Source organism: Shewanella fodinae, assembly GCF_014651955.1.
In the GTDB taxonomy this organism is placed as follows: Bacteria; Pseudomonadota; Gammaproteobacteria; order Enterobacterales; family Shewanellaceae; genus Shewanella; species Shewanella fodinae.
This window is the reverse complement of record NZ_BMXW01000016.1, coordinates 1-85,853: the sequence shown is the minus strand read 5'-3', so window position 1 is coordinate 85,853 and position 85,853 is coordinate 1. Positions and strand designations below refer to the sequence as shown.

Here is an 85,853-nt window from a genome sequence, read left to right as displayed (position 1 = left end):
GTGGCTTGCGCCAATCTTTTTTCGCCCAGACAATTCAGCTTCGCTGCCTTGCCTGCAACACCGCCAGCATGTCGCTGTTGCCGTGTCAGTGGGTGCGCATTATAGGGAGCTTAATCTTTTGTGCAAGCACCAATTCACCAGAAAATTACGATTTTTATCTGTTTGCCCACTATTTCGCCCGAATAGTGTTTTTTTGTCCGTATAATGGTGAAAACAGCAGCAAACTTGAGAATGAATGGTGTGGCAATGACAAACTTAAGACCTTATCAGGGGATTACCCCAACGCTTGGACAACGCGTTTATATTGATGAAGCTAGTGTATTAGTCGGTGATATTACCCTTGGCGATGATGCCAGCATCTGGCCGTTGGTCGCGGCGAGAGGGGACGTCAATCGCATTGTCATTGGGCAGCGCAGTAATATTCAGGATGGCTCAGTACTACATGTTACCCGTCGCTCAGCGAATAATCCCGAGGGGTTTCCACTACTCATAGGTGATGATGTCACGGTTGGTCATAAAGCCATGCTGCACGGCTGTACTATAGGTAATAGCGTGTTAGTCGGCATGGGTACGATTATTCTGGATAATGTGGTAGTGGAAGACAATGTGATTATTGGGGCTGGCTCTGTGGTTCCGCCGGGGAAACGCTTGCAGGCGGGATACTTGTATATGGGCAATCCCGCGCGGCAAGCCAGACCTTTGACGGAACAGGAACTCAAATTTTTGCCGGCATCCGCAGATAACTATGTGCGCCTGAAACAGGAATATCTGCAACAGTATGAGTCAGCAACGCAGCTCTAGCCGATGAAGATATCGCCCTGAGAATCAAAGGCTTCTTCGGTTATCAGCGCTTCTGCCATTTCTTCCAGGTCAAAGCGCTGATGTTCAAACACCTCAATAGTGTCATCTGCACCAACTAATTGCGGCACAGAAAATTGCTGTAGATAACGACGTGAGACCTGACATCTAATGAGGTTTCCCTGTTGTTGGGCAGTAAACTCCACCACATCTAGTTCCGCTATCCAGCACACCAGCTCATTGAAAATCACCGATTGGTTCATACTGTATGCTCATCCGCCAACTGTTGTCGTAGCTGTTGCAGCACTGGTTCAACTTGTGGCATCACGCCTCGCCATAAGTAAAAACTATATGCGGCCTGCCCGACCAACATGCCCAAACCATCAATTGCCTGCGTAGCGCCGTTAGCTTGGCACCAGAGGTTAAAAACTGTTGGCGCGGCACCATACATCATGTCATAGCAAAATGCTTGGCTAACGACTACTGCCGGAATGGCCGGTAAACTCCCAGACAAACTGGCAGAGGTGGAGTTGATCACGACATCATAAGCGCCAACCAATTGCTCAGCCTGCACCGCGTGCACTTTTTCTGGGTGCAACGCCGCCAAAACCTCAGCCTTGCTGATGGTACGATTGCAGATATCAATTTGAGCGACACCCGCCGTTAGCAGTGGTAACAGACAACCACGGGCAGCGCCGCCGGCACCGAGCAGTAACACTCTTTTATGCTGCAAAACAATAAAACGCTGGAGATCTGTTACTAGGCCGAAACCATCGGTGTTATCCCCGCGAATTCGTCCATCAGCTAACCTAATCAACGTGTTAACAGCTCCGGCCATTTCAGCTGCGGGACTGAGTTCATCACACATACGGTATGCCTGTTCTTTAAATGGCACGGTGACGTTAGCGCCGCAACCACCAGCAGCAAAAAACCGTTGAGCGGTGCCAACAAAGTCGTCTAACGGTACCAAGGCCGCCTCATAACGCATATTGGTATTACTCTGTTCAGCAAATGCCTTATGAATCAATGGCGATTTACTATGCTTGATAGGATTACCGAAAACGACGTATTGATCTGTCATGGTACGGGATTAACAACGGATGATTGCGGCAGTGTACCCTCGAATGAGTTTCATCAGCAATCACTCTTCTCAGTGAAGTCCGCGACTGTGTATACTGGCCACAGAGTGACAGCAAGAGATCGTTATGAACTGGATAAAAAAAATACTTGGCCGCGAAATCGAAGACAGAGACCCTGCACAATCGAACGCTTATGATTTGATTGGTGGTGACCAGACCATTCGCGCCATTGCCAAGCATTTTTATCAAGCAATGCAGCAGCGCGAAGATACTCAACAGCTACTGGCAATTCATCCCCATCCGCTATCGCAATCAGAACAAAAACTATATGAATTTCTCAGTGGTTGGCTCGGTGGACCACAATTGTTTCAACGGAAATATGGCAACCCAATGCTGAGAGCAAGACACATGCATTTCGCTATTGATGATAATATGCGCGATCAGTGGTTGCGGTGTATGGCGGTGGCGCTGGAACAGTCAGTGAAAAAGCCCGAACATCGGCAAGTCATTTACCAAGCAATAGCGCAACTCGCCGATCATATGCGCAACCAATAACCCGTTATTGGTTGTCTTTGCCATACAACTACACTGCTAACCAGTCTCTGGGCTTAAGGTAATTCTGGTAAAGATCGGCTTCTGGAGTGCCAGCCACTGGTTGGTAGTTATACTGCCAACGAACCAAAGGCGGCATCGACATCAAAATCGATTCAGTCCGTCCCCCAGTCTGTAACCCAAATAACGTGCCACGGTCATAAACTAGGTTAAATTCCACATAACGACCGCGACGATATAACTGAAATTGACGCTCTCGCTCACCGTATGGCGTATCTTTGCGTTTTTCCACTATTGGTTGATATTGCTCGATAAAGCCATTGCCTACCGCCTGCATAAAAGCCAAACATTGCTCAAAGCCACCTTCATTAAGGTCATCAAAAAACAGTCCTCCCACGCCGCGAGTTTCCTGGCGATGAGGCAGATAGAAATACTCGTCACACCATTTTTTGTATTTAGGATAAACCTCTTCCCCAAAAGGCTGACACAAAGCTTGTGCTTGCCGATGCCATTGCTGGACGTCCTCTAGATATGGGTAATAAGGTGTTAAATCGAAACCACCGCCAAACCACCAGACAGGATCGGCATCTGGTTTACGGGCAATAAAGAAACGCACGTTAGCATGGGTGGTCGGTACATAAGGATTATGGGGATGGATAACCAAGGATACCCCCATCGCTTCAAAACTACGGCCCGCCAGTTCTGGACGATGCGCCGTTGCAGACCCTGGCATCGCATCCCCGGTCACATGGGAAAAGTTAACGCCTGCCTGCTCAAACACCGCGCCATCCACCAGCACTTTGCTTTTACCCCCCCCCCCTAAAGGTCGTTCCCACGCATCTTCCATAAATGTGGCAGAGCCATCTAGTTGTTCTAACGCCTTGCAAATATGTTGCTGCAACTGCTGTAGATACTGTTTCACCATTTGTGAATCAGGTGCGGTCATATTAGCTCCTTAATGGATTATCCCTGTCGCAACACCTTGCCGCTGCGAATATCAATTATGGTTGAGGGTTGGTGTTGTTCGCCTAACGCTCCCGTGATTAGCGCGTCCAGCTTGCCATCAAAAGTCCGAAGGATTTCCTCAGCGGTAAGTGCCGGATTTTCACCGGCAAGATTGGCACTGGTAGAGATGAGTGGCTTGTTTAATAAATCACATAACTCGCGTACGACAGGATGAGCCGACACACGCACCGCGCAGGTATCAAACTGACCCCGCACCCAAGTTGATAATGACGTCCGGACGGGCATGATAAAAGTAAACGGGCCAGGCCATTTGGCAAAAGCGCTGGTTAACTGCGCTTCGGTCAGTTGTGTTTCATCAATATAAGGCCGTAGTTGCTGGAAATCACTGGCCACCATAATCAAGCCCTTTTGCCACGGCCGCTGTTTAATCTCCAGAATACGTTGTACTGCAGCTTCATCATCAGGATCACAACCTAAGCCATATACCGCTTCTGTTGGATAGGCGATTACACCACCGCGCAATAAAATCTCTTTACTGGCGGATGCCGGTATTTGCAACATCATTATACCTTTACACACAAGATGCTAATGGCGGCTAATGCCGTCGAGGGACTGAGAATTATAGCGACATCAATAAATGCTACCAACCATTGTTTGATGTAGATCACAAAAGCTTTTTGAAGCTACAGCTCTTTTGCGGACACTCCAACCGGACTCCAGCAGCACCACGACGTTCAACTAAAATACCAAAGCCACAGTCAGGACAGGTTTCTGCCCGAGGCGGGTAATTCACCAGATATTTGCATTTGGGGTAATTGCTACAAGCATAAAAAGTCTTACCAAAGCGGTTGGTTCTGGGCTCAAGGTTTCCGTTATGACATTGCGGACAAACAACCGTTTGTTGTGTTGGCTGCTGATCGTGTTTTTCGATATGTTTACATTCTGGATAGCGCGTACACCCAATAAAGATGCCGAAACGTCCGGATTTCACCGCTAATTCCGCGCCACATTCAGGACAGGCCGAACCGGGGATCGACTGCGACGCAATAGCTTCATGCTGCACCAATGGGCGGTTATAGTCACAGGTGGGGTAATTACTGCACCCTAGAAAACTCCCGTGTTTACTATGGCGAATATGCAACTCGGCACCACACTTGGGGCAAACTTCATATTCACGTTCTAGCGCGTGTTCCCGAGTATTGAAGAGTTGTTGATCAATCTTAGCCATGTTATGCGCTCACTGATTCACTGAAGGTTAATCATAGCATGTCATCACCGCGAATTTAGGGTATTAAAAAAGAGGCGTTACGCCTCTTTCTTCAATGACTCACTCAAGAATGTAATCGGCCATCTGGTTGCTCAAATATTAAGTCTTCCATCTGCGCATATGCAGATTCGTTTCCTGGGGCATTAAATAACACCATCAGGATGACCCATTTGAGATCATCAAGAACTAATGATGATTCATCTAACTCCATTACCCGATCAATGACCATTTCGCGGGTATTGAAGTTAAGTACGCCAATCTCCTCTAAAAACAACAGGAAACCACGACACTCTACATCAAGTTTGTCGATTTCTTCTTTGGTATAAATCCGGAAAGAATAGCTGTCATTGGTCCTGACATAAGGGGTATCACTTTCCTGCAGAGCAGCTAAACGCTCAAGCCAGCTGAGTGCTTTGAGGATTTCTGACTGATGAAAACCTGCACGAGTCAATTCCTTGGTCAACTCATCTTCGTCAACCATCAGTTCAACTTCACTATGAACATAGTTTTCAAACAGATACATGAGGATATCAAACATGGCTAGTTCCTCTTGAGTCTAACGTAACCACCGGGTACTGCGGCAACCCAACCTTGTAATTCAAGTTCAAGCAATTGTTCCAACACCAGATCCAACGTTATACCGCTCTGTTCAACCACAACATCAAGTGGTGTGGTCTCATACCCTACACTAGCTAACAGCGTTTTAAATGGCAACTGCGAGTTGTGTTCAGTTTGTAACGGAACATAACTCGGTAGTGCTTGCAGATGACTCTGCAACAACGGCGACAGCTCTTCTACTATATCGGCCAGTGATTCCACAAGTTTTGCCCCATTTTTAATTAAATCGTGGCATCCCTGATGATCACCACCGAGCACAGCACCGGGCACGGCAAACACTTCCCGCCCTTGTTCCATAGCTGTTCTGGCGCTAATAAGAGAACCACTGCGGCGTCTGGCCTCGACCACCAGCGTTCCCAAAGCAAGGCCGCTGATTATACGGTTTCGCTTTGGAAAATTCCCAGCAAATGCTGTGACCGAAGGCCAAAATTCACTGATTACTGCACCATGTTGCTGAATATCTTCATAAAGTTGCCGATGACCTTTGGGGTAAATCTGTTCTACACCAGTCCCCAGCACCGCCACTGTCTGACCGCTACGGCTTAACGCACCTTTATGCGCAGCACCATCAATACCAGCGGCCATGCCACTGACGACCATAAGTCCAACACTGTCTAATTCCGCCGCCAACTGAAATGCCAATGACAAACCACCATGACTGGCAGCACGACTTCCAACCATCGCAACAGCAGGTCGCAATAAGACGTCGGGACAACCCTTGAGAAAAAGCACCGGAGGAGGATCGGGAATTTGCTGTAATAGAGGAGGATAAAACTGAGTATCACGACAAATAAGGTAATGGTGTGAAGCCTGTTGCTGCCACGCCAACGCTGCGTCAACTTTGCGCTAGGCGACAGCAATTTGTGGATCTGCCAGCGCTATCGGTAAAGACTTGGGTTCATGTTCCAGCCTTTGCCGCAACTCTGACACATCCATGTGTTCAAGCAGTTGTCCTATCCGTAGCGGGCCAAGCCCGGATACCGCACTGACAAACAACCAGTCGACCAGAGACGCTTCTGTCATTCTCCTTTCAGAATAGTCACAGGTTGCGTGAGCAGATCCCCCACCCGCACTGGACGCTTGTCAACCAAGATCAACCCCATGCTGGTCTTATCGAAAACTTTAAACACCATGAGCTGACCTCGGTAGAGATTTGGCAGTTTTACCGCACTCTCACTATCCATCGCGGCTAACAGTTTGTCATAGGCTGACTGCTCATCCGGTAGCACTGGGATATTGTCGTTACCAATGACAACTTCAGCACCGGGTTTGAACACTGTAAAAACCTGGCCGGCTTCCACACCGTCCTTGCTACCACGGTTAATATACACAATATCAAACTTACCCATTTCACGAATATCTTTTTCGGAAGCGAGAACCTTAGCTCCCGCAACCGTTCCAGCATGAGGCATCAGATAAGCAGACATGAACGCATCATCCTCAAGCGAGAATGCCCGAAAACCCGCGACGGTTTCTCGAAAGTTGTTCAGCAATAAAACCTTAGAAATATCACCTGCTTCAATCACTCGTCCAGTTGCAGTGAGAATGGCTTCCTGCCCCAGCGATTCACCGCTACTGTCATCCTCAAATTGCCGCCCTGGCTGATAAATACCTAATTTTGTTCCTTCAGGAAGATTGCCGCGGATATAAATAATATTGTCTGCCACATGATGTTTGGAAGGACTTTCGCCGCCCAACACCATAGGTTGTTGTTGCAGCCAATCAGGGTCAACAATACGATTTTGCACCAAATACTGCTCAATTAACGCCAAATCTATCAGTGGGATAGCATCGCTTTTGGACTTAATCCGGCCTTCAGGGCTGTTGTGTATAAAAGGTTTATTGACTAATCGCGGTTCACCATCAATGAATACCAGCGTCAGTCGGTCACCGGGGAATATTAGATGCGGATTGGCAATTTGCGGGTTGGCTCCCCAAAGCTTAGGCCAACGCCAGGGATCGTTCAGAAACATTGCTGAAATATCCCACAATGTGTCACCTTTTTTTACCACGTAGGTGTCGGGGCGCCCAGGTTTTAGAGTTAAGACATCGGCGTACACCCAGAAACCAATCAGAGACAATAACGCAAATAAAGTAAACCTTTTCATGGGCCCATCCGTGTTTTGTAGCTCAAATACCATTAATAATGAGCTTTTTCTGTTATTGACAGCCGCTAAGGATTAAAATTAACGCATTAGCACAAAATAGTATAACCAACTCGCGTGGTTTTAACACAATTGTTACGAGTTACCTATGGCTTTGTTAAATGTACTAAGATTTCCTGATGAACGACTGCGAACGGTCGCCGAACCCGTGACTGAATTCAACGTGGCACTTCAGCAACAGATCGACGATATGTTCGAAACCATGTATACCGAAAAAGGTATTGGTCTGGCTGCGACACAAGTAGACTTTCACAAACAACTTATCGTGATGGATCTACAGGACGATGTTGAGCGTCCACAAGTATTTATCAATCCGAAGATCATCAGTTCCAGTGGCGATTTCTGCAATGAGGAAGGCTGCCTGTCAGTACCAGGGATTTATGCTCAGGTAGACAGAGCGGAATTTGTGACCGTGACGGCACTCGACCGTGACGGCAATGAATTTACTGCGGAAGCTGATGGCTTGTTTGCTATCTGTATCCAGCACGAAATGGATCATCTGAAGGGTAAGTTATTTGTCGATTATCTGTCGCCCTTGAAGCGCCAGCGTATCAGGCAGAAACTCGAAAAAGCCGCCCGTCAGGAAGCCAAACAGGCTTAACCTTAACCAAACAGGAAAGATTTTGACGTCCTTGAAAGTAATATTTGCCGGGACACCGGATTTTGCTGCCCGCCACTTGCAGACATTGCTGAACTCAGAGCATGAGGTTATTGCGGTATACACGCAACCAGATCGTCCTGCTGGACGCGGTCAGAAATTGATGCCAAGCCCAGTAAAAGCGCTAGCAGTTGAACACAATCTGCCCGTGTATCAACCCAAGTCACTGCGTAATGACGAGGCACAACAGCAACTGGCAGCGCTAGAGGCCGATATCATGGTGGTGGTCGCTTACGGGCTTATTCTGCCTCAAGCGGTATTAGATGCCCCCAGACTGGGATGCATTAACGTCCATGGATCTATATTGCCACGCTGGCGAGGTGCCGCACCAATTCAGCGGGCGATTTGGGCAGGCGATCAGGAAACTGGTGTCACCATTATGCAAATGGATGCAGGACTCGACACTGGCGCTATGCTACTTAAGACCCGATTGCCCATTACCGCAGAGGATACCTCTGCCAGTCTCTACGAGAAACTGGCCAAACAAGGGCCAGAGGCGTTGCTGCAAGCACTGCAGGGGCTGGCAACAAACACATTGAGCGCAGAACCCCAAGATGACGGGTTGGCCTGTTATGCTGATAAGCTCAGCAAAGAAGAGGCGGTTATCAATTGGCAAAAACCTGCGCAGACCTTATGGCAGGAGATCCGCGCATTTAATCCATGGCCGGTAAGCTATTTTGTGTTGCAGCAGCAAAACATCAAAGTTTGGCAAGCTAGCGTGGAGTCATCAGCCAACATCGCACAACCGGGCACCATAGTCAGGGCAGATAAACATGGAATTGCCGTTGCTACTGGTGCGGGTTTGCTACTACTGCAAACACTGCAATTACCCGGGAAAAAGGCAACTTCCGTCGCCGATATTCTTAACGCACGTGCCGATTGGTTCGCTCCGGGGACGGTACTGGAGACCATATGCGACTGAACCTCAGAGCGCTCGCAGCAACGGCTGTTTATGCGGTTCTTGAACAAGGTCAATCGCTATCTTCAGCATTACCTGAGCAACAACGGTTGCTGCCAAATCCGAAAGATAAAGCGCTACTCGCAGAGCTTTGCTACGGTGTTATGCGCGTTCTGCCGCAACTTGATCAATGCATCTCAGCCTGCCTGAATAAGCCTTTTAAAGGTAAGCAGCGGATTATTCATCAGTTACTACTACTAGGTTGTTATCAGCTGTATTTCACCCGCATTCCCGCTCATGCAGCCATTTCAGAAACCGCCGAGGCCTGCCGACAGCTTGGGCATGAAAGTTTGGTAAAAGTGGTAAATGGCGTGCTACGTAATATTCAGCGGCAGCAGCAACCATTATCAGAGGCCAACGACACGCTGAAATATAATTTTCCAGCGTGGATTATCAAAAAGCTACAAGTGGCCTACCCAGCACAATGGCCGCAGATTGTTGAAAACAGTCAGCAACGTCCGCCAATGTGGCTTCGTAACAATCGGCAACAACAAAGCCGCGAACAGTACCTACAACGCTTGCAACAACAAGCCATCGAGGCCACCGCCGGCAACAGTGACGATGCCATTATGCTGTCGAGCCCTGTTGACGTAGCGCAACTGCCTGACTTTGGCGTCGGCGCGGTATCAGTACAAGATGGTGCGGCGCAATGGGCCGCACAGCTACTTGATGCCCAGGCCGGAGAATTGGTACTCGATGCCTGTGCCGCTCCTGGAGGTAAGAGCTGCCATATCCTTGAACGCACGCCCGGCATTCGTCTGGTAGCGGTGGATAATGACAGCAAACGTTTGGAGCGAGTCAACCAGAATTTGCAGAGGCTAGGATTGGACGCCCAACTATTTGTCGGGGATGCTGCAGCTATTGACAGCTGGTGGCAAGGGCCACAATTTGATCGCATCTTGCTGGATGCACCCTGCTCTGCCACCGGCGTTATTCGCCGCCATCCCGATATTAAATGGCTGCGCAAGGCAGCAGATATTGCAGAGCTGAGCCATTTACAGGCCCAGATTCTAGACCATTGCTGGCAGTGGCTTAAACCTGGTGGAATATTACTATACGCCACCTGCTCCATCATGCCGGAAGAAAATCATCAACAGATTGCGGCCTTCCTCGCACGAACAGCCGATGCCGAACTGCAAGCTATCACAGCTTCGCAAGAAAATTGTTCACCAGACTGGCAAATACTTCCCGGACAAGACAATATGGACGGGTTTTACTATGCAAAGCTGCAAAAAAACAATACAGCTTAAGGCGCAATCCCGGGAAACATAAGCATGAAGATCATTATCCTCGGCGCAGGTCAGGTTGGCGGCACACTGGCTGAAAATCTGGTAGGTGAGAATAACGACATCACGATAGTTGACAGTGACCGCAACCGTCTTCGGGCACTGCAGGATAAATACGACCTACGAGTAGTTGCTGGTCATGCCGCAAATCCTGGGGTGCTGCAAGAAGCTGGTGCCGAAGATGCAGACATGCTGGTGGCGGTGACCAACAGTGATGAATGTAATATGACCGCCTGTCAGATTGCTTACACGCTTTTCGGCACCCCCACTAAGATTGCCCGTATTCGTTCAGAACAATATCTGGCTATCCGCGATAAGCTTTTTATCGATAGCGAAACCAAAAATAACGAAAGTAAACTGCGTGGTGGTTTTGTTATTGATGAACTGATCGCCCCAGAGCAGTTAGTAATTACTTACATTCATCGGTTAGTGGAATATCCGGGGGCTTTGCAGGTGCTCGACTTTGCTGACGGCAGGGTCAGTTTGGTAGCCGTCAGAGCCTATTACGGTGGCCCGTTAGTGGGCAACGCACTAGCAGCATTGCGCGAACATATGCCCAATATTGATACCCGGGTTGCGGCTATATTCCGCCAGGGGCGACCGATCATGCCGCGAGGAACCACCATCATCGAAGCCGACGATGAAGTCTTTTTCGTCGCCGACAGCCGCCATATTCGTGCGGTCATGAGTGAAATGCAAAAGCTGGACAGCTCCTATCGTAATATCATGATTGCCGGCGGTGGCAACATAGGATTAGGACTGGCAAAAAAACTGGAAAAAAACCATTCCGTCAAACTCATTGAACAAAAGCAAGAACGGGCTGAGCTGTTGTCAGAAAAACTGCAGAACACAACAGTATTCTGCGGTGATGCATCGGATCAGGAACTGCTGCTAGAAGAACATATTGACCAGACCGATGTGTTTATTGCAGTTACCAATGATGACGAAGCCAATATTATGTCAGCGTTGCTAGCAAAGCGTATGGGCGCCAAAAAAGTCATGGTGCTGATCCAGCGTGAAGCCTATGTGGATATTGTGCAGGAGGCGAATATCGATATTGCAATTTCTCCGCAGCAAGCCACCATATCGTCGCTATTAACTCACATCCGCCAAGGTGATATCTGTAACGTCTATTCCCTGCGTCGTGGTGCCGCCGAAGCCATTGAAGCCATTGCTCACGGCGATGCCAGCACCAGTAAAGTGGTCGGGAAGCAAGTTGGCGAGATCAAACTACCGCCAGGCACAACCATTGGGGCGATTGTGCGCGATGAAGAGGTGCTAATGGCACATGATCGCACAGTTATTGCCCAAGGCGACCATGTGATTCTATTCCTGGTAAATAAGAAATTTGTCAGCGACGTTGAAAAGTTATTCCAGCCAAGCGCATTCTTCTTCTAGGTTACAACGATGCTGAACTTTAAGCCGCTGCTGTTTATTCTGGGATTATTCTTGTCAATGCTGACAGGTTTCATGTTTATCCCGCTGGCATTTGCACTGGTATATGGCGAAGAAACGGTGATGGCGTTTCTGATTTCAGCGATTTTTACCGGCATTTTTGCCACTATCTGTGTTCACCGAGGACAAAGCGGCAAGCTGCACCTTAACATCCGCGACATGTTTTTGCTGACCAGTCTCACCTGGGTCATCGTTAGCCTGTTTGCCGCGATGCCATTCACCTTGTATCACGGAATTGGATACACCGATGCGTTTTTCGAAACTATGTCAGGTGTCACCACTACAGGTTCTACCGTGTTATCTGGTCTGGATAATATGGATCACAGCATTCTTATCTGGCGCTCGCTGTTACAGTGGCTCGGAGGGATAGGCTTTATTGTGATGGCGGTTGCTATTTTACCCTTCCTCAACGTAGGGGGGATGCGGCTGTTCCGCACTGAATCATCCGATTGGTCTGACAAAACTATTCCCAGAACGCAAAGTCTCGCCAAATATCTGTTTATGGTTTATGTCGGCCTGACAGTCGCCTGTGGTATGGCTTATCACTGGGCGGGTATGAACTGGTTTCAAGCCATTAATCATGCGATGACCACCCTGTCTACTGGTGGATATTCCACCTCAGATAACTCGATGGCCGCTTTCCCAGAACGTTGTCACTGGGTCGGTATTGCGTTTATGGCAGCCGGTGGTTTACCACTGCTCACCTTTGCGCAAACTATTCAGGCCCGGACGTTGCGCGTGTGGAATGACGCCCAAATAAAGGGTTATCTGCTATTTCTGCTATTTGTGTCGTTTGGGTTGGCATTGTGGTTGAGTAGCAGTAAAAATCTGGCCTTTATTGATGCCTTAAGACTGTCGGCCTTCAATGTGGTGTCGGTGGTGACCACTACCGGCTACGGCTTAACTGACTACAGCCAGTGGGGTGCTTTGGCGGTGATCAGTTTTCTCTTCCTGATGCTGGTTGGTGGCTGCTCAGGCTCCACCGCCGGCGGTATTAAGATTTTCCGTTTCCAAATTGCTGTCGCCATTATGCGTGAGCAATTGAAACAGCAGTTCCATCCGAATGGGATCTTCCGTGAACGCTACAACAACCGCCCAATCAATGAAGAGATCGTGCGTTCGCTGGTAACGTTTATGATGTTGTTTATGCTGGTGATTGTCTTACTGACACTGATTCTGGTGTTATGTGGACTTGATCCTATGACCAGTCTTTCTGGTGCAATAACCGCCGTCACCAACGTGGGGCCGGGACTAGGCCCGGTCATTGGCCCTGCCGGTAACTTTGCATCGTTACCGGTAGTTGCCAAGTGGGCTTTATCGATAGGTATGCTGCTGGGCCGATTGGAAATTCTGACCGTTGCAGTGCTGTTCCATCCTAGCTTTTGGCGGTATTAATCCGTCGGAATCAAGGTCAGAAGATGGTCGGCATAAGTTTCAAGATCCTGGTAATCGGTGTAATCAATCACCGCTTTAGTATCGGTTGGGCCATGAGTGATCTTCATGATCAGGCGGATCATCTGCTTATCCAGCCAGCGCCAAGATGGGTAATCAACTTTACCCGCAATAATCTTCACGTCCTGAGGCTTCCAAGCAGATAACTCCAGAAACTTTTGCAGATAGCGGTTATTTTTTGGAATACGCTTTTCCGGATTACGGGCAACAACATTGACCGAAAAAAAGCTAATCGCTTTGGCCTGTAACTGTGGTAAATGTTTACTACAAAATTCAAAAACACTCTTGTCATAAGTGCCATATAACACACAGGCACCCAGTACCACGGCGTCCCAACTCTGCCAGTCAACCCCCTCTTTCTCAGCCTCAAGCAAATCCATTATTTCACATCTGTACCCTTGCTGCTGCATTCGGTGTGCAATACAGCGGGAGATCCTGGCGGTGTGGCCGCCACGGGAATAATAGAGAATCAGAATGGATTTCATAGCAATACCTGCTCAACCTAATAAAAATCAACAATAAAAGATGATAATGACGGATATGAAAGTAAAATAAAGTGATAATTACCAAATAGGACAAGCAGTGGCTGTGTTTTGATGGTAAAAGTGGGATCCAGCTAAAAGACTGGTGAGTTGTCCGACACGTAACATTCAATTAGAATCATCTAATCAAGAAGTAGAGGTAATAGTAAACATGCCACCCGTAGATATTAACATTGACGCTATGTTGTCGAACGCAGAGATTGCCGCAAAATGGTTAAAGGCGGTTGCGAATCCGTATCGGCTAATGATCCTTTGCTTACTGCTGGATAAAGAACTCAGCGTAACCGAGATCAATGAAGCGGTACCACTGAGCCAATCAGCATTATCTCAGCATCTAGCAGTATTGCGCGCAGAAGATCTGGTCGACACCCGAAAGAGTTCCCAAATCGTCTATTACAGCCTTAAAAATCAGCAAGTTACTGAAGTTATTTCTATTCTTCACCGCAAATTCTGCTCCGCTGAGTGTTAACATATCAGCGGGCCGCAAATTCCCTCGCAAACTGCCGCACCTGCTCCCAGTCTGTAAATTCATAGGCCTGGGAGGTGTCGGTGGGACCTTTGGTTAACCACATGATAAAGCGGATTGCTGTGCGGTCTAACCAGCCATAATCGGCGTAAACGATTCTGCCAGCAAACACCCCCAATTGCTGCGGTTGCCAAAGCGACAATTGCTGAAATTTCAGCATGTAGGGGTTGGTCTGCGGTGTATTTTTCTCTGGCTTACGCGCCACCACATTCACACTAAAAAAGGCGTTTTTCCTACCATCCAGCAACGTCTTATAGCGATTAACAAACTGATAGAGCGCTGGACGATGTTTGCCATAACGGATACTGGCACCAATCAGCACTTTGTCACAATGCTGCAGCTGTTCTTCCGTGGTCTCGGAAAGCTCACTGAAAGTCACATGCTCTCCAGCTTGCTCTAGCTCCGTCGCCATCGCTTGGCAAATTCGCCTAGTCTGTCCATCCACCGTTGAATAAATAATCAGGGTATTACACATCAGTCTTTCCAAAAAGTTGGGGTAAAAAGTACCAGTAAAGTAAATATTTCTAGGCGACCGAACAACATGCCCACCACCAGCACATACTTGGCACCATCTGACACATTGGCATAGTTGGACGCCACCGTACCTAATCCAGGGCCAAGGTTATTCAGACAAGCCGCAGTAGCACTAAACGACGAGATAGCATCCATGCCAAGCGCCATCAAAATTAGCATGCTGATGAGAAACACCAGAGTATATGCTGAAAAGAACCCCCATACCGCATCCACCACTCGGTCCGATAATGAACGGTTGCCAATACGGATAGCAAACATTGCCTTAGGATGGATCAGCCGCTTAAGCTCCCGCGCACCTTGTAAAAACAGCAACACCACCCGAATCACCTTGATACCACCCGCGGTCGAACCGCCGCTGCCACCAATGAAGCTAGAAAAAATCAGTAAAATGGGTAAAAACAAAGGCCAAGAGTGAAAACTCTCGGTGCTGAATCCGGCGGTTGTGGAGATAGAAACCGCCTGGAATAACGCATAATCTAGAGTTTCTTCTGGCGAATCATAAATGCCACTATGGAGTAATGTAAAAAAGCAGATGGCACCCAATACCAGTTGGATCAAGATCAGCGCTTTGAATTCAGCATCATGAAAATACACCCTAAAGTTAATTCCGCGTCGGGAAAAAGCTGCAAAATGCAGACTGAAGTTCACTGCAGCAATGAGTAAAAACACCATGCAAATCAAATTTATCAGCGGACTTTGATAATAGCCGATACTAGCGTCGTGAGTGGAGAAGCCACCAATGGCGATAGTCGAAAAAGCGTGGCATACAGCATCAAACAGATCCATACCGGCATACCAAAATGCTAACGCGCAGGCCACAGTTAGCAGCAAATAGATATACCATAGTGTTTTAGCGGTCTCGGCTATCCTGGGCGTCATTTTTGTGTCTTTTACCGGCCCCGGGATCTCTGCCCGGTATAGCTGCATACCACCAATACCCAAAACCGGCAGGATAGCAACTGCCAGCACAATGATCCCCATGCCACCGAGCCATTGCAGCAGATGTCGATAAAATAAGATGGCCTTGGGTAAATGATCGAGCCCCACGATGACTGTAGCTCCGGTCGTGGTCAGTGCTGAAAATGACTCAAAAACACTATCAGCAAGCGACAATTCCGGCTGTTTCACTAACAAAAACGGTAATGTCCCGATCACACCTAGCACAGTCCAAAACAAAACAACGATAAGAAAACCTTCCCGGGTTCGCAAATCGGCCTTATGTTGCCGATTGGGATACCACAGCATAAATCCCAATAACAGGCTAAGAACAAATGCCTGGATAAAAGCTGCGCCCCCGCCATCTTCGTAAAATAATGCCACCAGCGCCGGAGGCACCATAGTGAGAGAAAACAAGCCCACCAGTAATCCGGTTATACGGGTAATAGTGCGATAGTGCATTTAGCCCTTTTGCCATGTTGCTTAGTAGGTCCGCGACGTATTGTTACACAGTTTTTAAGCGGCTTCACTGGAAAAGCTAAGTCGCAATTGCCCTTGACTAATCCGTTGCAGTGTCTCTGCCAGCGCGATTCGAGCAGAGACAGGTATTGCCAGATGTAATAACACTTGTTCCGAGAACTGCCGTTCCACAATAGTCACATTAAACTGCCCCAGATAATGCTCTACATCCGGCAACTGCGCATATTCACAACATATACTGGCAGCAAGCGTTTTGACTTTAGTACTCAATGTCAGCTGTTTTAGTGCATGCTTAACACCCGAACTGTAAGCACGCACCAATCCGCCCACACCCAACTCTACGCCACCAAAATAACGAATGACGATAGATCCAACTTCACCAATACCTGAGCCTTTCAGCACATTAAGCATCGGTCGACCCGCACTACCTGAAGGCTCGCCATCATCGCTGCAGGTTAGCGCCGTATCATCGCTTGGATCTGACATTATGGCAGCTTGACAGTAATGTGTTGCTGCAGGATAAGCTTCCCTGATGGATGCCAGCTTGTCTTTAAATGCAGCGACAGATGGACAATGGAATAGCACTGTCACGAAGCGGCTGTGTTTAATCTCTTCTTCAAAAACAACCTCACCACTCGGTATTGGGTAACTGTCAGACACCAGTAGCCTCATTTAAAAGTCAACGTCACAGCACCATTCTGCCTGCTGTCGAAGTATTACTTCAACTCCCAGCTGCGGTTAACGCTGATATTCGACTTAAGGATAATTCGCCTGGAATTGGCTTTTTTCTATTCGGAATAAGTCAGCCGCATCAAATAGTTGTGACTTAATTCACAATTTTTCTCTTTCTCAAATGTCACCAAAATTAAACGATCGTTTAAATTGGGTGTTGTATTTTGTCCTTTTTCACCGCAAACTGAGTAGCAAATAACTTCTCGCCAGCCTCGCAGCCCTCACATAAGGAATGCAAGCATGATCTATAAAAGCGATACTATTCAAGTTGAACTGCTCGATAGCAAAATTGCAACTCTTCGTTTTAATTCAGATGGTTCTGTTAATAAATTTGATCGTAAAACCTTAGCCTCTGTGAGTGAAGCGCTGGATGTTATCAGCGCGACAGCAGAAATTCGCGGCCTGCTACTGACCTCCACGAAAGACAACTTTATTGTTGGTGCCGATATCACGGAATTTCTGGAACTGTTTGCGCAAGAAGATAAAGTACTACTGTCGTGGCTGCAGTTGGCAAACAGCATTTTCAATAAGCTGGAAGATTTGCCCTACCCAACCGCCGCAGCGGTGAACGGTTATGCTCTCGGTGGTGGTTGTGAGGTCATTTTGGCGACTGATTTCCGTATTGGAGATAACTCCGCAAAGGTGGGGCTGCCAGAAACTAAGCTGGGGATTATTCCGGGGTTTGGTGGCACGGTGCGATTACCTCGGCTTATTGGTGCCGATAACGCCCTTGAATGGATCACCACAGGGAAAGAGCATCGCCCTGATGACGCCCTGAAAGTTGGCTTCTTAGACGCAGTCACTACACCAGAAAATTTACAAAATGTAGCACTGCAAATGTTAGAAGATGCCATCTCAGGCAAGCTTGACTGGCAAGCCAGACGCTCACAGAAGCAACAGGCTTTACAGTTGAACAAGATGGAAGCACTCATGTCCTTTACTACCGCCAAAGGAATGGTCTTTGCGGTAGCGGGTAAGCACTATCCGGCGCCGATGGCAGCTGTGGGCGTCGTAGAACAAGCCGCCTCAATGGACCGCGAACAAGCGCTGCAAGTAGAGCATCAAGCATTTATAAAGCTTGCTAAAACGGATGTGGCGCAAGCGCTCATCGGTATATTCCTCAATGATCAATTGGTGAAGAGCAAAGCTAAGAAGGCAATTAAGACTGCCCATGAGGTTCAACATGCCGCAGTACTCGGTGCGGGGATCATGGGTGGTGGTATCGCCTACCAGAGCGCCAGCAAAGGCACTCCTATTGTCATGAAAGACATTAATGATAATGCGCTGACATTGGGGCTATCAGAAGCAGCCAAACTACTAACAGCGCAGGTAGAACGCGGTCGTTCATCGCCACAGAAAATGGCGCAGGTATTAAATGCTATCACTCCAGCTTTAGATTATTCAGCAGTAAAGCAAGCCGATATCGTGGTTGAAGCAGTGGTTGAAAATCCAAAAGTAAAAAGCGCGGTTTTAGCTGAAGTGGAGCAGGTGCTGGCTGATGATGCAGTTATTGCCTCCAACACTTCTACGATATCCATTGACTTACTTGCTCAGAACCTTAAACAACCACAACGCTTCTGCGGTATGCACTTTTTCAATCCCGTTCATAAGATGCCGTTGGTAGAAGTTATCCGCGGTAAAGACACCTCAGATAGCACTATCGCCACTGTTGTTGCTTATGCCAGCAAGATGGGCAAAACCCCGATTGTTGTGAATGACTGCCCTGGCTTCTTTGTCAATCGCGTACTGTTCCCCTACTTTGCCGGCTTCAATGCTTTAATTGCAGATGGTGCTGACTTTGCGGTTGTCGACAAAGTGATGGAAAAACAGTTTGGCTGGCCAATGGGCCCAGCTTATTTGCTAGATGTCGTTGGTATGGACACGGGACATCATGCACAAGAAGTGATGGCACAAGGATTTCCTGAAAGGATGGCGACCAGTGGCCAAGACGCGTTACAACTGATGTTTGCCCAAAATCGCCTAGGGCAAAAGAATGGCAAAGGTTTTTATCGATATAATCCAGATAAAAAGGGCAAACCCAAAAAAGAGACAGATGCTATCACTTATGAATTGTTAGCGGCGGCTTTCGGATCATTAAAAGAGTTTAGCGCCGACGAAATTATTGCCAGAACTATGATCCCAATGATTAACGAAACCGTGCGTTGTCTTGAAGAAGGCATTGTGGCCTCACCGGCAGAAGCAGATATGGGGTTGGTATATGGTCTCGGCTTCCCGCCTTTCCGTGGTGGCGTATTCCGCTATGTAGAAACCATGGGGCTCGCCAACTATGTTGCTTGGGCAGATAAATACGCTCATCTTGGGCCACTGTATCAGGTGACGGATGCTATGCGACAACTCGCTGCCGAAAATGGCCACTACTATCAGCACTAATTTAAGGAATTTGCCATGAAAAATGCAGTTATCGTTGATTGTATTCGTACACCGATGGGGCGTTCCAAAGGCGGTGTGTTTCGAAATGTTAGAGCGGAAACTTTATCCGCGGAGCTAATGAAATCTTTGCTTCGAAGAAACCCACAATTGCAACCAACAGATATTGAAGATGTTATCTGGGGATGTGTCCAGCAAACGCTGGAACAGGGGTTTAATATTGGCCGCAATGCTGCACTGCTTGCCGGACTGCCAAAAGAAGTCGGTGCCGTGACGGTTAATCGTCTTTGTGGTTCTTCTATGGAGGCTATTCATCAGGCTGCCAAATCTATCATGGTCGGCATGGGCGATACCTTTATTGTGGGTGGAGTCGAGCACATGGGGCACGTTCCTATGACTCACGGTGTTGATTTTCATCCGGGGCTTTCTGTGAATGTCGCCAAAGCTTCAGGCATGATGGGATTGACAGCAGAGTTACTCGGCAAGCTGCACGGCATCAGTCGTGAAATGCAAGATGCCTTTGCTGTGCGGTCCCATCAACGTGCTTATGCAGCTACCATTGAGGGACGATTTGCTAAGGAAATCCAAGCCATCAAAGGCCACGATGTGAATGGTGCGTTGGTATCGGTCGATAACGATGAAGTTATTCGTCCCGAGACCACCATGGAATCTCTAGCCGCATTGAAACCGGTTTTTGACCCTGCAAATGGTACAGTCACAGCGGGAACATCATCAGCATTGTCTGATGGTGCAGCGGCAATGCTGATAATGGAAGAACAAAAGGCCAGAGATTTAGGTTTACCCATCCGCGCCAGAATCCGTTCAATGGCAATTGCAGGTTGTGATCCAGCAATAATGGGCTATGGCCCAGTTCCTGCGACCAAAAAGGCACTACAACGAGCCGATATGAGTATGGCTGACATTGAGTTGGTCGAGCTCAACGAAGCCTTCGCTGCGCAATCAATTCCCTGCGTTAAGGATCTTGGTCTGTTAGAGCAAATGGATGACAAGGTTAACCTTAATGGTGGTGCCATAGCGCTAGGTCACCCATTAGGTTGCTCTGGTGCTAGGATTTCCACCACGCTCATTAACTTAATGGAAGCCAAAGATGTATCTGTTGGCCTAGCCACTATGTGCATCGGTCTGGGCCAAGGAATCGCGACTATTTTTGAACGTGTTTAGTTCTTGCTTTAGCAACGCCAATATACAGGGCCAGCCTAAGTCGCTGGCCCTTTTGTTTCACGTGGAACATTTTTAAAAGTTTGCACGGTCCTTGGTTCTATACCCCAGCTTGCAGTAACATACTTACTAAATTTCTGGTCTATGAGTTTAGAGGTAACAATGAACCAAGAATTTGGTTGCGCTCAACACCAGCTCGACGCGTTGGGATTAAGGTGCCCAGAGCCAGTTATGATGCTACGAAAAAAAGTCCGGCATATGGCGGAAGGAGAAACACTTCTGATTATCGCTGACGATCCTGCAACAACACGCGATATTCCCAGTTTTTGTCAGTTTATGGATCATACGTTAGTGGCAAGCGATATCACCACAGCACCTTACCGCTACTTAATCAAAAAGGGACTTTGAAGGGAATACCATGGAACTAGTGGCAATAGCTTTTAAAGAAGGACGTAAGACACCAATGTTGGAAGTAGCCAAGGCTGTTATTTCTACACAAACAGGTGTTGAGCAAGACATATTTGGAAAGCCGGGGCCCCGCCAAGTCACAGTGTTATCAAAACTACAATGGTTAGATGCATGCTGTGAGCTGAACACTTCCATTCCATGGCTAGCTAGAAGAGCCAATTTGTTGGTAGAAGGTGTTCGCTTTAATGCCGATTCGGTAGGCCAGTATCTAAAGATTGGTAATATTATTCTGGAGATCACTGGCGAAACCAATCCTTGCAAGAACATGGAGCTGGAATACCCTGGACTTGAAACGGCATTGGCCGCTGACTGGCGCGGAGGCGTTACCTGCAGGGTATTGCGTGGTGGCACTGCTAGTAAAGGTGATGATGTTATTCTCTCAGATCAACCTGAATAACCGCCCAATCCCCATCCCCTTCGATGATGAATAAACAGAAGGGTGTTCCACGTGGAACACCTATCATCTACACAATACAAAATTAGTCTTAGCTTTGATTTGTTTCTGCATAACAGAAACAATCAACTAAATGATCATTTACCATTCCCACTGCCTGCATAAATGCGTAACAAATGGTGGGGCCGCAAAAATTAAAACCGAGTTTTTTAAGCGCCTTAGACATCGCTTCAGACTCGGCCGTTTGTGCAGGGACATCAGACAAACTCACGTGCTGATTGACCAAGGGTTTCCCATTGACAAAACTCCATAAAAACTCTGAGAAATCATTACCTTGTTCCGTAAATTTTAGATAGGCACGGGCATTTTGAATAATAGAGTTAACCTTTGCCCGATTACGGACGATTCCCGGATTCTGCAGCAGTTCCTCAACTTTACTATCATCATATGTAGCAATAAGTTGAGGATCAAAATTAGCAAACAGCGATTCGTAATTGGCCTGTTTACGCAGAATAGTAATCCAGGACAACCCCGCTTGCTGCCCATCCAAACACAATTTGGCAAACAGTTGCTGACCATCAAAAACCGGCCGCCCCCACACTTCATCGTGATACTGCTGATACAAAGGATCTGTCGAAACCCAGCCACAACGTTGTTTTTCCATTTCAGGAATTCCTTTAAAAACCAAAGCTCGATAAAAAATAACCTACATAAGCTAGGGTCTACAAGGTATAATCGGAACCATTTTCTATAGACGGCTGACAGCAGTAGATATGACGACCAAATATGATGTGAAAACATTCCAGGGCTTCATTCTGACCCTGCAGGATTATTGGGCACAGCAAGGCTGTGCAATCGTGCAACCCCTGGATATGGAGGTCGGTGCTGGAACATTCCACCCACAAACATTCCTCCGCTCTTTAGGGCCAGAGCCCATGAGCAGTGCTTATGTGCAACCTTCACGCCGACCGACTGACGGCCGCTACGGCGAAAACCCTAACCGCTTACAGCACTACTACCAGTTTCAAGTGGTGCTAAAGCCTTCGCCGGACAACATCCAAGAACTGTACCTGGGTTCATTAAAGGCATTGGGTATTGACCCCACTATCCATGATATCCGCTTTGTTGAAGACAATTGGGAATCGCCAACACTAGGGGCCTGGGGGCTTGGTTGGGAAGTGTGGTTAAACGGTATGGAAGTCACACAATTTACGTATTTTCAGCAAGTTGGCGGCTTAGAATGCAGTCCAGTCACCGGTGAAATTACCTACGGCCTAGAACGTTTAGCTATGTATATCCAAGGCGTGAACAGTGTCTATGACCTAGTCTGGACAGATGGTCCGCGTGGTAAGATCACCTATGGTGACGTCTTTCATCAGAACGAAGTCGAGCAGTCCACCTACAACTTCGAATATGCCGATGTAGATTTCCTTTTGGGGATGTTTGACCAGTGTGAGAAGAGTTGCCAACAACTACTGGCATTAGAAAAACCCTTACCACTGCCCGCCTATGAACAAGTGATGAAAGCATCCCATGCATTCAATTTACTGGATGCTCGCCATGCTATTTCTGTGACCGAAAGGCAACGCTACATATTGCGCGTTCGTACTATGGCCAAGGCGGTTGCTGAAGCTTATTACCAGGCCCGGGAGGCGCTGGGTTTCCCAATGTGTAAGTGAGGTCAGACACTAATGAATTTTGAAAACTTACTCATCGAAATCGGTACCGAAGAACTCCCACCCAAAGCCTTACGCAGCTTGGCGGAATCGTTCCTGACCAATTTCACAGAAGAATTGAATAAAGCAGAACTCCCCTTTGCTAACGCATGTTGGTATGCCGCGCCCAGAAGACTGGCACTCTATATCGAGAAGCTAGCGCTGGCACAGGAAGACAAGGTCGTTGAAAAACGCGGCCCATCAGTGACAGCCGCCTTTGATGCGGACGGAAAGCCAACTAAAGCGGCTCAAGGTTGGGCCCGTGGTAATGGTATTACCGTAGACCAAGCAGAACGCTTAAATACCGACAAAGGTGAATGGCTGGTTTATCACGCCAAGGTGGAAGGCGTCAGCACAGAAACGCTGATACCGGCTATGACCCAACAGGCATTAGATAAACTTCCCATTCCAAAACCCATGCGTTGGGGCAGTAATAAAACTCAGTTTATTCGGCCAGTTCATACCGTTACTATGTTGCTGGGTGACAAAGTCGTTCCAGGTACAGTGCTGGGTATCGATTCAGCCAGAACCATCCGCGGCCATCGCTTTATGGGCGAAGCCAGTTTTGAACTGGATCATGCGGACAACTATCTGAGCGCCTTATACGAACGCGGTAAAGTGATTGCTGACTATGATAAACGCAAAGCCATTATCAAAACTGACGCCGAAGCCGCTGCAGTAACGCTAGGTGGTAAAGCCGATATCAGTGACAGCTTACTAGAAGAAGTCACGTCATTGGTGGAATGGCCCGTGGTACTGACCGCAGCATTTGAAGAAAAATTCTTAGCTGTTCCCGCCGAAGCACTGGTCTACACAATGAAAGGTGACCAGAAGTACTTCCCGGTTTTCGATGTGACAGGCAAACTGATGCCTCACTTCATCTTTGTCGCCAACATCGAATCGAAAGATCCATCACAAATTATTGCCGGTAATGAAAAAGTCGTGCGCCCGCGTCTGGCTGATGCAGAGTTCTTCTTTAATACCGATAAGAAACACACCTTAGCCTCTCGTATCGACAGCTTAGATAGCGTGATATTCCAGAAACAACTTGGCACATTGAAAGACCGCGTACAACGCATATCCCAAGTCGCAGGGTTTATCGCAGCAGGCATAGATGCCAATGAAACAGACGCCAAACGTGCCGGTCTGCTATCAAAAACGGATTTGATGACCAACATGGTGATGGAGTTTACCGATACGCAAGGCACCATGGGAATGCACTATGCTCGCTTAGATGGTGAATCAGAAGCCGTAGCGCTGGCATTGGATGAGCAATACAAACCTCGTTTTTCCGGCGATTCGGTACCAACAGCACCAGTAAGTTGTGCGGTAGCACTGGCCGAAAAGCTAGATACCCTGACCGGCATTTTCGGCATTGGTCAAGCGCCTAAAGGAGCCGCTGATCCGTTTGCACTGCGCCGTGCCGCTATCGGGGTGCTGCGCATTATTGTGGAAAACAAACTGTCATTGGATCTGGTTGATCTAATTGGCTATGCAGTCAATGCACATGGTAGCAACCTCTCCAACGATAATACTGCCACAGAAGTATTGGAATTTTTGATGGGACGTTTCCGCGCCTGGTACCAAGATAAAGGTATAAGTACCGATGTGATCTTGGCTGTGCTGGCGCGCTACCCCACCAGACCAACCGACTTTGATAACCGCATTCTGGCAGTAGCACACTTCCGTGAACTGGAACAAGCTACAGCGCTGGCGGCTGCCAATAAACGCGTGTCTAACATACTGTCAAAAGTTACGGGGGAATTACCCCAGACAGTGAACAATAACTTATTGCTTGAACCTGCAGAAAAAGCACTATCAACAACATTAGCAGCGTTGCTCCCTCAATTAGAGCCACTGTTTGCAGCTGGTGACTATCAACATGCGCTGACACTACTGGCGCAACTGCGTGATAGTGTTGACCTGTTTTTTGAGCAAGTGATGGTGATGGCTGATGATGCACAATTGCGCGATAACCGTTTAGCGCTGCTGAATCAATTGCGTGACCAATTCCTGCGTATTGCTGATATCTCGTTGCTACAGTAAGCGTAAAACAGCTATTAAATAGAAAGCTCGCCAATTGGTGAGCTTTCTATTTTATTGATTTTTAATGTTATTATTGTAACGGCCCCTGCAATCTCTGGCCAGATTATCGTCTCGCTAACATCCGGCCTTCCCCACTCTAACCATTCAGACAATCTGCGGCATGCTTGCCGTACTCAGCAACAACGTTATAGATCAATTGCGTACACCACCTGTGCATTATCCACGTATGAAGAGACAAGACTAAGGGGTTAGCTGTTGGAAAAATTTTGGGATAGCAATCATAAGATCCCATAGACAGCCAAACAGAGCGCAAGCCTTGTGATGTCCGTATGTTATGTCACCACCACTGAACTTTAGAGGCTTAACGCCAGATTTTATAGACATAAAAAAGGGAGACCAATGTGTCTGTCTCCCCCTTTCATGTCACAAAAGCAATTTACGCCTTATACATCCAGATTCGATACGTTTAAGGCATTTGACTCAATGAACTCGCGACGAGGTTCAACCGCATCGCCCATCAGTGTGTTAAACAGCTGATCTGCACCTATGGCATCTTCAATAGTCACCTGCAACATTCGCCGAGTTTCCGGGTCCATTGTGGTTTCCCATAGCTGCTCTGGATTCATCTCCCCCAATCCTTTGTAACGCTGGATATAAATACCGCGTTTGGATTCGGCCACCAGCCATTCCAGCGCTTCGGCGAAGGTACTCACATCTTTCTTACGTTCGCCACGCTGCACATAACCTGAGTCTTCAATCAGCCCATCAAGCTGTTCACCGAGATCAGCGATATGTCGGTAATCCGCACCATGGAAAAAGTCATAACTGAACAGATAGTGATTATCAATACCATGCTTACGCACGGTCAGCTGCGGCAGATAGACTTTGCGTTCAGGCTCTAGAATAGGTTCCAACTTATAAAGCACACCATGTGTCTCGCGATTTTGCAGATCTTCCAGCAACGCCTTACACCATCCGACCATCAGAGCTTCATCTGCCAGCATGTCGGCCGTCACTCGCGGATGATAAATCATCCGATCAGTAACGTTGGTTGGAAAACGTTTTTCTAGGCGTTCGACAATATGCTCAACCTCACGATACTGCAACACCAGCCGTTCCAATGCAGCGCCCGCCATAGCTGGGGCGTCTTTAGATGGATAGATACAACCACCATCCAACGCTTGAGAGGTCAAATACTCGGTTAATGCAGATTCATCTTTAAGGTATTGTTCTTGCTTACCTTTTTTAACTTTAAACAGCGGCGGCTGAGCGATATACACATAACCACGCTCCAGTAACTCCGGCATCTGCCGGAAGAAGAACGTTAGCAATAACGTACGGATGTGCGAACCATCCACATCAGCATCGGTCATGATAATAATGTTGTGGTAACGGGTTTTGTCCGGATTGTATTCATCACGACCAATTCCACAGCCCAGCGCGGTGATCAATGAAGCCACTTCCTGAGACGACAACATCTTGTCAAATCGGGCTTTTTCTACGTTAAGGATCTTACCTTTCAACGGTAGAATTGCCTGATTTTTACGGTTACGGCCTTGTTTGGCACTGCCACCAGCCGAGTCCCCTTCCACAATGTAGATTTCAGACAGACCGGGGTCTTTTTCCTGACAATCAGCCAATTTACCTGGCAAGCCGCCAAGATCCAACGCACCTTTGCGGCGTGTCATCTCACGGGCCTTACGCGCGGCTTCACGGGCACGGGCAGCATCAATAATTTTACTGACTACCAGACGCGCTTCGTTAGGGTTTTCCAGCAGATAATCATTTAGCTTCTCAGCCATGGTTTGCTCTACTGCGGTCTTAACTTCGCTGGATACCAGCTTATCTTTGGTCTGGGAGCTGAATTTAGGATCGGGCACCTTCACGGAGACAACCGCAGTCAACCCTTCACGCGCATCATCGCCCGTGGCATTGGTTTTATTCTTTTTGTTGTAACCTTCCGCTTCCATGTAGTTGTTAAGGTTACGGGTCAACGCGGCGCGGAAACCCGCCAAATGCGTACCGCCATCACGCTGCGGAATATTGTTGGTAAAACACAGGATATTTTCCTGGAAACCGTCATTCCACTGCATTGCCACTTCCACAGTAATGCCGTCGTCCCGTTCCTGCGAAAAATGGAAAATATCTTTGTTAACCGGAGTCTTGTTGCGGTTCAGGTATTCAACAAAGGCGCGAATCCCCCCTTCGTAATGGAAGAAGTCGTCTTTATGATCGCGTTCGTCTAATAGGCGGATGCCAACACCTGAGTTAAGGAATGACAATTCCCGCACCCGTTTAGCCAGAATTTCATAATGAAACTCAACATCAGTAAAGGTTTGTTTGCTCGGCCAGAAACGGATTTCTGTTCCTGTATGCTCTGAGGTACCGATCTCTTTTATAGGATCAACCGGATTACCATGGCTGTAATACTGTTCGTATGTTTTACCGTCTCGACGAATTGTGAGTTTTAATTTCTCCGACAGAGCGTTAACCACGGACACACCCACACCGTGCAAACCACCAGACACTTTGTAAGAGTTATCGTCAAACTTACCGCCGGCGTGTAACACCGTCATGATCACCTGTGCTGCCGATACCCCTTCTTCTGGATGGATAGCCACCGGAATACCGCGACCATCGTCTTTGACTGATACCGAGCCATCCATGTGAATGGTAATCACGATGTCTTTACAGTAACCCGCCAGAGCCTCGTCAATGGAATTATCAACCACCTCGAATACCATATGATGCAACCCCGTGCCATCATCGGTATCGCCAATATACATTCCGGGTCTTTTCCGAACCGCATCAAGGCCCTTTAGGACCTTGATACTCGAAGAATCATAACTGTTCTCTGACATACTAATCTCTCATCGGTTATTCAATGACCGTCACACTCCCCTGTTCTACCCGGAAAATCCGTTCCGGTGGAGTGTTTAATGAATCAGCTATTGCAGCTGGATCAATGGCAGTAACAAATACTTGCGCACCGGTCTCACTCAATTGCTGTAGCAATAACTGCCTGTGTTTGGCATCCAGTTCTGACGGCAGATCGTCCACCAGATAGATACTGTCTTTATCCTGCTGTTGTTTTAGCAACTTTCCCTGTGCAATCCGCAGCGCACACACCAGCAGCTTAAGCTGTCCCCGGGATAACGCATCCTGAGCGGGCAAATTACCGACCCGTAAACGCAAATCTGCTTTATGGGGTCCGCTCACCGTAAATCCCATCACTACATCGCGGCTGTATTGCGCTTCTAACAGCGCCGCCAGAGGCGTTTTACTGTCCCAACCACGAGTAAAGGAAACCCTGATGTCTGCCTGTGGTAAAAACTCTCCGATTATACCCTTTAACAGTCCATTTAACGAGTCCACATAATGGTTTCGTATAGCAGTAACCGCCTCTGAATAACGCACAAATTCGCGATCCCAATAGGCTATCTGCTGATAGTTGGCGCCATCTCGTAACAGCTGGTTGCGCTGCTTCAACACTCGCCTGACGTTCATCCATTGTGGATAAAACATTGGGTCTGAATGGAACGCTCCCCAGTCGATAAACTGGCGTCTCGCTTTCGGACCTTCAAATAGTAGGGAAAAACTCTCAGGCGTGATCAGTTGTATTGGCAATGTCTCTGCGAGTATCGATAACCGCTTGATTTTTTCGCCATCAATTTTGACATCGGTATCACCATTACGGAAACGGCGCACGCCGACTTTATGCTGAGTGTCGTGCACCTGTAACCTAGCAAACAGTGTTAATTGTTCTTGCTCATTACAGATGACACGTTGGGCCAAATGACTGCGGAACGAACGCCCCATACCCAGGAAATAAATCGCTTCCAGTATGCTGGTTTTGCCACTGCCATTTTGTCCATAAATAAGATTCAGCCCACTGCCAGGTTGCAGTTGGGCTGAAGCAATATTACGAAAATGTTGAATATTAAACTGGCTGAGACTCATGCAACGCCCGGCTTACAGCCGCATAGGCATTACTACATACATAGAGTCTTCTTCCTGATGATTTTCAATCAGTGCACTAGAGTTACCATCACTGAGGGTAATTCGCACATCATCAGATTTAAGGCTGTTGAGCACATCCAGCAGATAGGAGACGTTAAAACCAATTTCCAGGGCGTCACCACCATATTCCACATCGATGATTTCTTCAGCCTCTTCCTGTTCAGGATTGTTAGCAGTAATTTTTAACAATGAATTTTCCAGCTGTACCCGCACCCCTCGGAACTTCTCATTTGACAAAATAGAAGCTCGTAATAACGCCTGACGTAAGGCATTACGGCTAGCGAGCACGATTTTGTCGCCGCCCTTAGGTAACACTCGGCGATAATCAGGAAAACGGCCATCCACCAACTTACTGGTGAGTACCGCCGCCGCGGTAGTGGCACGAATAGCATTATCACCAATGGCAATGCTGATTTCCTGATCATCAGCATCTAATAAACGCGCCAATTCCACGACGCCCTTACGGGGAACAATCACTTGGTTTTCGGGCAAAGAAGCATCAATCGCGCGATGGCTCAGCGCCAAGCGGTGACCATCTGTAGCAACCGTTCGCAACACATTACCTTCGGTTTCAAACAACAAACCGTTGAGGTAATAACGCACATCCTGGTTAGCCATAGAAAACTGGGTCGCATCGATCAGAGATTTCAGCGTGCCCTGTTTGATAGAGAATTCAATATTGGGCTGAAAACTTTCGACGTTGGGATATTCTTCTGCAGGCAAAGTTGCCAGAGTGAAGCGGCTGCGGCCACAACGTAGCAACCATTTGTTTTCCTGCTGCTCTATTTTGACTTCACTCTGTTCTGGTAGGGATTTAACAATATCCAACAACTTTTTGGCTGGTACTGTAGTACGCCCTTCCTGCACATCGCCACTGATGGCGGCACTGCCGACCAACTCAACTTCCAAGTCAGTGCCAGTAAACTTTAGTGAGTGATTACTTACTTCCACAAGGAGATTTGCCAGAATTGGCAGGTTATGCCTTCTTTCAACCGCACCACTGACCAGTTGCAACGGCTTCAATAGGTCATCCCTATCAATTGAAAATTTCATTATTCTGTTCCCTGATTAAGAAGATAAGGTTCGGATCAAGTTGGCGTAATCTTCTTTGATGTCGTGGCTCTCTTCTCTGAGCTGGGCAATTTTGCGACAGGCATGTAACACTGTCGTATGATCTCGTCCGCCAAAAGCATCACCGATTTCGGGCAGACTCTGGTTAGTCAGCTCTTTAGAAAGTGCCATAGCCATCTGTCGAGGACGGGCAACACTACGGGAGCGTCGCTTGGACAACATATCCGCCATCTTGATCTTGTAGTATTCAGCGACTGTTTTCTGAATATTGTCTATAGTGACTAATTTTTCCTGCAGAGCCAATAGGTCACGCAGTGCTTCGCGCACAAAATCGATAGTAATTGGTCGACCGGTGAAGTTTGCATTAGCGATCACCCGGTTTAAAGCACCTTCAAGCTCACGCACATTCGAACGTAAGCGTTTAGCAATAAAAAAAGCCACTTCATCCGGCAAGTTAATACCGTTTTCTAACGCCTTGCGCATCAGAATTGCCACCCGTGTTTCCAATTCCGGCGGTTCAATAGCGACAGTAAGACCCCAGCCAAAGCGAGACTTCAGTCGATCTTCAACCCCATCAATCTCTTTGGGATAACGGTCTGAGGTTAGAATGATCTGATGATTGCCTTCCAGCAACGCATTAAAGGTATGGAAAAACTCTTCCTGGGAACGATCTTTGTTGGCAAAAAACTGAATATCATCAATAAACAGGGCATCAACGCTGCGATAATAGCGTTTAAAATCTTCAATAGCGTTATTCTGCAATGCCTTAACCATGTCCTGAACAAACCGCTCAGAATGCATATACACCACTTTGGCATGAGGATTATTTTTAAGAATGCCATTGCCAACAGCGTGTAGCAGATGGGTTTTACCTAGACCGGTACCACCGTATAGGAACAATGGATTGTAAGCACCGCCTGGGTTTTCAGAAACCTGTTGCGCTGCCGCTTTACCTAACTGGTTAGACTTACCTTCAACAAAGTTATCAAACTGGTAAGTTGGATTAATATTGCTGCGGTATGGGTGATTGCTAACGGGCTCTTCATCATCATTATTGAATACTGCCGCTACGCTGGATTTAGTCACTGGGCGAGTATGGTTTTTGTTATTAATGGCCGAGCTAACAACCTCAGTCCGAGGGGCCGGACGGCTGCCTATATCAAAACGGAGTTTAGGGGCTTCACTTCCGAGGTGTTCGCTAAAAAACTGGTTAATAATATTGAGATACTTATCCCTTACCCAGTCCAGCACAAACCGGTTGGGCGCGTACAATACTAAGGTTTCACCATCCATTTCAGCCTGCAATGGTCTGATCCACATACTGAACTGCTGAGCTGAAAGCTCGTCTTGCAATCTGCCGACACATTGCTGCCATAGTGAAACAGTCACAAACTTATCCCCAATCCATCTCCTCAAGGGAGGCTATTCTATAGAGAGATCTGAATAATCGCTATGGTCGAAGCATAATTATCCCCAAAGCGATCGAGATCTTACTACCCGTTAGATCCTGTCAGATCCTACAGGATCTCTAGGGGGATAATCCATGATATTTACCACTTTATTAAGGGATCTGAGTTGATCTATAATGCCGCCCCAGCGATCTATTAATAGCCGCTTTAGCTACTATATATTGTGGTAAGTACACAGAGTTATCCACATATTGTATGTTAACCACATCAACAGATCGCTAAATAGAGGCAGTAATTACATATACCGGACATTCTGCTTATTGACGTCCAAGGTAAATGTGATTACAATTCGGCCTCTTTTTTATACCCTCTCCGAATTTTCCCGGTAGAGGAAAATTAACTAACAAAGACGGATTGCCATCATGAGTAAACGTACTTTTCAACCAAGCAACCTGAAGCGCAAGCGTACTCACGGCTTCCGCGCTCGTATGGCTACAGCTAACGGCCGCAAGGTACTGGCTCGTCGCCGTGCTAAAGGTCGCGCTCGTCTTTCTGCTTAATTAAGCAAGTAGACAATTAGGTGACTAGCTACACCTTTTCGCGGGAGTTACGCTTGTTAACTCCCGCACAATTCAATTCTGTTTTTACCAACCCGCAAAAAGCTTCTTCTGCTGAAATAACTCTGTTGGCGACCCCTAATGGTCTGGAACATCCCAGATTAGGCTTGACTGTTGCCAAACGTCATGTAAAAAGAGCTAACCAGCGCAACAGAGTCAAACGCGTTGTGCGCGAAAGTTTCAGACTAAATCAGTATAATCTGCCACCGGTGGACATTGTGGTATTGGTTCGCGGCGGTGTTCTGGAGCTGGAGAATGAACAGCTCAGGAAATTGGTGGAAAAGTTATGGCGCAAACTCAGTCGCCGTTTCAATGGTTGATTATTAAATTCATCAGAGGCTACCAGCTTTTTATCAGCCCGATGCTGGGACAGCGCTGCCGATTCAACCCTTCCTGCTCCCATTACGCGATAGAAGCTGTGCAAGTGCACGGAACTGTCAAAGGGAGTTGGTTTGCTATAAAACGCATATTAAAATGTCACCCTTTGCATCCGGGCGGCAACGACCCCGTACCTCCTAAAAAGAACAGGTGTAATAAATAGGCTATGGAATCTCAACGCAATATTCTGCTTATCGCGCTGTTAGCTGTCAGTTTTATGATTTGGCAGCAATGGCAGACAGATAAAGCGCCAAAACCAGCCGTTACTGAAACAACAGTAACATCCTCAAATCAGGACACCCTTCAAAATGACGTGCCCAATGCCGACAGTAAGGCTGGTGTACCGGAAGAACATCCAGTTGTTGCCTCCAAAGAGTTAGTGCGGGTTAAAACAGATCAGTTAGACGTACTGATCAACCCTGTTGGCGGAGACATAGTACATGCGGCGCTAGTTGCTCATAAACTGGAGCAAGGTAAAGACGATCCTTTTGTACTTTTAGAACAAAAACCAGGATTTACCTACGTTGCGCAAAGCGGCCTGATTGGTAGTGGTGGTATTGACAGCAGCACTGGCCGCCCAACCTATACAGTGGCCAGTACTGAATTTCAGATGAAAGATGGTAATGACACGCTGCAAGTGCCCATGACCTATACCGCACCAAACGGCGTAAAATACACCAAGATATTCACTTTCCGTAAGGGCAAATTTGATATCCGGGTAGATTATCAGATTGATAACACGACATCTGCGCCATTGCAGGTGCAGATGTATGGTCAAATTAAGCAGACTATCAAACCATCTGATAGCCATATGATGATGCCAACATATCGAGGTGCGGCGTATTCCACCGCTGATACCCGTTATGAAAAGTACAAATTTGACGAAATCACAGAAAAAGATCTGCACAAAGAGACCCAAGGCGGTTGGGTAGCCATGTTGCAACACTACTTTGTATCAGCTTGGGTTCCACCAGCGGATCAAAGTAATCTTATTTATTCCAGCGTCAGCAACGGCACTATGGCTAATATAGGTTTCCGTGGTCAAGCGGATACCGTAGCACCAGGTAAAACTGCAACCGTAGGGGCCGATTTCTATGTTGGTCCAAAAGATCAGGCCGCACTTTCAGAACTGTCCGATACCTTAAATCTAGTGGTTGATTACGGTGTATTGTGGTGGTTAGCTGTGCCTATCTACAAGCTGATGATGTTCTTCCATTCGTTTGTGGGTAATTGGGGGTTGGCAATTATTCTGATCACCTTTACCGTGCGCGGTATTCTGTTCCCGCTTACCCGCGCCCAATACACCTCTATGGCGAAGATGCGTAATCTACAGCCAAAAATCCAAGAGTTGAAAGACCGTTTTGGTGATGATCGCCAAAAGATGGGTCAGGCCATGATGGAGATGTATAAGAAAGAGAAGGTTAACCCAATGGGAGGCTGTCTGCCGATCATGCTGCAGATGCCAATCTTCTTAGCCTTATACTGGGTTCTACTTGAAAGTGTAGAATTGCGCCACGCCCCATTCATGCTGTGGATCCACGACTTGTCAGTACAAGATCCATACTATGTGCTGCCTATTCTGAACGGCGTATCTATGTTCATCATGCAGAAGCTACAGCCGATGTCGCCCACTATGGATCCTATGCAGGCAAAGATGATGCAGTATATGCCAGTGGTATTTACAGTATTCTTCCTGTGGTTCCCATCTGGCCTAGTACTGTACTGGTTGATGGGTAACATTGTGGCTATTATCCAACAGAAGATTATCTACGCCGGGCTAGAGAAGAAAGGCTTGAAATAACCCAAAAACTCTTCCCCCAAAGGCGGCTGATGGCCGCCTTTTGATTATCCAGTATTTGAATAACAACAAAGGAAAAAATGTGGCAGCAGATACCATTGTGGCGCAGGCAACCGCGCCAGGCAAAGGCGGTGTGGGCATAGTCAGAGTATCCGGTGACAAAGCCGCAGATGTTGCCATGAAAGTACTTGGTCATCTGCCTAAAGCCCGCTATGCGGATTACTGTTCATTTAAAAACAGCCAAGGACATACATTGGATCAGGGTATCGCCTTGTTTTTTAAAGGCCCCAACTCCTTCACTGGCGAAGATGTACTGGAGTTACAGGGACACGGTGGTCAAATTGTCATGGATATGCTGATAAAGACCATATTGGAACTGGAAGGTGTGCGCATGGCTCGCCCGGGGGAATTCAGTGAACAAGCCTTTCTAAATGACAAATTAGATCTTGCCCAGGCCGAAGCCATCGCCGACTTGATTGAAGCCACCAGCGAACAAGCCGCAAAAAGTGCGATGGCATCTTTACAGGGCGAGTTTTCCAAAGAAGTACATCAACTGGTGGAGCAAGTCACTAATCTGCGCCTTTATGTCGAAGCCGCGATTGATTTTCCAGATGAAGAAGTCGATTTTCTTTCCGATGGCAAAATTGCTAACGCTTTATATCGCATTATCGACAAACTCAGCGAAGTGCAGCAAAGCGCTCAACAAGGCGCACTGATCCGTGAAGGTATGAAAGTGGTGATCGCCGGCCGCCCCAATGCCGGGAAATCCAGCCTGCTGAATGCGCTTGCAGGGAAAGAATCCGCAATTGTAACCGAGATAGCCGGTACCACCCGCGATGTGCTGCGTGAGCATATTCATATTGATGGCATGCCACTGCACATCATTGATACCGCAGGGCTACGCAATACCGACGATGCCGTCGAGAAAATTGGTATTGAACGCGCTTGGGCCGAAATAGCCAATGCCGATCGGGTCTTATTTATGGTGGATGGCACCGATACAGACGCTGTCGATCCCAAGGATATATGGCCAGATTTTGTCGACCGATTACCCGCCAAACTCGGCATTACCGTAGTCCGCAATAAAGCCGACTTAACGGGAGAAGCTTTAGCTCCAACAGAAGAACAAGGTTACAGCGTTTATCGAATCTCCGCCAAAACTGGCCTAGGAATGTCTGAATTAAAACAACACTTAAAACAACTAATGGGTTATCAGAGCAATCTGGAAGGTAGCTTCATTGCCCGCCGCCGTCACCTCGATGCGTTGCAAACTGCCAGTGAACATCTCGCGCTTGGTAAAGAGCAGTTGGAAGTATTCCAAGCCGGCGAACTGCTAGCGGAAGAATTACGCTTAACCCAAGAAGCATTAAGCGAGATCACCGGCCAGTTTACCTCTGATGACCTGCTGGGTCGCATCTTTAGCTCATTCTGTATTGGGAAGTAAAATAGTAAAACGTATCAAACCAAATCAAAACAACATTATGATTTTAAAATAATTTTGTTTTACTTGGTGGGAAGTGATTTGAAGGGTTTTGTCGATTCTTGCTCCGTATGTGCTCCGAAGATAAATTCTGGAGCACATGCGGAGCACAAGATGAGAAAAACCTATGAAAATCAATATACAAAAACGAGAACCAGATAAGAATGGCCTGCGCCCCATCAGGCTTGTGTACTATTACGGCTCAAAGACCGCGGAAGACGGTTCAAGGGCTCAAAAGCGCTCTTACGAACCGCTGAATCTATTCCTCTACAACAAGCCAAAAAACGCAGTTGAGCGCGAGCACAATAAAACCACATTGCAAAAAGCTGAGGCCATTCGAGCCAAGCGTCTACTGGAAATGGAATCAGCCAAACATGGATTGGATGACCGCACCAAACTCAATGCCAGTTTCTTTGACTACTTCGATCAAGTAACAGCAAGTAAAGCATCCGGTAGTAAATCCAATTACTCAATTTGGATTTCAGCGGGCATCCATCTCCACCGATACCACGGCCACGCAGAACTCACTTTTGAACAGGTAGATAAATACTTTTTGGAAGGGTTCCGCCATTACCTACAGCATGAGGCAATGACAAAATCAGATACCGGCCTCTCTAGGAATACCGCCTGTAGCTACTTCAATAAAATTCGGGCAGCACTCAACCAAGCACAACGAGACCGAATCATCAGAGATAACCCTGTTGAACAAGTCAAATCCATCAAAGCAGAGAGGACTCAGCGCACTTATCTCACTCTGGATGAGGTAAAGGCCCTTACTAAGGCAGAATGCCGTTACGATGTGCTACGAAGAGCATTTCTGTTTTCCTGCACTACTGGTCTACGCTGGTCAGACATACATAAACTGGTATGGAGTGAAATTGAACTGTTTGCTCAAGGGCACTACCGAATCATCTTTTCCCAGATAAAGCTCAAAAACTCGGGCAATGGCCTGCAATATCTCGACTTACCGGATTCAGCAGTGCGTTTGCTCAACTTGGAAAACAGGGGAAAACCGACAGAACGGGTTTTTAAAGGATTACGTTACGACAGCTATAGCAACGTCGCGCTAGTGCAGTGGGCTATACGTGCCGGGATCACCAAACACGTAACCTTTCATGCTGGCCGCCACACCTTTGCAGTAAACCAACTGGCCCGAGGCCTGGACATCTATTCCCTTTCCAGATTACTTGGCCACAGCGAACTCAGAACGACAGAAATTTACGCAGACATTCTGGAAACCCGCCGCACAGAGGCCATGCGGACCTTTCCAGATATCTTCGATGAGTCATCAGACTAAGAGCATTATTACAACCAAACGACGACATCTTTACAAAGAAAAGGGCACCTAGACAGTGCCCTCCATCAACCACATAAGATCGTTAGTTTTTACAGCCGTTCTTATCGCATGTGATTTTCTCGTGGGAATTAACCCAGTGATCAGCATTTTTCTTTGTGTCAGTGCCGCAGCCAGTGGTGCCGCCTTTAGCACCGCTGTGTACAACACCTGTTGGTGTATGTTTAACAGACATTTTTACCTTCCCTAGCTATTGATGTGTTGTTGGTGTCAAATGACACAATAAGGAATAGTAGTCCAAAGCTCATATGTCAAAACAATACGATTACTTTAAGCATAGGCCTGTTATTTGGGTGACTAAATGCACATCGATATATATAAAAGTAACTTATTATACTGAAGTGCAACAGAACACTTCACCAATGAAGTCTTTTAATCTCATAATTTTATAACATTCGCATGGAGGCGTATCAATGCCAGACATCCCCCCTGAGACCGAAGTATCCAAAGGTATTAAGCTTCGATTTGTCGAACTTAGTAATTTCCGTCGGCTAGGAAAAGTGCAGCTGAACATTGATGAAAAAACCACAATTTTGGTTGGCGCCAATAATAGTGGAAAAACATCTATTCTTGCGGCGCTACGACATTTCCTTGCTGATGGGTCTCCCTTTAGTGCTTTCGACATCAGTATTTCCAAATGGTCAAAGCTGCGAGCCCTTGGCAAAGTTTGGGAAGAACTGACTGAAGACCCTTTAACTGTTACCGAACCAGAAGAAAAGTGGAAAGAGCAACTCCAGATACTGCTAGAAACCATGCCAGTATTGGACCTCTGGTTTGATGCAGATGTCGGAATGTATCACTATGTTGCTCCATTTCTATCCAAATTTAGCTGGAAAGGTGGCGCTGTTGGTATTCGCCTTCGACTGGAGCCGGTCACCAATATTGAAGAGCTCAAGCAATTAGCATGGACTTACTGCTCTGCACGTTCACCAGTTAAAGATATGGGACAAGATTCATTAGCGTGGCCCATAGACCTACTTGATTTTTTTCTGCGTGAGCCATTGAAGCTTGGGCGCGTTCGTGCATACAAATTAGATACCGATAACAACCCGATTACAGGACTGGTATCCTATGAAACTCAGACACTTGATGTCCAAACAAGTCCGATTGACCGAAAGCATCTATCGAGATTGATTCGTGTTGATTTCATCGCAGCTCAGCGTGGATTCGGAAGTGAAGAAACTGAGTCGCGGCCATCATCCGCTCTTCAACGAGTTGGCATGTTTTCAAACCAGCTAATCAAGTTTGCTCAACAACACTTAAACGTTGCTAGCTCCGGACATAGCCAGCGTGTAGACCTTATTAAGGCAGTGGCACTTGCTCAGAAAGAGTTAGACAGTAAGATTCAAGAAGCCATAGCCGATTCAGTTCAGGAAGTGCAAGAGCTTGGCTATCCAGGGTTGCATGACCCTCAAGAGATTCGTTTTCGTACACGTATCCAAACTGCTGACCTTCTCGATCACAGTACTGCGGTCCAGTACAGTATGCAGAAGGATTCAATAGAAGAACTCCTACCAGAATATTCTATTGGACTTGGTTACCAGAATCTCCAATCTCTCAGCTACCAACTAGTTTCATTTAGATCTGCACGACTTAAGCCTGAAAAAGGCTCCCCTGTCCCCGTACACATAGTAATGATTGAGGAGCCTGAAGCCCACCTACATGTTCAGGTGCAGCGTATATTTCCAAGCAAAGCACATAAACTAATTAGTCCGACTGAGAAAGAAGCTTCAAGCCTAAATAGCCAATTGATCATAAGCACTCATTCAAGTCATCTAGCTCATTCGGAGAATTTTGACCGGCTCAGATATGTTCGCCGTGTGGCTAAGAGCGATACGATTCCAATGCCGACGACAGAAGTTGTCAATCTAGCCGAAGTCTTTGGTGATGATAAAAAAACACGCCAATTCGCTGAGCGTTACTTCCGTGTTCAACATACGGACCTTTTGTTTGCTAACGCAGCTATTTTTGTGGAAGGAGTCGCGGAGCGAATGTTGGTGCCACTTTTCATAGAGCGTTATTTCAATGAACTGAACAGTCGTTACATTTCCTTTGTCGATATAGGTGGAAGCCATGCCCATAGACTCAAACCTCTCATCGAAAAGCTCCGGATCCCTACAGTAATAATTACAGATATCGATCCTTGCGAAGAAAAGGAAGGCAAGCCTAAGAAAAATGGTGACCCGACCAAGAAACTAGTCGCTGTTGCAAACACCGGGCAACCCGAACTTCAGTGTGGTAACCCTACCTTACGTGGCTGGCATCCGAAACTGCAAAAACTTGATGATTTCAAAACCCCGACTGAAGGTCAGTTGGTATGGAATGAAATCGAAGATTGCCATGTATATTTCGCTTGGCAGTTACCTATAGCCAAAGCTAACAATTGTTGGCCCAGCACATTTGAGGATTCACTGGTTCTTACGAATGTCTCTTGGTTCAAAGGGTTGATGGATGAGAAATTCGATGAAAATGGAGTAGAGATTGAAGTTCCCAAAGGGGCTCTTGGCTCTGTTGCAAAAAAGGCGGTAGAAACCGAAGATTTTCAACAGCTACTTAGTGAACTGCACTCTCTGATGCACAGCTCTTTTAATAAAGGCGACTTCTCTGCCAGCATCTTTGAATTAGTATCTTCAGGCGAGGATATTGAATGTCCGGGGTACATTGCCAATGCATTAACTTGGTTGCATAAGCAACTTGAACCAAGCGGAGTGATGGAATGAGCAAACAAAGTATCATCACTGACAACGACAGAGATGCGGGAGTAGTCGAAGAAATTTGCGGCTACCTTACTGAAGTTCCTCCTCGCAGCTACTTTCTTTTCGCTGGAGCTGGTTCTGGGAAGACGAGAACTCTCGTAGAGGTCTTGCGGCGGATTACTGGTGTCGTAAAACACGAAAAAGGGGAGCTCCTTGCAAGAAACTTGCGTTTGTATGGGCGTTCAATTCGAGTGATCACATACACGAAAAACGCGGTTGGGGTCATTAACGGGCGCCTAGGGGAGAATGACCTCGTAAAGGTATCTACGATACACGCATTTTGCTGGGAGCTCATTAGTGGATTCAACGATGATATCAAGGCGGCTCTTATTGCAATCAAAGAAGCTCAGCTTGAAAAGGAAACTGAGGAAGCACTTGCAAAACCAAAGGGCATCACTCCTGCTAAACAACGGGATTTGGATGAGATAAGAGAAGATATCGAGGGATTTAGAAACACAGACCTATTTATCTACCACCCGGATCGTATGACATATGGTCCAGGAGCGCTTGCCCACAATCATGTGCTTGACGTAACAGCATGGCTTTTAAAAAACCGACCAACCTTAACGAGGATCCTAAAAGATCAACATCCAATTGTGCTGATTGATGAATCTCAGGACACAATGAAAGGTATGCTGGATGCCTTATTGACTATTGCAGAACCGAGAGGAAGTGGTCTAACTATAGGACTTCTAGGAGATCACCGACAGCGAATATATATGGATGGGCATGCCGATCTTCCGAGTTTAGTTCCTGATAGCTGGGCGATGCCAGAGCTGAAAATGAATCATCGTAGCCAACGCAGAATTGTTGACCTAATTAATACAATTTGGGAAGCGAAGCTAGAAGGACGAACCCAACCTGCTAATGGAATAAGGCAGCATTCAAGAACCGAGAAAGCTGGCGGTTTTGTACGAATTTATATAGGTGATACAAAGATATCTCCAGAAGATAAAGCTATCGGTGAACGTTGGTGTGCAGATCAGATGTGTAGCGCAAGTGGCGTTGAGGCTTGGTCAAAAGGAGAATTTCAACTGCTCGCACTTGAGCATAAGCTTGTTGCTACGCGTGGATCTTTTCTTGATATATTTAATGCAATGGTTCTACTAGATCCAAATGCGGCAGCACCCAGTGGCAGTGGAGAGAATAAAGGTCCGGCTATTGTGCAAGCCTTATTGAACGAAATTATCGATTTAGAGGGGTGTATCAATCCCAATGGGACAATTGATGAGTTTAAAGTCACTGAGGTTTTTAGGCGCTATGACTGTCTTGATGGGATACCGGAAGATACAGTAGAGCGAGCAAAGCGTGTTGAAGAAATACTTAGAGCAATTGAAACTTTCGCCGCAGCTTGTGCAAGTCCTCTTGCGACCGTGGGAGAGGTGCTCGAACCAATCTTGAGTGCCAAATTGTTTAACGTTGATACTCGCTTAGCTGTTGGGTATGCAGACAAATCACCTCCACCTTCTGTGCCAGCGAGAGGTGAAGAAGAATCCAAACAAGATAGGTTGCGTCGCGGATTGTGTGCACTATTTTCAGCCCCTTGGAATCAATTAAAAAAATACTGCAACTATCTATCTGGCAATTCAGTTTTAGCTACTCACCAAGTAGTAAAAGGTTCAGAATTTCCACATGTGATGGTTGTCATGGATGATAAGTTGGCTGGTGGCAACCTTTTTTGTTACGACAAGATTTTTGGTGGTGTTAATCTAAGCAAAAGCGACAGCGAAAACATAAATAAAGGCAAAGAAACAACCATTGATCGAACACTACGTTTACTTTACGTAACATGCAGTAGAGCTGAAGAGTCTCTCGCTCTTGTGCTTTGGTCATCAGATCCAACAGCAGCCCTAGAAAGAGTAAAGAATAGTGGTTGGTTTATTGGCAAAGAAGTTGAGGCGATACCATCCCCGTAAAAACATCATATCGTTACATGTCACGATAGCATAGTCGTGACATGTAACGCCCAATTCTACGAATTTTTACTTTCATAAAGTTAAAGCAATATTTAGTATCTCCGGCCATACAATTTTCGGTTAGCAACTAGATGATCAGCAGCGGCTTTATCAATCTCATCAGAAGACGCCACACGATTACTCTGCAGCCAAGCCAAGATATCTGCTCGCCTGAAGAACACCCGATTGCCATTAGGTTTGAAAAATGGGATCTTGCGTTCGTGAGTCAACCGGTACAAAGTGCTTTTCTTTAACCCTGTCAGCTCAGCACATTCCTCAACTGTCAGGATTTCCTTTGTTGTGTCAGGACGTTGCTCGTTTTTGATATGATCGGTAATCAGTTTTTTAAGCAATGACATATCCATCAGCATGCGCTGAAGCATCTCTTTTTCAGTCATGTTGATACTCCTTTACCTCAAAATCGAACAGGGAAATGTGGGAAAGTGGGAACACTGAGCTAGTCGTCATGTTCAACCCTCTCTAAATCTTCAAGATGGCGCCTAACTTGGTCAGGTTTGAGCGCAAAAAAACGTTGAAACTCACCATTAATCCGCGTCTTATAGGTTCCCCTAGAGCGCTCATTCGTTACCAAGCAATTGCGTTGTAACAGCACCTCCACTTCCCTCATGTAATGGGTCGGCAGTCCGAGCCGCTTCAGGAAGTGCGATTTATAAATCAACCACAACTCACATCCCTCGTGCGAGCGTCGAAAACCAGCGACCCCATGACCTCTCGCTTGCTCAATATCACTGAGACTGCGCTCCCAGACTTTCATTGCTCGTTCCAGCGCTTTGAGAAGCCGGAATTCCTCGGAATTTCTGGAGTGGCCTCGATTGTCCAGCCAAGCCTTCAAGGTTCGGTGGACGGCTGCCAAGGACTCTTCCTCGCTCCAAGGGAGAATAAAATTCCAACTACCGAGACAAAGTGCCGCCCCGATGAGGGCAAACCGCCTGATGACTCGTTGCACCTGCGATGCCATCTGGTCGCTTATCCAAATACCGCTTAGGCGACCAATTTCGTGACTCAGGTAGCTATTCAGCTCGTCATGACGCTCGGTCAGTAACGAAATCCACTCGCGAATTACGGTGCCATGGTAGTGCTGACAAGACGATTTAAGCTCGTCCACAAATTGCTGAGAATGCTTGTGACCATGCAATTCGTCGAACGCACCGTAGGTCCCAAACACAGGGAGCTCCACCAGGCGTATCTGCTGGCCAGCGCGTAACGGTTTACCGATCTGCTGAAGTAGCTCTGCAATCCAGACTTCTCCACTACTTAACACCAGCGTTCGCCAATGAGAAGTCATGGCCAGCTCGCCGGAAACGTTGGCGCGTAGCTTCCCAGAGCCGTTCATGATCTGATAAATGGCTGTATCGATGTCTTCCGGGCGTGCCATTCCGATTTCGTCCAACGGCAACAACATGTCGTTATGCTCTGAAGATACTGCCGCTAGTCCGTTACTGGTCGAAATCCAACTGCGGACATAGCGGTTGCTCCCATAGACGCTGGCCGCCAATTGCAACAAGGTCGTTTTCCCAGTCGACGATGCCCCAACCAGATGAATGGCGCCATTTTCCATACCAGAAGATGCGATTAGTGGGGCAGCCAGCGCCGTTCCAATACTGAATATTGCTAACGGGTTGCCTCGGCATAGCTGACCGACATAAGTCTGCCAATCGCTGAGACTTCCGGATTCCTCTAACGTTGTAGAACCAGATAGCTGACCTACGAAATGGTGCGGTTCGTCAGCTGAACCGATAGTCCAGTTACTGGTTGCAAACACTGAACCATGCCAGCCTGTTCGATTAACCACTGTCGCCGGAGCAGCAAGAGCCATCTGCTCTATTAGATAATGTTGAAGCCTACTCCAACTTGACTGGCCAGGAGTTAAGGGATACCCAGTATCGACCAGCATATCCCTGATCTGACGTGCATTATCACTATTCAGGTCTCTGGCATACACAACTTCACGTAACCTAACCCCATCAAAATTTTGCCACTCTAGCAGCGCTCCATGCCCATGTCGTTTGTCAGTTAAACGAGTGCGAGCCAACACCTGAATCCAACCACCTATTCGCAGCCACCGATCAGAGGACAAGCAATAGAGCCCATCATCCTGCAACTTATATTGCATCACTAACCCCCATCACAAATCACTCAACCAAGCTGTGATGTCGCTGTACCGAAAGCGAACAGTACGACCATTGGGATTGGGTTTTATTGGAGGAGGAAAACGTCCATCGCGCACGTAACGGCGAAGTGTGGCTTGTGACGTTTGCAAAACGTCACACACTTCAGCATAAGTCAGTAACCGTTCTTCTTGTTTAGGTTGGTTATTACCCGTCATGATGACTCCTGTTTATTATCTAACTTGCAGGAGCAATCATCTCGAAAAAGACAAACTAAGCAGACCGCTGGAACTGCCCTTTTTTGGAACTTCAATAATAAACTTCAAGATGCTGATATTTAATGACATTTATTCAACATGTAGATTAAAAACAGCCACTGAAGAGCAAAAATCTAAGCCACTGATGAGTTGGCCGACATTACCGTATCAATTTGTGCGCCAGTGAATACTCAGAGAAAACTTTCACATGTGAAAGTTTAGAGACCTAGTGATTTACACCTCTTAACGCCATGTCCCCCATTAAAAATGAATCATTTAGCTCAGGTCTTTTGAAGACGATGTCGCTTGTATGGAATAAACCAGTCTAGGTCCCCCATCAGATAATTATCTGGATAGGAATTGGCTAGGTCTTTTGGCTAAGGCGTCACAACAAAAGACCCGTGTGCCCCAAAAGGGCACGAAGGCAGGCGATGAATTAGATCATGAGACAATAGACTGACTCTGTAGTCAACGTACAGAGGACCTAATCATGAGTGACAATTCAACCCCGTTTACAACCTTGGATAAGCAAATAACAGCGTGGAACACTTTTTTAAAAAGCGAAAACAAACAGATAGATCATGACGAAGCCACAATTTATGCACTTTCAACGTCAGAAATGTATCTACGTTACATACATAAATCTACCGAGCTGGAACAGCTACGTTATTACTATATTGCCCAGCGAATAGCCGACCTGTATTGGCAGCACAACCGAGCTCATAGAAGGAAATACTCACCAGGGTATCCAGGTCATTTTGGCTGCCGAGTAAGATTGCGAGAGATGAAGTTGGAAATGTTCTGGGTTTATAACCAGTTTAAGCCTAAAAAGAATTCTGACGGATTTCAGGTGATCAGCCATTACCTTCCCCGTGAAGGCAATTATCGCTACCCAAAGACAACTTTTACCCGAGCACAAGATTGGGAAAAACCTGTGATTGACGTAGTAGAGGAAGCTTTTGCCATCATCCGTAGAGCCAATGCCAATCTGATGAGAATGCGCCAGCTATGTAGGTGGAATGACACTAACCTCTTCCAAATGGCAGGCGATATCGGTGATTTTAAGATGGATAATCCTTTATAGTTATGATTTTAGAACCTGTTTCAGATCTTACGAACGAAGGTTATGCAAGGCAAAAACAGGTGAGAAAGCGCAGTTTACATAGAGTAAATGAACATTTTGAACCTGTTTTTAACACCGTAGAGCCAAAATGCAGCTTGAGGACAGAGGAAATATCGGTTACGACGGAATGGCCGAAGTACTTCGACACTTTCAGGCAGAAGCAGCTAAATCACCTGTGCTGACGCCACTTTTTCAACATACCAGAATAATTTTCCACAAATTAATGTCGATATTGACCGTAATCGCGCCAAACAACTTGGGGTGAACATCAGTGATATCACCGAGACATTACAATCCTATCTTGGCTCATATTGTATAAATGATTTCAATATAATAGGTCGTGTACATCAGGTAAGAATGCAGGCCGACGCAGAGTTCAGGGCGACCCCGGAGGATATACTGAAACTACAGACCCGAAATGCCGATGGCAATATGGTACCGCTGTCTGCCATAGCCTGTATTGAGCCGACACACGGTCCTGAGCTGGTTACCCGTTATAACGGTTTTACAGCGGTCGCTCTTAGTGGCGCTCCTGCTCCAGGCTATTCTTCAAGTCAGGCGATGGAAGAGATTGAACGTATAGCGATGAAAACACTTCCACCCAGCGTAGAGTATGAGTGGACAGACCTGACCTACCAGCAAATTCTTGCAGGCAACAGTGCCGTCTGGATTTTTCCACTCTGTGTATTATTGGTATTCTTGGTACTGGCTGCCCAGTATGAAAGCCTTACGCTCCCTTTGGCTGTCATTATGATTGTCCCAATGAGTATCCTTTCTGCACTTACCGGGGTGTGGCTGACTCATGGTGACAATAATATCTTTACGCAAATTGGATTTATCGTCCTGGTCGGGCTCGCATCTAAAAATGCCATTATTATCGTTGAATTTGCCCGTGAACTTGAGCTTTCAGGTAAGTCTGCCTTTAACGCGGTGAAAGAGGCATGCCGTCTCAGGCTGCGTCCAATTCTGATGACCTCACTGGCTTTCATCATGGGTGTAATCCCCCTGATGGTATCGCACGGAGCAGGCGCTGAGATGCATCAGGCAATTGGGATATCAGTATTCTTTGGCATGCTCGGCGTCACCCTTTTTGGCTTGTTTATGACCCCCGTGTTCTACCTGTTAGCCCGACAAATATCAGGAAAACCACTGCACTCGGCCACTTTACCGGACGCGCCTGAGGAACGGCCGATAACAGAACAGGCTTCAGACTAAAATTTATGGTGACCTTTCAACAGCCGGACATTATATGATGCCCGGCTGTTGAATTTATTTATGTTTAAGGACTTCCGGCACAAGCTTATCAAGGGTAAGTTCAGCAAAGCGGTTCGTAATCAGACGTCTCGCCTCTTCAAGTGTATCACTTATTTCATTGTTAACTGCATCCTCTATCTGGCATTTGTCATGTTCAGTCGCCCAGCCTATTGAAAAAAGTTCAGTGCTGCCAATAGCGTAGAAAACCTGAAGGAGAGTGATTTCTCCGAGAGATTTCTGGAGTGTCCAGCCACCTCCATGCCCTTTTTCAGAATGAATGATACCCGCCTGTTTGAGCCCCTGGAAAAGGCGTCTGACCACAACCGGATTCGTATTGATCATCGAGGCTATATCTTCGGAGGTAACGGGATCGCGGATTTTATCCATATGTATCAGCACGTGTAATGCACGGGACAGCCGGTGGTCTTTTCTCATTTTTTATCCTGTTTGCTGCGAAGTTTCTTATGAAACTTTCGATGTTGCATAAGTGGCGCGATTTCATGTATCTTATACTATTACATGAAATCCATACAGAGAGTATTTTTTATGTCATTCGATAATGTGTTAGAACAGTTATGGGTCTGCCTCGTCATTGCACTGATGTCCAGTTGCATTTCAATCACCGTCACGCAGCAGGAAATGTTTCGCCCGTTGCGTGAATGGATGGTCAAAAAAAATGCCATGATAGGCTACCTGTTCAGTTGTTTTTATTGTTTTAGTCACTGGGTGGTTTTTGCCGGTGTTGCAATTTACAGGCCCGTTCTTGTTCATTCAGGATTCTGGTTAATTGACCTTGCGGTTACGGCATTCTTTACCATCGGTTTAACGGCTATGTTCAGCGGGATCATTCTGAAAGTGATGAGAAACGCTATCGCCAAAGCAATTGAAGAAAAAGAAATGAAAGACAAGCTGGGTTTGTAAATCGAACGGAGCCTGAAAACCTGGTGATGAAAACAGGACGGTTAGCCCGGCAATCTGCGTATATAAATGGCACTACTGCTTTACGCTTTCGCACCAGGTTTTGCGATGTTTTTACGTTCGTCTTCCACGCAGCTCACAGAGGTACAGGTACATACTGGTTCTTGCTGCCGATGTTGATGTGCCAGCAGGTGTTGCTGACATTTTTATTACGAACGAAAATCCCACAGGTTATTCAGATAATCTTAAGATCAGCATGAACTGTTAGCGTCCTTGCGTCTCAGTCCGGTTTGCAGTGAACGTTTGCGCATGAATATCGACAGTTGCAGATTAGTGTGTCGACGTCGCTGCTTCGAGTTGCGCAGGTTCCATCAGTGCGAATGCTGTGCGCATTTTACGCGTCTCCTCTCCGGGGCTACGACCAAACAGTCTTTTGAACTCCCGATTGAACTGCGACGCACTTTCGTAGCCGACCCGCGCTGCTGCCCCTGCTGCAGTAACGTTGTCCCGTATCATCATCAGTCGCGCCTGATGAAGACGCACTGACTTGATGTACTGGATGGGAGAAGTCGCCGCAACGGCTTTGAAATGCGCATGAAAAGCCGGTACGCTCAGGCCAGCTTCATGCGCAAGTGAAGCCACATCCAGTGGCCGGGCGTAATCGAGGTGGATACGCCGTAACGTACGCGCAATACGTCCAAAGTTGCCATGACAGGCCAGCGCAGCACGAATGGCTCCGCCCTGTTCACCTAGCAAAACACGAAAAATCAGCTCTCGCACAATCCCCGGCCCCAGAACCCGCGCTTCAAGTGGTGAAAATAATACCTTCAGAAGACGAACTGTCGTATCTGCCAGCGTGTCGTCAAGTGGTGTGGAGACAATGCCAACGGGTGAACCTGATGCAGTGGCATGGTGATCGACAGCCACAACCAGGTCTGCCACCGCTGTCATATCCAGACGAATGGACACAGCAAGCAAAGGCTCTGCCGGACTGGCATCTGTCTCGCTTGAAAATGGCAGAGGTACTGACAGCACCAGGTAGTGCAACGGGTCGTAGTGGTAAACCCTGTCGGCCAGGTAACCTCTTTTGTGCCCCTGACAGACAATAACAATGCCTGGTTCGTACAACACGGGGGTACGCCCCAGCGCGCCGTCAGCACGCATCAGACGCACGCCATCCAGCAACGTACGGGTGTGACCTTCATGAGGGGCGAGCTGGCAAATCATAGCCGCCATTTCGGACTGTTGAGATATGGAGGGCAATCTTTCTGGCATACAGCAGACCTGCTAATTGAATTTAATGATTATATTTTCACTCCCTGCATGCTTAAAAATCAATAAAGAAAATAGGATTAGGCAATGATACAAGAGTGTCAGGCCTGTCGTCGTAAGAGCCCTCTCTTTATGATACCTGCCTGTTTGATATTCCAATGACATTCCCTGTCCCGCCCGGGGACAGGCAAGGAGGAGTGATGAAAACAGTGGTATCAGAAACGTCTAAGGTGGTCATTCTTACCGGTGCCAGTAGTGGTATAGGTGAGGCCACAGCGCGTCATCTTTCCCGGAAGGGTCATCATTTGTTTATCGGTGCCAGACGTATTGAAAAACTGACCGCACTGGCGACAGAGTTGCGGGCAACGGGGGGTAATGTTGATGCCATGGCAATTGACGTCACGCGACCAGAAGATTTGCAACGCATCGCAGCCAGGGCGCTGGAGAAGCACGGACGCATTGACGCGCTCATAAATAACGCTGGCGTTATGCCACTCTCACCGCTGGCAGCGTTGAAGGTCGAAGAGTGGAACCGCATGCTGGATGTCAATGTACGGGGCGTTCTGCACGGGATAGCCGCCGTCCTGCCGATCATGCAGGAGCAGGGTTATGGTCACATTATTAACATTGCCTCCACAGGCGCATATACGGTCTCGCCCACAGCCGCTGTCTATTGCGCCAGCAAGTTTGCCGTGCGCGCTATTTCTGACGGGCTTCGGCAGGAGACCGATGCGATCCGGGTGACGCTGGTCAGCCCGGGAGTGGTCGAGTCAGAACTTGCCGATCATATTACGGACGAAACAGCCCGGGCTGCCATGCGCGAATTCCGGCGCATCGCCTTACCTCAGGAGCCCGTGGCGCAGGCAATCGCCTATGCCATCGAACAACCCGCTGGCGTAGATATCAGCGAACTCATCGTCCGTCCTGTGGCCAGTCCTCATTAACCGTAAACATGTTTTCATTTATTAAGGAGTGTTCATGTCAGAGTCAGACTCTTTTTCCAGGGCTATGCCCTTTGCAGGCCGTGTTGCGATCGTCACCGGTGCCGCCAGCGGTATCGGCCTGGCGACCGTCGAACTGTTGCACCGCCAGGGCGCACGTATCGTCGCAGTTGGCCGGGGGGATAATGTCAATGCGCTAGCACGTGAAGGCATTGTCCCCGTTGTCGCCGACGTGACTCAGGAAGCCAGTGCGGAACTGGCTGTGCGGACTGCAACAGAACAGTTCGGTCGCCTCGACGTATTAATCAACAACGCTGGCATCATCATCAACCAGCCGGTGGCAGAAATGACGCTCAGGGAATGGAACCAGGTCATGGCTGTTAATGCCACGGGCGCATTCCTTTTCTCAAGGGAAGCCATGCGCCCAATGATAGCGGCAAAATCGGGTGCAATCGTTAATATTGGTTCTTACGCCTGTTATCAGTCTTTTCCCGGTATCGCCGCCTATGCAGCTTCCAAGGGGGCGCTGGCACAGTTAACCCGTACACTCGCGCTGGAAGCTATCACTCACGGTATTCGTGTTAATGCAGTCGGCTCCGGAGATGCGGTGACAAACATCACGAATACAATCCAGCCCGACGGGCAGGCATATCTGGTAGAGCATGGTCGTAAAGCGCCTGTTGGTCGTGCAGCCCACCCCGATGAAATCGCAGAAGTCGCCGCCTTTCTGGCGTCAGACAGGGCCAGTTACATTGTCGGCGCAGTAGTTATGGCCGACGGTGGCATGAGTGTCGCCATTCAGTAATGCAATTCATTTTTCAACAACAGGAGTCTTCATCAATGCAACAACAAACCTCCCCTGCAAAAGTCTGGTTTATCACCGGCGCTGCTCGTGGTATTGGCCTTTCGCTGGCACGCCAGTTACTGGCGCGAGGCGATGCCGTAGCCGCAACCTCCCGCACCCTGACCAGTCTGCGTCAGGCATTCGGCGACGATAACGCGCGACTGCTGGCGCTGGAGGTGGACCTGGTGAACGAAGCCAGCGTTCAAAAAGCCATCGACAGCACCATTGCCGCCTTCGGGCGCATTGACTGTGTGGTCAACAACGCAGGCTACGGCCAGCAGGGCACCATTGAAGCATTAACCGACAGCGAATTGCGTCGCAATTTTGATGTTAACGTGTTTGCTCCCCTGCATGTTCTGCGCCATGCCCTGCCGCATATGCGTACGCGGCGCAGCGGCCATATCTTCAACGTGGCGTCGATCGTGGGCTTTCAGGGCGGTTACGCGGGCTGGGGCAGCTATGTCGCCAGCAAATTCGCACTGGCCGGTCTGACCGAAACCCTGGCGGCCGAACTGGCAGAGCTGAACATCAGAGCCACAGTGGTTTATCCTGGACCGGTGCGCACCGGGTTTCTGTCGAAAGAGACGCTGGTCGTGGCCCAGCGCACAATCGCTGACTATACCGAAGCTCAGGCCTCGCTGGACCTCCATCTGAACGGTCTGGACGGCAAACAGGCTGGCAATCCTGATAAAGTCGCTTCTCTGATACTGCAGGCGGCCAGTGCTGACGTCCCTACCGTGCATCTTTTTGCTGGTAAGATTGCCAACACCCTCGCTGAACAAAAAATGCATGCAGTGAGTCAGAACCTTGATGTCTGGCGAAGCACGTCAGACGCCACGGATTTTGAAGAGTAATAACCCCCGGGGACATGTGAACCACACTGTCCCTGATTTTCTTTCTGGAGGATATCTCATGCATGACAGCCTACCTGCGGAAAAAGCGTACCGTATTCTTGAAGCTGGTCCCGTTATTCTGGTGTCCACGAGGGGGACAGATGGCCGAACGAATCTGATGACCGCAGGTTTTCACATGATGATGCAGCATACCCCACCGCTGGTCGGTGTGATTATCGGCCCCTGGGATTACAGCTATCAGGCGTTGTCAGATACCGGGGAATGTGTTCTGGCTGTACCGCCAGCCGGGATGGCAAAGGCCGTTGTGGACATCGGTAATTGCTCGGGAGAAACAGACGACAAATTTGCGCGTTTCGGCCTGACCCCCGTTGCCGCGCAATCGGTCAGTGCGCCTCTGATAGATGAATGCGTGGCTAACCTGGAGTGCAGAGTGGTGGATGACCGACAGGTGCGGCGCTATAACCTGTGGGTGCTGGAAGTTCGGAGGATTTGGCTTGACTGCGCATGGCAGGAACTGCGCCTGCTCCACCATCAGGGCGATGGCCGTTTCAGTGTCGACGGAGAGACGCTTGACCTCAGTGACAGGATGGTAAAATGGCGCGACCTGATGGATTGAATGTTCTGCCATGCTAACCAGAATTGGTTAATGGCGATACATTACCGAACATACCGGAAATGTATCGCCATGAATACAGGCGTTCCTCTTCCCCATACCCTGTATGTGGATCATCCGGCAGACTGAGAGAAATTTTTCTTAACTCAATTGGTTAATCAATTAAATCCTTCAAATCCCCGCTTGCATTATGGCTTGAGTAACTGCTGAGCTGCCCGAACAACGGGTCCCATTGCTGGATATCAAGGTGGGCAATAAGGCCTTCACGTGCAAAAGGGTCCGCACCGATCATGGACTGGACTTCATCGCGCGTCTCAGCCCTGAAAATAAGAAATCCCGCCCGCAGTGGCGTGTTTTTGAGCGGACCGGACGCTAACAGTTTGCCCTGTTCTATCAGACCCTTCAGATAAATCACATGCTCGCGCACAAAGGTATTCCACCCGCGGCCGTCCGGATGGTCCATTCTGACAATATAAATGTGCATCGTTTTCGCTGTCCTGTTCATGAGACAAAAAATAAGCATAATAAGTATTAGCAGTTTTTAAAATTCGCCAATATTGAGTTCTGAAACAACCAGGAGTAGCGAATGCTGGATAAACTTACCGGAATGCGGGCCTTCGTGGTTGTGGTTCAGACAGGCTCTTTTGTCGCGGCCGCAGACAGACTCGGTATGTCGCCTCAGATGGTGGCCCGCCATATCGCCACACTTGAGAAGCAGCTTGAAACGCGCCTGCTTAACCGAACGACGCGCAGGCAAAGCCTGACGCCGGCAGGATCGCTGTACTACAGGCGTTGTGAAACAATTTTACAGGCCATCGACAGCGCTGACCGGGAAGCAAGCAGTACGAGCGGAGTTCTTGCAGGTACGCTGCGGCTGAATGCGCCCGTAACGTTCGGCCGTTATGTCCTGGTGGATTTTTTGAGCACATTTCTTGAGCGCTACCCGAAAATGCGTATGGAACTTGTTCTTACTGATGAAGTTATTAATCCTGCTTCAGAAGATTTTGACCTGGTGATACGAATCGGCGAGCTTGATAAGAAACTCCGGCTTGCGGCAAAACCGTTGCCTGCATACCGATTTATTGCATGCGCTGCTCCTCAATACCTGACAAAGTACGGTCATCCAGAACAACCTTCTGATCTGAAACATCATGAGTGTCTGGTTTTTGCACCCTGGTCCGCGGGATTAACCCATTACTGGCCTTTTGCCAGCACTGAAGGACCTGCTGAAGTGACGGTAAACTCTCGCCTGGCGATTAACGACTGGGGAGCAATCCTTGAGGCGGCATTAAGAGGCACAGGTGTGCTGATTGGTTATGAAAAAGAGCTCAGGCGACTTATCAACAGGGAAAAACTCGTTCCTGTCCTGGAGAACTTCACTATTCCCTCACGGGAAATGCATTTGCTCTACGACCCTTCTCGGGCTAACGAAAACCGGTATAAAGTTTTTATTGACGAATTGTATGAACATCTTAGCTAATTATTCCGCCAAGCCTTTTAATAACAGCAATTTCACTTAGGTATCATTGCTGTCAGTCATTTTAACAGCAGATGAGCAATAGCCTATCTCATTGGGTTATTTCTTTTGTCATAAGGAACTAGCTCATTTGAATTATGAGATGGAAAATTTTTTTAGATACTCGTATTGTTTTGGGGTAATTCTATTACATCTGTTCAAGTGGCTAAATTTAATCGCGAATTCAACTCCGAAGTGCACCACTCGCTAATTTAGGCAGCCTTGCGTAATTCGTTGAATACCGCAACAGGTTGCCTGAAGCCGAGGCACTTTCTCGGTCTGGCATTTAATGCCCGTTCAATCTCACCAATTTGTTTATCTGTTACCGTCCGTAAATCGGTGCCTTTCCGGATGTACTGCCGCAGCAAACCGTTGAAGTTTTCATTCAGTCCGCGTTCCCAGGATGAATACGGATTTGCGAAGTAGATATCGGTTTTGAGCTTCTCAGCGACCAACTCGTGGTCACAGAATTCGCTGCCGTTGTCCGCTGTGATTGTTCGGACATGACCTCGATATTTCCATAGCATGCCAACCATGGCTCGGGCCACGTCTGCTGCGCTTTTCGCTGGCACTTTGCGTATCAGGTAAAGCTTACTTTTGCGCTCGACTAGGCTAACAATCGCGCCCGTTTCTTGCTTGCCGAGAACCGTATCAGCTTCCCAGTCACCGAACCGTTTTTTCTTGTTCACGATAGCGGGACGATGCTCAATGCCAACCCGATTCGGGATAATTATCCGCTTCGCACGGTCACCTTTACGATACCTTCGGTGACTCTGGCGTAGCTGCCTGTACAACTTGCCGCCACGTAATTTATCACGCTGGACGTAGCGATAAATCCATTCGTGACTGACGTGATGACCGATGATTTTACCTACACCTGCAATTTGCTCAGGGCTCCATTTCTCGTTCAGCCCGAACTCAACAAAGGTTATCGTCAGTTCAGATATCCTGAACTTTGCGGCCTGGCAGCGGCGCTTCAGTGCCTTTGCCTGAGCGGTTTCCGGCAAATAGTGGTTATCCCGAATTCTATTGCGATTTACTTCCCGACTGACTGTGCTGTGACTCACGCTCAGACGTTTTCCGATCTCCCGGTAACTGAAACCCTCGCGTAAGTAGGCCTCAATCTGGTATCGTTGTCCCTCGATCAACTGCTTGTAACTCATGGTAATACTCTAATTGTTTGGCGACTTTAGAATACCACCAACAGGCAGTTGATCATCTATCACCCGTTAACCATGAGTGGTGCACTTATTATCTGAATTCGGGATGTGCTATTGGCTTTGATGTGATGGATGCACTTTATTGGTGTGGGAGAGTAATAAGTCTCATACCAAATAATAAAGGATCATACTAATACATTGGTACGCTGCCTTATCTAAAACATTAGGTCCATTGCTTGTTTCGGTGTTGTTTGCTGACAGGTACCCACTCATGCTTATTGACCAAATTTTAGTAATGATACAAAGCACTCCCTATTACTGGGTCAGAACATTTTGACCAGTATGTAAGTTATGTATCGGACGGTAATAATTCTTCAAATTGATACTGATTCCGTCCCTGATGTTTGGCGCTGTATAACGCTTTATCTGCGGCGAGGAGCAGCTCATTCGGCGTTATTTTGTTGAAATCACATAAAGCTGGCTCCATGGTAGTAATGCCATAAGAGATGGTGATGAAGGGGGATTTGGCATTAGGAGAATGTGGAATTGCGATTTCTTCGATTGCCTTCATTAAGCTCACAATAATATTTTCAGTTCCTAACCTATCAGTATTGAGTAATATTAACGCAAACTCTTCGCCCCCATATCGGCAGGACGTTTTATCGTATTCTTTAAAACTTCGCCGATAGCTTTGATACAATCATCGCCGGCTAGATGACCGAAAAAGTAATTATATTTTTTAAACTCGTCAATATCACACATAACCACAGATAGAGGCTCTTCATTTCTTCTTGCGCGTCTGAAATCGATTTCTAATTGTTTACCAAGTGCCAGTCGATTTGGCAAACCAGACAGGCCATCGATATGCGCAAGTTTATTTAATTGGATTAAGGCATAACGATAGGCAAGATGAGTTTTCACTCTCGCCGCTACGACACAAGGATTCAGAGGTTTCAGGATGTAATCCGCAGCACCTGCATTAAACACTTTTTCTTCAAAACCCTTTTCCATTCTACTGGTGATAAACAGTATGGGAATCTGTCGCGTAACATCTTCAGCTTTTAGCTTGATGCAAACATCAACGCCATTTCCGTCAGGAAGTTCAACATCGAGCAATATAAGGTCTGGCGGCGACTCTCGGATCATTTGATAGGCTTGCGTAGCGCTTCTCGCAAACCGAATTTTGGCCATTTTATTGAGTACAGCATGAAGCGCCATAACAACCGTGCTGTCATCATCAACAATGAGCACTTTGGCTACAACATATGGCATAAAATTATACATCCAAACCACCTATATTAGCCATTTTTTCAGCAAGTAACTGCTTTGCATCCTTGAAATTAAGCTGTTGAACAGCGCTTAGCAGTAAATTGTATAGTCTCAGTCATGGAGTTACTGATCTGTGCTACAGATATTCTTCGAGATAGTTGCAATTAGGTGCCGCGAACACCCCAATATATCTTGAATGTCACTATAGCTATGGCCAGTCTTCAATAGGCTAGCTATGTGCTGATGCCGTTTGAGATCTGGTTGGCGCCCATTGTATTTTCCATCTGATTTAGCTTTTGCGATCCCCTGTGATTGGCGGCGTCGTCGGTCATCATAATCTTTGCGAGCAACGGCAGCGAGCATATCCAACATCATGGCATTAACCGCCTGTAAAATAGTGCCGGTAAAGTCAGTTTCGTTATGTTGTTGTAAAGCCAGCCAACTGGTAGGAAGTTCTGGTGAAACAATGGCTAAGCGTTTGCTGGCCAACTTTTGTTTCAACGTATCCCAATCACCTTGTTTGAGCCGTGCTAGGCGGTCGATTTGTTCAACCAGCACAATGTCACCCTCACCTGACTCGGCAATCAAACGCATCAACTCAGGTCGGTGCAAAGTGGCGCCAGAGACATTCTCGATATAAAAGGCAGCAATTCGCTGACCATGCTGACCATGCTGAGCAGCAAACTGAATGAGTGATTCGCGTGCCCGTTCTGCATTTTGTTCTTTGGTTGATGCGCGAAGGTAAGCTCGAATGAACATCTAGATCTCCACAGTCTGTTATAGGTGGTGCTTTATCTCTGGTCTGGTTTAGATGGTTCTGTTGGTAGTAAAACCAGTCTGATGGCTAGTTCCGTTGATGTGTACTCAAAAGGAACCAGCTAAGGGCCAAAAATCAGTCATCAAACCCAATATGGTTTCGGCCGTCGTAATCAAAACTATCTGGAAGCCCACAACCTACATGACGACCTATTTGAGTCAAAATATACTCATCGTAATCATCCATTTTTCTTTTATGCCTTTTAGTTTTTTGTCGAATTGGTGCTGGATAATTTTCATTTAACTCCATCATTTTTCTGACAAACGCAACGAATAGATAGCCAGCCCAAAGTGCCAAGGACATTTGCCAACACAAATAAGTAAGTGCACACCAAAATGGTATGGCTAACCACCATCTGCGTTGGATAAATACGAAAGCTTTAAAGCACCAAATGGCCAATGGCAAACCTGCAAGCAAGAATCCCCATCCAGAGTCTTGAGCCAGCATCAATCCGAGTAGCAGAACACCAAGCAACACTATATTCACTAGATCATTTTTGAGATTTTGACTCATGCTTTCCCTCCCACTTTTCGGTTTGAGGTTTGCCTTGGCCTGACAATTTCTGGTTGGCTCTATAGCTGTAAAGACACCAGAAGGTGACCAAACTAAAAAATAGGAATAACCCAAGCATTCCCCACTCAAATGCAGTCATAGCTACCTCCGCTCACTTGAATATCCAGTCCTTGCACACTGAATAACTTGGAAAACATAAAATCAGTCATTTCATCGAGTTCAGATGGTTCATATTCAGGCACGGTAAGGGGCATACCGAAATACTGAAGGTTCCGGTAGGATGATGGCTCGAAAATGCCTTGCGGATAGCGGTCGAACGTGTTGAAAGCCTGATTCAGTCTGAGATCAACAATCCAACCGCCAGGTAGCTCAATCCAGCTATGGGGATAGACTAGCTCTCCCGTGCTCTTGCATTTGACACATCCCACTCTAGGCTGATGAAACACCGAATTTCTCGTCAATAGATGACTGATCAAGTAGGTAAGAATTACGGGGTCCGTTTGGACTTCATCCATCGCCAGAACAATATTGTCTAGCTCCTGATATTCACTTTTCATAATGCAGGCTCCTTAAACAGCAGTTGTTCCCCTTGCTCATACAACACTGGATATGGGAGAGATTGGCCATCCTTAACCACATGGTTTGGTGGGTAATAGATCACCATCCACGATGGCAATGCAGCACTGACGGCTCTATAAAACTCATCAATTGGAAAGTCTTGTGATCCTGACTGACGGAACACAAAGCGAGAATAGTTCTTCAGGTGATTAGCGGCGATGTTATAGCTTTCGGACTCACCATCTTTAATGTAGAGCGGGCTCTTCCAGAGATAAGGAGTCGTAATGTTGTAAGCAACCACACATTGACCAATACCGCATCCATGCTCGGCGCTTTCAACAGACCAAAGAATCATGGGATGACCATCAATTTCTGGCGTTTCTACATTACTCAGTTTAGTGACATTCAATGCCATATCATCGGCCACATGCTGGATAGCCTGATCGACAAGATGCACATATTTCTCATAAGCCTGAGATTCTGAGGTAACAGCAGATGCGGGCATCCATCCCATTAGACTTGGTCTAGCCGAGGGATTGTCTGGTGTCATCATTATATCGGTAGCGTTAAACGCGAACGTCTGCGTACCAGAAAGACGCAGAAGCGGATCATTAAATGAAGTCGTTAGCCTAGCGAGCCCAAGTAATGGAACCAACATACCTTTGCTATAAGAGTGGACACCATCGTGGGAATCTCTCAAATCCAAATCGTAGATGCCCCCGGCTCGCGCTAGATTTAAAGCCCGAGATTCATCTTGAGCATAATGACGGGGTCCGGCTGCACAACCTGACAAGGACACACATAAAGCAATTAATGATAAAGACGGGTATTTTTTCATGATTACCTCCTGCTTTATAAAGATTCGCATGGAGGAAGAAAAACGCAAGAGGATTTACTATTTTATTATTTAAAATCAATAGTTTGTACTGATAAAACAAACTTCAAAATGAGTAACAATAAAGATAATAATTTTGTCCCACTTTCCCAGATATCCCACTTTTAAAATGCTGCAAATCGCCTAGAATGGGTTCTTCCATGGCAAAACCTAACAAAAGATTGCACTCCATATGTGCGCCAATAGCTTTCTAACACTTTGAGTGGTTTTACATTTTTAGTTTCTGTATCGGCAAGTAAAATCCCCGCGCTGTGTATACGGCACGGGGATTAGTCAATAAATACAGTTACTCTCGGGTGACATCCGGTTACAGCATCGTTATTTTACGCACTCAAACCAGTCTCGGATCTTGGACGGCTTTCCCAATGCAGTACCAGACTCAATGCTGCTGGCAGCATCGTCAGCGTGATCATGGTAGCCGCCATCAGACCACCGATAATGGCATAGGCCATCGGCCCCCAGAATACCTGCCGCGCAATCGGCAACATCCCTAATATCGCGGCCAGCGCCGTCAACAGGATAGGCCTAGCTCGGTGCGTTGCCGCCTTCATAATGGCGCCCGATATATCCTCGCCTTTTTCCAGATTAATATCGACTTCGGCGATGAGGATCACCGCATTTCGAATTATCATACCGACCAGTGCAATAATGCCCAACATAGCCACAAAGCCCAAAGGAGTTGCCGTTGGCAGCATCTCCACCACAATACCTATCAACCCGAAGGGTGCCATTACCAGCGCCAGCAGCATCCTAGAAAAACGCCGCAACTGTATCATCAACAGTGTTAACATCACGATCAGAGTCACGGGTAGAACTTCATAAATTGAGATATTACCTTTAGTCGATTCCACCACCGCACCTTCCTCTGTTACGTCGTAACCAAACGGTAACTGTTGCCGGAACTGCTTAATTTTTGATAACAATTCTGCAGATACCTGAGCTGTCGTCACCCCAGCTGCAATATCTGTCTGTACTGTAATAAACGGTTCTAACTGGCGCCGCCAGACAATGGGGTCAGTAATAGCATATTCCACCTTTGCCAGCTGTCTGAGTGGTACCACTAGATCCTTGCCCAGTGATATTTGCAGATTTTCAATCGCTTCAATGTCTCGCTGTTCACTCACCCCACCTTTCACCACAATACTGATGGGATGTATTCCCTCGCGTAAGGATGAAATTGTCTGGCCAGAAAACAGTGTGGCCAGTTGTTCAGAGATCTGCTGACGGCTGAGACCAACAGCCCTTGCCGCTGTTTGATCAACCACCACTCGCAGCAGCCGTTGCGGTTCTCCCGATGTCAGGTTGATATCGCGCGTACTGGGATGAGTAGCAACCACATTTGCTAATTGTTGGGCATACTGACGCACTTGCTCCAGTTGTGGGCCACTGACCCGATAACGCAGCGGCCAACCCACTGGTGGGCCGAGTTCTAGCGGTGACACCCGCGTGACCCACTGGCTGAAATCCCGCTGCATCATCGCCTGTAACTGCTGACGCAATGCCTCCCGCTGCCTGATATTTTTAGCCACCACCACCAACTGCGCGATATTTTCCTGACTCAGCAGAATATCCATCGGCAGATAGAAACGCACCGCACCAGAGCCTACATAGCTGGAAAAGTGATCAACGTTAGGGTTATCAATCAATTGTCTCTCAAATTTTTTCACTTCCTCCAATGTCTGAGCTTGCGCGGTATTGGCTGGGAGTCTCAGGCTAACCAGCAGTTCTGGACGATCTGATGACGGGAAAAATTCGGAATGTAGTTGGGTCGACAATACTCCAGCAATCAATAATAAAACCGTAGATAATCCAATAGTTTGCCAACGATGTTGTAGAACGCTCACAAGCAGCCGTTGATAAAAGCTACTGAGTTTGCCCGTTTCATGGTGCCCTTGGAGCGACTTTGGTAACAACCATACCCCAAGAAGCGGTGAAAAAAGAACCGCTACAATCCACGAGCAAGCCAGCGAGATCACCACTACCATGAAGAGCGAATAGCAATATTCCCCGGCGCTGGAAGCCGCAAAACCAACTGGTATAAACCCTGCCATAGTTACCAATGTGCCTGTCAGCATGGGGAAAGCCGTATTCTGATAGGCCCATGCCGCTGCTTGACGCCGCGGCCATCCAGCTTCCAGTTTTGCTACCATCGCTTCAATGGTGATCATAGCATCGTCCACCAGCAACCCCAGTGAGATAATCAAGGCTCCGAGTGAGATACGTTGTAAGCCAATGCCAGCAAGAGTCATTCCCGTGAAAGTCATTGCGAGGACGATAGGAATAGAAACCGCCACGACCAGTCCGGCTCTAGTTCCCAATGAGATAAAAGAAACAGCCAGTACAATCACTATCGCTTCCACCAACACATGGACAAAACCACTAACAGCCTTTTTAACTACTGCGGGTTGATCAGCAATCTTGATTACTTCTATGCCATAAGGCAGATTTGACTCAATACTATCCATTGCTGTCTGCAGTTTCTGACCGAATTGCAACATGTTGCCTTCCGGTGACATAGAGATAGCTAGGCCGATAGCCGCTTTGCCATTCACCCTAAACTGCGCCGCTGGTGGTTGCTCCGTTTGGCTATATATCGTGGCGATATCTTGCAGAGGTATAAACCGATCATTAATTCGTAGCATCACATGACGAAGACTATCGATCGACTGATAAGCTCCACTCACCTTTACAGCAATCTGTTCGTCCCCTGTACGAATAATCCCGGCGGGGGTCACGGTATTCTGTGCTTGGATACTCTGGATCACTTGTTGCAAATTAAAACCAAACCCAGCCAACTTTTTGGAGGATATGGCCAACACCACTTGCTGTTCTTCGGCTCCCAGCACCTCAATCTTGCTGACATTCGGTACCCTCATTAACGCCGAACGGATATCGTCAACCTGGCTGCGCAGTTCTTTGGAGCTGAAGGCATCTGCAGTAAAGGCATAAATTGTCCCGTAAGTATCAGCAAATTCATCGTTAACAAAAGGTCCCAATGTTCCACTGGGTAGATATGGGGATAAGTCATCCATCTTCTTGCGGATGAGATACCAGATATGATCAACTTGCTCCGGCGGCGTATCGTCTTTCAGATTGACAAAAACCACCGATTCGCCAGTCCGGGTATAACTTTGAAGGTAATCTAGATGTGGCAGTTCCTGTAATTTTTTTTCAATCTTATCTGTTAATAATTGCGTTGTTTCTCCCACAGTTGCTCCAGGCCAGCGAGCAGAAACAACCGCAGTTTTGATAGTAAATACTGGATCTTCATTACGAGGAAGTCGTTGAAAACTCAAAATACCCAACACTACGGCCACGAGCATAAAGAAGGAAACCATCTGTTGGTTTTCCAGTGCCCAGGCCGACAAGTTAAATCGTTTATCAGATGAATTCGAACTCATCACAACGCTCCCTGCATCAAGCGCACTTTCAGACCTGGGCGCAATTTATCCACTCCGGCTATTACCACGTGGTCCCCGAGTGTTAGTCCTGAAGTTACATAAATAGCGTCATCACTATAACGTGCAATCTGAATCGCCTGTAACCGCAACTCTCCCGTTAAAAGGTTAACGATATAGACGGCAGGCTGCTGTTCCTGGCGGGTCAGCGCTTGTTTTGGGATAACCACCTGTTTAACCGGAGCTAGAAAAAGCTGTCCTCTAACGATAGCGCCCAGTTTCATTTGTGAAGGCGGATTAATCAGTGTCACCCGCACTCGGTAGGTACGGGTATTGGGATCAGCTTGAGGTGTCACATCTCGGAATTTTGCAGCGGCCTGTACGCTCGGATCCGATAGTAAAGATACCGTAATTTTTGGATCTTCAAGTTTTGTCTGCAGTACCTGTTCCGGGACTTCAAAGACAGCATCCAGGCGACCATTGTAGGCCAGACGGAAGATCTGTTGACCAGCATTGACCACCTGCCCAGCATTGGCGTTGGTTTCACTAATCACGCCATCCAGTGGCGCCCGCAGTTGGGTAAACTGTAGGTTATCCTTAGCATCGCTCATTGCGGCCCGGGCATGATCGAGACGAGATTTAGCCGTTTGCCAGTCGGAAAGTGACTGATCGTAATAAGACTGGGAAATAGCACCATCGGGCAGCAGGTTTTTCATACGCTCAAGGTTGCGCTTGGCCAATGTTTCAGCGGATTTGGCACTTTCCAGTTCCGCCTTGGCCTGTTTCAGAGCATTGCTGGCATTGCTGGGGTCCAAGGTTGCCAAAATATCGCCCTGATGCACGCTTGTGCCCACGTCAACCCGCCGCTCAAGCACTCGCCCGGCAATTCTGAAACCCAGAGAAGTTTGTTGATAAGCTTCGATATCGCCGACCTGAGTGATTTTCGGGGTGGTTTCAACAGCTTTCACCACGACCGTTTTCACTGGCCGAATAGGCTGCAGCGCAGCACTCTGGCCGGCATCATCGCAACCACCCAACGCGGCCAGCAACAACCCGACCCCAAGCCAGCGAAGGCTCATACCACAAGTGTTAATTAACTTATTGTAATTGTTTATTAAACAGCTCTGGCACGGGGTGATTAACATCATGCTGATGTTCCCTAAATAATTTCAACTTAAGGAACATCCTATTCAGCAACATCCAGAACGATTAAAGGAAATATCAATATTTCATCAAGACAGTAAAAATATTAACAATTACTGACGGGCAACACCTTCGGCAAATTGATTTCAAAACACATACCGCCCTGTGATGACAGGGACGCTAGAATCTCGCCACCATGAGCCTGACAGATGGCTTGAGCAATCGATAACCCCAGACCACTACCTCCCGATTGGCGATTACGGGAGACTTCTTCTCGACTGAAAGGTTCAAACATTTCATCAAGATACGCTGGATCAACCCCTGGACCATGATCGACAAACTGTAGCAAGATATGCACGGGGTCATCGATGACAGTAATGTTCAACACCCCACCGTCAGCAGCATAACGCACCGCATTATCCATCAAAATTAGGCAAATCTGCCCAATGCGCTCAGGATCAACGTTCCCCCACACTTCCGCGGGGGAGGTGAATTTAAAAACCATTGCTTTAGTGGCGGCGTAAGGAGATAGCCAATCAATACGTTCGCGGATCAATTGACTAAGATTAATATGTTGCCGCAATACCGTCAGTTGGCCCGCATTGGCTAATGACAATAAATGCAGATCGTTAATCAATACGTTCAGACTCGATAACTGACGCATGACTTGTTGCAGATGTTCTGCTGAGGGTTCAAACACACCATCGAGGATCCCCTGCAAACGCCCCATTGCGGCAGTAATTGGAGAACGCAATTCATGAGCCATTGCCACATTTGAGGTACGCAGTTTTTGTTCGTACTGTTCCAGCCTATGGGTCATCTGGTTAAAGTCATAAACCAATCCAGCCAATTCAGAGGGGATCCGGTCGATTTGCGGACATTGCACAGTAAAATTTCCCTGAGCCACCGTCCTCGCGGTTCTGGCAAGGGATATAAACTGCCGAGCCAAAGGCTTAATGCCATACAAACCAAGCCAGACAATAATCGGAATAGCCACTAATATCAGACTCAGCAAGATCAACCAGTCTACGGTAGCAACCGAAGTATTGATAAACGTATGCCCATAATACTGTTCAACCAACCGAACATAGCGATCCCAATTAGCTTCTGGATTTTGCTGTAATAGTGAAAACTCTTGACGTACCGTTTCCGGCATCTGCTGGTAAACCCAAAAATTCCACAGAGCAAACCGTAACCACATGCAAAAAGCAATCAACACAATAGTGCCAATTGCCAATGACAGAATGCGGGCAGAAATCCACCCCCAAAGCGACAGCTTTCCCTCATAAGTAAGTTTCATGCACAAAACCGATAACCGACTGAACGGACAGTTTGCAAAACATCTGAAATCCCGGCTTTTTCAAGTTTTCTTCGCAGATTATAGACATGAGTATCCACCACCCGCTCCAGAGCATCACTTTCAGGCAAACAAGATTCTATCAACTGCGACCGAGTAAAAGCCCGGGTCGGATATTCCAGCATCACAGCTAATAAATTGAATTCAGTGAGAGTCAGCTCGAGTGAATTCTGTTCGCCAGTAGGTGTTGAAACCCAAGAGTGCATTGCAACTATATCTACATGTAGATTCTGATAAGTTAACAACACCTGTTGGCGTGCTCGCGGGTGGACACGTCGCAACACCGCCTGAACCCTGGCCACCACTTCGCCTGGATGGTATGGCTTAACAACATAATCATCGGCACCATACCTCAATGCACCTATTTTATCTGGGTCATCGCCCATTGCGCTCACCATGATAATAGGTGTATCACTATCGCGCCGAATCGCCAGCAACACCTCAGTGCCATTCACCAGCGGTAACATCACATCTAATAGCACAAGATGCGGCCGCCACTGCCGATACAACGTGAGTCCCTGCTGTCCATCACCAGCAATCGCGACATCAAAACCATCGCGTTTCATATAAGCCTCCAGCACATTAGCTGCATCAAAGTCATCTTCGATGATCAAAATTCGTTGGCTCATATTTTTATCTCTTCAAAACCCATTGATAAAACTTCAATCACCATCAGATAAAGCACAACTGCTCAACAGTTAATAGCTAAACCAACTGCGGGTTCTATTGGCAAAAGCAACCAAAGATAACATCACTGGCACTTCAACCAATACGCCAACAACCGTTGCCAACGCAGCACCAGAGTGCAATCCAAACAGTGAAATCGCCACAGCAACAGCTAATTCAAAAAAATTAGAAGTGCCAATCATACAAGCCGGGCCACATTATGAGGTAATCGCAGTTGTCTAGCCGCCCAATAGGCAAGCGCAAAAATACCGTAACTTTGGATGAGCAAGGGAATGGCTATCATCAGGATGACTAGCGGCTGCTGGATAATGGTCTGTGCTTGAAACCCAAATAATAGTGCCACCGTTAGAAGCAACCCGATGACAGACCAAGGTTTAAGCTTACTCACAAAATGGTTTAACGCCTGCGTATCCGCATGATGCTGTAATCGGTAACGAGTGATAACGCCCGCAAGCAGCGGCAAAACCACATATAATACAACCGATAACAGCAAGGTCTGCCAAGGGACATGTATCTCACTGATCCCCAATAAAAAAGCGGCTATCGGTGCGAAAGCAAAAACCATAATGATATCGTTTACCGATACCTGCACTAGGGTGTAGTTTGGATCACCTTTAGTTAACTGACTCCACACAAACACCATCGCAGTACAAGGCGCAACACCTAATAAGATCATGCCCGCAATATATTCGCTGGCGGATTGGGGAGAAATCCAAGCGGCAAATACTATTCTGAAAAATAACCACCCCAAAAATGCCATGGTAAATGGCTTGATAAGCCAATTGATCACGAGTGTTAGCAACAAACCTTTAGGTTTTTTACCCACGCCTTTAACGGCTGAAAAATCTATCTGGATCATCATGGGGTAAATCATCAGCCAGATGAGAATTGCTACCACCAAATTGACATGTGCATATTCGATCGCAGCCACACTAGCGAAAATATCGGGCAGCAAACAACCTAAACTAACACCCACCGCAATTGCCAAAGCGACCCAAACTGACAGATATTTTTCAAAAAGTCCCATGGAAAAATCCTAACGTATCCATTACTAATATCTATAAAAACAGCATTATAGTGTCACTAGTAGTGCCGTTGATATATGAGTTTTACTATGCTCCCATAAATAGTATTGAACGATACATGTCTTCATCCAAGCATTACTTGCTTTTAGCCTTGCGCCATCTTGGATTACCATGCCCACATTATTTTCCTAAGTTTCATTAAGGATATGACATGGCAAGTGTAGAAATTCTGGTGGGTACCACTTTAGGTGGTGCGGAGTATGTGGCGGATGAACTTGCCGCCGAACTACAACAACAAGGGCACCAAAGTACTATTTACATGGCAGCCGATCTGTCGCAATTAGATCCGTCAAATATCTGGTTGATAGTATCTTCCACTCACGGTGCCGGCGATTTGCCGGATAACTTGCAACCGCTATATCAACAATTACTTGACGATGAAAAAGAACTGCCTCAAACGGAGTATGCACTTTGTGCGATAGGTGACTCCAGTTACGACACTTTCTGCCAGGGACCAGAAAAGCTTATTGCTCTACTGACAAGCAAAGGCGCCACTGCATTTGTGGATAAGATCCAGATCGATGTGCAACGCGATCCCGTACCAGAAGATCCAGCGTTGACTTGGCTCCGCGGTTGGATTGGTGAGCTATAATACTAAATAAATTATATTTATACCTATATATCCACATGTAACAACAAATTTATCCACATATAAAAGTTCACATCCAATAAATATGTGGATAAATTGTCATATAGATCTGATCAATCGTTGTACTAATAGCGCTGTCCAACGGCCATAGATCGCTAATGTGGATAAGTCAGCGATCTATCCCCAGATTATCTGCCACTAGATCGACAAATGATCACAGTTTAAGTTTAATCTATCTTTATGAAACTTAAACAAAAAAACAGTTACCCACCGATATAGGCGATCCTAATAGTAAAAACAATAAAGAGATCTATATAAAGATCTTAAGATCTATAAGACGATCCTTTTTCGATCTGACACAACAAAGAGATCGTTCACCTGAATCTTTGGAAATGCTAAAATGACTGGCTACTTGCTCTTGATTAACTTGGTGTCTAAGAAGGTTTAACAATGCGTTTTCATGAACGGTTTGATGTAATAGTTGTTGGCGGCGGTCATGCCGGAACGGAAGCAGCATTAGCAGCCGCCAGAATGGGCTGTAAAACCTTATTATTAACCCATAACCTAGACACTCTTGGGCAAATGTCTTGTAACCCCGCGATAGGCGGTATTGGTAAAGGCCATTTGGTTAAAGAGATCGATGCCTTAGGCGGTGCGATGGCAACTGCTACTGACTATGCTGGTATCCAATTTCGCATTTTAAATTCCAGTAAAGGTCCGGCAGTAAGAGCAACACGCGCTCAGGCTGACAGGGCGCTTTATCGTCAAGCGATTCAACGGATCTTGCAAAATCAGCCTAACTTGCGTCTGTTTCAGCAAGCAGTAGACGATTTAGTAGTGGAAAATGGTCGGGTTAGTGGTGTAGTGACCCAAATGGGCTTAGCGTTTGAAGCCGCAGCCGTAGTGCTGACAACCGGTACTTTCCTGGCCGGGAAAATTCATATTGGATTGCAAAACTACAGTGGTGGCCGTGCCGGCGATCAACCGGCAATAGCCTTGGCACAGCGACTGCGAGAACTACAGTTGCCTGTTGGTCGCTTAAAAACAGGTACGCCACCCAGAATCGATGCTCGAACTGTAGATTTTTCACAAATGACTGAACAGAAAGGTGATTTTCCTCTTCCTGTGATGTCGTTTATTGGCAATGCTGAGCAGCATCCGCAACAAGTTTCTTGTTTTATAACCCATACGAATGAACGGACTCACGAGATCATTCGTGGTGGGTTGGATCGCAGCCCTATGTATTCCGGTGTCATTGAAGGAATTGGTCCCCGTTACTGTCCTTCCATTGAAGATAAGATCCACCGTTTTGCCGATAAAAATTCTCATCAAGTATTCATGGAACCCGAAGGTTTGAATACTAATGAGCTTTATCCCAACGGCATATCAACCAGCCTACCGTTTGATGTGCAGATCAATTTGGTGCGATCTATCAAAGGCATGGAACAGGCGGAGATCCTGCGTCCTGGTTATGCCATCGAATATGACTATTTTGATCCACGTAACCTGAAAAATTCGCTGGAAACCAAAGCGATTGATGGTCTATTTTTCGCCGGACAGATCAACGGTACTACAGGCTATGAAGAAGCTGCCGCTCAAGGTTTACTGGCAGGAACTAACGCGGCTTTGCAAGTGCAGGATAAAGACAGTTGGTGCCCAAGACGTGATCAGGCGTATATCGGTGTATTGGTTGACGATTTATCGACGCTCGGCACTAAAGAACCGTACCGTATGTTTACCAGTCGTGCCGAGTATCGTCTGTTACTTCGAGAAGACAATGCCGATCTGCGTTTGACTGAAAAAGGTCGCGAGCTGGGCTTGGTGGACGATCATCGTTGGGCGCTGTTCTCTGAAAAAGTGGAAGCAATCGAAACGGAAATGCAGCGTCTGCGCAGCAACTGGATTCATATCAATTCTCCTTTGGTGGGTGCGTTGAACCAGCACCTGAATACGCCAATTTCCCGCGATGCGTCTTTTGAAGAATTGCTGCGTCGTCCAGAAATGGATTATGACAAACTAATGACCGTGGAAGGTTTTGGTCCAGCGGTTGCCGATCCTTATGTTGCTGAGCAGATCCAAATTCAGGTCAAATATGCCGGATATATCCAGCGACAGCAAGATGAGATCAATAAAGCTTTACGCAACGAAAACACCGGCTTACCACTAGATCTTGATTATAAAGAAGTACCGGGACTGTCCAATGAAGTGGTGGCTAAACTTAATAGCCATAAGCCGGAGACCATCGGTCAGGCTTCCAGAATATCTGGTGTGACACCCGCAGCGATCTCCATTTTGCTGGTGCATCTAAAAAAACGTGGTTTGTTGCGTCGCAGCGCTTAATCACCATGCGGTTAAGACTGCAAAGGGAAGCTGCGGGCTTCCCTTAGTCTTTTATGGGCTTCATAATAGCCCCGCATTCTTATTAGGAGTTTCTTTCGTGCTTGCAGCGCAGCTGAAAAACTATCTTGCAGAGGCCAATATCCAGGCTAGTGAAATACAGCAGCAGCAATTGCTGGCATTTGTGTCACTATTGGATAAATGGAACAAAGCTTATAACCTCACTTCTGTTCGTGATCCGCAGCAGATGTTGATCCGTCATATTATGGATAGTCTGGTTGTATCGCCATTTTTACAAGGACAGCGCTTTATTGATGTTGGAACCGGCCCAGGTTTACCAGGGATACCGCTGGCTATTTTGAATCCTGATAAACAATTTGTGCTGCTTGATAGCCTTGGCAAGCGTATTCGGTTTCAGCGTCAGGTTCAGATTGAGTTAAAGCTTAATAATATATCCTCTGTAGAAAGCCGGGTTGAAGACTATCAGCCGCAAGCGTTATTTGATGGTGTGCTCAGCCGGGCGTTTGCTTCGATAAGTGATATGCTGAGCTGGTGTGCGCATTTACCCAAGGCTACTGGTGCCTTTTATGCGTTGAAAGGACAGCTGGATGGTAATGAATTGGCGGAAATTCCCGCTGAATACTGTGTGCAACAGCAACATCAATTGCTGGTGCCGCAGTTACAAGAACAGCGACATCTGCTGATCATCACTTCCCGGAACTGAGTGCCTTGCAATTCGCTAGCGTATCAAGCAAGTTGATGCAAGCATGGGATTAACAACAGACTTGATGGACAAGGTGACATTGTGGCGAAAATCATTGCCGTAGCTAACCAGAAGGGTGGCGTTGGGAAAACAACAACAAGTGTGAATCTGGCCGCGTCGCTGGCCGCTACCAAGCGCCGGGTGTTACTGGTTGACCTAGATCCTCAGGGTAATGCCACGATGGGCAGCGGTGTTGATAAATACGACCTTGAAAATACTGTTTATGAGCTGTTGGTGGAAGAGAAGCCATTCGATGACGTGGTGATAAAAAACACTGTTGGTAAATATGATCTAGTGGCAGCTAACGGCGATGTGACAGCGGCTGAGATCAAGCTTATCGAGTTTTTTGCCCGAGAGATCCGTTTACGTAATGCCTTAACGGCTATTCGCGATCGTTATGATTTTATTTTTATTGATTGCCCTCCGTCACTCAATATGTTGACCGTTAACGCCATGTCCGCAGCCGATTCGGTGTTGGTGCCAATGCAGTGTGAATACTACGCCTTGGAAGGGCTGACGGCGCTGATGGACACTGTATCGAAACTGGCGGCAATGGTTAATCCAGGGCTTGGCATAGAGGGAATTTTGCGTACTATGTACGACCCGCGCAATCGCCTAGCCAACGATGTGTCCGATCAGTTGAAACAGCATTTTGGCGATAAGGTTTATCGTACCGTCATTCCGCGTAATATTCGTCTGGCTGAGGCCCCGAGTTTTGGTGCGCCAGCAATGTATTACGATAAAGGCAGTGCCGGGGCTAAAGCTTATTTATCTCTGGCGGGTGAAATAATCCGCCGAGCAGAGCAACAGAAGAAACAAGCAGAAAAAGTTTAAAGGGATCACCATGACATTAAAAAAACGCGGTTTAGGTAAAGGTCTGGATGCACTGCTTAGCACCAGCCACGCCGCTAATCAAAAGCGGGAAACCGCCGAAGCGCCGGAAGCGGATGTCAGCAGCGGAGAAACCCTACTTAATCTGGATTTGGATTTGCTTAAACCAGGTAAATACCAACCGCGTAAAGATATGTCACCTGAAGCGTTGGAAGAACTGGCTGAGTCCATTCGTGCCCAAGGCGTTATTCAGCCCATTGTTGTGCGAAAAACCACTGATGGTGTCTATGAAATTATTGCCGGTGAGCGTCGCTGGCGCGCTGCGCAGTTGGCGCAACTGGACAAAGTCCCTTGTATTGTTAAGCAAGTTCCTGACGAAAGCGCGGTTGCCATTGCCTTGATTGAGAATATTCAACGTGAAGATCTCAACGCTATGGAAGAAGCTATTGCCCTAAATCGTCTTATTGAAGAATTTGAACTGACACATCAGCAGGTGGCTGATGCTGTTGGTAAGTCCCGCGCTACAGTTTCTAACTTATTACGCCTCAATGCCTTAAATCCTGCTGTGAAAGTGATGTTAGAGCACGGAGATATTGATATGGGTCACGCGCGAGCGTTATTAGCGCTTGAAGGTGATCAACAAACCAGCGTTGCCAGAGTGGTGGTTGCGAAAGAATTGACCGTTCGTGAAACCGAACGGCTCATTAACAAAGTGCTTAATCCTCAGCAGAAACCTGAAAATAGTATTAAAAATGCGGATTTAACAAGGTTGGAAAGCGAGCTAGTTCAAAGATTAGGAACAAAAGTTAATATTACGCACACGGTAAAAGGCACCGGTAAAATTGTAATTAATTACCAGAGTTTGTCAGAACTCGATGGAATTATCGCCAAAATCAGCTGATTTACGCGAAAAAATATCAATAAATAAAAGATAATGTAAGTTAATTACATTAAAACGGTAAATGCTTTTATAACTTGGCGCTAAATCACGTTTACGCGCTTTTTTTTTGATATCCTCAACGTTGCGCGAATGCTTCGAAAAGGTATACTTTCGCAAGCTTTTTGCGCTGGTGGCCCAGAATTTTCAAACTCGGTCACCGAAACAAAAAGAAAATTACGGAGAAGATCGATTGATTGACAATCTGGCTCGTCGTGGCCGCCGGTCAGCTTACAAACTGATTATGTTGCAAGCCACGGTTACTGGATTGGCATCGACGGTCTTTTTCGTTATGCAGGGGGTCAACAGTGGTCTGTCAGCATTAGCTGGTGCGGTTATCGCTGTGATCCCCAATTTCGTGTTCGCTACCCTGGCGTTCTCTCATATGGGAGCCAGCGCCACAGCAAAAGTGTTAAAAGGCTTTTACTGGGGGGAAGCGGTAAAGTTGCTGTTAACTATTGCATTATTTTCATTAGTTTTTTTAACATTTAAAGCTGCATTTATGCCGCTTTTTGTTTGTTATTTGCTGGGGTTAATTGTGCATTGGACAGCTCCTTTATACTTCAAGCAAAGTTAAGTGGGATGAATCATGTCTGCAACTGGTGAAGCTTTAACGCCGCAGGAATATATCGAGCACCACCTTACGCATTGGGGGTCTGGCGTGGATCCTAATGCATTTTGGTCTTGGCATATTGATTCATTGCTCTTTTCTGTAGGGCTTGGTGTTCTGTTCCTGTGGTTGTTCCGCAGCGTTGGTAAAAAAGCCACAACCGGCGTCCCTGGTAAGCTTCAATGCCTTATCGAGATGATCGTCGAATTTGTGGATAGCAGCGTTAAGGAAACCTTCCATGGTCGCAATAAACTGATTGCGCCGCTCGCTCTGACCATTTTCGTTTGGGTATTCATGATGAACTTCATGGATATGATCCCGGTTGATTGGTTGCCACAAGTGGCAGCTTTGATTGCCGGCGATCACAACCAGCACCTGAGGGTGGTTCCGACTGCGGATCTTAATGTGACTTTCAGTCTAGCACTGGGGGTGTTTGGGCTGATTATCTATTACAGCATTAAGATCAAAGGCATATCAGGGTTTGTGAAAGAGCTGACACTGCAGCCCTTTAATGTAAAGGCAATGATACCGGTCAACTTCGTGCTTGAGTCTGTTACCTTGATTGCCAAGCCGATTTCATTGGCCTTGCGTCTTTTCGGTAACCTTTACGCTGGTGAGTTGATCTTCATCCTTATTGCGCTGATGTATGGTGCCAATGTGGCGATTGCGGCTCTGGGTGTAACTTTGCACTTGGGCTGGTTGATATTCCACATATTGGTTATCACTCTACAGGCGTTTATCTTCATGATGCTAACAATTGTTTACTTAAGCATGGCGCATGAAGATCATTAAGGATTGCTGAAGAAATTTTTAAACTAAATCATTAACTAACATAGATTTAGAAACTGGAGATACAGATGGAAACGATTCTGGGCTTTACTGCAATTGCTGTTGCTTTGCTCATTGGTCTGGGTGCTTTGGGTACCGCTATTGGCTTCGGTCTGCTTGGCGGTAAATTCCTTGAAGGTGCTGCTCGTCAGCCAGAAATGGCGCCGATGCTGCAGGTGAAAATGTTTATCGTTGCAGGTCTGTTGGACGCCGTAACCATGATCGGTGTAGGTATTGCACTGTACATGCTGTTCACTAACCCACTGGGTAACATGCTGCACGGCTAATGCTTCTGTCTTTAATCTAACTAGGAGGCTGTTGTGAATATCAACGCTACCCTAATCGGTCAGACGGTCGCCTTTTTTATCTTCGTGTGGTTCTGCATGAAGTTTGTTTGGCCGCCTTTGATGAGTGCCATCGAAGAGCGCCAGAAAAGGATTGCTGATGGTCTTGCTGACGCTGACCGTGCAGCTAAAGACCTGGAGTTGGCTCAGGTGAAAGCCTCAGAACAACTCAAAGAAGCCAAGGCTACCGCCAACGAAATCATCGAGTCTGCTAACAAACGCAAGGCTCAGATCATTGACGAAGCCAAAGCCGAAGCAGACGCTGAGCGTTCAAAAATTATCGCTCAGGGTCAAGCAGAAATTGAAGCTGAACGTAATCGCGTGAAAGAGGAACTGCGTAAGCAGCTTGCCACTCTTGCCATTGTTGGTGCAGAGAAAATCCTCGAGCGTTCGATTGATGAAGCCGCCCAGCGTGACATAGTTGATAAACTTGTTGCGGAAATTTGATAAGGGAGTGGAGTTATGGCTGAGTTAACCACCATTGCTCGTCCTTATGCAAAGGCAGCTTTTGATTTTGCGGTTGAACATCAGGCCGTGGAAAAATGGGCAGAAATGCTCAATTTTGCCGCGTTGGTCAGTGAAAACGAGACCATGAAGCCGCTACTGGCCGGAGTGATGGCCAGTGATCGTTTAGCAGACTTGTTTATTAAAGTGTGCGGCGAACAGATGGATGCCCATGGTCAAAATCTGATCAAGGTAATGGCCGAAAACGATCGCTTAGAAGTACTGCCTGCTGTTGCTCAGCAATATGCTGAGTATCGCCTTGAATGGGCCAAAGAAGTTGAAGCCAGTGTAGTGTCTGCGACACCGTTGGCTGAAACTCAGATTGAGCAGATTTGTGCTTCTCTAGAGAAACGTCTCGCACGCAAAGTTAAGCTGAATTGTAGCGTCGATGCCAAGCTAATCGCTGGCGTTATTATCAAAGCAGGTGACCTTGTGATTGACGGGTCAGTCCGCGGCAAACTCGACCGTTTGTCTGATAAGCTGCAATCGTAATTGGGAGTTTGAGCATGCAACTGAATTCCACTGAAATCAGCGATCTGATTAAGCAGCGGATCGAGCAGTTCGACGTTGTCAGCGAAGCCCGTAACGAAGGTACAATCGTTTCGGTAAGTGACGGTATCATCCGCATCCACGGCCTGGCCGATGTCATGCAGGGTGAAATGATCGAGCTGCCTGGTAATCGATATGCAATTGCGTTGAACCTTGAACGTGATTCTGTCGGTGCCGTAGTAATGGGTCCTTATGCCGATTTGGCTGAGGGTATCAAAGTAAAAACTACTGGTCGCATTTTGCAGGTGCCGGTAGGTCGTGGTCTGCTGGGTCGTGTTGTAAATACCCTGGGTGAACCTATCGACGGTAAAGGTCCTATCGAAAATGATGGCTTTGCTCCTGTTGAAGTGATTGCTCCGGGTGTTATTGACCGTAAGTCAGTATCACAACCCGTACAGACGGGTTATAAAGCAGTTGACTCCATGATCCCAATCGGTCGAGGTCAGCGTGAGCTGATCATTGGTGACCGTCAGATCGGTAAAACCGCTTTAGCCATTGATGCCATCATCAACCAGAAAAATTCTGGCATTAAATGTATCTATGTGGCGATTGGTCAGAAAGCTTCTACCATCGCTAACATCGTACGCAAACTGGAAGAACACGGTGCACTGGCGAATACTATCGTCGTAGTGGCTACCGCTTCAGAAGCTGCCGCTTTGCAGTATCTGGCGCCATATTCCGGTTGTTCTATGGGTGAATACTTCCGTGATCGCGGTGAAGATGCGCTGATCGTATACGACGACCTGACTAAACAGGCCGTTGCATATCGTCAGATTTCACTGTTGCTCAAGCGTCCACCAGGACGTGAAGCTTACCCAGGCGACGTTTTCTATCTGCATTCTCGTTTGCTGGAACGTGCTTCCCGTGTGAACGAAGAATATGTAGAAAAATTCACTAACGGTGAAGTAAAAGGCAAAACCGGTTCATTGACCGCCCTGCCTATTATTGAAACCCAGGCTGGTGACGTATCTGCATTCGTACCGACTAACGTAATTTCGATTACTGATGGTCAGATCTTCCTGGAAACTGACCTGTTTAACTCTGGCTTACGTCCAGCGGTTAACCCAGGTATTTCGGTTTCTCGTGTAGGTGGTGCCGCGCAGACCAAAATCATCAAGAAACTGTCCGGTGGTATCCGTACCGCACTGGCACAGTACCGAGAGCTGGCTGCTTTCTCTCAGTTCGCCTCCGATTTGGATGACGCGACCCGTGCTCAATTGGAACACGGTGAACGTGTAACTGAACTGATGAAGCAGAAGCAATATGCACCGATGAGCGTTGCTGATCAGGCTGTGTCTATTTTCGCTGCAGAAAAAGGCTTCCTGAAAAGCGTTGAACTGAAGAAAATCGGTGATTTTGAAGCTGCCCTGCTCTCCTTCATGAACAGCGAGCATGCCGAGCTGATGAAGCTCATCAACGAAACCGGCGACTATAACGCCGATATCGAAGGTGAACTGAAAGCTGGTCTCGAAAAGTTCGTGGCAACCCAAACCTGGTAATAACACGCGAGGTGCCAGTTAAGGCACCTCTGGTCCAGATTGGAGAGTAGAGATGGCCGGCGCAAAAGAGATTAAGTCAAAGATCTCCAGTGTGAAAAACACACAGAAGATCACTTCCGCCATGGAGATGGTGGCAGCCAGCAAAATGCGCAGAGCGCAGGATCGCATGGCTTCCAGTCGTCCTTATGCGGAAAGTATGCGTAAAGTGATCGGTCACGTAGCGCAAGGTTCTCTCGAATATAGACACCCCTATTTAGAGGTGCGAGAAGCCAAGCGGGTTGGATACATAGTTGTGGCAACCGACCGTGGTCTTTGTGGTGGTCTGAACGTCAACCTGTTTAAGAAGGTGGCGGCAGACGTGAAAAGCTGGAAGCAACAAGGTGCTGAAGTGGAATTTTGTCCCATCGGTGCTCGTAGCGTACAGTTTTTCAAAAGCTTTGGCGGCAAAGTACAAGCGTCAGCGTCAGGCTTGGGTGATGCACCTAAACTGGCAGATCTGATCGGTACTGTGCGTGTAATGCTGCAAGCTTACAACGAAGGCAAACTGGATCGTCTGTATGTGGTGTTCAATAAATTCGTGAATACCATGACTCAGACCCCCGTGATCGAGCAGCTGCTGCCTTTGCCTAAATCCGATGAAGATGATGTGAAACATCACTGGGATTACATTTACGAACCAGATCCAAAAGAATTGTTGGAAAAACTACTGGTGCGTTATGTGGAATCTCAAGTTTATCAGGGTGTTGTTGAAAATATTGCCTCTGAACAGGCTGCCCGTATGGTGGCAATGAAAGCGGCAACTGACAACGCAGGTAACCTGATTGACGATTTGCAACTGGTGTACAACAAAGCCCGTCAGGCTGCGATTACGCAGGAACTGTCGGAAATTGTATCCGGTGCAGCAGCGGTTTAGGCTGGGTAACCAAGACAAGTTTTAGAGGATTAATCATGAGCACAGGTACTGTAGTCCAAGTAATTGGCGCGGTTGTGGACGTAGAGTTTCCACATGATGCCGTACCTCAGGTATATGACGCTCTGAAAATCGTGGGTGAAGGCGCCTGTAAAGGCTTGGTGCTGGAAGTTCAGCAGCAGCTGGGTGGTGGTGTAGTTCGTACCATCGCCATGGGTTCTTCCGACGGTTTGCGTCGTGGTATCGAGGTGGAAAATACAGGTGCCCCGATTTCTGTTCCGGTAGGTCATGCAACACTTGGCCGTATCATGAACGTATTGGGTGAGCCCGTAGATGAAGTAGGTCCTATTGGTGAAGAAGAGCGTTATATCATTCACCGTGCGGCTCCTTCTTATGAAGAACAATCAAACACCACTGAATTGCTGGAAACTGGTATCAAGGTTATTGACCTTGTTTGTCCGTTTGCCAAGGGTGGTAAAGTCGGTCTGTTCGGTGGTGCGGGTGTTGGTAAGACAGTTAACATGATGGAACTGATTAACAACATCGCTAAAGCCCACTCAGGTTTGTCAGTATTCGCCGGTGTAGGTGAACGTACCCGTGAAGGTAACGACTTCTACTACGAAATGAAAGATTCTGGCGTACTGGACAAAGTAGCCATGGTTTATGGTCAGATGAACGAACCACCAGGCAACCGTCTGCGTGTAGCGTTGACTGGTCTGACAATGGCGGAAAAATTCCGTGATGAAGGCCGTGACGTACTGTTGTTTATCGACAACATCTATCGTTACACCCTGGCGGGTACTGAAGTATCTGCATTGCTGGGGCGTATGCCTTCAGCTGTGGGTTATCAGCCAACACTGGCGGAAGAAATGGGCGTACTGCAGGAACGTATTACCTCTACAAAAGTGGGTTCTATCACTTCTGTACAGGCGGTATACGTACCTGCGGACGACTTGACTGACCCAAGCCCTGCAACTACCTTCGCCCACTTGGATGCGACCGTAGTGTTGTCTCGTCAGATTGCTTCTCTGGGTATCTACCCAGCGGTTGACCCTCTGGATTCCACCTCTCGTCAGTTGGACCCACAAGTGGTTGGTCAGGAGCATTACAACGTGGCAACCGGCGTGCAGCACGTGCTGCAACGTTATAAAGAGCTGAAAGACATTATTGCTATTCTGGGTATGGACGAATTGTCTGATGAAGACAAGATGACAGTAGCTCGCGCCCGTAAAATTGAGCGTTTCCTGTCACAGCCATTCCACGTAGCAGAAGTGTTTACCGGTTCTCCAGGTAAGTACGTCTCTTTGAAAGACACTATCCGTGGCTTCAAAGGTATTTTGGAAGGTGAATTTGATCATCTGCCAGAACAGGCGTTCTACATGGTTGGTTCTATTGAAGAAGCAGTAGAAAAAGCCAACAAGAAGTAATCAGAGACTACTCTCTGGTTTTATAGGAGAACGGGATGGCAGCCATGACAGTACAACTTGATATCGTCAGTGCAGAAAGCAAAATCTATTCCGGACTGGTTGCCAGTTTACAGGTAACAGGTTCAGAAGGTGAGCTAGGGGTAATGCCCGGCCATACGCCACTGCTGACTAATATCAAACCTGGCATGGCGCGCATCGTCAAACAAAATGGTTCCGAAGAAGTGTTTTATCTGTCCGGGGGTATCCTCGAAGTACAGCCTTCTTCTGTATCCGTATTGGCTGATGTCGTAATGCGTGCCGATGAGATTGACGAACAGGCCGCTGTAGAAGCCAAGCGTCGTGCCGAAGCCGAAATGGCCAAAGCCGGTGGTGACTTTGATTACGCGGCAGCAGCAATTGAGCTGGCTAAAGCCATTGCTCAGTTGCGTGTGGTCGAAACCATCAAGAAGAACATTGCCAGATAATGTAACTCTGCTGAAAAAGGCGCCATCAGGCGCCTTTTTTATTGCCCGCAATCTGGGATAGACACTGCAACAGACCGGCAATTTGGTTAGAATGTGGCGGTCATTTGCTAAAGGAAGTGGTTATGTCGCTCAATGTTGTGATCCTCGCGGCCGGAAAGGGAACCCGGATGCGTTCTGATTTGCCTAAAGTCCTGCACAAAGTTGCCCACAAAAGTATGGTGCAGCATGTTATCGATACCGCCAAAGCCCTTGATGCCGCACAGATTAATCTGGTGTATGGCTATGGTGGCGCGCAACTACAGGCAGCCATTACCGATCCTCAACTAAATTGGGTGGAGCAGCCACAGCAGTTGGGAACGGGTCATGCGGTGGCACAGGCGATCCCATACATAAACGATGAAGACACAGTATTGGTGCTATACGGTGACGTGCCGCTTATTCGTGAACAGACCTTACAGGCGTTGTTACAAAGTCGCCAGCCCGGTGGGGTGGCAATGCTCACAGTGAATCTGGCGAACCCCAGCGGTTATGGCCGTATTTTGCGAGAAAACGGTAAGGTTGTTGGCATTGTGGAGCAGAAAGATGCAACCGCAGCGCAACTGGCAATCACTGAAGTGAATAGCGGCATTATGGCGTTGCCTGGCAAACAGCTAAAACATTGGCTGAGCCAATTGAACAATAACAATGCCCAAGGAGAGTTTTATCTTACTGATGTGGTAGCGATGGCTCATCGGGATAATGTCACTATCACCACCGCTCATCCGGCGGATGCCATTGAAACCGAAGGCGCGAATAATCGGGTGCAACTGGCGGCACTGGAGCGTGCTTATCAGGCGCGCATGGCTGAGCAACTGATGCTCAATGGTGCCAATCTTAGAGATCCTGCCCGTATCGATATTCGCGGAGATGTGACCGTTGGCCAAGATGTGATGATTGATATCAATGTCATCTTTGAAGGCAAAGTGGTGCTTGGTAATAACGTCACCATAGGTGCGGGTGCGATTCTTATAGATTGTGAAATAGCCGATGGCGGCGAGGTGAAACCCTATACCATTGTTGAAGGTGCCAAAATAGGGGTAAATGCCAATGCTGGCCCATTTGCCCGTTTGCGTCCTGGCGCTGAATTGAAAGCGGATGCTCATGTGGGTAATTTTGTGGAAATGAAAAAAGCGGTGTTGGGGGAAGGTTCTAAAGCCGGGCATCTGACGTATTTGGGCGATGCGCAGATAGGTAAAGGCGTCAATATTGGTGCTGGCACTATCACCTGCAACTATGATGGTGCCAACAAGCACCTTACCGTAATTGGGGATGATGTATTTGTGGGCAGTGATACGCAGCTGGTGGCCCCAGTATCCATTGCCAAAGGTGCCACTTTGGGGGCGGGTTCCACCATTACCAAGGATGTTGGTGAAAACGAACTGGTCATTACCCGGGTAAAACAAAAACATATCAGAGGTTGGCAACGACCAGTAAAAAAAGCTAAATAGTCTTTTTTAAGTTTCGTTTCGAAAGCACTCGTTAACGGGTGCTTTTTTGTGCCTGCTATCTACTCTTGCTTAATGGTGGCTTAATAAAGGAGCTAATAAGCGCAAAAAGTGCTTGTGGTTAAGTTTTGTTTGAATATAATTTCTTTCAAATCGAAACTTAAGCTATCGATAAATGATAAAAAGGAACACCCAGCAACGGCGCCGAGCAATTGTTGAACAGTTAAATCACTCCGGCGAAGTCAGTGTTGAACAACTGGCACAAGCGTTTGAGACCTCAGAAGTCACTATCCGCAAAGACTTGGCAGCGCTGGAAAATGATGGATTACTGCTGCGACGTTATGGTGGTGCCGTGCCGTTACCTCAGGAACTGGCAGTGCCACTGCGGGGCCCATCCGTAAATCAGTTAGCCATTGCTCACAAAGCCGCAGAACTTATTCGCGATCATAACCGCATCATCATTGACTGTGGTTCCACTACCCTGGGGCTTATTCCCGAGTTAAATGAAAAGCGCGGGCTGGTGGTAATGACCAACTCCCTGCAACTCGCTAATGCCATTCACGAACTGGAAAATGAGCCAACATTATTGATGACCGGCGGTACTTGGGATCCACATTCCGAATCGTTTCAGGGGCAGATGGCTGAGCAGGTATTGCGCTCCTATAACTTTGACCAACTGTTTATTGGCGCGGATGGTATCGATCTGAACCGCGGCACTACCACTTTCAATGAACTCACCAATCTCAGCAAAGTGATGGCGGAAGTATCACAACAGGTGGTAGTGATGTTGGAATCCGACAAGCTGCAGCGGCGTATTCCCAACCTAGAATTGCCTTGGGAACAGATATCTACAGTCATTACCGATGAGCGTCTATCTTCGCAGGCGGCAGACATTATTCGTGGGCACGGCATCGAAGTATTGCTGGTGCCTTATCAATCTTCAAACTAAGACGTAATGCAGGAAATAACATGTGTGGAATAGTTGGCGCCGTGGCGCAAAGGGATGTGATGGAAATTTTGCTGGAAGGCTTGAAGCGGCTGGAATATCGCGGCTACGACTCTGCCGGCATGGCCGTTATCTATGAACAGCAACTGCAGCGTGTGCGCCGCGTGGGTAAAGTGCAGGAGTTGGCCGATGCACTGGCACAGCATCCATTGTCTGGTGGTACTGGTATTGCCCACACCCGCTGGGCAACACATGGCGAGCCTAACGAACGCAATGCCCATCCCCACCAATCCAGTGGTGATATCGCCGTGGTACACAACGGTATTATTGAAAACCACACTGAATTGCGAGCAAAGCTGCAAGCACAGGGTTATCAGTTTGAATCAGATACCGATACCGAGGTGATCTGTCATCTGGTGCACCATGAGCTGAAAACCCATGAAACCTTGCTGGCGGCGGTGCAGGCTACCGTAAAACAACTGCAAGGTGCCTATGGCACAGTTGTGATTGATCGCCGCGACAGCGAACGCTTAGTGGTCGCGCGCAGTGGCAGTCCGTTGGTAGTGGGTTATGGTCTGGGTGAAAACTTTGTCGCGTCAGATCAACTGGCATTATTACCGGTAACCCGTTCTTTTTCTTACCTAGAAGAAGGTGATGTTGCTGAAATTACCCGCCGGAAAGTGAGTATCTTTAACAGCCAAGGTGAAGCCGTTGAACGTGAGATTAAAGAGTCTGAAATCACTCATGATGCCGGTGATAAAGGTGAATATCGGCATTACATGCTGAAAGAGATCCACGAACAACCACTGGCGCTAACCCTCACTATGGACGGCCGTATCGCCCATGGTCAGGTGCTGCCATCGGCTTTTGGTGAAAATGCTGCAGCTTTGCTACAAGGTATTCGTCACGTACAGATCATCGCCTGTGGCACCAGTTATCACGCAGCCATGACCGCCCGTTACTGGTTGGAACAATGGGCGGGGGTTTCCTGTAATGTGGAAATTGCCTCCGAGTTTCGCTATCGCAAATCTTTCACTTACCCAGACAGTTTGTTTGTCACTATCTCTCAGTCGGGTGAAACGGCCGATACTCTGGCCGCATTACGCTTGGCAAAACAGATGGGGTATAAAGCCTCGTTGACCATCTGTAACGTGCCCGGTTCGTCTTTAGTGCGCGAATCCGATATGGCGTACATGATGAAAGCGGGCGCGGAAATCGGTGTGGCATCAACAAAAGCCTTTACCGTGCAGTTAGCCGGATTGCTGATGCTGACAGCGGTTATCGGCCGTTACAATGGTATGAGTGCCGACACTGAAACTGCTATGGTTCACAGCTTGCAATCTTTGCCGGCAAAAGTGGAACAAACCTTAGGGCTGGACGAAACCATTGCCGATTTGGCTGAAGACTTTGCCGACAAGAGCCATGCATTGTTTTTAGGCCGTGGCGATCAGTACCCTATTGCCATGGAAGGTGCGCTAAAGCTAAAAGAGATTTCTTATATCCATGCAGAAGCTTATGCCTCGGGTGAACTGAAACACGGGCCATTAGCGTTGATCGATGCCGATATGCCTGTGATTGTGGTAGCGCCCAACAATGAATTGCTGGAAAAGCTCAAATCCAACGTAGAAGAAGTGCGCGCCCGGGGCGGCTTGATGTATGTGTTTGCCGATGTGGATGCTGCCTTCCAGTCAGACGACTCCATGAAGGTTATCCCCGTACCCCACTGCGATGAGTTTATTGCACCGCTGATCTACACCTTGCCGTTACAACTGCTTTCTTATCATGTAGCTTTGATAAAAGGCACTGATGTTGACCAGCCACGCAACCTCGCAAAATCAGTAACTGTTGAATAAAATCAATATGTTATTTTTATAGGTGTGTAGGCTATAAAGATAGATCTAACGTGAAAAGTCCAGTTGTGTTTATTGAAAAAGCATACTGGACTTTTTGTTATTTTAATATTGGTATTGAATAGAAATGAAAATGATTAAAAACTTCTTATTTAGTTGTCAAAACTAAGACAAGGTAAGAATAATTCTTAAATTAAAAGATATTTAACTGTTTTTCATTTGTTTATGTTTGCCTGTTCAGCTTGGCGAGGACTTATTGCACGTTTCCTAACTCCCACCATTTATGACATAAAAATATCACCGTTCTTATTGATTGTTGGGAAGTATTTCACAACTATCCATACAGTGTGAAATTACACAAATCTTCTAATAATATGAATAAGAATTCCACTCTAATATTCTACATTGATGATATTAAGTTTAAGGTTTTTTCTTGCGCTGAGATACTTCATGATTTTGTCTAAATGTTTATTTCCAAATATTCTAATATTCTGGTATTGGCTTATAAATTAAATATGATGTGATTGCACATATTTTTAATATGTGGTTCACATATTTTGTAATAAGTTTGTATAGACAAAAAACTATCTATTTGATTTTTATGAATAAATTTCAAATAAAATATATATCACAGACTTATGTCGGTATTAATAATGGGTTATCAAAGCTACTTTTATTTTGCGAATTTTCCGCAAACTAGGGAGACATTAAATGAAACTTGGAATATTAGCTGTCGCAGTTACTGCTTTGATAGCTAGCCCAGTATTTGCTGATGAAGAATATAATACAGATTTGGTCATCGTTGGTTCTGGCACTGCAGGATTAACCGCTGCGGCTTATGCTTCTCAAAATGGTATAAAAACCATTGTGTTAGAAAAACTAGCTAATACAGGTGGTCAACTATCCATTATTGAAGGCACCTATGCGGTAGAAACTGCGTTGCAGCACAAAGAAATGGTTGGTCTAACAAAGGACAAATCTTTCAAGGAAACGATGGACTATTCTGGTTGGAAAGCAAATCCAGCTCTTGTAAAAAGAATCATCGACAATTCAGCAAGCGACTATCAGTGGATGGTTGATAGTGGTATTGCAATGGGGCCACTGATCACTGATACAGTAGATGGTCATCGGGTTTATCATACTTATGCTGATCATGCTCCAGGCCCTCAAGCCATTGGTGTTCTTACCAATATCATTGATAAGAACGGCGGGAAAATCTTTACCGAAACACCCGGTAAGAAACTGTTACTGGATAAGAATGGAAAAGTTGTCGGCATTTTAGCTCATAATGATTTAAAAGGTGATATCACTGTTCATGCTAAAGCCGTTTTGATGGCAACAGGATCAATGGCCAACAGTGTAGAATTACTTAAAAAATTTGCACCACAGTTGTCAATCAACGGAACGCCTCTGAAGTCTATTGCTTTAAAACATAATACCGGTGATGGGATAAAAATGGGGCTTGATATTGGCGCCCAAACAGCCAACACAGATCTAGTGATTGGAGAAAGCCTTGTTCCAACCAACACTGTTTACGCTGAGATGTATACATCACAAGTGATGATGGATGCGTATATGATGCTCAAGGCTCATTCTCTGTGGGTAAATACCAGTGGTAGCAGATTTATTAATGAAGGGCTATCAGGTGATTTTACTATCGTAAATAATGCTGTCCTAAATTATGGAAACCAAGCATTTGTTATCATGGATGATACTAAGCGCAAAGACCTCATGTTCGGTAATGGTTCAGACACCAATTACTTCACCATGTACGACAGAGGTCAGAAGATTACCAATTTTGATAAAGTCATCAAGGATGGTCAAAAGCGTGGTTATGCTTTCAAAGCTGACACGATAGAAGAATTGGCCAAAAAAATGGGGGTCGACGAAAAAGCATTAAGTGCTACCGTTAAGCGCTATAACCAACTGGCAGCTGAAGGTATTGATAAGGATTTTGCAAAAGATCCTCAATATCTCAAGCCAATTGTTACTCCTCCATTCTATGCGATGAAGGGTGATAGCACCATTTGTGATATGGGCGGTGGTTTGAAAATTAACCATAAGTCACAAGTTATAGGTGCTAATGGACAACCAATTAAGGGATTATACGCTGCTGGTGCAACTGCTGGCGGAATGTATGGTGATAACTATCCATATATAGATCCTGGATTTGCAAGTGCCTCCGCGATCGCTACCGGTCGATTTGCAGTACAAGATATGGCAGGGCGGGATCGTACTTTTTAGCCCGTGTTGAGTTGTAGCTCTATGCTGTGATCTAATGGCTGCCCATTTCGCAATTAGCAGCCCTGATGGACTTACTCGAACACTTGACGGTTGTTGAAGAAA

General features: G+C 47.1%; 82 protein-coding genes and 2 pseudogenes. 49 read left to right on the top strand and 35 right to left on the bottom strand.

Annotation, left to right across the window (positions count from 1 at the left end):
- Both IE064_RS18170 and IE064_RS13955 read left to right on the top strand, forming a co-directional pair.
- Positions 1-308 (top strand): hypothetical protein (locus IE064_RS18170; RefSeq protein WP_229800059.1); only part of this gene is annotated, 308 nt, incomplete at its 5' end.
- Positions 247-801 carry a gamma carbonic anhydrase family protein gene (locus IE064_RS13955; protein ID WP_373295273.1) on the top strand — a complete coding sequence of 185 codons (555 nt, stop codon included), beginning with the start codon at positions 247-249 and terminating at the stop codon, positions 799-801. The genes IE064_RS18170 and IE064_RS13955, both read left to right, overlap by 62 nt.
- Here IE064_RS13955 and IE064_RS13950 read toward each other — a convergent pair.
- Both IE064_RS13950 and aroE read right to left on the bottom strand, forming a co-directional pair.
- Positions 798-1,061, bottom strand: a complete 264-nt coding sequence (locus IE064_RS13950; RefSeq protein WP_189618294.1) for a DUF1488 family protein — start codon at positions 1,059-1,061, stop codon at positions 798-800. The genes IE064_RS13955 and IE064_RS13950 overlap by 4 nt on opposite strands.
- Positions 1,058-1,879: a shikimate dehydrogenase gene (gene aroE / locus IE064_RS13945; protein ID WP_189618293.1), complete on the bottom strand. Its 822-nt coding sequence runs from the start codon at positions 1,877-1,879 to the stop codon at positions 1,058-1,060. The genes IE064_RS13950 and aroE overlap by 4 nt, the downstream gene beginning before the upstream one ends.
- 124 nt (positions 1,880-2,003) lie before the next feature.
- Here aroE and IE064_RS13940 point away from each other — a divergent pair, with 124 nt between their 5' ends.
- Positions 2,004-2,432: a group II truncated hemoglobin gene (locus tag IE064_RS13940; protein WP_189618292.1), complete on the top strand. Its 429-nt coding sequence runs from the start codon at positions 2,004-2,006 to the stop codon at positions 2,430-2,432.
- 28 nt (positions 2,433-2,460) lie between these two features.
- Here IE064_RS13940 and hemF read toward each other — a convergent pair whose 3' ends face one another.
- The 7 genes from hemF to IE064_RS13910 all read right to left on the bottom strand — a co-directional run bounded on the left by hemF (position 2,461) and on the right by IE064_RS13910 (position 7,388).
- Positions 2,461-3,375, bottom strand: coding sequence for an oxygen-dependent coproporphyrinogen oxidase (hemF, locus tag IE064_RS13935; RefSeq protein ID WP_189618291.1), 915 nt, complete (start codon positions 3,373-3,375; stop codon positions 2,461-2,463).
- 17 nt (positions 3,376-3,392) lie between these two features.
- The gene (tsaC, locus tag IE064_RS13930) at positions 3,393-3,956 is read right to left on the bottom strand and encodes an L-threonylcarbamoyladenylate synthase type 1 TsaC (protein ID WP_189618290.1); all 564 of its coding nucleotides are present in this window, start codon (positions 3,954-3,956) and stop codon (positions 3,393-3,395) included.
- A 103-nt stretch (positions 3,957-4,059) separates the two neighbouring features.
- Positions 4,060-4,623, bottom strand: a complete 564-nt coding sequence (locus IE064_RS13925) for a DNA topoisomerase family protein (protein WP_189618289.1) — start codon at positions 4,621-4,623, stop codon at positions 4,060-4,062.
- A 103-nt stretch (positions 4,624-4,726) separates the two neighbouring features.
- On the bottom strand, positions 4,727-5,200 hold the full coding sequence (locus IE064_RS13920; protein ID WP_189618288.1) for a DUF494 family protein: 474 nt from the start codon (positions 5,198-5,200) through the stop codon (positions 4,727-4,729).
- A gap of 2 nt (positions 5,201-5,202) precedes the next feature.
- Entirely contained in the window at positions 5,203-6,108 is a 906-nt protein-coding gene (gene dprA, locus IE064_RS13915; RefSeq protein ID WP_373295272.1) for a DNA-processing protein DprA, read from the bottom strand.
- 18 nt (positions 6,109-6,126) lie between these two features.
- A complete protein-coding gene (locus tag IE064_RS18310) occupies positions 6,127-6,303 on the bottom strand; it encodes a hypothetical protein (protein ID WP_373295271.1) in 177 nt (58 codons plus the stop codon).
- Positions 6,300-7,388 (bottom strand): LysM peptidoglycan-binding domain-containing protein, encoded by a 1,089-nt coding sequence (locus IE064_RS13910; protein ID WP_189618287.1) that lies wholly within the window; start codon positions 7,386-7,388, stop codon positions 6,300-6,302. Before IE064_RS13910 ends, IE064_RS18310 begins: the two co-directional genes overlap by 4 nt.
- A gap of 145 nt (positions 7,389-7,533) precedes the next feature.
- On the opposite strand from IE064_RS13910, the gene def reads away from it, so the two are divergent.
- The 5 genes from def to IE064_RS13885 are packed head-to-tail and all read left to right on the top strand — an operon-like array spanning position 7,534 to position 13,197.
- Positions 7,534-8,046, top strand: a complete 513-nt coding sequence (def, locus tag IE064_RS13905; RefSeq protein ID WP_189618286.1) for a peptide deformylase — start codon at positions 7,534-7,536, stop codon at positions 8,044-8,046.
- A 22-nt stretch (positions 8,047-8,068) separates the two neighbouring features.
- Positions 8,069-9,025, top strand: coding sequence for a methionyl-tRNA formyltransferase (gene fmt / locus IE064_RS13900; RefSeq protein WP_189618285.1), 957 nt, complete (start codon positions 8,069-8,071; stop codon positions 9,023-9,025).
- Positions 9,022-10,311 (top strand): 16S rRNA (cytosine(967)-C(5))-methyltransferase RsmB, encoded by a 1,290-nt coding sequence (gene rsmB, locus IE064_RS13895; RefSeq protein ID WP_189618296.1) that lies wholly within the window; start codon positions 9,022-9,024, stop codon positions 10,309-10,311. The genes fmt and rsmB overlap by 4 nt, the downstream gene beginning before the upstream one ends.
- Positions 10,312-10,335: 24 nt before the next feature.
- Positions 10,336-11,745: a Trk system potassium transporter TrkA gene (trkA, locus tag IE064_RS13890; protein WP_133038332.1), complete on the top strand. Its 1,410-nt coding sequence runs from the start codon at positions 10,336-10,338 to the stop codon at positions 11,743-11,745.
- A gap of 9 nt (positions 11,746-11,754) precedes the next feature.
- Positions 11,755-13,197 (top strand): TrkH family potassium uptake protein, encoded by a 1,443-nt coding sequence (locus IE064_RS13885; protein ID WP_133038333.1) that lies wholly within the window; start codon positions 11,755-11,757, stop codon positions 13,195-13,197.
- On the opposite strand, the gene hemG (IE064_RS13880) is transcribed toward IE064_RS13885, so the two are convergent.
- Positions 13,194-13,739 carry a menaquinone-dependent protoporphyrinogen IX dehydrogenase gene (hemG, locus tag IE064_RS13880; protein WP_189618284.1) on the bottom strand — a complete coding sequence of 182 codons (546 nt, stop codon included), beginning with the start codon at positions 13,737-13,739 and terminating at the stop codon, positions 13,194-13,196. The genes IE064_RS13885 and hemG (IE064_RS13880) overlap by 4 nt on opposite strands.
- A gap of 208 nt (positions 13,740-13,947) precedes the next feature.
- On the opposite strand from hemG (IE064_RS13880), the gene IE064_RS13875 reads away from it, so the two are divergent.
- Complete coding sequence (locus IE064_RS13875) at positions 13,948-14,265, top strand: ArsR/SmtB family transcription factor (RefSeq protein ID WP_133038335.1); 318 nt, start codon at positions 13,948-13,950, stop codon at positions 14,263-14,265.
- A gap of 4 nt (positions 14,266-14,269) precedes the next feature.
- Here IE064_RS13875 and hemG (IE064_RS13870) read toward each other — a convergent pair whose 3' ends face one another.
- The 3 genes from hemG (IE064_RS13870) to IE064_RS13860 are packed head-to-tail and all read right to left on the bottom strand — an operon-like array spanning position 14,270 to position 16,932.
- On the bottom strand, positions 14,270-14,797 hold the full coding sequence (gene hemG / locus IE064_RS13870) for a menaquinone-dependent protoporphyrinogen IX dehydrogenase (RefSeq protein WP_189618283.1): 528 nt from the start codon (positions 14,795-14,797) through the stop codon (positions 14,270-14,272).
- A complete protein-coding gene (locus IE064_RS13865; RefSeq protein WP_189618282.1) occupies positions 14,797-16,254 on the bottom strand; it encodes a TrkH family potassium uptake protein in 1,458 nt (485 codons plus the stop codon). The genes hemG (IE064_RS13870) and IE064_RS13865 overlap by 1 nt, the downstream gene beginning before the upstream one ends.
- A 54-nt stretch (positions 16,255-16,308) precedes the next feature.
- A complete protein-coding gene (locus IE064_RS13860) occupies positions 16,309-16,932 on the bottom strand; it encodes a YigZ family protein (protein ID WP_189618281.1) in 624 nt (207 codons plus the stop codon).
- Between the two features lie 312 nt (positions 16,933-17,244).
- On the opposite strand from IE064_RS13860, the gene fadB reads away from it, so the two are divergent.
- The 4 genes from fadB (at position 17,245) to IE064_RS13840 (ending at position 21,436) form a co-directional block, all read left to right on the top strand.
- On the top strand, positions 17,245-19,395 hold the full coding sequence (gene fadB / locus IE064_RS13855) for a fatty acid oxidation complex subunit alpha FadB (protein ID WP_189618280.1): 2,151 nt from the start codon (positions 17,245-17,247) through the stop codon (positions 19,393-19,395).
- Positions 19,396-19,410: 15 nt separating this feature from the next.
- Positions 19,411-20,574: an acetyl-CoA C-acyltransferase FadA gene (gene fadA, locus IE064_RS13850; protein ID WP_189618279.1), complete on the top strand. Its 1,164-nt coding sequence runs from the start codon at positions 19,411-19,413 to the stop codon at positions 20,572-20,574.
- Positions 20,575-20,733: 159 nt separating this feature from the next.
- Entirely contained in the window at positions 20,734-20,979 is a 246-nt protein-coding gene (gene tusA, locus IE064_RS13845; protein WP_189618278.1) for a sulfurtransferase TusA, read from the top strand.
- 10 nt (positions 20,980-20,989) lie between these two features.
- Positions 20,990-21,436 carry an MOSC domain-containing protein gene (locus IE064_RS13840; RefSeq protein ID WP_189618277.1) on the top strand — a complete coding sequence of 149 codons (447 nt, stop codon included), beginning with the start codon at positions 20,990-20,992 and terminating at the stop codon, positions 21,434-21,436.
- 88 nt (positions 21,437-21,524) lie between these two features.
- Here the strand turns inward: IE064_RS13840 and IE064_RS13835 are convergent, their stop codons facing one another.
- On the bottom strand, positions 21,525-22,097 hold the full coding sequence (locus IE064_RS13835; protein ID WP_189618276.1) for a DNA-3-methyladenine glycosylase I: 573 nt from the start codon (positions 22,095-22,097) through the stop codon (positions 21,525-21,527).
- A 109-nt stretch (positions 22,098-22,206) separates the two neighbouring features.
- Between IE064_RS13835 and glyQ the strand changes: the two genes are divergently transcribed.
- Complete coding sequence (glyQ, locus tag IE064_RS13830; protein ID WP_189618275.1) at positions 22,207-23,112, top strand: glycine--tRNA ligase subunit alpha; 906 nt, start codon at positions 22,207-22,209, stop codon at positions 23,110-23,112.
- A 12-nt stretch (positions 23,113-23,124) separates the two neighbouring features.
- Positions 23,125-25,194, top strand: coding sequence for a glycine--tRNA ligase subunit beta (gene glyS, locus IE064_RS13825; protein WP_189618274.1), 2,070 nt, complete (start codon positions 23,125-23,127; stop codon positions 25,192-25,194).
- Between the two features lie 443 nt (positions 25,195-25,637).
- On the opposite strand, the gene gyrB is transcribed toward glyS, so the two are convergent.
- Genes gyrB through dnaA form a run of 4 tightly spaced genes read right to left on the bottom strand, consistent with a single transcriptional unit; the run spans position 25,638 to position 31,674 of the window.
- Positions 25,638-28,055, bottom strand: a complete 2,418-nt coding sequence (gene gyrB / locus IE064_RS13820) for a DNA topoisomerase (ATP-hydrolyzing) subunit B (RefSeq protein WP_133038345.1) — start codon at positions 28,053-28,055, stop codon at positions 25,638-25,640.
- Between the two features lie 16 nt (positions 28,056-28,071).
- A complete protein-coding gene (gene recF / locus IE064_RS13815; protein WP_189618273.1) occupies positions 28,072-29,154 on the bottom strand; it encodes a DNA replication/repair protein RecF in 1,083 nt (360 codons plus the stop codon).
- A 12-nt stretch (positions 29,155-29,166) separates the two neighbouring features.
- Complete coding sequence (gene dnaN / locus IE064_RS13810) at positions 29,167-30,267, bottom strand: DNA polymerase III subunit beta (RefSeq protein ID WP_189618272.1); 1,101 nt, start codon at positions 30,265-30,267, stop codon at positions 29,167-29,169.
- Positions 30,268-30,282: 15 nt separating this feature from the next.
- Positions 30,283-31,674 carry a chromosomal replication initiator protein DnaA gene (gene dnaA, locus IE064_RS13805; RefSeq protein WP_133038347.1) on the bottom strand — a complete coding sequence of 464 codons (1,392 nt, stop codon included), beginning with the start codon at positions 31,672-31,674 and terminating at the stop codon, positions 30,283-30,285.
- 442 nt (positions 31,675-32,116) lie between these two features.
- On the opposite strand from dnaA, the gene rpmH reads away from it, so the two are divergent.
- The 8 genes from rpmH to IE064_RS13765 all read left to right on the top strand — a co-directional run bounded on the left by rpmH (position 32,117) and on the right by IE064_RS13765 (position 41,993).
- Entirely contained in the window at positions 32,117-32,254 is a 138-nt protein-coding gene (rpmH, locus tag IE064_RS13800; protein ID WP_133038348.1) for a 50S ribosomal protein L34, read from the top strand.
- A gap of 20 nt (positions 32,255-32,274) precedes the next feature.
- Positions 32,275-32,631, top strand: a complete 357-nt coding sequence (gene rnpA / locus IE064_RS13795; protein ID WP_133038349.1) for a ribonuclease P protein component — start codon at positions 32,275-32,277, stop codon at positions 32,629-32,631.
- Positions 32,598-32,852 (top strand): membrane protein insertion efficiency factor YidD, encoded by a 255-nt coding sequence (gene yidD / locus IE064_RS13790; RefSeq protein WP_189618271.1) that lies wholly within the window; start codon positions 32,598-32,600, stop codon positions 32,850-32,852. Before rnpA ends, yidD begins: the two co-directional genes overlap by 34 nt.
- Before the next feature lie 3 nt (positions 32,853-32,855).
- Complete coding sequence (gene yidC / locus IE064_RS13785) at positions 32,856-34,490, top strand: membrane protein insertase YidC (RefSeq protein ID WP_189618270.1); 1,635 nt, start codon at positions 32,856-32,858, stop codon at positions 34,488-34,490.
- Between the two features lie 79 nt (positions 34,491-34,569).
- Complete coding sequence (gene mnmE / locus IE064_RS13780; RefSeq protein WP_189618269.1) at positions 34,570-35,931, top strand: tRNA uridine-5-carboxymethylaminomethyl(34) synthesis GTPase MnmE; 1,362 nt, start codon at positions 34,570-34,572, stop codon at positions 35,929-35,931.
- A gap of 163 nt (positions 35,932-36,094) precedes the next feature.
- Entirely contained in the window at positions 36,095-37,264 is a 1,170-nt protein-coding gene (locus tag IE064_RS13775) for a site-specific integrase (RefSeq protein WP_189618268.1), read from the top strand.
- 470 nt (positions 37,265-37,734) lie between these two features.
- Positions 37,735-40,041, top strand: coding sequence for an AAA family ATPase (locus IE064_RS13770; protein WP_189618267.1), 2,307 nt, complete (start codon positions 37,735-37,737; stop codon positions 40,039-40,041).
- Positions 40,038-41,993 carry a UvrD-helicase domain-containing protein gene (locus tag IE064_RS13765; protein WP_189618266.1) on the top strand — a complete coding sequence of 652 codons (1,956 nt, stop codon included), beginning with the start codon at positions 40,038-40,040 and terminating at the stop codon, positions 41,991-41,993. Before IE064_RS13770 ends, IE064_RS13765 begins: the two co-directional genes overlap by 4 nt.
- A gap of 92 nt (positions 41,994-42,085) precedes the next feature.
- Here the strand turns inward: IE064_RS13765 and IE064_RS13760 are convergent, their stop codons facing one another.
- From IE064_RS13760 to IE064_RS13750, 3 genes are read right to left on the bottom strand one after another with little or no spacing between them, the layout of a single operon-like run.
- A complete protein-coding gene (locus tag IE064_RS13760; protein ID WP_000136520.1) occupies positions 42,086-42,430 on the bottom strand; it encodes a helix-turn-helix transcriptional regulator in 345 nt (114 codons plus the stop codon).
- Positions 42,431-42,489: 59 nt separating this feature from the next.
- Positions 42,490-44,166 (bottom strand): DUF927 domain-containing protein, encoded by a 1,677-nt coding sequence (locus IE064_RS13755; RefSeq protein ID WP_189618265.1) that lies wholly within the window; start codon positions 44,164-44,166, stop codon positions 42,490-42,492.
- A gap of 12 nt (positions 44,167-44,178) precedes the next feature.
- Positions 44,179-44,379 carry a helix-turn-helix transcriptional regulator gene (locus IE064_RS13750; RefSeq protein ID WP_000147416.1) on the bottom strand — a complete coding sequence of 67 codons (201 nt, stop codon included), beginning with the start codon at positions 44,377-44,379 and terminating at the stop codon, positions 44,179-44,181.
- 529 nt (positions 44,380-44,908) lie between these two features.
- On the opposite strand from IE064_RS13750, the gene mobI reads away from it, so the two are divergent.
- Positions 44,909-45,502, top strand: coding sequence for a conjugative transfer protein MobI(A/C) (gene mobI, locus IE064_RS18165; protein ID WP_229800058.1), 594 nt, complete (start codon positions 44,909-44,911; stop codon positions 45,500-45,502).
- 207 nt (positions 45,503-45,709) lie between these two features.
- Positions 45,710-46,756: an efflux RND transporter permease subunit gene (locus IE064_RS13740; RefSeq protein ID WP_308427324.1), complete on the top strand. Its 1,047-nt coding sequence runs from the start codon at positions 45,710-45,712 to the stop codon at positions 46,754-46,756.
- A gap of 54 nt (positions 46,757-46,810) precedes the next feature.
- Here the strand turns inward: IE064_RS13740 and IE064_RS13735 are convergent, their stop codons facing one another.
- Positions 46,811-47,230, bottom strand: coding sequence for an Rrf2 family transcriptional regulator (locus IE064_RS13735; RefSeq protein WP_189618264.1), 420 nt, complete (start codon positions 47,228-47,230; stop codon positions 46,811-46,813).
- A 111-nt stretch (positions 47,231-47,341) separates the two neighbouring features.
- Here IE064_RS13735 and IE064_RS13730 point away from each other — a divergent pair, with 111 nt between their 5' ends.
- The gene (locus IE064_RS13730; protein WP_080924908.1) at positions 47,342-47,716 is read left to right on the top strand and encodes a hypothetical protein; all 375 of its coding nucleotides are present in this window, start codon (positions 47,342-47,344) and stop codon (positions 47,714-47,716) included.
- Positions 47,717-48,043: 327 nt separating this feature from the next.
- Here the strand turns inward: IE064_RS13730 and IE064_RS13725 are convergent, their stop codons facing one another.
- A complete protein-coding gene (locus tag IE064_RS13725) occupies positions 48,044-48,940 on the bottom strand; it encodes an AraC family transcriptional regulator (protein WP_229800057.1) in 897 nt (298 codons plus the stop codon).
- Positions 48,941-49,185: 245 nt separating this feature from the next.
- Between IE064_RS13725 and IE064_RS13720 the strand changes: the two genes are divergently transcribed.
- The 4 genes from IE064_RS13720 to IE064_RS13705 are packed head-to-tail and all read left to right on the top strand — an operon-like array spanning position 49,186 to position 52,240.
- Positions 49,186-49,929, top strand: coding sequence for an SDR family oxidoreductase (locus IE064_RS13720; protein ID WP_036114533.1), 744 nt, complete (start codon positions 49,186-49,188; stop codon positions 49,927-49,929).
- 34 nt (positions 49,930-49,963) lie between these two features.
- Positions 49,964-50,731, top strand: coding sequence for an SDR family NAD(P)-dependent oxidoreductase (locus tag IE064_RS13715; protein WP_189618263.1), 768 nt, complete (start codon positions 49,964-49,966; stop codon positions 50,729-50,731).
- A 35-nt stretch (positions 50,732-50,766) separates the two neighbouring features.
- On the top strand, positions 50,767-51,624 hold the full coding sequence (locus IE064_RS13710; protein WP_189618262.1) for an SDR family oxidoreductase: 858 nt from the start codon (positions 50,767-50,769) through the stop codon (positions 51,622-51,624).
- A gap of 58 nt (positions 51,625-51,682) precedes the next feature.
- A complete protein-coding gene (locus IE064_RS13705) occupies positions 51,683-52,240 on the top strand; it encodes a flavin reductase family protein (RefSeq protein WP_189618261.1) in 558 nt (185 codons plus the stop codon).
- Positions 52,241-52,391: 151 nt separating this feature from the next.
- Here the strand turns inward: IE064_RS13705 and IE064_RS13700 are convergent, their stop codons facing one another.
- Entirely contained in the window at positions 52,392-52,721 is a 330-nt protein-coding gene (locus IE064_RS13700) for a YciI family protein (RefSeq protein WP_036114537.1), read from the bottom strand.
- 102 nt (positions 52,722-52,823) lie between these two features.
- Between IE064_RS13700 and IE064_RS13695 the strand changes: the two genes are divergently transcribed.
- Positions 52,824-53,717: a LysR substrate-binding domain-containing protein gene (locus IE064_RS13695; RefSeq protein WP_189618260.1), complete on the top strand. Its 894-nt coding sequence runs from the start codon at positions 52,824-52,826 to the stop codon at positions 53,715-53,717.
- A 248-nt stretch (positions 53,718-53,965) separates the two neighbouring features.
- On the opposite strand, the gene IE064_RS13690 is transcribed toward IE064_RS13695, so the two are convergent.
- From IE064_RS13690 to arsB, 11 genes and pseudogenes are all read right to left on the bottom strand, one after another.
- A complete protein-coding gene (locus IE064_RS13690; protein WP_189618259.1) occupies positions 53,966-54,916 on the bottom strand; it encodes an IS30 family transposase in 951 nt (316 codons plus the stop codon).
- A gap of 346 nt (positions 54,917-55,262) precedes the next feature.
- Positions 55,263-56,185 (bottom strand): annotated as a pseudogene (locus IE064_RS13685) (GGDEF domain-containing response regulator).
- Positions 56,186-56,305: 120 nt separating this feature from the next.
- Positions 56,306-56,941 carry a recombinase family protein gene (locus IE064_RS13680; RefSeq protein ID WP_189618258.1) on the bottom strand — a complete coding sequence of 212 codons (636 nt, stop codon included), beginning with the start codon at positions 56,939-56,941 and terminating at the stop codon, positions 56,306-56,308.
- Positions 56,942-57,074: 133 nt separating this feature from the next.
- The gene (locus tag IE064_RS13675; RefSeq protein ID WP_148522278.1) at positions 57,075-57,512 is read right to left on the bottom strand and encodes a hypothetical protein; all 438 of its coding nucleotides are present in this window, start codon (positions 57,510-57,512) and stop codon (positions 57,075-57,077) included.
- Positions 57,513-57,637: 125 nt separating this feature from the next.
- The gene (locus IE064_RS13670; protein ID WP_189618257.1) at positions 57,638-58,069 is read right to left on the bottom strand and encodes a hypothetical protein; all 432 of its coding nucleotides are present in this window, start codon (positions 58,067-58,069) and stop codon (positions 57,638-57,640) included.
- Positions 58,066-58,908 (bottom strand): hypothetical protein, encoded by an 843-nt coding sequence (locus IE064_RS13665; RefSeq protein ID WP_189618256.1) that lies wholly within the window; start codon positions 58,906-58,908, stop codon positions 58,066-58,068. The genes IE064_RS13670 and IE064_RS13665 overlap by 4 nt, the downstream gene beginning before the upstream one ends.
- 380 nt (positions 58,909-59,288) lie before the next feature.
- Positions 59,289-62,366, bottom strand: coding sequence for an efflux RND transporter permease subunit (locus IE064_RS13660; RefSeq protein WP_189618255.1), 3,078 nt, complete (start codon positions 62,364-62,366; stop codon positions 59,289-59,291).
- Positions 62,366-63,442, bottom strand: a complete 1,077-nt coding sequence (locus tag IE064_RS13655; protein WP_189618254.1) for an efflux RND transporter periplasmic adaptor subunit — start codon at positions 63,440-63,442, stop codon at positions 62,366-62,368. The genes IE064_RS13660 and IE064_RS13655 overlap by 1 nt, the downstream gene beginning before the upstream one ends.
- A gap of 170 nt (positions 63,443-63,612) precedes the next feature.
- Positions 63,613-64,806, bottom strand: coding sequence for a sensor histidine kinase (locus tag IE064_RS13650; RefSeq protein WP_189618253.1), 1,194 nt, complete (start codon positions 64,804-64,806; stop codon positions 63,613-63,615).
- Positions 64,803-65,492, bottom strand: coding sequence for a response regulator (locus IE064_RS13645; protein ID WP_189618252.1), 690 nt, complete (start codon positions 65,490-65,492; stop codon positions 64,803-64,805). The genes IE064_RS13650 and IE064_RS13645 overlap by 4 nt, the downstream gene beginning before the upstream one ends.
- 69 nt (positions 65,493-65,561) lie before the next feature.
- A pseudogene (arsB, locus tag IE064_RS13640) lies at positions 65,562-66,577 on the bottom strand (ACR3 family arsenite efflux transporter).
- A gap of 209 nt (positions 66,578-66,786) precedes the next feature.
- On the opposite strand from arsB, the gene mioC reads away from it, so the two are divergent.
- The 18 genes from mioC (at position 66,787) to IE064_RS13550 (ending at position 85,751) form a co-directional block, all read left to right on the top strand.
- Positions 66,787-67,227, top strand: coding sequence for an FMN-binding protein MioC (gene mioC, locus IE064_RS13635; protein ID WP_189618251.1), 441 nt, complete (start codon positions 66,787-66,789; stop codon positions 67,225-67,227).
- A 447-nt stretch (positions 67,228-67,674) separates the two neighbouring features.
- Positions 67,675-69,564, top strand: coding sequence for a tRNA uridine-5-carboxymethylaminomethyl(34) synthesis enzyme MnmG (gene mnmG / locus IE064_RS13630; RefSeq protein WP_189618250.1), 1,890 nt, complete (start codon positions 67,675-67,677; stop codon positions 69,562-69,564).
- Between the two features lie 97 nt (positions 69,565-69,661).
- Positions 69,662-70,285, top strand: coding sequence for a 16S rRNA (guanine(527)-N(7))-methyltransferase RsmG (gene rsmG / locus IE064_RS13625; protein WP_189618249.1), 624 nt, complete (start codon positions 69,662-69,664; stop codon positions 70,283-70,285).
- A gap of 81 nt (positions 70,286-70,366) precedes the next feature.
- Positions 70,367-71,158, top strand: coding sequence for a ParA family protein (locus IE064_RS13620; RefSeq protein ID WP_189618248.1), 792 nt, complete (start codon positions 70,367-70,369; stop codon positions 71,156-71,158).
- Positions 71,159-71,168: 10 nt separating this feature from the next.
- Positions 71,169-72,056: a ParB/RepB/Spo0J family partition protein gene (locus IE064_RS13615; protein ID WP_189618247.1), complete on the top strand. Its 888-nt coding sequence runs from the start codon at positions 71,169-71,171 to the stop codon at positions 72,054-72,056.
- A gap of 280 nt (positions 72,057-72,336) precedes the next feature.
- A complete protein-coding gene (locus IE064_RS13610) occupies positions 72,337-72,669 on the top strand; it encodes an ATP synthase subunit I (protein ID WP_373295274.1) in 333 nt (110 codons plus the stop codon).
- Between the two features lie 12 nt (positions 72,670-72,681).
- Positions 72,682-73,494 (top strand): F0F1 ATP synthase subunit A, encoded by an 813-nt coding sequence (atpB, locus tag IE064_RS13605; RefSeq protein ID WP_189618245.1) that lies wholly within the window; start codon positions 72,682-72,684, stop codon positions 73,492-73,494.
- 65 nt (positions 73,495-73,559) lie between these two features.
- Positions 73,560-73,817: a F0F1 ATP synthase subunit C gene (atpE, locus tag IE064_RS13600; protein WP_037445530.1), complete on the top strand. Its 258-nt coding sequence runs from the start codon at positions 73,560-73,562 to the stop codon at positions 73,815-73,817.
- A 33-nt stretch (positions 73,818-73,850) separates the two neighbouring features.
- Positions 73,851-74,321 carry a F0F1 ATP synthase subunit B gene (gene atpF / locus IE064_RS13595; protein ID WP_189618244.1) on the top strand — a complete coding sequence of 157 codons (471 nt, stop codon included), beginning with the start codon at positions 73,851-73,853 and terminating at the stop codon, positions 74,319-74,321.
- 15 nt (positions 74,322-74,336) lie between these two features.
- Complete coding sequence (gene atpH, locus IE064_RS13590; protein ID WP_189618243.1) at positions 74,337-74,870, top strand: F0F1 ATP synthase subunit delta; 534 nt, start codon at positions 74,337-74,339, stop codon at positions 74,868-74,870.
- A 14-nt stretch (positions 74,871-74,884) separates the two neighbouring features.
- On the top strand, positions 74,885-76,426 hold the full coding sequence (gene atpA / locus IE064_RS13585; RefSeq protein WP_189618242.1) for a F0F1 ATP synthase subunit alpha: 1,542 nt from the start codon (positions 74,885-74,887) through the stop codon (positions 76,424-76,426).
- 52 nt (positions 76,427-76,478) lie between these two features.
- Complete coding sequence (gene atpG / locus IE064_RS13580; protein ID WP_189618241.1) at positions 76,479-77,339, top strand: F0F1 ATP synthase subunit gamma; 861 nt, start codon at positions 76,479-76,481, stop codon at positions 77,337-77,339.
- 35 nt (positions 77,340-77,374) lie between these two features.
- Positions 77,375-78,763, top strand: a complete 1,389-nt coding sequence (gene atpD, locus IE064_RS13575) for a F0F1 ATP synthase subunit beta (protein ID WP_133038392.1) — start codon at positions 77,375-77,377, stop codon at positions 78,761-78,763.
- Positions 78,764-78,798: 35 nt separating this feature from the next.
- Complete coding sequence (locus IE064_RS13570; RefSeq protein WP_189618240.1) at positions 78,799-79,227, top strand: F0F1 ATP synthase subunit epsilon; 429 nt, start codon at positions 78,799-78,801, stop codon at positions 79,225-79,227.
- Positions 79,228-79,349: 122 nt separating this feature from the next.
- A complete protein-coding gene (glmU, locus tag IE064_RS13565) occupies positions 79,350-80,714 on the top strand; it encodes a bifunctional UDP-N-acetylglucosamine diphosphorylase/glucosamine-1-phosphate N-acetyltransferase GlmU (protein WP_189618239.1) in 1,365 nt (454 codons plus the stop codon).
- Between the two features lie 172 nt (positions 80,715-80,886).
- A complete protein-coding gene (locus IE064_RS13560) occupies positions 80,887-81,660 on the top strand; it encodes a DeoR/GlpR family DNA-binding transcription regulator (protein ID WP_189618238.1) in 774 nt (257 codons plus the stop codon).
- 20 nt (positions 81,661-81,680) lie between these two features.
- The gene (glmS, locus tag IE064_RS13555) at positions 81,681-83,510 is read left to right on the top strand and encodes a glutamine--fructose-6-phosphate transaminase (isomerizing) (protein ID WP_189618237.1); all 1,830 of its coding nucleotides are present in this window, start codon (positions 81,681-81,683) and stop codon (positions 83,508-83,510) included.
- 708 nt (positions 83,511-84,218) lie between these two features.
- Complete coding sequence (locus tag IE064_RS13550; RefSeq protein WP_189618236.1) at positions 84,219-85,751, top strand: FAD-dependent oxidoreductase; 1,533 nt, start codon at positions 84,219-84,221, stop codon at positions 85,749-85,751.
- Positions 85,752-85,853 lie beyond the last annotated feature (102 nt).

Excerpts from the sequence above, each read along its gene's own strand:
- aroE (WP_189618293.1), bottom strand. The coding sequence starts at position 1,879 with ATGACAGATCAATACGTCGTTTTCGGTAATCCTATCAAGCATAGTAAA.
- atpE (WP_037445530.1), top strand. The coding sequence starts at position 73,560 with ATGGAAACGATTCTGGGCTTTACTGCAATTGCTGTTGCTTTGCTCATT.
- IE064_RS13775 (WP_189618268.1), top strand. The coding sequence starts at position 36,095 with ATGAAAATCAATATACAAAAACGAGAACCAGATAAGAATGGCCTGCGC.
- def (WP_189618286.1), top strand. The coding sequence starts at position 7,534 with ATGGCTTTGTTAAATGTACTAAGATTTCCTGATGAACGACTGCGAACG.
- IE064_RS13650 (WP_189618253.1), bottom strand. The coding sequence starts at position 64,806 with ATGAAACTTACTTATGAGGGAAAGCTGTCGCTTTGGGGGTGGATTTCT.
- mioC (WP_189618251.1), top strand. The coding sequence starts at position 66,787 with ATGGCAAGTGTAGAAATTCTGGTGGGTACCACTTTAGGTGGTGCGGAG.
- IE064_RS13680 (WP_189618258.1), bottom strand. The coding sequence starts at position 56,941 with ATGTTCATTCGAGCTTACCTTCGCGCATCAACCAAAGAACAAAATGCA.
- IE064_RS13735 (WP_189618264.1), bottom strand. The coding sequence starts at position 47,230 with ATGAGAAAAGACCACCGGCTGTCCCGTGCATTACACGTGCTGATACAT.
- IE064_RS13655 (WP_189618254.1), bottom strand. The coding sequence starts at position 63,442 with ATGAGCCTTCGCTGGCTTGGGGTCGGGTTGTTGCTGGCCGCGTTGGGT.
- IE064_RS18310 (WP_373295271.1), bottom strand. The coding sequence starts at position 6,303 with ATGACAGAAGCGTCTCTGGTCGACTGGTTGTTTGTCAGTGCGGTATCC.
- dnaN (WP_189618272.1), bottom strand. The coding sequence starts at position 30,267 with ATGAAATTTTCAATTGATAGGGATGACCTATTGAAGCCGTTGCAACTG.
- IE064_RS13690 (WP_189618259.1), bottom strand. The coding sequence starts at position 54,916 with ATGAGTTACAAGCAGTTGATCGAGGGACAACGATACCAGATTGAGGCC.
- tsaC (WP_189618290.1), bottom strand. The coding sequence starts at position 3,956 with ATGTTGCAAATACCGGCATCCGCCAGTAAAGAGATTTTATTGCGCGGT.
- glyS (WP_189618274.1), top strand. The coding sequence starts at position 23,125 with ATGAATTTTGAAAACTTACTCATCGAAATCGGTACCGAAGAACTCCCA.
- IE064_RS13665 (WP_189618256.1), bottom strand. The coding sequence starts at position 58,908 with ATGAAAAAATACCCGTCTTTATCATTAATTGCTTTATGTGTGTCCTTG.
- IE064_RS13675 (WP_148522278.1), bottom strand. The coding sequence starts at position 57,512 with ATGAGTCAAAATCTCAAAAATGATCTAGTGAATATAGTGTTGCTTGGT.
- yidC (WP_189618270.1), top strand. The coding sequence starts at position 32,856 with ATGGAATCTCAACGCAATATTCTGCTTATCGCGCTGTTAGCTGTCAGT.
- IE064_RS13715 (WP_189618263.1), top strand. The coding sequence starts at position 49,964 with ATGTCAGAGTCAGACTCTTTTTCCAGGGCTATGCCCTTTGCAGGCCGT.
- IE064_RS13670 (WP_189618257.1), bottom strand. The coding sequence starts at position 58,069 with ATGAAAAGTGAATATCAGGAGCTAGACAATATTGTTCTGGCGATGGAT.
- IE064_RS13615 (WP_189618247.1), top strand. The coding sequence starts at position 71,169 with ATGACATTAAAAAAACGCGGTTTAGGTAAAGGTCTGGATGCACTGCTT.
- IE064_RS13725 (WP_229800057.1), bottom strand. The coding sequence starts at position 48,940 with ATGATTTGCCAGCTCGCCCCTCATGAAGGTCACACCCGTACGTTGCTG.
- glmS (WP_189618237.1), top strand. The coding sequence starts at position 81,681 with ATGTGTGGAATAGTTGGCGCCGTGGCGCAAAGGGATGTGATGGAAATT.
- IE064_RS13610 (WP_373295274.1), top strand. The coding sequence starts at position 72,337 with ATGTTGCAAGCCACGGTTACTGGATTGGCATCGACGGTCTTTTTCGTT.
- IE064_RS13730 (WP_080924908.1), top strand. The coding sequence starts at position 47,342 with ATGTCATTCGATAATGTGTTAGAACAGTTATGGGTCTGCCTCGTCATT.
- mobI (WP_229800058.1), top strand. The coding sequence starts at position 44,909 with ATGAGTGACAATTCAACCCCGTTTACAACCTTGGATAAGCAAATAACA.
- IE064_RS13875 (WP_133038335.1), top strand. The coding sequence starts at position 13,948 with ATGCCACCCGTAGATATTAACATTGACGCTATGTTGTCGAACGCAGAG.
- IE064_RS13840 (WP_189618277.1), top strand. The coding sequence starts at position 20,990 with ATGGAACTAGTGGCAATAGCTTTTAAAGAAGGACGTAAGACACCAATG.
- glmU (WP_189618239.1), top strand. The coding sequence starts at position 79,350 with ATGTCGCTCAATGTTGTGATCCTCGCGGCCGGAAAGGGAACCCGGATG.
- atpG (WP_189618241.1), top strand. The coding sequence starts at position 76,479 with ATGGCCGGCGCAAAAGAGATTAAGTCAAAGATCTCCAGTGTGAAAAAC.
- IE064_RS13835 (WP_189618276.1), bottom strand. The coding sequence starts at position 22,097 with ATGGAAAAACAACGTTGTGGCTGGGTTTCGACAGATCCTTTGTATCAG.
- atpD (WP_133038392.1), top strand. The coding sequence starts at position 77,375 with ATGAGCACAGGTACTGTAGTCCAAGTAATTGGCGCGGTTGTGGACGTA.
- mnmG (WP_189618250.1), top strand. The coding sequence starts at position 67,675 with ATGCGTTTTCATGAACGGTTTGATGTAATAGTTGTTGGCGGCGGTCAT.
- IE064_RS13950 (WP_189618294.1), bottom strand. The coding sequence starts at position 1,061 with ATGAACCAATCGGTGATTTTCAATGAGCTGGTGTGCTGGATAGCGGAA.
- trkA (WP_133038332.1), top strand. The coding sequence starts at position 10,336 with ATGAAGATCATTATCCTCGGCGCAGGTCAGGTTGGCGGCACACTGGCT.
- IE064_RS13720 (WP_036114533.1), top strand. The coding sequence starts at position 49,186 with ATGAAAACAGTGGTATCAGAAACGTCTAAGGTGGTCATTCTTACCGGT.
- IE064_RS13940 (WP_189618292.1), top strand. The coding sequence starts at position 2,004 with ATGAACTGGATAAAAAAAATACTTGGCCGCGAAATCGAAGACAGAGAC.
- IE064_RS13710 (WP_189618262.1), top strand. The coding sequence starts at position 50,767 with ATGCAACAACAAACCTCCCCTGCAAAAGTCTGGTTTATCACCGGCGCT.
- gyrB (WP_133038345.1), bottom strand. The coding sequence starts at position 28,055 with ATGTCAGAGAACAGTTATGATTCTTCGAGTATCAAGGTCCTAAAGGGC.
- IE064_RS13660 (WP_189618255.1), bottom strand. The coding sequence starts at position 62,366 with ATGAGTTCGAATTCATCTGATAAACGATTTAACTTGTCGGCCTGGGCA.
- IE064_RS13695 (WP_189618260.1), top strand. The coding sequence starts at position 52,824 with ATGCTGGATAAACTTACCGGAATGCGGGCCTTCGTGGTTGTGGTTCAG.
- IE064_RS13885 (WP_133038333.1), top strand. The coding sequence starts at position 11,755 with ATGCTGAACTTTAAGCCGCTGCTGTTTATTCTGGGATTATTCTTGTCA.
- IE064_RS13755 (WP_189618265.1), bottom strand. The coding sequence starts at position 44,166 with ATGCAATATAAGTTGCAGGATGATGGGCTCTATTGCTTGTCCTCTGAT.
- atpH (WP_189618243.1), top strand. The coding sequence starts at position 74,337 with ATGGCTGAGTTAACCACCATTGCTCGTCCTTATGCAAAGGCAGCTTTT.
- IE064_RS13770 (WP_189618267.1), top strand. The coding sequence starts at position 37,735 with ATGCCAGACATCCCCCCTGAGACCGAAGTATCCAAAGGTATTAAGCTT.
- glyQ (WP_189618275.1), top strand. The coding sequence starts at position 22,207 with ATGACGACCAAATATGATGTGAAAACATTCCAGGGCTTCATTCTGACC.
- hemF (WP_189618291.1), bottom strand. The coding sequence starts at position 3,375 with ATGACCGCACCTGATTCACAAATGGTGAAACAGTATCTACAGCAGTTG.
- atpB (WP_189618245.1), top strand. The coding sequence starts at position 72,682 with ATGTCTGCAACTGGTGAAGCTTTAACGCCGCAGGAATATATCGAGCAC.
- IE064_RS13865 (WP_189618282.1), bottom strand. The coding sequence starts at position 16,254 with ATGCACTATCGCACTATTACCCGTATAACCGGATTACTGGTGGGCTTG.
- recF (WP_189618273.1), bottom strand. The coding sequence starts at position 29,154 with ATGAGTCTCAGCCAGTTTAATATTCAACATTTTCGTAATATTGCTTCA.
- fadA (WP_189618279.1), top strand. The coding sequence starts at position 19,411 with ATGAAAAATGCAGTTATCGTTGATTGTATTCGTACACCGATGGGGCGT.
- IE064_RS13705 (WP_189618261.1), top strand. The coding sequence starts at position 51,683 with ATGCATGACAGCCTACCTGCGGAAAAAGCGTACCGTATTCTTGAAGCT.
- IE064_RS13955 (WP_373295273.1), top strand. The coding sequence starts at position 247 with ATGACAAACTTAAGACCTTATCAGGGGATTACCCCAACGCTTGGACAA.
- hemG (WP_189618283.1), bottom strand. The coding sequence starts at position 14,797 with ATGTGTAATACCCTGATTATTTATTCAACGGTGGATGGACAGACTAGG.
- yidD (WP_189618271.1), top strand. The coding sequence starts at position 32,598 with ATGGCGCAAACTCAGTCGCCGTTTCAATGGTTGATTATTAAATTCATC.
- IE064_RS13910 (WP_189618287.1), bottom strand. The coding sequence starts at position 7,388 with ATGAAAAGGTTTACTTTATTTGCGTTATTGTCTCTGATTGGTTTCTGG.
- atpA (WP_189618242.1), top strand. The coding sequence starts at position 74,885 with ATGCAACTGAATTCCACTGAAATCAGCGATCTGATTAAGCAGCGGATC.
- IE064_RS13645 (WP_189618252.1), bottom strand. The coding sequence starts at position 65,492 with ATGAGCCAACGAATTTTGATCATCGAAGATGACTTTGATGCAGCTAAT.
- IE064_RS13550 (WP_189618236.1), top strand. The coding sequence starts at position 84,219 with ATGAAACTTGGAATATTAGCTGTCGCAGTTACTGCTTTGATAGCTAGC.
- fadB (WP_189618280.1), top strand. The coding sequence starts at position 17,245 with ATGATCTATAAAAGCGATACTATTCAAGTTGAACTGCTCGATAGCAAA.
- IE064_RS13760 (WP_000136520.1), bottom strand. The coding sequence starts at position 42,430 with ATGACTGAAAAAGAGATGCTTCAGCGCATGCTGATGGATATGTCATTG.
- hemG (WP_189618284.1), bottom strand. The coding sequence starts at position 13,739 with ATGAAATCCATTCTGATTCTCTATTATTCCCGTGGCGGCCACACCGCC.
- IE064_RS13570 (WP_189618240.1), top strand. The coding sequence starts at position 78,799 with ATGGCAGCCATGACAGTACAACTTGATATCGTCAGTGCAGAAAGCAAA.
- IE064_RS13920 (WP_189618288.1), bottom strand. The coding sequence starts at position 5,200 with ATGTTTGATATCCTCATGTATCTGTTTGAAAACTATGTTCATAGTGAA.
- IE064_RS13700 (WP_036114537.1), bottom strand. The coding sequence starts at position 52,721 with ATGCACATTTATATTGTCAGAATGGACCATCCGGACGGCCGCGGGTGG.
- rpmH (WP_133038348.1), top strand. The coding sequence starts at position 32,117 with ATGAGTAAACGTACTTTTCAACCAAGCAACCTGAAGCGCAAGCGTACT.
- IE064_RS13765 (WP_189618266.1), top strand. The coding sequence starts at position 40,038 with ATGAGCAAACAAAGTATCATCACTGACAACGACAGAGATGCGGGAGTA.
- IE064_RS13925 (WP_189618289.1), bottom strand. The coding sequence starts at position 4,623 with ATGGCTAAGATTGATCAACAACTCTTCAATACTCGGGAACACGCGCTA.
- IE064_RS13560 (WP_189618238.1), top strand. The coding sequence starts at position 80,887 with ATGATAAAAAGGAACACCCAGCAACGGCGCCGAGCAATTGTTGAACAG.
- tusA (WP_189618278.1), top strand. The coding sequence starts at position 20,734 with ATGAACCAAGAATTTGGTTGCGCTCAACACCAGCTCGACGCGTTGGGA.
- IE064_RS13750 (WP_000147416.1), bottom strand. The coding sequence starts at position 44,379 with ATGACGGGTAATAACCAACCTAAACAAGAAGAACGGTTACTGACTTAT.